The following is a 97,545-nucleotide window of genomic DNA, read 5'->3' as shown; positions in this document are numbered from 1 at the left end:
ATGGGCAGCCAGGCCGCGACCAGTTCGTCGCGCAGCGCGTCGCGCTCGGGGCCCTCGTCGAGGGCGGCGAGACGGGCGAAGAGGGCCGCTGTGTCAGGGGCGTCGTCGTGAGTGCGGCGGGACGTCCCCGCAGCGGTGTGGCCGGGCGTCGCGGGACGGCTGGTCGACAAGTCGGTGAGCATACGGATTCGCTCCTGAACGGTGGGGTTCAGGGCGTCACCGGAACGTGGTTCCGGGAATCGACCCGAACGGTGGTGTCAGGGTCGCCGTGGGAGCACCGTCCGGACCGTGGTGCGGGCCCGGGGGCTGTGGAGCCACCGCTCCCTCCGGCGCGCGCCTCCGGTCCGAAGCACGTCACTCCGCCTGCCCCCTCGCACCCGGCGCAAACACCGCCGGAGAAAAACATCGCTCACGCGAGGGGTACGACCGCGGAGATCCGCTTGCCCCCGGTGGGCAGTCCGGCGACCTCCACGTCCCGGGCCAGCCGGCACACGATGGGCCAGCCGCGGCCGCCGACCCGCCAGCGGTGCCGCTCGTCCACGGCCCGCTCGACCACCGGCACCTCGTCACTGGGGTCGCTGACCGACACCCGTACCGCGCCCGCTTCGACGTCGACGTCGAATCCGGTGATGCCGCCGCCGTGCAGGATCGCGTTGGTGGCCAGTTCCGAGGTGACGAGCAACGCGTCCTCGAGGCCGGTGGCGCCGAGGGCCACCGCGTGCCTCGCTATCTCGCCGCGGACGGCTCTGCGGGCGTCGGCGGGCTGGAGGGGTGACGGCCGGTGTGTCGCGGGCGGTGCCACTGCCGATTCTGCCGGGTACTGTTCGCGCATCCTTTCGCTCCCTGGGTCGCTCCGGGCCTCTTGTTCCGGCTCACCTGTCGCGGCACGGCCAAACCCATTGACGGCCTCCAGGGGCTCCCCAAAGTGAAACGGGTCACGTAGCCTGTTCCTGGTTGCGCGAAACCGCTCCCGATGGTTTACCGTTCACCCATAAGTGGTCGAGGAGTTGACATCGGGTCCTCCCCGCACCACCTCTGACGGCCCTGGCTGGCCTCCCCCGTCCAGCCAGGGCTTTTTCCTGCCCGGACGGCGATTCCCACCGCCTTCGAGGTGCCCGGCGAGGCGGCAGCGGCTGAAATGGGCGTAGGGAAAGCCCCCGTACCCTCGCCGGCGAGGAGCCCCGCCCATGACCAAAGCCATCAAACTGCTGACCGCCCTCCCCCAGGCACAGCGCGAGCGCCTCATGGAGCTGGCCCACGAGGTCTCCTTCCCCGAGGACAGCCGGATCTTCGAGGCCGGCGGCACCGCGGACCGCTTCTGGGTGATCCGTTCGGGAGCGGTCAACCTGGACCAGGAGGTGACGTCCCACAAGCGGGTCACCGTCGCCACTCTGGGCGCCGGCGACCTGCTCGGCTGGTCATGGCTGTTCCCGCCGTACACCTGGGACTTCGGGGCGGTGGCGTTCAGCCGGGTGCGGGCCTACGAGTACGACGCCGCGGCCGTGCTCGCGCTGTGCGTGGAGGACCCGCTGCTCGGCCTCTCGCTGGTCCGGACCGTCGCCGAGATCCTCGCCGGCCGGCTGGAGATCACCCGGGGCAAGCTCCTCGACGCGTACGTCGGGCGCCGGCCCGTGTAGCCGGTCAGACGCGGTAGCGGCGCAGGGCGGGGACGGCCGCGGCCAGGGCCAGCATCGCGACCACCACCAGCAGTCCCCCGCCCGCGACGGCGGCACGCGGCCCGAAGACCGAGCCCGCGGTGCCGTGCAGCACGTCGGCCAGCCGGGGACCGCCCGCGACCACCACCGTGAACACGCCCTGCATCCGGCCGCGCATCTCGTCGGTCGCGGCGGAGAGCAGGATCGCGCCCCGGAAGACCATCGAGACCATGTCGGCGACCCCGGCCGCGGCCAGGAAGGCGGCGCCCACCCACAGGTTCGCGCTCAGCCCGAACCCGGCGATGGCGGCGCCCCAGCCGACGACCGCCCCGATCACCATCGGACCGTGCCGGCGCATCCGCGAGAAGGTGCCCGAGAAGAGCCCGCCGAGGACCGCCCCGATGGGGATCGCCGCGAACAGCAGGCCGAGCGCGAGCCCCTCGCCGTACGAGCCGTAGGTCTGGGCCGCCAGTTGCGGGAACAGCGCGCGGGGCATGCCGAAGACCATCGCGATGATGTCCGCCAGGAACGACAGCAGCAGCACCTTGTGCAGGGAGATGTAGCGGAACCCCTCCGCGATCTCCCGCACCCCGGCCCGCCGCGCCGCGCCGCCCGTCAGCGGCGGCAGCGCGGGCAGCCGGTAGACCGCCCACACCGTGACGCACAGCGCCAGCGCGTCGATCAGGTACAGCTCCGGCAGCCCGATGACGGGGATGAGCACACCGGCCAGCAGCGGACCCACCACCTGCCCGGTCTGCATGACCGTGGACCCCAGGGCGTTCGCGGCGGGCAGCTGCGCCTCGGGCACCAGCCGGGCTATGGAGGCGGTACGGGCGGGCGCGTTCAGCCCCCAGAACGCCTGCTGCACGGCGAGCAGCACCATCAGAGCGGCCACCGACTCCGTTCCGGTGGCGGCCTGGAGCCAGAACAGCAGCGAGGTGACGCCGATCCCGGTGTTGGTGATCAGCAGCAGCTTGCGGCGGTCCATGCTGTCGGCCACCGCGCCGCCCCACAGGGCGAACACGACCAGCGGCAGCAGCCCGGCGAGGCTCGCGGCGCCCACCCAGGCCGAGGAGCCGGTGATGTCGAAGATCTGCTTGGGCACGGCCACCGCGGTGAGCTGGCTGCCGACCGAGGTGACGACGGTCGACGACCACAGCCTGCGGTAGGCGGGGATGCGCAGCGGGCGGGTGTCCATCGCCCAGCGGCGCCAGCCGCGCCGGGGCGGGGACGCCGCGGTCCCGTCAGAGGGCTCGGTGCCGGGTCGGGTGCTGCTCTCACTGGTGTCCACGGGCGTCCTGGTCTTCTTGAATGCTCGCTACATCTTTCGATTCGGCACTCACTATCCCAGCACCGCCCGCGGCCGCCGAACCGGTTGTCCCGGGATGCGGCTGCCGGAAGATCCGGGCGGCTCAGGATCCGGCCACCAGCGTCAGGCCGAGGCCGAGCATGGTCAGCGCCACCAGACCGTCCAGCACCCGCCAGGCGGCCGGCCCCGTGAGCCACCGGCCGAGCAGCCGCGCCCCGAAGCCGAGGGCGGTGAACCAGCAGAGGCTGGCCAGGGCGGCGCCGAGACCGAAGGTCCAGCGCAGGTCCCCCCGGTCGGCGGCGAGGGAGCCGAGCAGGAACACGGTGTCCAGGTAGACGTGCGGGTTCAGCCAGGTCATGGCGAGGCAGGTGAGCACCGCCCGCCGCCGGGACCCCGTCGCCTCGCCCTCGGTGCGCAGTCCGGCGGCGCCGGGCCGCAGCACCCGGCGGGCGGCCAGCGCGCCGTAGCAGAGCAGGAAGGCACCGCCGATCAGGCCGACCGCCCGCACCGCGCCCGGCCAGGCCACCACGATCGCGCCGACACCGCCGACGCCGAGGGAGATGAGCAGGGCGTCGGAAAGCGCGCAGATGCCGACGACGGCGAGGACCGCGTCCCGGCGGATGCCCTGGCGCAGGACGAAGGCGTTCTGGGCGCCGATCGCGACGATCAGCGAGAGGCCGCTGCCGAAACCGGCGGCAGCGGCGGCGAGGGAGCTGGACATGACCTCGACGCTACGGAAGCGATCACCCGACGTACAGCTAAGGATTTTTACGTACCCTTAGCTGATCTGATGATGGGAGGGAACCGTGGAGCTTCCCCTCGACCAGGTGCGGACGCTGCTGGCGGTGGTCGACGAGGGCACGTTCGACGCGGCGGCCGCGGCCCTGCACGTGACGCCGTCGGCGGTCAGCCAGCGGGTGAAGGCGCTGGAGCGGCGCACCGGCCGGGTGCTGCTCCGGCGCACCAAGCCGGTGCGGCCGACGGAGTCGGGCGAGGTGCTGGTCCGGTTCGCCCGCCAACTGGGCAGGCTGGAACGGGACGCGCGCGGCGAACTGGGCATGAGCGGCGCCGGGGAGCCGACCCGGGTGTCCGTCGCGGTCAACGCGGACTCGCTGGCGACCTGGTTCCTGGGGGCGCTGACGGGTCTGCCGGGGATCTTCGTCGAACTGCGGCGGGAGGACGAGGACCACACGGCGGCGCTGCTGCGGGAGGGGCTGGTGATGGCGGCGGTCACCTCGGCGCCGGACCCGGTGCCCGGGTGCTCGGTGCGGGCGCTCGGGCGGATGCGGTATCTGCCGGTGGCGGCACCGCAGTTCGCGGCGGCGCACGTGCGGGGTGAGCTCGCGGACGCGCTCGCCGAGGCGCCGGTGCTGGTGTTCGACCGGCACGACGACTTCCAGGACGGGTTCCTGCGGCGGCTGGGGCGCGCCGGGGCGAGTGCGCTACGCCATCACGTACCCACCTCGGAGGGGTTCGCGGACGCGGTGACGGCCGGGCTGGGGTGGGGGATGGTGCCGGAGGCGCAGGCGGAGCCCCGGTTGCGGGAGGGGAGGCTGGTGCGGCTCGGGGGGCCGCAGTCGTGGGTGGACGTGCCCTTGTACTGGCAGCAGTGGAAGCTGGATTCGCCGGCGTTGGGGGCGGTGGCCGAGGCGGTGGTACGGACGGCGGGGGGTGCGTTGCGCCGGCCGTAGTGGTTCTAAAAGGGCGCCTGTAGTCGGCGTTCTGCGCTGTCCAGGAGCATCTCCAGGGCCGTGGGATAAGCGCTCGTCACCATGCGCTTCGCGAGGAGCGGGGCGGCTTCCGCGATGCGGGGGTGGGTGGTGGAGGGCAGACGGGCGTACGTCGAGGCCCACTTGGCCTCGTCCGCTCGCTGGGAGTCCTTCGGCAGGGCCAGGGAGGCCGCGTCCAGGGCCGCGAAGGCCAGGGTCTGGTCGATGAAGGCGTGGTAGACGCGGACGGTCTCGGCGACCGGGAACCCCGCCGTGCGCAGGACGTCCAGGATCGCCTCGTCGGCCGCCAGTTCCTGGGGCCGCCCCGTCACCCGGTTCGCCGTCAGCAGGGCCGCCTGCGGGTGGGACACGTACTGCCCGTGGATGCGCAGCCCGATCGCGCGCAGGTCGGTGCGCCACTCCCCTGTCGGCGCCCAGCCGGCCAGCGCCCGGCCGATGAGGGCGTCGCCGATCGCGAGGGTCAGGTCGTCCATGCCCCGGAAGTAGCGGTACAGGGTGCTGGGGTCGCAGTCGAGGGCGAGGCCGAGCCGGCGGGCGGTGAGGCCCGTGCTGCCGTGCTCGCGCAGCAGCCGCAGGGCGGTGTCGACGATCAGCCGCTCGGACAGCACGGTACCGCCGCGGGTCGGACGGCGCCGCCGCCTCCTGTCCTCCGGTACCACCTGTTTGGGCATGACGCGCTCCCCTGTCGTTCTTATGCCAACGCCATTGACCTTATGCGAAGGACCGGCGTTTGATTCCGGTCAGGGCGCCCCGAACTCGACCTCGCACTCTGTTCGAGAAGGAGACTTCGCCATGCGTGTACTGCTCGTGGGAGCCGGTGGTGTGGGCACCGCCGTCACCCGGATCGCGGCCCGCCGTCCGTTCTTCGACGTGATGGTGGTCGCGGACCAGGACCCGGCCCGGGCCGAGGCGGCCGTGAAGGCCGTCGGCGACGGCAGGTTCCGGGCCGAGCACGTCGACGCCGGGGACGAGTCGGCCGTGGCCGCGCTGCTGGCCCGGCACGGCTGCGACGTGCTGCTCAACGCCACCGACCCGCGCTTCGTGATGCCCCTGTTCCGGGCCGCCCGTACGGCCGGCGCGGGCTATCTCGACATGGCGATGTCACTGTCCAGGCCGCACCCCGAACGCCCGTACGAGGAGTGCGGGGTGAAGCTCGGCGACGAGCAGTTCGCGCTGGCGGCGCAGTGGGCCGAGGCGGGGGCGCTGGCACTGGTCGGCATGGGGGTGGAGCCGGGTCTCTCGGACGTGTTCGCACGGTATGCGGCCGACGAGCTCTTCGACGACATCGAGGAGATCGGGATCCGCGACGGCGCGAACCTGACGGTGGACGGCTACGACTTCGCGCCCTCCTTCAACATCTGGACCACCATCGAGGAGTGCCTCAACCCGCCCGTCGTCTACGAGAAGGAACGGGGCTGGTTCACGACCGCGCCCTTCAGCGAACCGGAGGTGTTCGAATTCCCGGACGGGATCGGCCCGGTCGAGTGTGTCAACGTCGAGCACGAGGAGGTGCTGCTCGTGCCGCGCTGGGTGGACGCCCGGCGGGTCACCTTCAAGTACGGGCTGGGCGCCGAGTTCATCGAGACGCTGCGGACCCTGCACCGGCTCGGCCTGGACAGCACCGTCCCGGTGGCCGTGCCCGCCGCCGGCGGGCCGGTCGCGGTCTCGCCCCGGGACGTGGTCGCCGCCTCGCTGCCCGACCCGGCGACGCTGGGCGAGCGCATGCACGGCAAGACCTGTGCGGGCACCTGGGTGCGCGGCACGAAGGACGGGCGACCGCGTGAGGTGTATCTCTACCACGTTGTCGACAACCAGTGGTCGATGGCGGAGTACGGTTGTCAGGCCGTGGTGTGGCAGACGGCCCTCAACCCGGTCGTCGCCCTCGAACTCCTGGCCACCGGTGCGTGGTCGGGCTCGGGCGTCCTCGGTCCGGAGGCGTTCCCGGCCCGCCCGTTCCTCGACCTGCTGACCGAGTACGACTCGCCCTGGGGTCTGCGGGAGCAGTGACATCCGCGAATCCGAGGCGACTTGCCCGTTTCAGCGGTGCCCGCTCCGGTGACCCGAAGCTGAGCAACCCACACAGTGAACGGCAGAGTCGACATGGATCGCAGGTGACATCGATGGACAACTGGCGAGACCACGCCGAGTGCCGCGACGAGGATCCCGACCTCTTCTTCCCGATCGGCACCACCGGCCCCTCACTGCACCAGACGCGGCGGGCGAAGGCGGTCTGCGAGCGTTGCCCGGTTCAGGACCAGTGCCTGGACTGGGCGATGGAGACGGGGCAGGCCATCGGCATCTGGGGCGGTACCACCGAGGCGGAACGCCGGCTGCTGACCCGGCGCAGGAAGGCCGCCGCGCGCCGGTTCAGCTGACGTCGGCCGGGGCCGGGGCTCCCGGCAGCCGCAGGGTGAACCGGGCGCCCCGGCCCGGCTCGCTCTGCGCCTCGGCGGTGCCGCCGTGGGCGGCGACCAGGTGCCGCACGATCGGCAGCCCGAGGCCGCTGCCCCCGGTGCGGCGGCTGCGGGACTTCTCCGCGCGCCAGAACCGTTCGAAGACGTGCGGCAGGTCCTGCGCCGCGATGCCCGGCCCGGTGTCGGCCACGGTGAGCACGATGTCGTCGCCGTCATGACGGGCGGTCAGGGTGACGGTCCCCCCGGCGGGGGTGTGCCGGATCGCGTTGGAGACCAGGTTGCCGAGCGCCTGCCGCATCCGCACCGGGTCGGCGTCGAGCCAGGCGGTGCCGTCGGAGTCGGTCAGCAGGGCGACGCCGGCCGCGTCGGCGGCCACCCGGTGGGCGGCGGCCACCTGGTCCACGAGGTCGGCGGCGCGGACCGGTTCGCGGTGCACGCGCAGGGTGCCGGCGTCGGCGGCCGCCAGGTCCTGGAGGTCGTCGATGATCCGCTGCAGGACCAGGGCCTCCTCGTGCAGGGAGCCGAGGAGCGCCGGATCGGGGGCGACCACTCCGTCCTTGGTGACCTCCAGCCAGCCGCGGATGTTGGTGAGCGGGCTGCGCAGTTCATGGGCGATGTCGCTGACCATCGCCTTGCGCTGCTCCTCCAGGCGTTCCCGGCGCTCGGTCAGGTCGTTGAACGCCTCGGCGAGCAGTCCGGTCTCGTCCCGGGTGCGCACCGGTGCCCTGGCGTGCAGTTCGGGCGGCTGCTGTGCGGCGAGGGTGAGCGCGCGCAGCGGTCGTACCAGACGGGTGGCGACGACGGCGGTGACGGCGACCGTGATCGCGAGGACGAGCCCGGCCGCGCCGACGATCCTGGTCTTGTTGGCCCGGGACATGTCGAAGCGGGGCGCGGTCTGGTCGCCGATGCCGAGGAACAGTTCGGCGGCGGGGGCGACATAGGGTTCGAGCTGGGTGCGACGGGCGTCGGTGATGCAGTTGCGCGCGGTCCGGTCCGACTGCCGCTCGCCGTCCTTCCCGGTGATGAGGAACCTGCCCGTGACCGGATTGCGTCCCGTCGTGTCGTAGGACAGGGAGAGCGAGCCGCCGAGGTCCATGTCCCGGGACCGCAGGCAGGGACGGGTGAGATCCGTGAGGGCGCCCAGCGCCTTGGCCTCGGTGGCGGTCGGGGCGTCCAGCGCGTCGGTCGTCTGCGCGGTCGTGCCGTAGACGCGGCCGCACCCGACCTTGATCTCCAGGGCGGAGTCCCCGGTGTCCCCGGCGTCCCCGACGACGACGTACGGCCGTCCGCTCGGGACGTGCCGGACGCTGGTCGCCACGCCCACGTGGTCGAAGCACGTCTGCTCCTTCTTCGCGACCAGGTCCAGCTTCTCTCGCTCGGGCGCGGTGAGCCGGAACGGTCCCACCGCCCGCGGGTCGATGCCGCTGAGCTGGGCGCCGAACTCCGTGTAGGTGTCGGTGTGCAGGGGATCCACGGCGGCGGCCGGGCGGGGCGGGAGCGGGGTGCCGCCGGGCGCCGAGTCGGCGATCAGGGTGCGGTCGGAGGTGGTCAGGGCGATCCTGCGGCCGGTCCTGGCGGCCAGCGTGCGCACGGTGTGCCCGACCCCGGCCCAGTCCGGGTGGTCCGCGGCGTATCCGCTGAGCTGGGCGAGGATCCGGTTGTCTGCGGCGAGGTCCTGGCCCTGTTCCTCCTCCAGTGCGCTGGTGGTGGTCGTCACGGCGAGCCAGGCGGTGGCGGCCACGGAACAGACGGCGATCAGCACCGAGGTGAACAGCAGCCGTACCAGCAGCCGTTTGCGCCACGGTATCCGCGGCGTCACGGCCTGCCGCCGCTCAGTTTGTAGCCGACGCCGAACACGGTGACCAGGCGTACCGGCCGGCGCGGATCGGACTCGATCTTCCGGCGCAGGTTCATCACGTGGACGTCGACGGCGCGTTCGGTGGAGGACCGGTCGAAGCCCCGGGTGCACTGCAGCAACTGCCGGCGGGTGAAGACCCGGTCGGGTTCCCCCGCCATGGCGAGCAGGATCTGGAACTCGGCCGGGGTCACCTCCACCGGTTCCCCGTCGCGGCGCACCTCGTGGCGCACCGGGTCGACGCTGATCCCGGCGGCGATCACGGCGGGTTCCTCCCGGACGGCGGCGCTCCGCCCGCTGCGCCGCAGGATCGTCCGGATCCGCGCCATCAGCTCGCGGGGGCTGTACGGCTTGGTCATGTAGTCGTCGGCGCCGAGTTCCAGGCCGAGCAGCACGTCGTCCTCGTCGGAGCGGGCCGTGAGCATCAGCACCGGGATCTCCGGGTCGCCGCCGCGCAGCACCCGGCACACGCCGAAGCCGTCGACTATCGGCAGCATCAGGTCGAGGACGACCAGGTCGGGCCCGAGCCGCCGGGCCGCGTCCAGCGCCGCGGCGCCGTCGTGGACGACGGTCGCGGTGTGGCCCTCGGCCAGCAGCGACCGCCGGATCAGCTCGGCCTGCATCTCGTCGTCCTCGGCGACCAGCACATGCGCGCACACGGGTTCGGATCCTGGGCGTCTACTGTGCGAGCCAGTCGGCGTATCCCATGACCACGACCGGATGCCGGGCCGGGTCGAGGGTGCGCAGCAGCTCCTTCATGTGGGCCTTGGCGACACTGACGCAGGCGTGCGTGGGGCCCCCGTGGTCGACGTGCAGCCAGACGCCGCCACCGCGGGCGGCCCCCAGCGGCCGGGTCCAGTCCAGCGGTGAGGTGCCCGGCTCACGGTTGTAGTTGATGGCGACGACGTAGTCGAAGGAGCCTTCCAGCGGCTCGCCCTCGAACCCGGTGCCGGGCGCGTGGAAGCCGTCCGACCGGTGGTACGGCAGCTTGCTCCCGGGATCGGCCAGCAGGCCTCCGGCGTCGGTGAGCCCGTACACGCCGACGGGAGAGCGCAGGTCACCGGCCATGTGGTGCTCGCTCCAGCCGTCCTTGCCGTTGTGTGCGGGCCAACGGGCGCCGGGCTGCCAGGTGGTGTCGTCGCGCTCGTAGAGGACGACGGAGGACACCGGGGAGTTCCTGCCCCGCCCGGAGGCGACGACGACCTGCTCCGCCCGCTCGGGTATCGCGGCCGTCGTCTTCGGCCCGAGCCCCGGTATGCCCTGGCCCTGCGGGCCACTCCCGGCCGTCGGGGAGGCCGTCGCCCGCGCCGCCCGGCCGTCGTCGGCGGGGCTCGGCGCGGCCTCGGCGCCTCCCCCGCAACCGGACAGCAGAAGGGGGGAGGCGAGAAGGGCGACAGCTGTTCTGCGTTGGATCATGAGACCGACTCTGGCCGAGAAATGTAAGGAACTGGTCAGCTTTCGCGCCCTCTTGGGGCGCGGGGCTGTGTCGTCACGGCTTGCCCTTCTTGTACAACCACGTCTGGAACAGCGACCCGAGGTCGACCCCCGACTGCCCCTCGGCCAGCTTCACAAACTGAGCCGTTGTCCCGTGCCCGTACCGGTGTTCACTCGCCCAGGCCCGCAGGATCCGGAAGAAGACCGCGTCCCCCACCGCCTTCCGCAGCTCGTGCAGCGCCATCGCCCCGCGGGCGTAGACCGGTTCGCCGAAGATGTTCTTCCCGCTCCCCGGGTCCCCCGGCGGGTACGCCCACAAGGCGTCGCTCGCCGGCTTGGCGTACAGCGCGTCGAAGGTCTTCTGCGCGCTGTCGCCCCCGTGCTGCTCGCTGTAGAGCCACTCGGCGTACGTGGCGAATCCCTCGTTGAGCCAGATGTCCTTCCAGGCGGTGAGGGAGACGGAGTCGCCGAACCACTGGTGGGCGCTCTCGTGCACGAGGGTGCTGAGGTCGGGCGCCGAGTCGTAGATCGGCCGGCCCTGCGTCTCCAGGGCGTACCCGACGCTCGGCGCGTGGTCGACGATCGCCCCGGCGGACCGGAAGGGGTAGGGCCCGAACAGCCGGCTCTCCCAGTCCAGGACCGACGGCAGCTTCTTCAGCACGGGCGCCGAGCCGTTCGCCTCACGCGGGTCGACCGCGTCGTACACCTTGATCCCGTCCCGGGTGGTGTACTGCTCGACGTTGAACTTGCCCACCGTGGCGGTGGCGAGGTACGCGGCCATCGGCTCGCTCTGCCGCCACCGGAAGGTGGTGCGCCCGGCCGACGTGTGCTGTCCGACGAGGACGCCGTTGGCGACGGCGGTGCGCCCCTTGGGCACCGTGATCGTGAAGTCGTACGACGACTTGTCCTTGGGGTGGGTGTTCGCCGGGAACCAGGTCATCGCGCCCTGCGGCTCCCCGGCGACGAACGCGCCGTCGTCCGTGGGGATCCAGCCGTCGGCCGAGCCGTCGGGGTCGGTGACCGGCCCGGGGGTGCCGTTGTAGCTGACGGCGACCCGGAACTCCCGGCCCTTCGCCAGTGCGCGCGACGGCGTGACGACGAGTTCCTGTCCGCTGCGGCTGAAGCGGGCCGTACGTCCGTCGACGGTCACCCGGGTCACCTTGAGGCCCTTGAGGTCGAGGTCGAAGCGGGTGAGCCGCTGGGTGGCCCGGGCGCTGAGCACGGCCTTGCCGTCGAGGTGGCGGGAGGCCGTGTCGTAGCGGAGCGTCAGGTCGTAGTGGCCGACGTGGTAGCCGCCGTTGCCGCTGAGCGGGAAGTACGGGTCACCGGCGCCCGAGCCGCCGACGGTGCTCGCCGAGGCCGGTCCGGCGGCGGCGAGCAGGGCCGCCACGGCGACCGGGACGGTCGCGAGGACGGCCTCGCGGCGGAGGACTGAGGTACGTCTGCTTGCAGCCTGCACGTGCGCTCCTTCGGAGGGGGTGGCTGATGATCAATGGCCCACACTACGACAGGCCCTGGCGGGGCGGCGGGCGTCCGCGCTTCCCCCTCGTTCAGATCAAGTCGCGCCGCGTCGGCGGCCGGTGGCGGGATCCGCCGCGTACGCTCGCGGGACCGTCACCGAGCCGAGAGGTGCCCGACCGTGAGCGTGCGCGTCCGCAGGATCTACGAATCGCCGGAGCCGGACGACGGGGTGCGGGTCCTGGTGGACCGGCTCTGGCCGCGCGGGGTGTCCAAGGAGGACGCGCACGTGGACGAGTGGCCGAAGGGCCTGACGCCGTCCACCGAGCTGCGCCACTGGTTCCACGAGGGCGGTTCCTACGAGGAGTTCACCCGCCGTTACGAGGCGGAGCTCGACGCTCCCGAGGCCGCCGAACTCCTCGACGGCCTGCGGAAGACGGCCCGGAGGCGGAAGGTCACCCTGCTCACCGCGTCGAAGACGCCCGAGGAGAGCCACGCCGCTGTGCTGGCGCGGCTCCTGACGCAGTGAGCTACGCGGTCTGCTTCGCCGCCGCCCGGCCCGCCGCCCGGCCGGAGAACAGGCAGCCGCCGAGGAAGGTGCCCTCCAGCGCGTTGTAGCCGTGCACGCCGCCGCCGCCGAAGCCGGCCACCTCGCCGGCCGCGTAGAGCCCGCCGATCGGCCCCCCGTCGGCGCCGAGGGCACGGGAGTCCAGGTCGGTCTGGATGCCGCCGAGGGTCTTGCGGGTGAGGACGTGCAGCTTGACACCGATCAGCGGACCGGCTGCCGGGTCGAGGATGCGGTGCGGGGCGGCGACCCGGCCCAGGCGGTCGCCGATGTACCGGCGGGCGTTGTGGATGCCCTGGACCTGGGAGTCCTTGCTGTAGGAGTTGTGGATCTGCAGGTCGCGGGCGACGATCTGGCGGCGCACCTCGGCCGCGTCGAGCAGTGCCTTGTCGGTGAGGCCGTTCATCTTCTCGACGAGCTGGTCGAGGGAGTTCGCGGTGACGAAGTCCGCGCCGTGGTCGAGGAAGGCCTGCACCGGGCCGGGCGCGCCCTTGCCGAGCAGCCGGTCGCGCAGGACGGCCTTGCGGTCCTTGGCGGTGATGTCGGGGTTCTGCTCCGAGCCGGAGAGCGCGAACTCCTTCTCGACGATCTTCCGGGTGAGGACGAACCAGGAGTGGTCGTACCCGGCGATGTCCTCGGTGGTGCGCAGGTGCCTCAGGGTGCTGAGGGTGTCGTAGCCCGGCAGGCAGGGGTCGGGCAGGCGGCGGCCGAGGGCGTCGAGCCAGATCGAGGACGGGCCGGGCAGGATGCGGATGCCGTGGCCGGGCCAGATCGGGTTCCAGTTCTGGATGCCCTCGGTGTAGTGCCACATGCGGTCCCGGTTGACCAGGCGGACACCGGCCCCGGCGCTGATGTCGAGCATGCGGCCGTCCACGTAGGCGGGGACGCCGGTGACCATCTCGGCGGGGGGCGTGCCGAGGCGCTCGGGCCAGTAGCGGCGGACGATGTCGTGGTTGGCGCCGATGCCGCCGGACGTGACGATCACGGCCTGGGCGGTGAGTTCGAAGTCGCCGACACGGTCGCGGTTGGAGGCGACGCCGCGCGGTGCGTCGTCGTCGGCGAGGACCGTGCCGCGCACGCCGCGCGCCTCGCCGTCCTCGATGACGAGTTCGTCCACCTGGTGGCGGTGGTAGAAGGTGAGCAGTCCGTCGCGGGCCGCCTGCTTGGCGTACCGGGCGAAGGGCTCGACCACGCCGGTGCCGGTGCCCCAGGCGACGTGGAAGCGGGGCACGGAGTTGCCGTGTCCGTCGGCGCGCAGGTCGCCGCGCTCGGCCCAGCCGACCGTGGGCAGCAGGCCGATACCGTGGCTCTGCAGCCAGGGGCGCTTCTCCCCCGCGGCGAACTCGACGTACGCGCGCGCCCAGCGCACCGCCCAGGAGTCCTCGTCGTCCTCGCGGTCGAACTGGGCGCTGCCCCGCCAGTCGCTCCAGGCGAGGTCGAGGGAGTCCTTGATGCCGAGGCGGCGCTGTTCGGGCGAGTCGACGAGGAAGAGGCCCCCGAAGGACCAGAAGGCCTGGCCGCCGAGGTTGGCGGCGTTCTCCTGGTCGACCAGGGCGACACGCCTGCCCCTGTGGGTGAGTTCGTGCGCCGCGACCAGGCCGGCGAGGCCCGCTCCGACGACGATGACGTCCGCGTCCATGGCGTCCGCTGCCTTTCTCATGGGGGGCTGATCTCCTTGGGGAGCTGACTCAACGGGGGCCGGGCCCGGAGGTCTCGCTCGGGGTGCTGCCGTCGGTCAGCAGCGCGGTGAGCAGTTGCTTGAGCCAGGCGCGGGCCTGGACCACGTCCCGGTCGAGCAGCAGTTGGGTGGTGACACCGTCGTAGGCGGCGACCACGGCGTGCGCGGCGGAGTCGGCGTCGCCGAGGACGGCGGGGAGCGGGGCCCGGGAGAGCCGGTCGGCGACGGCGTGGCGCAGCCGGGCGCGGTGGTCGAGGAGGGCCCCGGCCACGGCGGTGTCGCGGGCGGCGTGCACCAGGAAGTCCGTCTTCACGAGCAGCCAGTCCACGTCGAGGAGGAGCACCTCGGTGACCCGGTCGACGGAGGCGGGCACGTCGAGGCCGGGCCCGTCGAGGGCGAGCGCGTCGGCGACCTGCCGGCCGATGAGGTCGGCCCGCTCCTGGTAGAGGGCGAAGAAGAGTTCGTCGAGGGTGGCGAAGTTGGAGTAGAAGGCGCCCCGGCTGAACCCGGCGGCCTCGCAGACCTCCTCGATGGAGACCCGTCCGAAGCCCTTGGCGGCGAACACGGTGAACGCCGCGTCGAGCAGCCGGGCCCGGGTCCGCACCCGGCGCCGGGTCACGCGCTGGGGCGCGTCCTCCACGGGCATGTTCCGACCTCCGTTCGATACACAAATGTATCGGATACAGGAATGTATCGAAAGGGCCCGAGACCCGCCCCCTGATTGAACAGAACAGATTTTCGAATAAGAGGTAGGCTGGCCCCATGGCCACGCACCTCCAGGGCTCCCTGTTCGACCAGACCGACGAGCTGCGGCTCTGCCCCCTCGACCGGGTCCGCAGGACCGTGCTGGGTTCCGGCGCCTGGATCGACGTGCTGCCCGGGTGGCTGACCGGCGCCGACGAACTGTTCGAACGACTCGCGGCCGAGGTCCCCTGGCACGCCGAGCGGCGCACGATGTACGACAGCGTGGTGGACGTACCGCGCCTGCTCGCCTTCTACGGCGCGGCCGACCCGCTGCCCCATCCGGTCCTCACCGAGGCCCGCGAGGCGCTCACCCGGCACTACGCCGATGAACTGGGCGAGCCGTTCACCACGGCCGGGCTCTGCTACTACCGCGACGGCCGGGACAGCGTCGCCTGGCACGGCGACCGGATCGGCCGGGGCGCGCGGCAGGACACCATGGTCGCGATCCTCTCCGTGGGCGAGCCCCGGGACCTGCTGCTGCGCCCGCTCGGCGGCGGCCCCTCGCTCCGGCGCCCGCTGGGGCACGGCGACCTGATCGTGATGGGGGGCTCCTGCCAGCGGACCTGGGAGCACTGCGTGCCGAAGACGGCACGGGCCGCCGGGCCGCGGATCAGCGTCCAGTTCCGGCCGCACGGGGTGCGCTGAGTCCGGTTCCCGGTCGGCCGGCGGACAGCAGCATGTGGTTGGCTGTCCTCCGTTTCGATCTGTACGTACGGGCGAGTCGGGGAGATCATGCGGGCCGAGGTACACGAGGTCGCCACGGGCACCTATCTGGTGCACGGCAACCACACCAACTGGGTGATCCTCAAGGAGGGTGACGCCGTCACCCTGGTGGACACCGGTTATCCCGGGGACCGGGAGGGGCTGCTCGACTCCCTCACGCAGGTGGGCGGTTCACCGGAGGCGCTGACGGCCGTCCTGATCACCCACGCGCACAACGACCACCTCGGCTCCGCCGAGTACCTGCGCGGCACCCACGGCGTCCCGGTCTACCTGCACGAGGCCGAGGTCCCGCACGCGCGGCGGGACTTCCTCCAGCAGGTGGCGGTGGGCGACGTGCTGAAGAACGCCTGGCGGCCCGGGGTGGTGCCGTGGCTGGTGCACGTGCTGCGGGTCGGCGGCACCGAGCAGCACCCGGTCACCGCGCCCGAGGCGTTCCCGTCCGCCGTGGGCGGCGCCCTCGACCTGCCGGGCCGGCCGGTCCCGGTGCACACCCCCGGTCACACCGACGGGCACACCGTCTACCACCTGCCGGACGCCGGCCTGCTGATCTCCGGCGACGCCCTGGTCAGCGGCCACCGCACCTCGCGGGTCGAGGGCCCGCAGCTGCTGCCCGACATGTTCCACCACGAGCGGGCCCGCGCGGTGGCCTCGCTCGACGTCATCGCGGCGCTCGACGCCGACGCGCTGCTGCCCGGTCACGGCCCGTTGCACCGGGGGTCCGTGAAGGCGGCCGCCCAGCAGGCCCGCGAACGCGCCGTCTAGGGTTGGGGACATGGCACTGCAGATCAGCGCGACCAATCCGGAGCACCCGGCACTCCTGCTGGAACTCCCCTGGGACGTCCCGCTGGAGGAGTGGCCCGAGGAGTACCTCGTGCCGCTCCCCCGCGGCATCTCCCGGCACGTGGTGCGCTACGCCCGCGCGGGCACCGAGGTGATCGCGGTGAAGGAGCTCGCGGAGCGCCCGGCGCTGCGCGAGTACGAGCTGCTGCGCGACCTGGACCGGCTCGCCATCCCGGCGGTCGACCCGCTCGCGGTGATCACCGGCCGCACCGCCCCGGACGGCGAACCGCTGGAGTCGGTGCTGGTCACCCGGCACCTGGGCGGCTCGATGCCGTACCGCTCGATGTTCGAGACGACCATGCGGCCGGCCACCATGCACCGGCTCATGGACGCCCTGGCGGTCCTGCTCGTACGACTGCACCTGGCCGGCTTCGCCTGGGGCGACTGCTCGCTGTCCAACACCCTGTTCCGGCGCGACGCGGGCGCGTACGCGGCGTACCTGGTGGACGCCGAGACCGGCGACCTGCACCCGCAGCTGAGCAACGGACAGCGGGAGTACGACCTCGACCTCGCCCGGGTCAACATCAGCGGGGAGCTGCTCGACCTGGAGGCGTCGGGGGCGCTGCACCCGTCGCTGGACCCGATCGAGTTCGGGTTCGAGATCTGCACCCGGTACGGCGACCTGTGGGGGGAGCTGACCCGGACCTCGGTGTATCCGGCGGGCAAGTACCAGTACATCGAGCGCCGGATCAGGCGGCTCAACGAACTCGGGTTCGACGTCGCCGAGATGCAGATCGAGCACTCCTCCAACGGCGACAGCGTCACCTTCGTGCCGAAGGTCGTCGACGCGGGCCACCACCAGCGCCAGCTGCTGCGGCTCACCGGGCTGGACGCCGAGGAGAACCAGGCGCGGCGGCTGCTGAACGACCTGGAGAGCTGGATGGCCACCCAGGACGACTACGCCCCGGGCGACCCCCTCGCCGCCCGCCCCGAGGTCCTGGCCCACCGGTGGGTGCGGGACGTCTTCCGCCCCACCGTGCGGGCCGTGCCGCTGGAGCTGCGCGGCTCCATGGACCCCGCCGAGATCTACCACGAGCTGCTGGAGCACCGCTGGTACCTGTCCGAGCGGGCCCAGCACGACATAGGCCTGGACGTCGCGGTCGAGGACTACATCCAGAACGTGCTGCCCAAGGCCCGGGAGACGCTGGAGCCGGTCACCCCGGAGTGAACCCACGAGCGGGCCCCGGGTGAGCGGCCGGGCAGGTCAGTCGTGCGGCACGACGGCCACCGGGCAGTCGGCGTGGTGCAGCACCCCGTGCGCGACCGAGCCGATGCGGGCGCCGACCGCCGTCCGGTGGGCGCGCCGGCCCACGACCATCAGCTGGGCACGTCCGGCCACCGACAGCAGCACCTGGCCGGCGCTGCCCATCTCCACGTGCTCGGCGACCGGCACCGCCGGGTACCGCTCCCGCAGCGGCCGCACGGCCTCGGCCAGCGCCTTCAGCTCGTACGGTTCCAGGCCCCCGGCCTCGTCCAGCAGCTTCATCGAACCCGGGCTGTAGGCGAAGACGGGCGGCAGGGTCCAGGCCCGGACCACCCGGACCGCCGCCCCGCGGGCCGCCGCCGTCCCGAAGGCGAACTCCAGCACCGCCGCGCTGTCCTCGGGCCCGCCCTGCTGACCCACGACCACCTCCCGGCCGGCGGCCTCCGCGGTGGGCCGGTCCCCGGCGCGGACCAGGACGACCGGACGGGCCGCCTCGGCGATCACCTGCTGGCCGACGGACCCCAGCAGGAACCCGACGACCGGCCCGTGCCCGCGCGAGCCCAGCGCCAGCAGCTCGGCCGCGGCGGCCGCGGCCACGAGCACCTCCACCGGGGCGCCCTCCACGACGTCGACGCTCACCGTGAGGTCCGGATACCGTCCGGTGACGGCCCGCACCGACTCGCCCACGCCCTCGGACACCCATCCGCGCTGGGCGTCCCGGTCACCGCCGAGCGCCTCGTGCTCCTCGTACCGCCAGGCGTGCACCACCCGCAGCGGCAGCCCCCGCCGGACCGCCTCCCGGGCGGCCCAGTCCAGAGCCGCGAGACTCTCCTCCGTACCGTCGACCCCTGCCGTGATCGGGCGTGTCATGCACCGGCCTCCTCGTCGGTTCCACGTGTGCGTGATCAGTGTTCCGCACGGACGGATGCCCGTTGTGCACGGAAGTACAAGAGCGCGGACCGCCGTTGTACGGACTCCGAGGTTGGCGTGTTCACGGCGATACTGCCCGGGGTGTCGGCGCCCATACTTCGGTCTGGACCAGCCGGGCGGGCCCGGTTGGTCGGCACACGGCAGCGGCGCGGCGGCCCAGCCGTCGTGCCCACGAATCCCCGTCGTGCCCACGAATCCTTGGAGGAACCTCTCACATGCATGGATTACGAGTGGCCGGACGTCTGAGAACGCTGGCCTGCGCCTTGGCCGCGGGCGCCTTGATGACCGTCGGACTGTCCGGCACTGCGGCGTACGCGTCGGAGGCGGCCCCGCTCGGCGCCGCTCCGCAGCTCGGCGTCCAGTTCAACGCCGACGGCGACGCGGGCCAGTGCGGCGGGACGACCGGGGAGCAGTGGGCTGCCTCGCCGGACTGGACGCAGGCCATCCGCTTCGACACCGACAACCGTTCCGGCGGCTGCCAGCTGGCCTTCGGCGTCTACGACCCGGACGGCGCCCTCGCCGGCTCCTCCATCAGCTACTCGCTCCAGCCCAGCAGCGGCGGTGACGCGGGTCAGTGCGGAAACTACCAGGGCACCTACGCGGTGCCGATCCTGCCGATCCCGGTGTTCGGGCAGGCCGTCAGGGTCGACACCGACAGCCGGCCGGGCTGGTGCAACCTCACCTTCACCGTGACCGGCAGAATCGTCCTCGACGTCCAGTTCTACCCGGACGGCGACGCGGGCCAGTGCCCGGACGCTCTGCCCGCGGGCCAGTACCGCTCGGCCTTCGCCGGCACTCCGGTCACGGCAAAGATCGACACCGACGGCCGATCCGGCGGCTGCCAGTTCCTGCTGCGCCTGCGGCACTTCTAGCATCCCGGCGCGCAGGTGCCGGGCCGCATGCCCCTGTCGCGGTCCGGCACCTGCCCCGACGCGTGACCGGTACCGCGCTACGGATGGAGGGTGCCGTCGTCGAGGCCGTCCAGCACGGCGGGCAGGCCCTTGGTGAGCATCTTGGTGCGGACGGCGCCGAGGAATTTGGCCATGAAGAATCCTCCGGTCCCGGTGAAGCCGGTGTGGTGGTAGGTGAAACGGGTCCCGCCGCCGTGCGGTGCGAGTCGGTAGGCGACCTCCGTCACCTCGCCACCGCCCTCGTCCTGCCAGGAGTAGCGCAGCAGCGAGGGCTCCCGTGCCTCCAGCACCTCGCACAGCACCACGCCGCTCCATCCCGGCTTCGGCTTCGCGACGAACTTGAACGTGGTGCCGGCCGTGGCCGTGAAGCCCTCCGGGCGGGCGCCGGCGCCGGTGGCCGTCCACAGCGGGATCAGCTCCGGATCGGTCACGGCGCGCCAGACCTTCCACGGCGGGTGCGGGTAGTCGCGGACGATGTGGATGGCACTCATGGCGGGCTCCTCGGTGGGCGTCAGGTGCGGCACAAATTACAGTGAATGAAAATTTCCAGCAACAGAACTTATGCGGCGGCTGGACTACGCTGCGCCCATGAGCATGCGCACGGTGGACTGGACGGCCTTGCGCCGTCGCGACGCGGAACCCGCCGCTGAGGGACTGCGGGAGCGCAAGAAGCGGCTGTTGCGGCGGCAGCTGTCGGACACGGCCACCGAGATGTTCATGGAGCGGGGCTTCGACGCCGTGCGCGTCTCCGAGGTCGCCGAAGCCTGCGGGGTGTCGGAGAAGACCGTCTTCAACCACTTCCCCACCAAGGAGTCCCTCGTCCTGGACCTGGGCGAGGCCACGTTGGGCTCCCTGCGGACCACGCTCGCCGATCCGGAGCTGTCACCGGTCGAGGCCGTGCTGGAGATCCTGTCCGGCGAGCTGGCGGCCATCACGTCCTGGCTGGCCGAACAGGAGGACCTGGCCCAGGCGAAGAACGTGCTGCAGCGCTTCGGCATGCTGATCGGGTCCACCCCCTCCCTGCGGGCCTACCAGCGCGACATGGCTGATCAGCAGGTCGCCGTAGCCGCCGAGGTCCTGGCCCGGCGCAACGGGACGAGCCCGGACGACCCTGAAGCACAGATCGCCGCCACCGCCCTGCTCGCCCTGTGGCCCATCCAGTTCCAGGCGCTCCGCAGGCACCTGAACCACGTCCGAACCCCCGAGCAGTTGCACGACCTCGTGAGCGCCGACGTCCACCGCGCGGCCCGGCTCCTCGACACGGGACTGACCTCGTTCGCCCCCGCCCGGCCCGGCAAGTGACACGGTCGGCCGACCGCCCTCGTCGGTTCCACGGGTGCGTGAGCAGTGTTCCGCACGGACGGACGCCCGTTGTGCACGGAAGTACAAGAGCGCGGGCCGCCGATCGAACATACGATGGGCGGGAACCGGTGCGGTCACCGCGCTCCTCCCGGAGCGGGCGCCGCCCGTGGAACCAACGGCTCGGGGTGGGAGACGTATGGCACAGGCTGCCGACGCGGCACGGACCGTCATCATGACGGTGGACGACGATCCGGGGGTCTCCCGCGCCGTCGCCCGGGATCTGCGGCGCCGCTACGGCGCGTCGTACCGGATCGTGCGCGCGGAGTCCGGGGACTCGGCGCTGGAGGCGTTGCGGGAGCTGAAGCTGCGCGGCGACCTGGTGGCGGTGATCCTGGCCGACTACCGGATGCCCCAGATGAACGGCATCGAGTTCCTGGAGCAGGCCCTGGACGTGTACCCGGGCGCGCGGCGGGTGCTGCTGACCGCGTACGCGGACACCAACGCGGCGATCGACGCGATCAACGTGGTGGATCTGGACCACTACCTGCTCAAGCCCTGGGACCCGCCGGAGGAGAAGCTCTACCCCGTCCTCGACGACCTCCTGGACGCCTGGCGGGCCAGCGACTACAGGCCGGTGCCGGCCACCAAGGTCGTCGGGCACCGCTGGTCGGCGCGGTCCTCGGACGTGCGGGAGTTCCTGGCCCGCAACCAGGTGCCGTACCGCTGGTACTCGGTCGAGGAGCCGGAGGGGCAGCGGCTGCTGGCGGCCGCCGAGGCCGACGGGCAGCGGCTGCCGCTGGTGATCACACCGGACGGCACACCCCTGATCGAGCCGGAGGCACCCGAGCTGGCCGCGAAGGTGGGTCTGGCGACCACGCCCACGGCGGACTTCTACGACCTGGTGGTGATCGGCGGTGGGCCGGCCGGGCTGGGCGCGGCGGTCTACGGGGCGTCGGAGGGGCTGCGGACGGTGCTCGTGGAGCGCGCGGCGACCGGCGGGCAGGCCGGGCAGAGCTCCCGGATCGAGAACTACCTCGGCTTCCCGGACGGGGTGTCGGGCGCCCAGCTCACCGACCGGGCCCGGCGGCAGGCCGCCAAGTTCGGCGCGGAGGTGCTGACCGCGCGCGAGGTCACCGCGCTGGAGGTCAACGGGGCCGCGCGGGTGGTGCGGTTCTCGGACGGGTCGGCGATCGCGGCGCACAGTGTGATCCTGGCGACGGGTGTGCAGTACCGGCAGCTGGAGGCGGCGGGCTGCGTCGACCTGACCGGTTGCGGGGTGTTCTACGGCTCCGCGCTCACCGAGGCCGCCTCCTGCCAGGGGCAGGACGTCTACATCGTCGGCGGGGCCAACTCGGCGGGGCAGGCCGCGATGTACCTGTCCAGGTTCGCCAAGTCGGTGACGCTGCTGGTGCGCGGCGCCGACCTGTCCGCCTCGATGTCCTACTACCTGATCCAGCAGATCGAGGAAGCGCCGAACATCTCGGTCCGCAGCCACACGGTGGTCGACGCCGCGCACGGCGCCGAACGGCTGGAGCGGCTGACCTTGCGTCAGGTGCACACCGGCGAGTGCGAACAGGTCGACGCCCAGTGGATGTTCGTGTTCATCGGGGCGGCGCCGCTGACCGACTGGCTCGGTGACACGGTGCTGCGTGACGGGCGCGGGTTCATCCTCGCCGGACCGGACCTGACCGTCGACGGGACGCCGCCCGCCGGCTGGGAGCTGGCCCGGCCGCCGTACCACCTGGAGACCAGCATTCCCGGCGTGTTCGTGGCGGGCGACGCACGCGCCGAGTCCGCCAAGCGTGTCGCGTCCGCCGTCGGAGAGGGAGCCATGGCCGTGATGCTCGTCCACCGGTACCTGGAGCAGTCATGAGCGGGCAGGTGATGCCGTGCAGCCCGAAGGAGATCGGGGCGCTGTTCCTGTTCGAGAAGCTGGAGCCGGAACAGCTGGGGCGGCTGTGCGCGGCCGGCCGGGTGGAGCTGTTCCAGCCGGGTCCCGTCTACACCGAGGGCGAACCGGCGACCTGCTTCTACGTGATGCTCGAGGGCACGGTGGTGCTCTCCCGGCGGGTCGCGGGTGACGACGTCGAGGTCACCCGGACCTCGCAGACCGGGGTGTACGCGGGGGCCATGCAGGCGTACCTCGGGGACCGGGTGCGGCAGGTGTACAACAACTCGATGCGGGTGACCGAGCCGACGCGGTTCTTCGTGCTGCCCGCGGACACGTTCTCGGACATCATGCAGGACTGGTTCCCGATGGCCGTCCACCTGCTGGAAGGGCTGTTCTGGGGGTCGAAGAGCACCCAGGCAGCGATCGGGCAGCGGGAACGGCTGCTGGCGCTCGGCTCGTTGTCGGCGGGGCTCACGCACGAGCTCAACAACCCGGCCGCGGCGGCCGTGCGGGCCACGTCCACGCTGCGCGAGCGGGTGGCGAAGATGCGGCACAAGCTGGCGGTGATCGCCGAAGGCCCGTTCTCCCGGGAGCAGTTGGCCGGTCTGATCGAGCTCCAGGAACGCACCGCAGAACGGGTCGCCAAGGCTCCGGCGCTCAGTCCGCTGGAGGCCTCGGACCGCGAGGACGTGCTCTCCGACTGGCTCGACGACCACGGCATGGACAACGGCTGGCAGCTCGCGCCGACCTTCGTGCAGGCGGGGCTCGACGTCGACTGGCTGGAGCAGGTGGCCGCCGCCGTCGACGACGAGATCCTCCCCAACGCGGTGGGCTGGCTCAACTACACCATCGAGACCGAGCTGTTGATGAACGAGATCGACGACTCCACGTCCCGCATCTCGCATCTCGTCGACGCGGCCAAGCAGTACAGCCAGCTGGACCGGGCACCGTTCCGGGAGGTGGACGTCCACGAACTCCTCGACAGCACCCTGATGATGCTGTCCGGGAAGATCGGGCAGGACATCCGGGTGGTCAAGGAGTACGACCAGACGCTCCCGCCCGTCCCCGCCTACCCGGCCGAACTCAACCAGGTGTGGACCAACCTCATCGACAACGCCGTCTGTGCGATGCAGGACGGCGACGGCGCCGGGCACGGCACGCTGACCGTGCGGACCGCGCGGGACCACGAGCAGGTGCTGGTGGAGTTCGCGGACACCGGGAGCGGTATCGCACCGGAGATCAAGGACCGGATCTTCGATCCGTTCTTCACGACGAAGCCGGTGGGCCAGGGCACCGGACTCGGCCTGGACATCTCCTGGCGGATCGTCGTGAACAAGCACCACGGCAGCATGCGGGTGGAGTCGGTGCCCGGGGACACCCGCTTCCAGGTACTGCTCCCGCTGACCGCCGAAACACCCGCGGCTGCCGAGGCACCCGATTCAACCGAGGAGACCGTATGAGCGGCGACACCGCGATCGACCCGGAGGTGCCGCCGAGCGGTGCCGGGTGTGTGGAGTGCGACAAGGCGGGCGGCTGGTGGTTCCACCTGCGGCGGTGCGCGCGGTGCGGGCACATCGGCTGCTGCGACGACTCCCCGTCGAAGCACGCGACCGCGCACTTCCATGAGACCGGACACCCCTTGATCCGCAGCTACGAACCGGGCGAGGACTGGTTCTGGAACTTCGAGACGAACGAACTGTACGAGTCGGGGCCGGAACTGGCGCCGCCGGTGAGCCACCCCGCGGACCAGTCCGTACCGGGCCCGGCGGACCGGGTACCGGCGGACTGGGCCCGCACGCTGCGTGGCTGAGCGTCCCGTCAGCGGTCGCAGTCGAGGCTCGCCAGGTCGACGGCGTCGGCCATGGCCTGCATTCCCTTGTCGTTGGGGTGGATGTGGTCGCCGCTGTCGAGGAACGGCAGCATCCGCGCCCGGTCGTAGGGGCTGCGCAGGATGCGGTCGAAGTCGGTGACCGCGTCGAACTCCCCGCTGGTGCGGATGTACCGGTTGACCTCCTGACGGACGGCCTCTCCGGCCTGGTCCCACTCCGGCCAGCCCTCGAAGGGGCCGACGGTGGAGGCGACCACGCACGTGCCGGCGGCGTGCGCCCGCCGGACGATCTCGCGGTAACCGGCGATCAGGCCGGCCGCGGTGACCCCGGTGTGGGCCTTGAGGTCGTTGACCCCTTCGAAGAGGAAGACGGTACGGACCCCGGGCTGGCTCAGGACGTCGCGGTCCAGCCGGTGCAGGGCGGCCTGCCCGGCGCCGTCCGCGAGTACCTGGTTACCGGAGATCCCCTCGTCGGCGACGCCCTTGACCCCGGTGTGCGCCTTCTGGAGCCGGCGGGCGAGGTAGTCGGGCCAGCGGCGGTTCAGGTCGGTGGTGGACGCCCAGCCGTCGGTGATGGAGTCGCCGAGCGCCACCACGGCTCCGGTGGCCGGGTCCGGCGGCCGTACCGAGATCGAGTCCAGGTACCACCAGGAGCCGGTGGTCGCGGTCCAGTGGGCGGCGCCCACCTCGGCGGTGTGGTCGCCCTGGGCGGTGTAGGAGGTCTGCAGGGCCATCCCGTGGCCGGTGGCGGGTCCGGCCGCGTCCGGGCTGTGCAGGCTGACGACGAGGTTGCTGCCGGCCGGCAGGCTGCCGGGCAGCGGGTCGCTCCAGGCGGTGGCGCCGGCCGGTACAGTGACCGTGCGGGCGCCGTCGAAGGTGAGCCGCTTGTTGCTGCCCGGCTTGAGGGCGGCGCCCTGACGCTGCAGACCGGCGTAGACGCTGTCCAGGGTCAGCGGCCGGTCGCCGAAGACGTTGGACAGCCGTACCCGCAGGCCGGTGCCGGCCGCGCTGGTGTGCACGACCAGCCGGTAGCCGCGGTCGGCGGTGCCCTCCCCCATCCGGTCGGCGGCGGCGCCCCAGGTGACGACGGAGTGCCGGGCGGCGGCCGGCTGCCCGGGGGGCGCCGCGGGCGCCCCCCGGGCAGGGCCGGTCCCGCAGGCGACCGCGGTCAGCAGGACGGCGGCGAGGCGGACCATCCGCGGGAACCGGCCGGTCACCGCGCCAGGTCCTTCAGCGTGACCGACTGGCCGGGCCGCAGGGTGACCGTGCGTGCGGTGCCGCGGTAGGCGACCGTGGTGGTACGGCCGCCGACGCTGCGGACGCGGACCTCGGTCGGCTCGCCGTCGCGCCAGCTGAGGTCGACGGTGAAGCCGCCGCGGGCGCCCGCCCCGGTGACCGAACCGGAGGCGGCCCAGGCGTCGGGCAGGGCGGGCAGCAGCTCCAGATGGCCGGGCCGGGAGTACAGCAGCATCTCCAGCATCGCGGCCGGCGTGCCGAAGTTGGCGTCGATCTGGAAGATGCCGCGGCCCTGCTGGACCTCGTAGATGTCGAAGAGGTTGGGTGAGGTGCCGTTGCTGCCGTCGCCGGACGGGCGGAGGTTGCGGACGACGAGCCGGTAGGCCTTGTCGGCGTCCTTGAGTCGGGCCCAGCACAGGGCGCGCCAGGCGTTGGCCCAGCCGAAGCTGTCCATGCCGCGCGCGGTGAGCAGGGCGGTGGCGCCCTTGACGATGTCCTGGGGGGTGGAGCCGTCGGGGCGGATCCGGTCGCCGGGGAAGAGGTTGATCAGCGGCGAGAGGTGGCGGTGGGTGGTCTCGCCCAGGTTGTCCGGGGACATCCACTCCTCCAGCCAGCCGGTCGTGGGGCTCACCACCGGCAGGTAGAGGCGGTCCCGGAGCGTGCCGATGGTGCCCGCGTATCCAGCATCCCTCCCCAGCTCGGCGGCCGCAGTGCGGAAGTTCCCGAACAGGGTCCAGACCAGTTCCTGGGCGTAGGTGATGCCCTTGGCGTCCAGCGGGCCCTGTTCCGGGGACCAGTCGCTGTCCGCGATCAGCACCTCCCTCCCGTCGTCCAGGGTGGTGGTGAGCAGCCGTGCCTCCCAGAACTCGGCGGCGCCCTTGAGGAGGGGGTAGATCTTCTCCAGGTGGGCGCGGGACCGGGTGAACTCGTAGTGCTCCCACAGGCTCTGGCACAGCCAGGCGTTGCCCGCCGGGTGCCACCACCAGCCGCCTCCGCCGAAGGGGTTGGTGGAGATGGCGACGGTCCAGCCGGCGACCTCGCCGCGGGAGTTGCGGTAGCGGTTGCGGGGGTCCTGGAAGAGCCGCCGGGTGGTGTCCGTCCAGGACGGGAGCTGGTCGACGCAGTAGTCCGTGAAGGCGTCGAAGCACGGGGACAGGCCCAGCCGGTCGGCCATCCAGTAGTTCATCTGGAGGTTGATGTCGGTGTGGTAGTCGCCCATCCAGTCGGGGTCGTTGCCGTCCAGCCACAGCCCCTGGAGGCCCATCGGCAGACTGTCACGGGATCCGGCGATCATCAGGTACCGGCCGAACTGGGCATAGGCGGACTCCAGTTCGGGGTCCGGGTCGCCGGTGTCGGCGCGGGCCTCCAGGCGCGCCCAGGTGTCCAGTTCCCGCTGCTGCGCGGTCGACCTGCCGAGCGACAGGCCGAACCGGCCGAACAGGGCCCGGTGGTCGGCGGCGTGGGTGCGCAGCAGCGAGTCGGCCGAGTGCCGGGCGGCGGCCGTGACCTTGGCACGGGCGAGCGCCCGCGGTTCGACGGAGGGGTCGCGGTAACCGGCGGCGGCGTTCGGCGCGTAGTCGGTGCCGCCGCCGAGTACGACGGTCAGCTCCCGGCAGTCGGTGAAGACGATGTGCGCCCCCTTCACCCGCACGCTGCCGCCGGCGCCGTACGCCTTGACGGCGGCGCCGTACGTGAGCCCGTTGGCGAAGGACCCGGCGAACGACTCGGCCGTGCCGCCGGTCTCGCCGTGGGTGCCCTCCAGGGTGATGGTGCCGGTGTAGCGGCCGCCGCCGTCCTGGCCGAGGTGCAGCACGATCACGTCGTCGGGACGGCTGGCGAACACCTGCCGCCGGTACGTCACGCCGGAGCGGACATACGAGGCGGAGACCACGCCGTTGTCGAGGTCGAGGGCGCGGCGGTAGTCGGAGACGGCGCCCAGGTCGTGGTCCGGGATCTCGACGGTGAGCCTGGCGAGCAGGGTGAGCGAGCCGAAGTCGGCTCGGCCGTAGGGGAACTGGCCGTCGGAGTCGAGGGTGTCGTTGAGTCCGCCGGTCCACAGGGTGGCGTCGGTGATCAGGAGCAGCTCACGGCCGGGGTCGTTGCCCGCGAGGGCTCCGAGCCGCCCGTTGCCGACGGGCAGCCCCTGCGTGATCATCGACCCGGCGTCGGCGGGCGCCTGCCACCAGAGGTGGTGGCGGGGGGTGACGAGCGGTTCGGCGGAGCGCTTCGGGGCGGCGGAGGCGGCGAAGGCGGGCAGTCCGGCGAGGGCGCCGGTGGCCGCGGCGAGAGCGAGGAGCTGTCGTCTGCTGGGGTGGTTGTCCATGGGGTTCCAATCAACGTCCGTGAGGAAGGCGCCCCTTGGGGGGCGGGGAGCTGCGGGACCGGCCCCCACCGGCCCGCGGCTCCCCCACACAACGCACTACCGAGGCGACTTGGGCACGTCGATCCGATCGACATCCGGCGCGTACCCCGAGCCGCTGTCGAAGCTGATCGTGTTGGCACCGGCCTTCAGGGTCACCGGGACGCTCACACTCGAAACCGTCCCCCAGTCCCCGGTCGAGGGGAACTTGTGCGCGGTCCCGCTCCCTGCGTTCGCCGCGATCGTGGCCGACCGCGAGTCACCGCTGACGTACGCGACCTTCACCAGGTAGGTGCCGGCCTTGTCGACGACGACGTCGTTGAAGGTCAGCTTGCCGCCCTGGTAGAGGTTCCCCACCTTCTGCTGCCCGGAGCACGCGTCGCACCCGGCGACCGAGGCGTTGCCGCTCAGGGTGTTGCCGCTCGCCTCGGCCTCGTATCCGGTGGATGCCAGGACACTGCCCTTCGGCGTCACGGTGAACAGCCGCGAGCCGTGCGCCGGCAACGCCTCGGTGATCTTGTTCTGGAAGCTGCCCAGGTTCTCGTGGTTCCACAGGTCCCGCACCGACGCCCTGCCGCTGAAGCCCAGTGCCGTCCAGTCGGCCGTGACCGCGGAGGGCGAGTCCGCGAGGTTGAACAGCGCGACCGTGTACGTGCCGTCGGCGTTCTTCGCGGCCCAGACCTGCTGCGGGTCGGAGGGGGTGACCGGCCGGGCCGGCGGGTTGTCGCTCTGGTCGACGCCGATCACCTCGCGGTTGGTGAGCAACGAGACCCCGTAGTCGTCGAGCCTGGTGAGGTCGTCGCCGGTGAACAGCGGCGACTTGGCGACGGCCCACAGCGTGGCGTAGCTCTGCCGTTCGGCCTTGGTGAGGCCGTCCATCGCGCCGTTGCCGACGTCCAGGGAGTCGAGGTCGTTCCAGCCGCCGGGGCCCGCCTCGCCGGTCCAGGCCGGGGTGTCGTCCCAGCGGTCGTCGACGGAGTTCTCCCAGGTGACGAGGGTGTTGCAGTAGCACTCGACGTCGGTGTCGATGCGCCAGCCGTTGGTGTACTTCCGCCAGTCGGCGGCGTGCCCGTAGTCCAGGGACCAGGAGACCTCCAGGTGGATCGGGCGGCCGGTGCCGGCGATCGCCCGGTGCCAGGCGGCGACGTCGGCGACGTTGTCGTACTGGTCACCGCTCTTGCCGGAGCCGGGGCCCACACCGTCGAGCTTGAGGAAGTCGTAGCCCCAGCCGGCGATCAACTGGGCCTGGGAGTCTATGTACTTCTGCGCGCACGGCCTACTGAAGTCGATCTTGTACGAGCTGTCCCAGCCGTTGGTGGTGCGCAGGTCCGGGTAGACGATGTCTGCGGTGGTGCAGCCCTCTGCGTTCCAGACGGGGGTCTTGCCGTCGCCGTACGCGCCCTTCTCCAGGCCGGCCGGGAGGTAGATGCCGGCCTTGAGGCCCTTGGCGTGGATGTGGTCGGCGACGGCCTTCATCCCGCTGGGGAAGCGGGCCGGGTCGGCCTGCTGGCGGCCGTACCGGTCGTAGCCCTCCTTCCAGTTCCAGTCCATCCACCAGCCGGCGTCGATGTTGACGTGGTCGTAGCCGTACTTCTTCAGCTTGTTCGCGAGGGCGTCGGTCTGCTTGAGGACGTTCGCCTCGGTCAGGTAGCTGTAGTCGCCGTTGTCGTTGAGACCCGGGTACTTGGACGACTGCATGCTCCAACTCGACCAGCCCATGTAGGGCTTGGCGGCGATCGGGGCGGGGGTTCGGGCCTCGGCGGCGGGCGCCGCGGACGCCAGGGCCGCGGTCAGCGCCAGGACGAGGACGGTTCTCAGCCCGCGTGCGGGCAGGACGGAGCGTGAAGGTGACCGCATGGGTCCTCCTGGGTTCGGGGTACCGGGCGGCTCAGCCCTTGCCCGGGGTGGTGGGAGAAGAGGTGATGAAGGACTGGATCGCGGCGGCCGCGGCCCCGCGGGCCCACTCCTCGAAAGCGAGTGGGCGGGTCTGTACGTCGCACCGTGCGGCGGAGCCGAAGGCGGCCGCGGTGAACGAGTCGAGGATCTGCTCGGCGAAGAGGTCGTAGGCGGCGAGGCCCTCGCCGGAGATGATCACGCGTTCGGGACCGAAGAGGTTGGCCACGGTCGCGATGCCCCGGCCGATCGCCTCACCCGCCGTGGAGAACACCTCCCGGGCTCCGGGTACCCCCGCGTGGGCGAGGGCCGCCGCCTCGGCGGAGTCGGCGACCCGGCGGCCCGTCGCCTCCCGCATGCGGCTGACGATCGCCGCGTCCCCGGCGATCGCCTCCACGCAGCCGCGGTTGCCGCAGTGACAGAGCGGCCCGGCCGGATCGATGGCCACGTGCCCGATCTCCCCCGCCACCCCGTGGGCGCCCGCGACCACCCGGCCGTGGACCACAAGACCGCAGCCGATGCCGGCGCCGACGGTGACCACGGCGAAGTCCGAGAGCCCGACACCGGCGCCGAACCACTGCTCGGCGACGGTCAGGGCGCGTACGTCGTTGTCCACGACGACCGGCAACCCGGTGGTCATCGCGGCGAGTTCGGCCAGCGGGACCTCGCGCCAGTCGAGGAAGGGCGAGTAGCGCACGACCCCTTCGGCGCGGTCCACGTCGCCGGAGACCGCGATGCCCAGGCCGAGGACGGGGGCGCCGAAGCCGGCTGCCTCGGTGCGCAGTTCGTGGGTCAGTTCGGCGACGGAGGTCAGCACGGCCTTGGCGGCGCGGTCGGTGACGGGCAGCCGGCGGGCCAGCCGGATCCGGCAGCACAGGTCGGTGAGGACCGCGATCACCTCGTCCCCGGTCACCTTGACGCCGATGAACAGCGCGCGTCCGCCGTCGACCCGTACCAGGTTGGCGGGGCGACCGAGGGCGGGCCGGGCCTCGTCGTCGGCGTCCTCCGCCAGGTAACCGGCCGCCAGCAGCGGCCGGACGGCCTTCGTCACGGCCGCCGCCGACAGCCCGGCCCGGCGGGCCGCCTCCAGCCTGGTGAGCGGGCCGTGGGCGAGGACCGTGGTGAAGATCTGGGCGGCGGCCGGCGTGTGGGCCGGGAACGTCTCGGCGCGGGTGGTGGAGCGCATGGCCGGGAACCTAGGGGGGTTATTTTCCGCTGTCAATAAAAGAAACAGGAATCACCTGAAGGTTGACTGTGAGGCTCCGGTGGCCTTCAAATGGCGGGTGGCCAAGGTGCGTTGGCGTGCGTTCCACGCATGGGCGGGTTGCTCCACGCTGCCGGCGCCGCCGGACGTCGAGGGGGCCGGCCGGACCCCGGGCCGCAATCCTTTCGGTTGAGCCATGTCCACATTGAGCGCATTTCGTCACTTTTTCTGCTTTTCGTGGCAATACTGTGCGAGGCCGTATCGCACAGTGATCGCGGGATGACCAACTGTGCGCCGGCTGTGGAGATGTGACAACCCAGCACGGAGAGGAGCAGGTCCGGATGGTCTCGGCAATGGTCAGCAGAAGCGCGGTGCTCGGAGCGGTGGCACTGTCACTGCTCGCGGTACCGGCCCAGGCGGCGCCGCTGAAGGCGCGGGCTCACCCACGGACGGCGGACGCCCTGCCGGCGCCGGACACCGCGGGACTGGCCGCGACGCTGCGCTCGGTCGTGGCGAAGGGGGCGCCCGGCGCGATGGCCCGGATCGACGAGGGCGCGAAGGTCTACCGGACGACGCAGGGCGTCGCCGACCGCATGAGCCGGCGGGCCATCACCACCGCGGACCGCTTCCGCGTCGGCAGTGTCACCAAGACGTTCTCGGCGGTCGTCCTGCTGCAACTGGTGGACGAGCACCGGCTCGCCCTGGACGCGCCGGTCAACCGCTATCTGCCGGGCCTGCTCCCGGACGACCGCATCACCGTGCGCCACGTGCTCAGCCACCGCAGCGGCCTGTACGACTACACCAACGACATGTTCGCCAGCAGCGTGTCCGGCTTCGAAGCGGTCCGGAACAAGGTCTTCACCTACCGCCAGCTGCTGGACCTCTCCCTGCGCAAGCCGCGCACCAACGCGCCGGGGGCCGCCTACTCGTACTCCAACACCAACTTCGTGGTCGCCGGCATGCTCATCGAGAAGCTCACCGGGCACAGCGTGAAGGCCGAGTACGAGAACCGCATCGTCAAGCCGCTGGGCCTGACCGGCACCTTCTACGTCCACCCGGACACGAGGATCCCCGGACAGCACGCCAACGGCTACCTCACCGCGGACCGGGCGGGCGCGCAGCCCGTCGACGCGACCGAGCAGACGGTGTCCTGGGCCCAGAGCGCGGGCGCCATCATCTCCACCACCCGCGACCTCAACACCTTCTACTCGGCGCTGGCCGGCGGAAAGCTCACCTCGGCCGCCCGGCTGGCGGACATGGAGCGCTTCACCCGCGTCAACTCCAACACCTCCTACGGCCTCGGGCTGCGCCGCCGCGACCTGTCCTGCGGGATCTCGGTGTACGGCCACACGGGCGCCGTGCAGGGCTACTACACGTACGCCTTCACCACCAAGGACGGCAAGCGCAGCCTCACCGCGGTCGCCAACGCCTCCAACAGCTCCGCCGTGCTCAACACGCTCGCGGAGACGCTGGAGCCGGCCTTCTGCGGCAAGCAGCGCTCCGCGCGGCGCGTCCACACGCCGCTGGAGCGGGAGGACGTGGCCCCGGCCGCGCCGCGCGAGCAGTAGCGCCGACGGAGGCGGGGAACCTCGCGCCCGGGCCGGACGTTCAACCGGCGACTCCCCCACCGGGCGCGGTGTTCGGCCCCTGACCTCGTAGAGGCGGCGAGATGAGCGAGCTGGTCCCCGGGGGCAACCTGCCCCTCCCGGGCGGCGCGCTGACGCTCCGGGTGCCCGGCCCCTTCGACGTGTCCGCCCTGATCACCGACGAGAGCGGGAGGGTCGGCGGCGACGCCGACTTCGTCTTCTACAACCAGCCGGACGCGCCCGGCGTCCGGCTGCGCGGCGACACGCTGACCGTCGAGCCGGCCCTGCTGCGGTCCGGTGCCGTGCGGGTCACCGTCACGGTCACCGCCGCCGAGCCCGGCACCCCGCTCGGGGCGCTGCCGGCCGCCACCCTGGACGTCACCGACCGCCTCGGGCGCCCGGTGGCCCGCTTCGCCCCGCCCCGGCCGCGGGTGGAGACCCTGCTGCTGCTCGCCGAGATATACCGCCGGGGCACCGGCTGGAAGCTGCGCGCGGTCGGCCAGGGGTACGCGGACGGACTGGCGGGGCTGGCCCGGGACTACGGGGTGGACGTCGTCGAGGACCAGCAGCCGCAGCGCCCGGCCGGTTTCCGCACCACCATCCCGCCGCAGCGCACGGCGACCGCGCCGGGCCGCCCCTCGGCCGTCCCCCACCTGGAGCCCGACGGTCCCCTCGGGCTGGTCAACTCCGCCCGCGCCCGGGTCGGCCGACCGCCGGTTGCCCCGGACCCCCGGCTGGTCACGGCGGCCCGCGCCCACGCCACCGCGATGGCCGAGGCCGGCCGGCTGACCACCGAGAGCGGTGACGGCGTCTCCGTGCACCAGCGGATCAGCCGCACGGGCTTCGCCTACGTCACGGTCGGCGAACACCTCGTCTCCGGTCCCCGCACCCCTGCCGAGTTCGTCGACTACTGCCTGGCCACCGAGGACGCCCGGCGCACCCTGCTCGACGCGGCCTTCACCCACGCCGGCCTCGCCCACGTCCGCGGCCCACGGGACGGGGACACCTACTGGACCGCGCTGTGGGCCAGGCCCCTCACCGAGGCCGAGCTGTCCCGCACCCGGACGGAGGTCGTCGACCTCACCAACCGGGAGCGCGCCCGGGCCGGGCTCCGTCCGCTCGCGGAGGATCCGCAGCTGGCGTTCGCCGCCCAGGCGTACAGCACCGACATGGCGACCCGCGACTTCTACTCGCACACCTCCCCCGAGGGCACCCAGCCCTGGGACCGGGCCGCCGCTGCGGGCTCCCGGCGGCGCACCATCGGCGAGAACATCGCCTGCGGCCAGCGTTCCGCCGCCGAGGTGGTGGACGGCTGGATGAACAGCCCCGGACACCGGGCCAACATCCTCAAACCGGAGTTCACCCACATAGGCACCGGCTTCGCCGGCGGCGGCCGGGCGGCCACCTACTGGACCCAGCTGTTCGGTGCCTGAACCGGTACCTTCCCCGATCTTGGCGGAACGCGTTCCTCCGGGACACCATGCCCCGCATGAAGGGTGATCTTTTTTCCACGGAGAACTTGGTCGCGGCGGCCGCCGAGCCGGGCATGACCATCGAGAACGCGAAATGCGTCAAGTACACGGTGAACGGCGAGATGTACGCCCGGCAGGGGGCGATGATCGCGCACCGCGGCAACCTGAGGTTCGAGCGCAAGGGCCAGGGCGTGGGCGGCATGCTCAAGCGCGCCGTCACCGGTGAGGGGCTGCCGCTGATGTCCGTACTGGGCCAGGGCGAGGCCTGGTTCGCGCACGAGGCGCAGAACTGCTTCATCGTCGAGGTGGAGCCCGGTGACCAGTTCACGGTCAACGGCCGCAACGTCCTGTGCTTCGACGCGTCCCTGTCCTACGAGATCAGGACCGTGAAGGGGTCCGGCATAGCGGGCGGCGGCCTGTTCAACAGCGTGTTCTCCGGGTACGGCAGGCTCGGACTGATCTGCGAGGGCAACCCGCTGGTGATCCCCGTCTCACCGCAGTCCCCGGTCTACGTCGACACCGACGCGGTCGTGGGCTGGACCGCGCACCTGGAGACCTCGCTGCACCGCTCGCAGTCCATCGGGTCGATGCTGCGCGGCGGTTCGGGCGAAGCGGTCCAGCTGATGCTCCAGGGCGACGGGTACGTCGTGGTCCGGCCGAGCGAGGCGACCCCGCAGAAGGCCCAGCAGCACTGAGACGGCGGAGACCGTGCGCCCCGCCCCCACGACGGCCCCGGCGGCCTCGCCGGGGGCGGGGCGCCGGGGCCGTCCGGTCCGGGTTGACCAGGGACGTCCGTCCGGGTCAGGGTGCCGGAGGCGCGGACTTCCGCCCCCGCGCCGGAAGGGTGAACCGCCTTGATCGGCATCTCGGACATCGAAGCCGCCGCCCAGCAGATCGCCGGGCACGTCGTGCGCACGCCCACGGTCTCCAGCCCGGGTCTGTCGGAGCTGCTCGGCGCCCCCGTCACGGCCAAGCTGGAACTCCTCCAGCGCACCGGCTCGTTCAAGGCGCGCGGCGCCACGGCGAAGCTGCTGTCCCTGAGCGCGGCCGAGCGGGCGGCCGGCGTGGTCGCCGTCAGTGGCGGCAACCACGGCATCGCGCTGGCGGTGATGGCGGCGGCGCTCCATGTGAAGGCGACCGTGGTCATGCCCCGTACGGCCCCGGCCCGCTCGATCGCGCTGGTCGAGGCGGCCGGGGCGGCGGTGCGGCTGACCGACGGGATGGACTCGGCGTTCGAGCTGGTGAACGTGTTGCGCGACGAAGGGCTCACTCTGGTCCACCCGTTCGACGATCCGGTCGTGATCGCCGGACAGGGCACGCTGGGCCTGGAGTTCGCCGAGGACGCGGACGACCTCACCGACGTGCTCGTCAGCATCGGCGGCGGGGGCCTGATCGCGGGGGTGGCGGTGGCGCTGCGGGCCCGGCGCCCCGGCCTGCGGGTGTGGGGTGTGGAGACGCGGGGCGCACAGGCGATGTCCGAGGCCCTGGCAGCGGGCGGTCCGCTGCCGGTGCACGGGGCTTCGATCGTGACGACGCTCAGCGCGCCGGCCGTGTCCCGGCTGACCTACGAGCATGCGGCGGCGCTGGTGGAGGAGGTCCTGGTGGTCGCGGACCGGGAGGCCGTCCGGGGCAGCCTGGAGTTCGCCGAGCACGCCAAGGTGTGGACCGAGCCGGCCGCCGGGTGTCTGCTGCCGGCCGCACGGCAGGTGCGGGAACGGGTCGGGGACGGGGCGCGGATCGGCCTCGTGGTGTGCGGGGGCAATGTGACGCACCGGGAGATCGCCGCATGGACGGAGCGCTTCGGGCTGGACTGACAAGCGCTTCGCGAGCGGGTTTTTACCGTCGGTTACCCGCAGGTCGAGGCCCCGACATGCACCGTTTTCCCAAAGTCCGCCGCGGGTGCCGCCGGTTGAATAAAAGGCAAGAACCGCCCCGGAGTTGCAGATCCTTTGAACAGACCGGGGCGCGTCCCCCGTACTTCTGCACAAGACGAGGCAGGGGTTCCGACGAGGGATGACGATGGTCAAGGCGCATGTCTCCGCACAAGAGTTGGTCGCCGGAAGGTACCGGCTCCTCGAAGTCGCCGACCGCGAGCCGAACCGCATCAGTTGGTACGCGGAGGACGTACAGGCCGAGCGACCGCGACTGGTGACCCAGATCGCGTTCCCGGAGCCGCCGAACGCGGACACCGTGCGCCGGACCACCGCCCGCATACTGCGCTCCTCCGAGGTCATGAGCGCGCTGCGGCCGGGCCGGGTGGCCATGGTGATCGACGCCTTCGAGGAGGCGGGCGCGCTGTGGACCGTCACGGAGCTGATCGACGGCACACCGCTCAGTGAACTCCTGGCCCGGGAACCCGCGTTCGACTACCCGCGGGCCGCCCGGATCGGCCTGGAGGTGCTCGACGTGCTGGATGCCGCCCACAGCGACGGCTACACCCACGGGGAGCTGAGTCCCGGCCAGATCTTCGTCCGTGACAAGGGCCCGGTGGTGATCACCGGTTTCGGCCTCGCGGGCGCGACGCTGGCCCCGAGGGTCACCGCACCGTCGTACGCCTCCCCGGAGCAGGCCCGCGACGAGCGCATCGGGCCGGCCGCCGACCTGTGGGCGCTCGGCGCGATCCTGTACACGATGGTCGAGGGGCGGCCGCCGTTCCGGGACCGCGGCCGCGCCGACGCCACCTTGAAGGGCGTGGACCGGCTGCCGCTGCGCACCCCGCTGCGGGCCGGTCCGCTGACCCAGGTGATCCAGGGGCTGCTCCGCAAGAGCTCCCGGGAGCGGCTGAGCCGTCCGGTGGTCCGCGACGCACTGACACGTGTCCTCGACGAGGATCCCGACTCGACGCCGCAGCCGGCCCCGGTTCCGCGGCTGCGCGGCGCCTACGTGGCCGCCCGGGCCTCGGGATGGAGCAAAGCCACCATGATCGGCGGGACCGCGCTGGCCGTGGTGACCGTGTCGGTGGCGGTGCTGGCCGCGACCCAGGGCCTGCCGGGCACCTCCTCGGCGGGCTCGGCGCCCAGCGCCTCGGCCACGGCCTCCGTGCCGCGCAACCGCACGGACGGCAGGAGCCCGAGCACCTCCCCCTCCTCCTCGCCCCCGCCGTCCGCCTCGACGTCCTCGGCGCCGCCCGCCCGCGGCGCGTCACCCGCCGCCTCGGCCACGGCAGGCGCGCTCCCGGCCGGCTTCCGGCGCTACACCGCCCCGGAGGGCTTCTCGGTGGCGCTCCCCACGGGCTGGAAGCGGCTGGACACCGCGCGGGTGAAGGATCTCGCCTACCGCGTCACCTTCGGCCCGGGAGGCGACGATCCGCGCACCCTCGCGGTGACCTACAGCACCCAGGCGGGCCCCGACCCGGTCGCCGTCTGGCGGGACGACGTCGAACCCCAGCTGGAGAAGGAGACCGGGTACCGGCGGATCGGCCAGATCACGGCGACCACCTACCAGGGCCGCAAGGGGGCGGACATGGAGTGGCTGTCGGGCACCGGCGCCGACCGGGTGCGCACCTTCGGGCGCGGCTTCCTGCTCGGCGGCGGCCGCAGCTTCTCCCTGCGCATCACCGCACCTGCCACGGCCTGGGACGACGCCGCGGACGAACTGGCGAGGAAGACGTTCCTGGCCACGTTCCGAATCTAGCGTCCCGACCGCGCCCGGGACGGGCCGTTTTCACCGCGCCCTGCTGGGGACCCGCACCGTATGGTGCAAATCGGATACACGATGATGACCGAGCAGGCCGGTCCGCGTGATCTCGTGGATCATGTGGTGCGGGCCGAGGAGGCGGGCTTCGACTTCTCGGTGGCGTCGGACCACTACTTCCCGTGGCTGCGCTCACAGGGGCACGCCCCCTACGTGTGGAGCGTCCTCGGCGCCGCCGCCCAGGCCACCTCGCGGATCCCGCTGATGACCTACGTCACCTGCCCCACGATCCGCTACCACCCCGCGATCGTGGCCCAGAAGGCGGCGACCGTGCAGCTGCTCTCCGAGGGCCGGTTCCGGCTCGGGCTGGGCGCGGGCGAGAACCTCAACGAGCACGTCGTGGGCGGCGGCTGGCCGTCGGTGGACGTACGGCACGAGATGCTGGAAGAGGCGGTGGAGATCATCAGGGCGCTGTTCGCGGGCGGCCACGTCAACCACCACGGCACCCACTACGACGTGGAGTCCGCCCGCCTGTGGGACCTCCCGGACGAACCGCCGCCGATCGGCATCGCGGTCTCCGGCGAGCAGTCCTGCAAACTCGCCGGGAAGCTCGCCGACCTGGTCATCGCCACCGAACCGAAGGCCTCGCTCCTGGACGCCTTCGACCGGCACGGCGGAGCGGGCAAGCCACGCGTCGGCCAGGTGCCGGTGTGCTGGGACCCCGACCGCGACACGGCGGTGAAGCGGGCCCATGCCCAGTTCCGCTGGTTCGGCAGCGGCTGGAAGGTCAACTCCGAACTGCCGCACCCCGACTCCTTCGAGTCCGCGACCCAGTTCGTCACCCAGGACGACGTGGCCGCCTCCATCCCGTGCGGGGACGACCCGGACGACTTCGTCGAGGCCGTACGGCCCTACGCGGAGGCCGGGTTCGGGGAGATCGCGCTCGTGCAGATCGGCGGCGAGTCGCAGCCCGAGTACCTGGACTGGTCCCGCAAGACGTTGCTGCCCGCCCTGCGCGACGCGCTCGGCTGATCTCGGCCGGTCGCCGGACCCCGGCCGACGAGTCGATAGGCTGCCGGACTGTACGTGTGCAGTCCGGCAACCTTCAGGAGCGTCCTCCGTGACCCTGGCGATCGACCCGTCCGCGACGTCCGGCGCGTCCCCGGCCCCCCTCTCCGACCTCGTGGCCCGGGACGCGCGGGAGTTCGGCGCCTACGTGCGCGCGGGAAGCTGGACGTTCGGGCTGATGGTGGCCCGCAGTGTGCGGCCGGGCGGGCAGGGCGCGGAGGGGACGCCGAAGGTCTCGGCGAAGGAGTTCGCCGAGCTGGCCGGCTGCTCCGCGGAACGCGTCATGCGGTACTACAAGGCATGGGACCGGGCCGCCGACGACGGTCTGGTGCCGCATTTCGAGGCGCTCGCCCCGGGTCAGGAGGTCGAACTCCCCGACTCCGACGCGTGGCTGGACTACTACGTGTCCCGTAACAGCGCCACCTCGGAGCGCGGCACCGCCATCGCCGCGGCCGCCGAGGCGGAGGGCATCCGCCCCACCAAGGCCCTGGAGGTGGCCGAGAACCCCACCGCGCTGCGCGCCGCGATCCTCGCCGACCCCGCCACCGCGCGCGCCGCCCGTTCCGCGCTCCTGGACCGCATCAGGGAGGACCCGGACCTCGGGACGGTGCTGGCCCGGGACGTGGTCCGCACCGACGACCTGAAGAAGGCCGTCGCCACCGAGAGCCGCTCCGCCGACCGTATCGGCTACGTCCGGCAGATCGCCGAGTCCGGCCTGATCAGGACCCCGGCCGGGCAGACCCTCGACGCGCCGGCCGAGCTGCGCCAGGAGGCCGAGCGCCACCTGTCCCTCCTCGACGAACTGGACGAGGACGAGGACACCGGCGAGTGGGCGACCGAGGCCTACGACACGATGAAGAACCTGATCGTCGAGGCGGTCGAGGCCGACCCCGGCCTGCGCGTCCAGGAGCGGCGCACCAGGTTCTACAGCAGCGTGCAGAAGGCGACCAGGGCGTTCGAGGAGCTGACCTTCGACGACGCCCAGGACTTCTACGAGGACGACATGGTCCAGCGCCTGGAGGAACTCCAGCAGGCCATCGGGTCCTGCCTGGCCGCGCTGCGCGGCGCGAGGGGCAATTCCGCCTCGGATTGAGCGTTTTTCCTGTGAGAGGGGTACTAGAGGGCACCAAGCCGATCGTTCTCGGAGGCCTCTCGCGTGAACCCCATCGTGCACAGGACCCTGGTGGTACAGCTCCGGACGGACGGGACGGGCCGTTGTCCCGTCCTCGCCCATCTCTCCTACGACGCCGGTGACCCGTTCGCCGTCACCGCGGTGTTCACCCTGGACGGCCGGGTGCTCGCCCGGTGGCGGCTGGACCGCGAGATGCTGAACGAAGGCCTGAGGGAGCCCGTCGGGATCGGGGACATCCGGCTGCGTCCCGAGCGGCAGGGGCGCTGGAGGGAAGTGCGGATGGAGTTCCTCGGCGATCCGCTGCCCGGCGGCGAGCGCCACCACGCGGTGGTCTTCGTGTGGGCACCCGCCCTGGCCGCGTTCCTGAGCGACACGTACCTGGCGGTACCGCCCGGCCGCGAGGAGGTACGGGTGGACGACGTACTCGCGGAGATCCTCGCCACCGGCTGAGTAGCCGTACTCATGTGACCCCCGGGCGCCGCCGCCACGATGGGACTCCCACGACGAGGAGTCCGCCATGACCGCAGTGCACCCCGCCCCGCGACCCGTCCCGCAGCACGTGTCACGCCGTGTGCCGCCCGTCCTGTTCGCCGGGATCGTGGTGGCGGGCATGGCCCTCTCGGCCTGGGGCGCACGGGACCGCACCACCTGGTTCCTGGAGACGGTGTGGGTGCTCGTCGGTCTCCCGCTGGCGGTGCTGGCCTGGCGCCGTTTCCCGTTGACGGGTCTGCTGGCCGGGCTGCTCACGGCGCACGCCCTGGTGCTCGCCGTCGGCGGCCACTACACCTACGCCGAGGTCCCGGTCGGCGACTGGGTGCGGGACACCTTCGGCCTGGACCGCAACCCGTACGACCGGTTCGGCCACCTCATGCAGGGGTTCGTGCCGGCGGTGCTGGTCCGGGAGCTGCTCAGCCGTACCTCCCCGCTGCGCGGCAGCCGCTGGCTGGCGCCGCTCACGGTGTGCGCGTGCCTCGCGTTCAGTGCCTGCTTCGAGCTGCTGGAGTGGCTGGCGGCCGAGATCGGCGGCCACGGCGCGGACGCCTTCCTCGCCACCCAGGGCGATGTCTGGGACACCCAGTGGGACATGTTCTGCGCGCTGATCGGGGCCACGCTGTCGGTGCTGCTGCTCAGCCGGGTGCACGACCGGCAGCTGCGGAGCCTGGAGGCGGGTCAGCGGACGCTGTGACGGCGCCGGGCCCACAGCGGCACGACGTACCAGCACAGCAGGTACCAGATCAGCACGGCGACGACGATCCAGGTCACCTGGCCACCGCTGGTGGCCACCCGGAGGATGAGCACCAGGGAGGCGGTCATGGTGGCCAGCAGCAGGAAGAGGCCGATCGACGTCAGCCGGGAGGCGAGGCGGACCGCCTCCGGCTTGACCCTGCGGCCGGAGACCAGCCGGTGCAGGGAGACCGGGCCGATGAGGGCGCCGGTGGCCGAGGCACCGAGGACGACGGTGACGATGTAGATGGTCTTGTCCACGTGGGACAGCTGGGCGTACTTCTGCTGGAAGACCACGGTGAGCAGGAAGCCGAAGAGGATCTGGACACCGGTCTGGGCGACCCGCACCTCCTGGATGAGGTCGGTCCACATCCGGTCGGCGCGCTCGTCCTCCGTCTCGTGGCGCCCTCTTCGCGTCTCCTCGTCCGTCATGGAGAGCGTGTAACCCCCCGCCGGTTCGTTCAAACGGCCGGGGCCGGGAGCCGCGCGGCGGCCGCTCCCGGCCCCACGGGCCCTACCAGCGGCTCTCCACCTGGTCCTTGATCCGGCGGTCGTACAGCTCCCGGATCGCGGTGACCGTGTCCGCGGGCAGCGGCGGCAGCTTGGCGGCGGCCGCGTTGGCGCGGGCCTGCTCCGGGTTGCGGGCGCCGGGGATCACCGTGGTCACGCCGGGCTGCTCGATGATCCAGCGCAGGGCGAGCTGGGCCGGGGTGCAGCCCTCGGGGGCCAGGGCGGCGAACTCGGCGGCGGCCTCCACGCCCGTCGCGTAGTCCACGCCGGAGAAGGTCTCGCCCTGGTCGAAGGCCTCGCCGTGCCGGTTGTAGGTGCGGTGGTCGTCGGCCGCGAAGACGGTGTCCTTGGTGTACTTGCCGGACAGCAGGCCGGAGGCGAGCGGCACGCGCGCGATGATGCCGACGCCGGCCTCCCGGGCGGCCGGCAGGACCTCCCGCAGGGGCTTCATGCGGAACGGGTTGAGGATGATCTGCACACTGGCCACGCCCGGGCGGGCGATCGCGGTGAGCGCCTCGGCGCAGGTCTCGACGCTGACCCCGTAGGCCGCGACACGTTCCTCCTCGACCAGGGTGTCGAGGGCGTCGAACACCTCGTCGGTGGAGTAGACCGGGGTGGGCGGGCAGTGCAGCTGGACCAGGTCGAGCCGGTCGACGCCGAGGTTGCGGCGCGACCGGTCGTTCCACGCGCGGAAGTTGTCCAGGACGTAGTTCTGCGGGATCTGGTCGACCCGGCGGCCCATTTTGGTGGCCACCAGGACGTGCAGGTCCTGCCTGCTGCGCAGGAAGGTCGCGATGGTCTGCTCGCTGCGGCCGTCGCCGTACACGTCGGCGGTGTCGAAGAAGGTCACCCCGGACTCGGCCGCCGCCTCCAGGACGGCCAGCGCCTCCTTGTCGTCCACCTCGCCCCAGTCGGCGCCGAGCTGCCATGTGCCGAGGCCGACGACCGATGCCCACTGTCCCGACCTGTCGATTACGCGTTCGTCCATGGCGACAGTCTGTCATCCGCCGCCGACAACGGTGTCACGGGCCGGGCGCCGGGCTACGGGGTCAGCTGCGCCTGGACCGCCGGGCCGTAGCGGTCGGCCAGGTCGGCGATCGTGCTCTCGCGCACGCGTGGGCCGCGGGCGATGCCGTACATGACGCCCAGGCCGATGAGCTGGGCGACGGCCAGTTCGGCGCGCAGGCCGGGGTCGGGGCCGGTCAGCCTGGCGGCGAGGGCGTCGACCACGTGGGCGCGGAAGTTGGCGCGCAGCACGTCGCCCTGGTCGCCGTGCAGGGGGGCGAAGACGATCCGCACCAGGGGGTCGGCGCCCCGGTCGCGCTGACTCTCCAGGACGTGCCGGACCATGTGCCGGCCCAGTTCCTCCAGGGGTGCGGCGAGGAGGGCGTCCGCGTCCGCGTCGAAGGACATGACGCGGGCGAAGAGGCTCTCCTTGTTGCCGAAGTACTTGAGGACCAGCGGTGCGCTGACCCCGGCGCGTTCGGCGACGTCCTTGAGGGTGATGTCGGCGTGCGCGTGCCGGGCGAGGAGGTGGCGGGCGGCCTTGAGGATGGCCGCCTTGGTGGCCGCCGCGTCCCGGCGGGCGGGCGCGGCCGGGGCACCGGGCCGACTGCTCACGGCGCTCACGCTCCTTCCAGCGCGCCGCCGCGGGTGCCCTCGGCCTGGCGCCCGGCGGACGGGCCGGCGGCCGATGCGCCGCCGGCGCCGTCCCGTGCCTTGTCGCCGGGGATGGACAGGGCCGTGGCGCTGGCCGCCAGGGCGACGGCGCAGGCCATCGCGAAGGCCAGCAGGTAACCGTGCAGGGTGGGGACCGGGGCGCCGCCGACGAGGCTGGTGTGATGGGTGAGGACGGCGGCCACGGCGGCGCTCGAGGTGGCCTGCCCGATGGTGCGCATCAGGACGTTGACGCCGTTGGCGGAGGCGGTCTGGCTCGCCGGGACGGCCCGCAGGATCAGGGTGGGCAGTGCCGAGTAGGCCAGGGTGGTGCCGGTGGCGACGACGGTGGCGCCCAGGATGATCATCCAGAGGTCGCGGCTGTCGGCGATGCGCAGCACGTAGCCGCAGGCGATGACGGCGGCGCCGAGGGCGAGGGTGACGCGCGGGCCGCGGGCGGCGGAGATCCGGGCGGAGACCGGGGAGAACAGCAGCATGGTGACGCCGCCGGGGAGCAGACACAGGCCGGTGGCCACGATCGACAGGCCGAGGCCGTATCCGGTGGCCTTGGGCGCCTGCACCAGTTGCGCGGTGACCAGGGAGTTGGCGTAGAAGGCGAACCCGGTGAGCAGGGCGGCGACATGGGACAGGCCGACCCGGGGCCGGGCCACCAGGTGCAGGTCGACCAGCGGTCGCTCGGTGCGCAGTTGCTGCCACCACCACAGGGCCAGCACCAGCACGGCGGCGGCGAACAGGCCCAGCACCCGCGGGCTGCCCCAGCCCCACTGGCCGCCCTGGGAGACGCCGAGCAGCAGACAGGTCAGGGCGACGGCCAGCCCGAGCGCGCCGAGCACGTCGAACCGGCCGGGTTCGCGCACCGGGGACTCGCGGACCGCCCACCACACCGCGGCCACGCCGAGCGCGCCGAGGAGGCCGGTGAGCCAGAACATGGTGTGCCAGTCGTAGTACTGCACCACCAGCGCGGCCAGTGGCAGGCCCAGCGCGGCGCCGATGCCGACGGTCGAGCTCATCAGCGCGACCGCCGATCCCCGCCGCTCGGGCGGCAGTTCGTCGCGCAGGATGCTGATCGACAGCGGTACGACGGAGGCGGCGGCACCCTGCAGGGCGCGGGCGGCGATGAGCACGGCGATGTCCGAGGACAGGGCGCACATGACGGAGCCCACGGTCATCAGGGCGAGGGCCCCGGTGAGGACCCGCCGCTTGCCGTACATGTCGCCGGCCCGGCCGAGCACGGGGGTGAGGACGGCCCCGGAGAGCAGGGTCGCGGTGACCGTCCAGGAGACGGCGCCGGCCGAGGAGTGGGTGAGCCTGGGCAGGTCCGGCAGGAGCGGGACGACCACCGTCTGCATGACGGCCATCAGGATCCCGCCGAAGGCCAGGACCGGGATCGTCAGCCGCTGCCGCAGCGGAGGCGGTGCGGCGCACGACTCCGACTCCGACGGGCCGGCTGTGGGGACGGGCTGGTCCATCGGCACTCCTGCGGGCGACGCGACGTGACAGGTGAATATGAATTCACCTTATCGGGTGAATGGTTTTTCACCAACGCGGGCCCGGGGCCGTACAGCTGCTATGACCGCGCGTGCAGGGCGCGTGCGGCCCGTGGTCCGAGCCACCGCTTGAAGCGGCGCAGCACCTCCAGCCGCCCGGCCGCCCTGTCGAGGCCGTAGTAGAGCTGCGGGGGCACATAGGGCAGCAGCGGCGAGTGGCGCTGGCCGAGCAGGGCGAACATGCGGTGCGGGGGCAGGCCGATGTAGCGGGGCAGGTTCTCGTACCACTGGGCGCTGAGCCGGGCGGCGCTCTGGGCGGAGAGCAGTTCGGAGCGGCGCTGCCGCTCGTAGGCGGCGAGGGCCGGCGGTACGGCGCCGTGGTCGCGCAGGGCGCCCGCGAGGCACATCGCGTCCTCCAGGGCGAGGGTGGTGCCGGCGCCGATGGAGTAGTGGGTGGTGTGGGCGGCGTCGCCGAGCAGGACCAGGTTGCCGCGGTACCAGCTGCGGTTGGTGACGGTGCGGAAGGCGGGCCAGGCGGCGGCGGAGCCGCCGATCAGCGGACGGCCGTCCAGGACGTCGGCGAACAGCTTCTCCAGCAGGGCCAGTTGACCGGTCTCGTCCATCGCGTCCAGACCCAGGCCGGCCAGGGTTTCGGGGGCGCACTCGATGACGCAGGTGCTGTGCTCGGCGTCGTACGGGTAGCCGTAGCACCAGACCCAGCCGTGGGCGGTCTCGGCGAAGGCGAAGGTGAAGGAGTCGAAGACCCGGGTGGTGCCGAGCCAGACGTAGGGGTTGCGGCCCTCGATGGCCCGGGTGCCGAAATGGTCGGCGTGCCGGGTGCGCAGGGCGCTGTGGATGCCGTCGGCGGCGACCACCAGGTCGGCGTCGGGGAGGTTCTCGGGCGCGATCTCCGCCTCGAACTCCAGCCGTACCCCGAGCGAGCGGGCCCGCTCGGCGAGGATCTCCAGCATCCGGTGGCGGCCGATGCCGTGCCCCGGGTCGCCGGGCTGCCGGGCGATCCGGTCGCCGACGTGGGCGACGCCCTGGGTCCAGCGCACCGAGCTCTCCTCGATGGCGCGCGCCGACTCGGGGTCGTGTGCGTGCAGCCGGTCGAGCAGGGCGCGCCAGTAGGTGACGCCCCAGCCGTAGGTCGAGCCCTCGGGGTTCCGTTCGTGAACGGTGATGTCATGGGCCGGATTTTGCCGCTTGAGCAGGATCGCGAGATACAGGCCCGCGGGCCCGCCTCCGACGCAGTCGACCTTCACGCACACACCCCTGGGATTCACCGAACGTGGCCAATTGGCACCGCAGGGTAGCAGCGGGCCGGGGGTTCGGCCGGGTTTGCGGATCGCGCCAGATTGACGCCGTGAGCCACGCCACCCGGACGGCGGACCGCCGCCAAAGATCAACCAGAACCGCCCCGCCCGAGCAAGGAATTCCCCGTTCCGGAACCGAGGATCCCTCACTCCCGGCAAGATCATCTTCGTTAAATCTTGTATGACATGTAGTCAATTGTCCTGATCACAGCCAACCCGATCCGGGCGATTTCCCCCGCCGGGAAACCGGCGGATAGGCATACGGAGTCATCACCCGCACCCACCGCAGGAGGCATCCGTATGCCCGGACTCACCCGCCGTCGCGCACTCACCGCGGGGGCCCTGCTGGCCACCGCCGCCGGCACCCAGACACTCCTCGCGCCCGGCGCACCGGCCGCATCCCACTCGCACGGGGGATCTCTCGAACCCTTCGACGAGATCTACAAGGGCCGCCGCATACAAGGCCGTCCGGCCGCCATGGACGACGGCATGAGCGGCATGGGCGGCGGCCGTCACCACGGTCACGGCGGCGGATACGCGGTGTTCGTGGACGGGGCGGAGCTGCACGTGATGCGGAACGCCGACGGCAGCTGGATCAGCGTGGTCAGCCACTACGACCCGGTCGCCACCCCGCGCGCCGCCGCCCGCGCGGCGGTCGACGAGCTCCAGGGCGCTGCGCTGCTGCCCTTCCCCGCCAACTGACCGCCCCCGCAAGGAATCCCGGAGCCCCGAGCACCATGACCGTACGCAAGAACCAGGCCGCCCTGACCGCCGACGAGAAGCGGCGGTTCGTCGCCGCCGTCATCGAGCTGAAGCGCAGCGGGCGTTACGACGACTACGTGCGCACGCACAACGCCTTCATCATGTCCGACACCGACGACTCCGAGCGCACGGGCCACCGTTCGCCGTCGTTCCTGCCCTGGCACCGCAGATTCCTGCTCGACTTCGAGCGGGCCCTCCAGTCGGTGGACCCCTCGGTGGCGCTCCCCTACTGGGACTGGAGCACCGACCGGACCGTCCGCTCCTCGCTGTGGGCGCCGGACTTCCTGGGCGGCACCGGACGCGCCTCCGACGGGCGGGTGACGGACGGCCCGTTCGCCGCGTCCACCGGCAACTGGCCGGTCAACGTGCGGGTGGACAACCGTACGTATCTGCGCAGGTCGCTCGGGGCCGGCGTGCGCGAGCTGCCCACCCGGGCCGAGGTCGACTCGGTGCTGGCCATCGCGACCTACGACATGGCGCCCTGGAACAGCGCCTCGGACGGCTTCCGGAACCACCTGGAGGGCTGGCGCGGGGTCAACCTGCACAACCGGGTCCACGTCTGGGTCGGCGGCCAGATGGCCACCGGTGTCTCCCCCAACGACCCGGTGTTCTGGCTGCACCACGCCTTCGTCGACAAGCTGTGGGCCGAGTGGCAGCGCCGGCACCCGCAGGCGGCGTACGTGCCGGGTGGCGGCACACCGGACGTGGTGGACCTGGACGAGACCATGAAGCCGTGGAACGACGTGCGGCCGGCCGATCTGCTCGACCACACGAAGTTCTACACGTTCGACACCGCCGCGGCCTGACCCGGCGGCCCGATCAGGCGTCCGCGGTACGGCACTCCGGGTGGCCCCAGCCCTGCGCGTTCTTCGCGATGGGCTCGCCGGCCGCGTAGGAACGCCCGCACAGGCAGCGGCCGGGGAACTTCGCCTTGATCGTACGGGCGCCGGCGGCGGACCCGGCCGTCTTCTTGCGCGGGGCCGCCTTGCGGCGCGGGGCCCCGGTGGAGGCGGCGGGCGTCGGGGACGGCGGCGGCACCGGGGAGCCGAGGGCGCTGCCCGCGGCCTCCTGGACCGTGGCCGCCTGGCTGGCCGCGCGGTCGGCGAAGTCGTTGAGCGGGTCGCCGTCGACCTGGTGGGCGGGGACGTAGCGGAAGTCGACCGTGCGGCCGTCGAGGAGTTCGTCGATGCGGACGACCAGGTCCTGGTTGGCGACCGGCTTGCCGGCGGAGGTCTTCCAGCCGTTGCGCTTCCAGCCGGGCAGCCAGGTGGTGACCGCCTTCATGGCGTACTGCGAGTCCATCCGGACTTCCAGCGGCACGTCCGGTTCCACGGCCGTGAGCAGCCGTTCCAGGGCGGTCAGTTCGGCGACGTTGTTGGTGGCCCTGCCGAGCGGTCCCGCCTCCCAGCGGGCCGGGGTCGCCGCGTCGTCGGACACCACCCAGGCCCAGCCGGCCGGTCCTGGGTTTCCCTTAGAAGCCCCGTCGCACGCGGCCACCACTCGTTCACGCATGGCCCCGATCATGCCACGGCCCGCCGGACCGGCCGGCCGGGGCCCGGTGGCGCGCTGCTCAGTCGTCCTCGAGCGACGGCAGTTCGCCCTCGGTGGTGTTGATGTCGATCACCGAGAAGCCGGCGCCCTGCGGATCGCTGAGCGCCGCGAACCGGCCGAAGGGCATGCTCAGCGGACCGAAGCGGAGCACCCCGCCGAGCTCGGTGGCCCTGGCGACGGCCTCGTCGCAGTCGGCGACGGTGAAGTACACGTTCACGTACGACGGCACCTCGGGCGGGAACTCGTCGCCCATCCGCATCCGCCCGAGGACGGTGTTCCCGTCCACGTCGAACATCCGGAAGTCGACCTTGTCGTCCTCGATCCGCCTGGCCGTGTAGGGGAAGACGGCGGTGAGGAAGGGGTCGGTCTTCTCCGGCTCACGGGTGAAGACCTCCGCCCAGCAGTAGGCGCCGGGCACGGCCGTGGCCTCGAAGCCCTCGTGGTCACCGCCCTGCCAGATGCCGAACACCGCGCCTCCGGGCTCCCGGGCCAGGCACATCGTGCCCGCATCGCCGACCCGCATCGGGTCCAACAGCACCTCGCCGCCGTGCTCCCGGATCCGCGCGGCGGCGGCCACGGCGTCCGGGGAGGCGAAGTACAGGCACCACTGCGGCTGTCCCTCCTGACCGGGCATGGGCGGTACGACGGCGGCGACGGCCTTGCCGTCCGCGTAGGCCTGGGTGTAGCCGCCGTACTCCGACGACGACTCGCCGAAGGTCCAGCCGAGGACGGCGCCGTAGAAACGCTTGGCCCCCTCCAGGTCGCCGAACATCGCGTCGGCCCAGCAAGGGGTGCCTTCCGCTTGTACCGCCATGGCCACGGCCCTTCCGCATCGTGCCGGACTCTCCCGGCTCCTCACGCTAGCCATCCGACGGTCCGCCCGCGCGCCGAACGGGGGGCTCCGACGGACACTGGGAGGGACGGGGGCGGGCCGGGACGGTAAGGGTGGCGGGGTTCGGCGGACGGGGTGCGGTATGGCGGACATGATGCGGGCGTGGTCGGTGGTGCGGCCCGGGCCGGTCGAGGCGGATCCGCTGCGGCTCGTCGAACGGCCGGTGCCGGTGCCCGGTGCGGACGAGCTGCTGGTCCGGGTGCGGGCCTGCGGGGTGTGCCGCACCGACCTGCACGTCACGGAGGGCGATCTGCCGGTGCGCAGGCCCGGGGTGACGCCGGGGCACGAGGTGGTCGGCGAGGTGGCGGGCCTGGGCTCCGGGGTGGCCGACTTCACCGTCGGCGACCGGGTCGGAGTGGCCTGGCTGCGGCGCACGGACGGGGAGTGCGCGTACTGCCTGCGGGGCGCCGAGAACCTGTGCCCGCGCTCGCGGTACACCGGCTGGGACGCCGACGGCGGGTACGCGCAGTACACGACGGTACCGGCGGGGTTCGCGTACCGGCTGCCCGGGACCCTGGACGACGTGGCGCTCGCGCCGCTGCTGTGCGCCGGGATCATCGGCTACCGCGCGCTGCGCCGGGCCGCGCTCCCTGCGGGCGGCCGGCTCGGCCTCTACGGCTTCGGCGGCAGCGCCCATCTGTGCGCCCAGCTGGCGGTGGCGCAGGGCGCGCGGGTGCATGTGGTCACCCGGGGTGCCGAGGCCCGGCGTCTGGCCCTGGCGCTGGGCGCGGCCTCGGCCGGGGACCTTGCCGAGCCGCCGCCCGAGCCGCTGGACAGCGCCGTCCTGTTCGCCCCCGTCGGCGATCTGGTGCCGGTCGTGCTGCGCGCCCTGGACCGGGGCGGCGTGCTGGCGGTCGCGGGCATCCACCTCAGCGACGTGCCGCCGCTGAACTACGAGCGTGAGCTGTTCTACGAGCGGGAGCTGCGCAGCGTCACCTCCAACACCCGCGCCGACGGGCGTGAGTTCCTGGCCCTCGCCGAACGGCACCGGATCCGCGCCACCACGCACACCTACCCGCTGTCCGAGGCTCCGCGGGCGCTGCGGGACCTGAAGGCCGGGCGCTTCGACGGGGCCGCGGTGCTGGTGGACGACCTTTCCTGAGTCCAACCCCCGCCGGGGCAGGGCACGAGAGCGGGCCACCGGCGCATGATCGACGGACGCAACCTTTTCCGCCCCGACCTCCAGGTTTGCGCAACCACAGCCCGCAGCCGCCCCTTTCACGCCGTACCCGTAGATCACCACGGCTGTTTGGCTAGGGCGTGCCACCACCACGCACACCACCGACCCTTCGGGTCACCGTCGTTCAGCTCTCTGCTGGAGGGAATGTGTCCACACCGGACAGCGTCATCGGTTCCGCCGTCGACGAGCCCGAGCCGGATCCGACCACCGACGGGCAGCTCACCAGTCTGAGCACCCGGGCGGCACGCCAGCTCGCCACGACCACCAAGTCAGAGCCGCAGATGCAGGCCATCACCTCGCGGTGGCTGCTGAAGACACTGCCGTGGGTGGACGTCAAGGGCGGCACCTACCGGGTGAACCGGCGCCTGCAACTGCGCACCGGGCGCGGCCGGGTGAGCTTCGAGCAGAACGGCGGGGACGACATCCGGGTCATCCCGGAGACCCTCACCGAACTGCCCATCCTGCGGGGCTACGACAACCCCGACGTGCTGGCCGAGCTCGCCGCCCGCTTCCAGCCCCGCGAAGTGCGCGCCGGGCAGCTGCTGTTCGAGGCCGGGCAGCCGGTCACCGAGACCTACCTGGTGGTGCACGGGCGGTTCACCAGGTACGCGGCCGGGAAGTACGGCGACGAGGAGGTCGTCGGGGTCGTCACCGACGGCGACCAGATGGGCGACGAGGCGGTCGGTCAGACCGACCCGCTGTGGCTCACCTCGGTCCGCGCGGAGACCGCGGGGGTGGTGCTGGCGCTGCCCTGGGCGGTCGCCGAGGAGATCATGGACCGGGAGCCGTCGCTGGGCGCCCACCTCCAGGCGTTCGTCGACCGGCAGCGGCTGCCGATGAACCGCAAGGGCGAGGCCGAGGTGCCGGTGCAGGCCGGCCACGTCGGTGAGGAGACCCTGCGCGGCGGCTTCGTGGACTACGACCTGACGCCGCGCGAGTACGAACTGTCGCTGACGCAGACGGTGCTGCGGGTGCACTCCCGGGTGGCCGACCTCTACAACCACCCGATGGACCAGACCCAGCAGCAGCTGCGCCTGACGGTCGAGGAGATCCGCGAGCGCCAGGAGTGGGAGCTGGTCAACAACCGCGAGTTCGGACTGCTGCACAACATCGACTACGGCCAGCGGATCAGCTCCTTCACCGGCCCGCCGACCCCGGACGACATGGACGAGCTGATCTCCATGCGCCGCAAGACCAAGGTGATCCTGGCGCATCCCAAGGCGATCGCGGCCTTCTTCCGGCAGTGCAACCGGCGCGGCCTGGTACCGCCCAGCGTGAACATCGACGGGCACGAGATCCCGGCCTGGCGCGGGGTCCCGATCTACCCGTGCAGCAAGATCCCGATCAGCGACGACCACACCAGCAGCATCATCGCGCTGCGCACCGGCGAGGCCGACCAGGGGGTCATCGGCCTCTACCAGACCGGCATCCCCGAGGAGTACCAGCCCGGCCTGAACGTCCGCTTCATGGGCATCAACGAGCAGGCCGTCGTCAACTACCTGGTCACCGCCTACTACTCGATGGCCATCCTCGTCCCCGACGCGGCCGGGATCCTGGAGAACGTCCAGCTCGGCCGCACCGCCGACTGACGGCCCGGAGCACAGCCATGAGCACAGCCACCACGTCCTACGCCCTGCCCGGCCCGCCGAACCTCGCGCGGAGTCTGCGCCCGGCCCGGCGCACCGGGGCGGTCCCCGGACTCCACTACCGGCCCGCCGTGCCCGCCGACCCGGAGAAGGCCGCCGAGCTGGACCGGCGCCTGGAGGCCTGGGCCCGGGAACTCGACCTGTTCCCCGAGGCCTGGAAGGGGGACTTCTCCGGCTTCCAGTTCGGCCGGGCCGTCGTCCTCCAGCATCCCGGCGGTCTCGACCTGGACCGCCTCACCGCCGCCGGCAAGCTGCTGCTGGCCGAGAACATCGTGGACTCCTGCTGCTGCGAGGAGGACGAAGGGCGCGGCGGATCCAGGCGCGGGCTCGGCGGTCCGCTGGTCATCGCCCAGTCGGCGCTCGACCCCTACCACGGCATCCCCGAGCTGGAGGAGGAGTGGCGCGCGGGCATCGCGGCCGACGGCCCGCTGCGCTCCTACCACTGCGCCCTCGCGGACTTCGCCGCCTTCGCCACCCCGAGCCAGACCGACCGGTTCGTCCACGACATCGCCCGGCTGCACCTCGGGTACCTCGGGGAGGCCGCGTGGATGGAGACCGGGTACGTGCCGCGGGTCTGGGAGTACCTGGTGATGCGGCAGTTCAACAACTTCCGGCCCTGTCTGTCGATCGTCGACGCGGTGGACGGCTACGAACTGCCCGAGCAGCTCTACGCCCGCCCGGAGATCCAGCGGATCACGGCGCTCGCCTGCAACGCCACCACGATCGTCAACGACCTGTACTCCTTCACCAAGGAGCTGGCGAGCGATCCCGACCACCTCAACCTGCCCCAGGTGGTGGCGGCCAACGACCGGTGCGGGCTGAAGGCGGCCTATCTCAAGTCGGTCGGCATCCACAACCGGATCATGGAGGCCTTCGAGGCGGAGTCGGCCGCCCTGTCCGCGGGGTCGCCGCTGGTCGCGCGCTACGCCGAGGGGCTGGCCGCCTGGGTCTCCGGCAACCACGAGTGGCACGCCACCAACACCCACCGCTACCACCTGCCCGACTACTGGTAGCACCGAGCCACCTCAGAAGAACCGATACACCGTCAGAACACGTCGAGGAGAACCTGTTGACCACCGCCCCTGTCACTCGGAAGACCACCACGTCAGCCCCGGTGCCGACGCAGTCCAGGTACCAGAACAGCGTCGCGGAGTACTGGAACGCCGAGGAGAACCCGGTCAACCTCGAACTCGGAAAGATCGACGACCTGTACCACCACCACTACGGCATCGGTGAGGCGGACTGGTCGGTGCTCGACGAGCCCGACCCCGAGTTGCGCAAGGAGCGCGTCACCAGCGAGCTGCACCGCCTGGAGCACGCCCAGGCCGAGCTGCTGGCCGGCCATCTCGGCGCCCTCACCCCCGCCGACCGGGTCTTCGACGCCGGCTGCGGCCGGGGCGGCGGCAGCATCGTGGCGAACCTCCGCTACGGCTGTCACTCCGACGGCGTCACCATCTCCGCGAAGCAGGCGGACTTCGCCAACGCGATGGCCCGCAAGCGGGGGGTCGGCGACAAGGTCCGCTATCACCACCGGAACATGCTGGACACCGGCTTCGAGACGGGCGCGTACGCGGCGTCGTGGAACAACGAGTCCACGATGTACGTCGAGCTGGAGCTGCTGTTCGCCGAGCACGCCCGGCTGCTGCGCCGCGGTGGACGCTACGTGACGATCACCGGCTGCTACAACGACACCTACGGCCGGGCCTCCCGTGAGGTGTCGCTGATCAACGCGCACTACATCTGCGACATCCACCCGAGGTCGGAGTACTTCCGGGCGATGGCCAAGAACCGGCTCGTCCCCGTCCACGTGGAGGACCTCACCCAGGCGACGATCCCGTACTGGGAACTGCGCAAGCATGCCGACCACCTGCTGACGGGCATCGAGGACGCGTTCCTCGACGCGTACAAGAACGGCAGCTTCCAGTATCTGCTGATCGCGGCCGACCGGGTCTGACCGCGGTGCCGACGGGGGCGGTGTCCGCGGACACCGCCCCCGTCCCCGTGCGGGTCACTCCCCCGCGTACGCCTTGCGCAGCGCGGCGATGTCGAGCTTGCCCATGGCGTACATCGCCCGGGTGGTGCGCGCCGCCTTCTCCGGGTCCGGGTCGCCGATCATCTCGATCAGCCCCTCCGGGACGACCTGCCAGGACACTCCGTACCTGTCCTTGAGCCAGCCGCACGGGCCGGGCTCGCCGCCGTTCTCCGTGAGCTTCGCCCAGTAGTGGTCGACCTCCTCCTGGCCGTCGCAGTAGATCTGGAAGGAGATCGCCTCGTTGAACGTGAACTGGGGGCCGCCGTTGAGCGCGACGAACCGGTGCCCGTTGGCCGTGAAGTCGACGGCGATCACCGAGCCCGCGGGCCCCGGCCCGGCCTCGGTGTAGCGGCCGACCCGGCCGATGCTGGAGTTCTTGAAGATCGACACGTAGTAGTGGGCGGCTTCCTCGGCCTGGCCGTCGAACCAGAGACACGTGGTGAATCCGTCGGTGGTCATGGGCACCTCCTGGAGCGTGGAACGCGGTCATGTGTACCGACCGCCGCACGCCGGAAAACTCATCGGTCGCGCTGCGATCCGCGCAGGACGGGGACACAGCCGCGGTCAGGCGGCCAGGCACATGCCCCGGTGGCTGTTCGACGCGGTCTGCCGGCGGGTGAACTCCGTGTGCACCAGGGTGAGCAGACCCCCCAGGTCGAGTCCGAGCGCCCGGGCGGCGGCCCCGAGCACTTCCGAGGAGGCCTCCTTGCGGCCGCGCTCGATCTCGGAGAGGTACGGCAGGGAGATCCGGGCCGTCTCGGCCACCTCCTTGAGTGTGCGCTCCTGAGCCTGCCGCTCCTGGCGCAGCACGTCTCCGAGGAGGTCGCGCCAGAGCGGCTCCCTGGTCTCGGGAGCCGGCTCCGGCCCCTGCGGGCGCAGTGGGATGACACGGGCGTGGTTCTGCGATGGGCTGGTCACCCCCTCACCCTAAAAGCAGTGGCGCGTGGAAGGCAGCGATCGGCATTCTGCCCTGCGTGGACGCACGGGAATTGCGGGCGGGTGATCCGCGGTTGCGGGACATCTTCGACCAGGACGCCGAGCGGTACGACCGGGCGCGGCCCCGATATCCCGCCTCCCTGACCGAGCGGCTGATTCGAGCGACGGGGGCCGCGCCGGGGATGCGGGCACTGGAGATCGCCCCGGGCACCGGGCAGCTCACCGTGGATCTGGCCGGCTCCGGATGTGCGATCACCGCCGTGGAGATCGGCCCGCGCATGGCAGCGGTGGCCCGACGACGGCTGGCGGCCTTCGCCGACGTGGAGGTGGTGGTCGCGGCCTTCGAAGAGTGGGAGCCGCCGGCGGAGCCCTTCGACGCGGCGGTCTGCGCGACCGCCGCGCCGGCGGAGCCCTTCGACGCGGCGGTCTGCGCGACCGCCTTCCACTGGATCGACCCGGCCGTGCGGCTGCCGAAGACGGCCGGGGTGCTGCGCCCCGGGGGACTGCTCGCGGTCATCGACACCCACCACGTGGCGGGCGGCACCGAGGACTTCTTCGCCGAGGTCCAGGAATGTTACGAACGCTGGGATCCGGCCACTCCGCCCGGGCTGCGCCAGACCCGTGAGTCCGACCTCGCGACCGACACACGAGAATTCACCGGCTCCCCGCACTTCACCGACGTCACCGTGCACGGTCACGCCCAGGAGATCACGTACACCGCCGACCAGTACCTGGACGTGCTCCTGACCTACTCGAACCACCGCGCACTCCCCGAGGCCGCGCGGAACGGGCTGCTGGCGGACATCCGGGAGCTGATCGAGTCGCGGTACGACGGTTCCGTCACCAAGCGCTACTGGCACGAGCTGATCACGGCGGTGCGCGTCGCGGGGTGAGCCTGCCCACCGCCCAGGTCACCGGATGTTTTACGCCACTCGCGGGAACAGGGCGCATGCGTCGCGTCACCCGGGGTACCCGATCGACGAGACACGCATGGCGCGTCCGATTCCGGGTATCCGGGCGAGGACACAAGCACGTCAGGGCCGGCGCGACGCAGTCGAACCGGCGGCCGTGGCATCTTGACTCACGTGGGAGAGGGAATGAACACCGCCGGGATCCGGTCGGAAGCAGTGGACACCGCTCAGCCCGTCGAGGCGTGGACGGACGAAGCCCTGCCGGGAATCGTGGACCCGAAGAGTGTCGCGCCCCGCGACGCGCGGGGGCTTTCCCGCCAGTTCTTCCAGCGGCTGGGTGAGCTGGAGGAGGGCACGCCCGAGTACCAGTACGCCCGCAACACGCTCATCGAGATGAACATGTCGCTCGTCAGGTTCGCGGCCGGCCGGTTCCGCAACCGGGGCGACGGCATGGAGGACATCGTCCAGACCGGGATGATCGGCCTGATCAAGGCCATCGACCGGTTCGAGCTGTCGCGGGAGGTCGAGTTCACCTCCTTCGCCCTGCCGTACATCGTGGGCGAGATCAAGCGGTTCTTCCGGGACACCACCTGGGCGGTGCACGTACCGCGGCGGCTCCAGGAACTGCGCGTGGAGCTGGCCAAGGCCCGTGAGGAACTCTCCAGCCGGCTGGACCGGGACCCGACGGTCGCCGAGCTGGCCACGCTGATGAACCTGTCCGAGGAGGAGGTGGTCGAGGGCCAGCTGGCCGCCAACGGCTACAACTCCTCCTCCCTGGACGCCGCCCTCACCGGGGACGGCCCGGAGGACGGCGAGGCGGTGCTGGCCGACTTCATCGGTGTCGAGGAGCACGGGCTGCGGCTCGTCGAGGACTTCCAGTCGCTGGCCCCGCTCATGGCCGAGCTGAGCGACCGGGACCGGGAGATCATCCACCTGCGGTTCGTCGAGGAGGCCACCCAGGCGGAGATCGGCGAGCGGCTCGGCTGCTCCCAGATGCATGTCTCCCGCCTGATCAAGCGGATCATCGCCCGCCTGCGCCAGGGGATGCTGGGCGAACTCGGCTGCGCCTGAGGGCGGGGTCCCGGGCGCTGCCCCCACCGGCGCGTGGGGCGGCGCCCGTGGTAGGCGTGGCTCAGGGCCTCGTTCAGCTGGGGAGACGCACCACGGCACGCACCCGCTTGCCGACCGGCACCAGTTCGGCGGTGACCTCGCTGGCCACGGCGTACACGATCTCCAGGCCGTGGCGGCCGATCCGCTCGGGATCCTTGGGGAAGCGCCGGGGCAGGGCGTCGCTGCTGTCGTAGACGCAGACCTGGACCGCGCTGTCGGTGCCCTCCAGTTCCAGGATGTACGGGCCGTTGCTGTGCCGGTCGGCGTTGGTGATCAGCTCGCTGACCACGAGGAGCAGCTCGCCGTCGGCCCTGGGATCGATCGACGCGCACCACTCCGTCCTGAGCTGCTCCAGGAAACGGGCCGCGAAGTCCCGCGCCTCGGCGATGCAGCCAGGCTCACCGGTGTAGTGCGCGGACCGACGCAGCGGTTCCACGGGTACGTCGAAGCCAGTCGGTATCACTGCCCCGCCCAGGTGTTCGATCATGCGTTTCTCTCTCGGAGGCCGGCCCCGCCGGTCGCGGTTGCCACCATGCTCGTACCCCGAGTGTGCACGCGCAGTCCCCCGGAACGTTCGCCGACCGCGCACAAAGGGCGTCACCCTGGTCACACGGCCGGGAACCGGCGCGTCAGGACGCCGGGGCCGCGGGGGACACCGCGGACTCGGGGCCGGGGGACGGCGGGGAGGCCGGTGGCTCGGAGGCCGGTGCCTCGGACTTCGGGGACTGCGGTGACGGCGGTCCGGACTTCGGGGACTGCGGCTCCTGCGACTTCGACGACGGCGATTCGCTCTGGGGAGACTCGGTCTTCGGCGACTCCGACGTGCCGGAGTGCGAGGAGGACGGCGGCTTCGACCCGGGCGGCTTCGACGACGGGGCGTTCGGCGAGGACTGGTTCGACGCCGGGGGCTTCGAGCCGCCGCCCGGGCTGGCCGGGGTCGAGGGAGCGGGGGAGGTCGGCGGGGTCATGGGGTTCGGGTGGGCCGGCGGTTTGGCCGGGCGGTCGTGCCGGCCGGTGTGGTCGCCCCGGTGGCGGTCGAACCACTCGTGGTGCTCGTGGTCGAAGAGCACGAAGACGTCCACGACCTGTGCGGCGGGAGCGACGGCGACCACGTTCTCCGGCCGGTACCCGGGCCACGCGGCGCCCACGGCCCGCGGCGCGGTCCGCTGCGCGACCGGCGGGGTCAGCGGGTTCCCGCAGGCGCAGCGCACCCGGGGCACGCCGTGCGCGTCGACGAGGACCGCGGTGCCCGTCTGCAGGACCGCCTGGTAGGTGGTGGCGCCGCCGTCGCGGTAACCGTGGCCGGTGACCCGGGTGTCCGCGCGTAGTTGCACGGGGGTGAGGGAGCGCAGATAGGCCGGGACGCCGGCCGGCTGGACGCCGACCTGCGCGGCGAACGCCTTGTCGCGCGGTGGTGAAGCCTGCAGGTACCTGATCTGCTGCTCGACGTCGCAGCTGCTGCTGTTCTTGGTGCCGCTGTAGAGGCCGGGGGCACCGCCGTCCACGCCGCGCACCTCGTTCGCGGGGGCCGTCGCCGCGCCCGACGCAGCCGGGGCGGCGGAGGCGCTGACGGACTTCGTGGCGGTGGACTTGGTGAACGGGTCCTGGCCGGAGCTGTTCGCAGACTGCAGGAACACCTCGCCCGGCTTGCCGGACCCTGCCGTGCGGGTGAGGACCACGGCCAGGGCCGCGACGACCACGACGGCGGTGGTGAGCATCGCGATCCGGGGCGCGGACCGCCACCACGCCCGGTCCGGCCCGCCGCCCCGTCCGTCGCCCGGACCACCGCCGTGGCTGTCCCCGGGACCACCGCCGCGGCCGTCGCCGGGCCCGCCGCCATGACCGTCGCCCCGCCCACCGCCGGGTCCGCCGCCGTGCCCCGCGTCGCCGCCCGGCGGCGGTGGCGGGGGTCCTGCGGGTGGCCTGGAGGGCCCGGACAGCGGGCCGGAAGGTGGTCCCGTGGGGCGGCCGGACGACGGCGGTTCGACACTCACGCGCTCATCTCCCGTGGCAGTGAACCGAATCAAAGCGCGCCGCAACAAGCGGCATTCACGAAAAATGCCTCGTACGAGGCGCAACGAGCCCAATGTGCGCCGGTCCCGTGCCGTCCGCAAGCCGACGCGAACGGCCCACCCGGAGGGCGGGGCGACCGCGTGTTGCCTAGCGTGACGGTGTGAGCCCCCGCATCGCCCGCGAGCGGCCGGCGGCCGCGCCGGCCCGCCGCGGCGAGGTTCGGCACGGCTGGCCGCCGGCCCTGGCCGTGGTGCTGACTGCCCTGCTCGCCATGGCCGTGGTGGCCACCGGGGGGCTGTGGGCGGCCGGCGCGACGGACCTGCCCGGGGACGCGTTCGCGCCGGTGGTGTGCGCGACCGTGGTGACGGCCGTCGGCGGCACCGTGGAGCTGTCCGGGAACGCGGGCGCGCTGGCCCGGACCGACGCCGGGCTGACCGTCGTACCGCTGTCCGTGACGCTGGCCGGGGCGCTGGTCGTCGCCGGGGGATTCCTGCGGCCGCTGCGGCACCGCGCCGTGGCCGCGGCCGGGGAGCTGGCCGGGTGGGCGGCCCGGATCGGGCTGCTGTGGCTGCTCGGGCTGGTCGGCCTCGCCCTCGGCGCCCGCCACACCTTCGCGGTCGACGTGGGCGACGGGACGCTCAGTGACCTGACCGGGCTGCTGGACACGGCACCGCGGGTGGGGTTCACGACGGACGTGCCGCTGACGGCCGGGTACGGACTGCTGTGGCTCGCCGGAATCCTGGTGCTGGCGCTGCTGGTCGCCCCCGGGGCGCCGCTGCCCGGGCGGCTGCTGCGCTTCCAGGCGTCGGTGCGCCCCGCCGCGTACGCCATGGTCGTGCTGGTGCTGGCGTACGTGGCGCTGGCCCTGCTGGTCGCGGTGGTCGCGATGGTCACGCGCGGGCACGCCAGGGGGACCCTCGCGGTGATCCTGCTCGGGCTGCCCAACCTGGCCTGGACGGCGCTCACCCTGGGTCTCGGCGTCACCTGGGACGGCAGGGTCGAAGGCCCGTTCGGGCTGCCCGTGCCGCGGGTGCTGGCCGAGGTGCTGCGCACCCCGGACGTCTCGGCCCTGAACCTGCGCACCGCCGCCGCCCACGACGGCCGCTGGTGGTGGCTGGCCGTGGCCGCCGCGGTGCTGCTGCTCGCGGTGGCCTTCCTGATGGCGGTCCGCTCCCCCGCCCGGATCCGCGCCCGGCAGCACGCCGTGCACCTGGCGGTCGCCCTGGCCCTGACGATGCTGACGCTCTGCCTGGCCGGACGGGTCCGGGCCCACTACGGTCTGTCCCTGCTCGGCATCGGCGACGTGGGCGGCAACCTGTCCGGTGAGCTGCTGCTGAGGCCGAGGCTGTGGTCGGCGGTGGGCCTGGGCGCGCTGTGGGGGCTGATCGCCGGGTTCCTCGGCGCCTGGCCGGCTCGCGCGGTGCCCCGGCGGGGCGAGGTGGCGGCCCGCAGGCCCTGAGGCGGCCGGCCGCGGTCAGCGGTCGCCGTCGCGGCTGACCACCCGGGTCGCGTCACGCCCCGGGGCGGCCTCGCCCGGCACGGACCGGTCGGTGACGTACGTGGCGAGCCGCCGTCCGTCGCCGTACAGCCAGCGCCCCTCCCCCGGGTCGTACAGCCACATGGACTCCCCGTCCACCACCACCCCGATGCGCACCCCCTGGGTGCGGCTTCGGAACGACTCCCCGTCGAGGCCGTCGGCCAGCGCCTCGACGGCGGCGCGGTAGTCGGCGAGGGCCCGTGCCGCGCGGTCCAGCAGGGGGCGCGGGTCGGCGGCCGCGTCGGGCGGCCCGCCGGGCAGGGGCGGGTCCTGGGGCACGGCGACGAGGTAACGGCCGTCGACCCAGGCGGCCCAGCCGTTGGCACAGCTGATGCGGGCCCAGTCGCCGCGCCGTTCCACGAGCCGGACCGGCAGCAGCGGGTCGAGGGGGACGGTGGGCCGGCCCGGGTCGGGGGCCTCCCAGGCGGCCATGCCGTCGGCCGGCACCACATGGGTGGGCCTGAACGCCGGTGCGGTGGTCATCGCGTCGCCTACTTCCGCATCACGGCGGGTTCGTGGCGGCGCAGCAGCCGGGACAGCACCCAGCCGTAGACGGCCGACAGCACCAGCAGCATGACCATGTTGCGCAGCCAGACGTGCGCCGAGTGCCGGAAGTACGGATCGGCGGTGAGGGTGCCCGGCATGATGCGGTGCAGTTCGACGGTGCCCGCCATGGCGCCCAGCGCCCACCGCGAGGGCACCAGCCAGGCCAGCTGTTCGAGACCGGGTACACCGTGGAGCCTCAGCAGGGTGCCGCAGAAGACCACCTGGACGACGGTGAGCAGTACCAGCAGCGGCATCGTCACCTCCTCCTTGCGGACCAGGGCGGAGACCAGCAGGCCGAGCATCATGGCGGTGAAGGAGAGCACCGCCACGGCGACGGTGATCTCCAGCAGGGGCGGCATCAGCACGCCGTCGCCGCCGGGTGCGTTCAGGTCGACGCCGGCCAGGCCCACCTGGGTGAGCACGATCGCCTGGAGCACGGTGATGGTGCCGAGGACGACGACCTTCGACATCACGTACGCGGACCTGGGCAGGCCGACGGCCCTCTCCCGCTGGTAGATGACCCGTTCCTTGACCAGCTCGCGCACCGCGTTGGCGGCGCCGGTCAGCACGCCGCCCACGCACAGGGTGAGCAGCGCGTTGGTGGCGGTCTCGAAGGTGAGCCTGTTCCCGGCGACGGCCCGAGCCATCGCGCCCATCACGAACGGCAGCCCGATCATGATGGCGAGGAAGGTCCGGTCGGCGAGGAGCGCGGCCGTGTACCGCCGCACCAGGGTGGAGAACTGGGCGCCCCAGCTGCGCGGCCGGGGCGGCGGGGCCATGACCGTCGGCCCGGTGCGCGGCGCCACCGGCTGGGCGCTGGAGTTCACGATGTACTTCCGGTGGTAGGACGAGGCGCGGTACTCCTGCGCCCAGTCCCGGCCGGTGTCGCGTTCGAACGCCTCGAAGGCCTCGGGCCACTCGTCGAACGCGAAGAAGCCGAGGGCCTCGCCCGGCGGTCCGAAGTAGGCGGTCCGCCCGCCCGGCGCGAGGACCAGCAGCCGGTCGCAGACGTCGAGGCTGAGCACGCTGTGGGTGACGACGATGACGGTACGGCCGTCGTCGGCCAGGCCGCGCAGCGTGTTCATCACCGAGCGGTCCATGCCGGGGTCGAGTCCGGAGGTCGGTTCGTCGAGGAAGAGCAGGGACGGTTTCGTGAGCAGTTCCAGGGCTACGCTGACCCGCTTGCGCTGCCCGCCGGAGAGGCTGTGCACGGGCTGGTCGGCGCGCTGTTCGAGGCCGAGCTCCCGGATGACCTGGTCGACCCGGTGGCGGCGCTCGGTCTTCGCGGTGTCCTCGGGGAAGCGCAGTTCGGCGGCGTAGCCGAGGGCGCCGCGCACGGTCAGCTGGACGTGCAGGATGTCGTCCTGCGGGACCAGGCCGATGCGCTGGCGCAGTTCGGCGTAGTCGCGGTAGAGGTCGCGGCCGTCGTAGAGGACGGTGCCGTGTTCGGCGGGGCGCTGGCCGGTGAGGGCGCCGAGCAGGGTGGACTTGCCGGCGCCGCTGGGTCCGACCACGGCGAGCAGGCACTTCTCCCCCACCGGGAAGGAGACGTGGTCCAGCAGGACCTTGCGGCCGCGGTCGACGGCGACGGTGAGGTCCTGGACGTCCAGGGAGACCTCGCCGGTGTCGACGTACTCCTGGAGCTGACCGTCGACCAGGCAGAAGGCCGAGTGGCCGACGCCGACGACGTCGCGGGGGCCGAGCGGCGCACGGGTGACCGGGCGGCCGTTGAGGTAGGTGCCGTTGTGGCTGTCGAGGTCGACGATCTCGTAGCTGCCGTCCGGGTGGACGCGCAGTTCGGCGTGGTGGCGGGAGACGACGAGGTCGTCCACGACGACGTCGTTGTCCGGGGCGCGGCCGATGCGGACGGTGCGGGCGCGCAGCGGCCGTACCGAGGAGGGCTGCCGGAAGGTGCCGGTACGGCTGGGCATCGACACGGCGAAGGGGCGGTCCGGTGCGGGCGGGGCGCGGCCGACGAGGACGCCGCTCGGGCCGTCGGAGGCGCTGCCGAAGCCGATGACCGTGCCGGGGCCGACCTCCCATTCCCGGATGCGGCGGCCGTCGGCGTAGGTGCCGTTGGTGCTGTTCTCGTCCGCCAGCGTCCAGTGGCCGTCGGCGGGGCGCAGCACCGCGTGATGCCAGGAGACCCGGGTGTCGTCGATGCAGATGTCGCTCAACGGGTCGCGTCCGACGTGGTAGTCACGGCCCGGGCTCATCACCGTGGAGCCCGCTTCGGTCTCCAGGACGAGTTCGGGCGCAGTCGAGGCGACCGGCCACTCCGCCATGGCCAGAATTCTACCGACCCGGTCACCGGTGTGCCCGGTCGTGAGTGGTGTCAGGCGACGGGGACGACGAGTGCGGGGATGGTGCGCTGCATGCGGAGGGCGTCGACGGATTCGGCGAGCAGCTCGTACTCGGTGGTCTCGTCCTGGACGGCGATCCGCACCAGCCGGCCGTCGGCCAGTTCGTCGGCGACGAGTTCCTGCCGGACGACGTCGGCGCACCAGGCGCGGAGCAGGCCGGGCACGTCGGGGACTGTCCCGGCGACCGGGACCAGCGAACCGTGGGGGTACCGGGGGTTCTCGGGTAACGGATCCAGCCGCTCGGCGATCCAGGAGGCCCGGTCCCGTAACCACCACAACGCCAGGGCCAGGGTCGGCGCACGGTAGGTGCCGAGGGGAACGCCGATGCGCTGCCCTCCGCAGACGCCGTATGCCGTGACATGGCACAGGAATTCGTCGTGCACGATCACTCCCCCGTAGCTCGCCCGGTGTGCCGTCGCGGGCCGGTTCCGTGCGGCTCCTGTGCGGTGAAGTGCTCCTGACATTCGAGTATGTTCACTTTCGAAACACTGTCACCATGCCTTTTTGGCCACTCTCTTGGCATATTCGCCCTGCGAATTGGCCGGAATGCACGTGCTGTACCGCGTCGCCTGCGAGACCTGAAGGATGGCCGCCCAGGAGGGGAAAGGTTCCGCCGCGGTGGCCGGTTCTGACGTGTCCACCCCGAAGGCCGAGGGGGGACGCGCGGGCGCGTCCCCCCTCGGCCACGGCTCACGGGCCGGCTGCCACGAACCTCACCGGTTGACGATCGCGTCGATCCGGGCCAGCTCCTCCGCCTCGAAGTCGAGGTTGCCGATGGCTCCGACGCAGTCCTCGACCTGCTGCGGGCTGCTGGCGCCGATCAGCGCGGAGGTGACCCGGCCGCCGCGCAGCACCCAGGACAGGGCGAGCTGGGCCAGGGTCTGGCCGCGGTCCTTGGCGATCTCGTCGAGGGCGCGCAGCCGGCCCACCAGGTCCTCGGTGACCGCGTCCGAGTTCAGGAAGGGGCTGTCGCTCGCGGCCCGGGAGCCCTCGGGGATGCCGTCCAGATAGCGGCCGGTGAGCAGCCCCTGCTCCAGCGGGGAGAAGACGATGGAGCCGACCTGGAGCTCGTCGAGCGCGTCGAGGACGCCCTCGGTCTCCGGGCGCCGGTCCAGCATCGAGTAGCGCGGCTGGTGGATGAGGAGCGGGGTGCCGAGATCGCCGAGGATCCGGGCGGCCTCCCGGGTCTGCTCCGCCGAGTAGTTGGAGATGCCGACGTACAGCGCCTTGCCCTGCTGGACCGCCGAGTGCAGGGCGCCCATCGTCTCCTCCAGGGGAGTCTCCGGGTCCGGGCGGTGCGAGTAGAAGATGTCGACGTACTCCAGGCCCATCCGGGTCAGCGACTGGTCCAGCGAGGACAGCAGGTACTTGCGCGAACCCCACTCGCCGTACGGCCCCGGCCACATCAGGTAGCCGGCCTTGGTGGAGATGACCAGCTCGTCGCGGTACCCGGCGAAGTCCGCCCGGAGCGCCTCGCCGAACGCGGACTCGGCGGCACCGGGCGGCGGGCCGTAGTTGTTGGCCAGGTCGAAGTGGGTGACGCCGAGGTCGAAGGCGCGGCGCAGGATGGCGCGCTGGGTCGTCACGGGCCGGTCGGGCCCGAAGTTGTGCCACAGGCCGAGCGACAGCGCGGGGAGCTTGAGGCCGCTGCGGCCGCTGCGGCGGTACGGCATGTCGGCGTAGCGGTCGGGGTGCGGGGTGTACAACGCGACTCCAGAGGGGTTGGCACACGAACTACCGATGCCACTCTTTCCCGAGCCGCGGGCAGCGGTCCAACAGAAGAATCCGATGCAATTGTGCGGTTAGGCTTCTCAATCATGGAACTGCGCCACCTCCAGCACTTCGTCGCGGTCGCCGAGGACCAGCACTTCACCCGGGCCGCGGAGCGGCTGATGGTGTCCCAGTCGGGGCTGTCCGCGTCCATCCGGGCCTTGGAGCGGGAACTGCGGGCGCCGCTGTTCGTGCGGACGACCCGCCGGGTGACGCTGACGGAGGCGGGCCGGGCGCTGCTGGGTGAGGCGGAGCGCGTCCTCGCCCAGGTGCGGTCGGCGCACGAGGCGGTGGCCGCCGTCCAGGGCGTGCTGCGCGGGACGCTGGCGCTGGGCACCGAGCAGTGCATCGCCGGGGTGCACGTGGCGGGGCTGCTCGCCGCGTTCCGGCGCCGGCACCCGGACGTCGAGATCCGGCTGCGGCAGGCGGGCTCCGGCGCACTGGCCGAGGAGGTGGCGGCCGGGCGGCTCGACCTGGCCTTCGCCTACCGCACCCAGGACGACACCGACCAGTTGCGCTCGGTGTCCCTCACCGGCGAGCCGATGACCGTGCTGTGCCATCCCAGCCACCGGCTGGCCACCGCGGGCGTGGCGGTGGCCCCCCAGGACCTCGACGGGGAGGTGTTCGTCGACTTCCACCCCGACTGGGGCCCGCGCCGCACCACCGACGCGGCCTTCGCCGCGGCGGGCGTGCGGCGCACGGTCGCCCTGGAGGTCAACGACGTGCACAGCCTCCTCGACCTGGTAGACGAGAACCTCGGTGTCGCCGTCGTGCCCCGCCACTTCCGGCACAAGCGGCCGGCGCTCACCGCGCTCGCGCTCAAGGACACGGACGAGACGGCGTACGAGACGGTCGCCCTGCTGCCGCCGCCGACGGCCACCAGCCCGGCGGCCCGGGCTCTGATCACCCTCCTCGAAACCGGTTGACCGATTCCGGACGCACGACGACCGGCGATGCGCGATCGTGGTCGTATGCATGCAAGGGACATCCTCATCGACGGCTTCGGCCGCATCCAGGAAGAAGTCCATGCCGCCCTCGACGGCCTCGATCCCGACCTGCTCAACCGGCGCCCGGCCGCCGGCGCCAACTCCGTCACCTGGCTGGTCTGGCACCTCACCCGGGTGCAGGACGACCACGTGGCCGACGCCTTCGGCCTGGAGCAGGTGTGGACGGCCCAGGGCTGGGCGAAGCGTTTCGGCCTCGACCTGCCGGTCCGGGACCACGGCTACGGCCACACCGCCGCGCAGGTCGCGAAGGTCACCGTGGACTCCGGCGACCTGCTGACCGGCTACCACGACGCGGTGCACGAGCAGACCCTCGGGGCCCTGCGCGGGCTTGCCGCCAAGGACCTCGAACGCGTCGTGGACGAGCGCTGGGACCCGCCGGTCACGCTGGGCGTACGGCTGGTGAGCGTCCTGGCCGACGACCTGCAGCACGTCGGGCAGGCCGCCTACCTGCGAGGACTGCTTCAGAGCGCGGAGGCGTAACCCGGCAGGACGACGTCCTCGATGAGGGCCCTGCGCTCGTCGAACGGGATGAACGCGCTCTTCACGGCGTTCAGGGTGACCGCGCGCAGGTCCTCGACGGTCCAGCCGGCCTGCTCGACCAGCAGGGTCATCTCGCGGGTCATCGTCGTCCCCGAGACCAGCCGGTTGTCGGTGTTGAGGGTGACCCGGAAGCCCAGCTCCTTCAGCGTGCTGATCGGGTGCTCGGCGATGGAGGTGGCGCAGCCGGTCTGGAGGTTGGAGGTGGGGCACATCTCCAGGGCGATCCGGCGGTCGCGCACCCAGCTCGCGAGGCGGCCGAGCTTGCCGTCCACGATGTCCTCGGTGATCCGCACCCCGTGCCCGATGCGCTGGGCGCCGCAGACCTGGACCGCCTGGTGGATGCTGGGCAGCCCATGGGCCTCGCCGGCGTGGATGGTGAACGGCACGCTCTCCCCGCGCAGCATCTCGAAGGCGTCCAGGTGGTCGGCGGCCGGGAAGCCGTCCTCGGCACCGGCGATGTCGAAGCCGACGACACCGGCGTCCCGGTAGGCGACGGCCAGTTCGGCGGCCTCCCGGACCCGGTCGAACATCCGCATGCCGCAGAGCAGGGTGCCGACGCGCACCGGCGTGCCGGCGGCGGCGGCCTTGGCCATGCCCGTGGAGAGCCCCTCCTGCACGGCGGCCACGACCTCGCCCATCGCGAGCCCGCCCCGGACGTTCAGCTCGGGGGCGTAACGCACCTCGCCGTACACGACGCCGTCGGCGGCGAGGTCGAGGACGTACTCCTCGGCGACGCGCCGCAGCCCCTCCCGGGTCTGCAGCACGGCGAGGGTGTGTTCGAAGGTGGCGATGTAGCGGACCAGGTCACCGGAGCCGGCGGCCTCGACGTACCAGGCCGCCAGCTCGTCGGGGTCGGTGGTGGGCAGGGTGTGGCCGACCTCGGCGGCGAGGTCGACGAGAGTGGCGGGGCGCAGGCCGCCGTCGAGGTGGTCGTGCAGGACGGCCTTCGGCAGGCGGCGGATCACATCTTCGTCTACGCGCGTAGCGGTCATGGTGGGCTGTCCTCGGCAGGTGGTTCGTGGTGATCGGTCAGGCGGCGGGCTGGAGCAGGTCCCAGCGGTTTCCGTACAGGTCCTGGAAGACGGCGACGGTGCCGTACGGCTCGTGCCGCGGCTGCTCCAGGAAGGTCACGCCGGCGGCGGCCATCCGGGCGTGGTCGCGGGCGAAGTCGTCGGTGTGCAGGAAGAACCCGACGCGCCCGCCGGTCTGGTCGCCTACCCGGGCCCGCTGGCCGTCGTCCTTGGCGCGGGCGAGCAGCAGTCCGGTGCCCCCGCCCTCCGCTCCGGGTTCGACGACGACCCAGCGGGAGCCGTCCGGGCGGGGCGCGTCCTCGACGAGCCGGAATCCGAGGGCCTCGGTGTAGAAGCGGATCGCCTCGTCGTAGTCGCCGACGACGAGGGTGACCAGGGCGACGCGTCGCATGGGGGCCTTTCGGGTGGAGCGGTTAGCGGGAGAGGTTATACGTAAAACTTGCTGGCCGCCACCCAACGCCCCTCCGGGGCTGCTTCCCGTCGGGGCTACTTCCCCGCTTCCCCCTGTGCGACCTCGACGCGGTGGTGGAAGTCGACCATCCCGGCCACCGACGCGGCGCACGACAGCCCGGCGCTGGCCGCCAGGAGCAGCGCGACCCATGCCCCGGCCCGACGCTCCCTGCGCGGCGCCGCCAGCAGCGCGTGCACCCGGCGCGGCACCGGCCCCGAGACGGCCCCGGGGACGAACGCCGGCCGCTCGACGCCGCCGTCGCCCTGGCCGGCCAGCGCGGCCCGGGCGATCGCGCGGGCCGTCAGCCGCCGGTCCCCCACCGCACGGGCCGCGGCCTCGTCGGCCACCCGCTCCACGGCCAGCCGGATGACGTCCCGGACCCGGCGCAGCGCGGGGTGACAGTGCGCGGCGAACTCGGCCGCGGCGAGGAAGTAGTGGTGGCCGCCCGCGTTGTGCGCCCGCTCGTGCGCGAACAGCGCCTCCCGCTCGCCCCCGTCGAGGGTGCGCAGCATCCCCGTGGTGACGACGATCCGGTGCGGCCGGCCGGGCAGCGCGTACGCGTCGGGACACGGCGAGTCCACCACGCACAGGTCACCCGCGGCCGGTCCCTCCGCCGCCTCGGTGCGGGCCGCGCGGAAGGCACGCGTCTGCCGGAGCGCCGACCGTACGAGGGTCCAGGCGGACACCGCCAGACCGCCGACCGACAGCGCGGCCAGCGGCAGGACGAAGCGGTCGGAGGCGGTGTGCAACGGCCGGATCAGCTCGCCGAGCGAGGCGAAGAACGGCAGTCTGAGCAGCCCGGTGAGGACGAACGCGCCGAGCGCGGCGAGTGCGCAGCCGGCGAGGGCGACGGCCGAGACGGCGACCGCCCACAGCGCGACGGCGGGCGCCAGCCTTTCGAGGGCCCGCCGGGACAGCGCCGGCAGGGCGAACGGCACCAGCAGGGGGAGGATCAGCAGGGCGATCACGTGGCACCGGATTGCTCGTCGGCTTCGAGGAGCGTGCGCAGGACGCGCTCGTCGTCCGGGCTGAGCTGGGCGACGAAGCGGGCGAGCACGGTCTCGCGGTCGCCGTCGCGGTCGAGTTCGCTGTGCATCCGCCGCGCGGTGAGACCCTGGGCGTCCTGGACGGGGACGTAGGCGTAGCCGCGGCCCCGGCGGTGCCGGTCGACCACGCCCTTGTCGTGCAGCCGGGTGAGGATGGTCGTCACGGTGGTGCGGGCCAGGTCCGTGCCGAGGCTGCGCTGCACCTCGCCGGGGGTCTGGGGGGCGCCGGCCGCCCACAGGGCCGCCATGACGCTCGCCTCGAGTTCGCCGGCGGGCCGGCGTTCGTCCTTCCCGTCGGCCATGGAAGGCTCCTCACCCCTTCTTCGTCCTCGGTGTCCTCGGTCCGGCAGATCGTCTACGCCAGTGTAGTCAGCCGGGCGCGGTCACGCCCATGACTTCGTCGCGCGGGTGGGGCCGTCGTCAGGGGCCGGTGTGCAGCGCGTTCAGGCGGGCCAGCTCCTCGTCGGTGAGCCGGACGGCGCCCGCCGCGACGTTCTCGGCCAGGTGGTCCGGGTTGCCGGTGCCGGGGATGGCGAGCACGTGCGGGCCCTGGTGCAGGGTCCAGGCGAGGCGGATCTGGGCAGGCGTGGCCCGGTGCGCCCGGGCGACGGCGAGGACCTCGTCGTCGTGGTCCTGGGTGGCGCCGTGCGGCCCGGCGTCGCCCGCGACGGCGAAGAACGGGACGAAGGCGATGCCGCGTTCGCCGCAGACGCGGACCACTTCGTCGGTGGCCCGGTTCGTGCTGTCGAGTCCCCAGCGGTTCTGCACGCACACCACGGGCGCGATGGCGAGCGCCTCGTCGAGGTGGCGCGGTTCGACGTCGGAGACGCCGAGGTGCCGGACCAGCCCGGCCTCGCGCAGTTCGGCGAGGGCGCCGAAGTGCTCGCTGATCGATTCCTGCCCCGTCCGGCGCAGGTTGACGACGTCGAGGTGGTCGCGGCCGAGCTGGCGCAGGTTCTCCTCGACGTGCCCGCGCAACTGGTCGGGGCGGGCCGGCTCGGCCCAGTTGCCGCTGTGGTCGCGGTACGGACCGATTTTGGTGACGATGACGAGGTCGTCCGGGTACGGGGCCAGGGCGGTGTTGATGAGTTCGTTGGCGGAGCGCAGGGCGGAGAAGTAGAAGGCCGCCGTGTCGATGTGGTTCACGCCGAGTTCGACGGCCCTGCGCAGCACGGCGATCGAGCGGGTGCGGTCGCTCGGGACGCCGTGGTGGAACGCGGCGCTGCCTGTCAGCCGCATCGCGCCGAAGCCGAGGCGGCGGACGGGCAGGTCGCCGAGTTCCCAGGTGCCGGAGGCGGCCGCGGTGATCGTTTCGGAGGTCATCGACGGAGTCTGGCACATCACCCGCACGCCGGTCCCGGCAATGGCGAGCAAGGTCGGACGGCGAGCAGAGTCGACTCGGCCGGTGGGCTCGCGGCGGGAGACACGGGGCGGGCGGTCGCGGCGGGAGGCTCGGAGCGACCCGGCTGACCTCCGGCACCCCGGTTGTCCGCGCGCGCCTGCGCGCGGTTCCTTGCTCAGCCCCGGAGCCGGGACATCGCCGGGTCGAACAACGGCTCCTCCGCCACCACCGCCGTCACCCGCTGGTCGAAGTACCCGATCCGCACCGCCGTTCCGGGTACCGCCAGCTCCGCGGGCAGCCACGCGTAGGCGATCCCCTTGCCGACCGTGTAGCCGTAGGCGGCGCTGGTGACGTGGCCGACGGCGCGATCCCCGTCGTAGACCGGCTCCTTGCCCATGACCACGGCCCGCGGGTCGTCGACGGTGAGGCAGGTCAGCTTCCGGCGGACGTCCGCCGCGCGGCGCTCCAGCGCGGCCTTGCCGACGAAGTCGCCCTTGTCCAGCCGGACGGCGAACCCGACGCCGGCCTCGTAGGGGTCGTGCTCGAAGGTCATGTCGGTGCCGAAGGAGCGGTAACCCTTCTCCAGGCGGAGGCTGTTGAAGGCGCCGCGCCCGGCGATGACCCCGCCGAGCGGCCGGGCCGCGGCCCACAGGGTGTCCCAGAGTTTCTGTCCCTGGTCGGCGGTGGTGTACAGCTCCCAGCCGAGTTCACCGACGTAGGACAGGCGCATCGCGGTGACCGGTACCGAGCCGATGTAGGCGCGCTTGGCGCGGAAGTACTTGAGGCCGTCGCCCGAGAAGTCCTCGTCGGTGAGGGGCTGGAGGACCTCGCGGGCGAGCGGGCCCCACAGGCCGATGCAGCAGGTGCCGGGGGTGATGTCACGGACCTGGACCCGGCCTCCCCCGGCTACCGCTGGGAGGTGCCCCCGGCCGGCGAGGTGGCGGGTGAACCAGTCGAGGTCGAGGTTGCCGTTGGCGCCGACCTGGAAGTGGTCGCGGCCGAGGCGGGCCACGGTGATGTCGCTGCGGATGCGGCCGTCGTGGTCGAGCAGCAGGGTGTACGTGACCGAGCCGACGGACTTGGCGACCTTGCCGGTGACCAGGCCCTCCAGGAAGTCGGCGGCACCCGGACCGGTGACCTCCAGGCGTTTGAGGGCCGTCATGTCGTACATCGCGACGGTCTCGCGGGTGACCTGAGCCTCGGCGCCGACGATCGGCGACCAGTAGCGGGCGGCCCAGTCGTTCGGGGTGGGGATCTCCCGGCCGTCGAGGAGCGGCGCGTTCGCCTCGTACCACTGGGGGCGCTCCCAGCCGTTCGCCTCCAGGAAGAACGCGCCGTGTTCCTGCTGGCGGGCGTGGAAGGGGCTGGTGCGGATCGGGCGCGGCTTTCCGCTCGGCTGGAGAGGATGGAGGATGTCGTACACCTCGGCGAAGTTCTGGCAGCTGCGGGCCAGGACGTACTCGGGGGCCAGTTGGTGCGGCTCGAAGCGGTTGACGTCGCACTCGTGCAGGTCGAACGAGGAGCAGTGACCGTCGACCAGCCATTCGGCGACCGCGCGTCCGACGCCCGCGGAGTGGGTGACCCAGACGGCCTCGGCGACCCAGAAGCCCCTGACGTCCGGGGACTCGCCGAGCAGCGGGTAGCCGTCGGTGGTGAAGGAGAACAGGCCGTTGATGCCCTCCTCGACCTTGGCCTCGCGGGTGGCGGGCAGCAGGGACTGCGTCTCGGTCCAGGCGTCCGCGAAGTCGTCCTCGGTGAACTTCAGGACGGAGGGCATCCGGTCGGCCTCGTCGACGGAGAGGATGTCGTCGGCGGAGATCGGCATGGGGCGGTGGCCGTAGGAGCCGATGCCGATGCCGTCGAAGCGGTCGCGGTAGTAGAGGTCGGCGTCCTGGTGGCGCAGGATGGGGCGGACGGCCTCCTCGGTCTGGCCGGCCAGGGCGGGGACCGGGCCGGTCCAGGCGAGCTGGTGGGCGAGCGGCGTGAGCGGCAGGTTCATGCCGACCATGCGGGCGATCCGCGGGCCCCAGATGCCGGCGCAGCAGACGACGACGTCGGCGGGGATCTCCCCCTGGTCGGTCACCACCGCGGTGACGGCGCCTTCGCTCTGCCGTACGTCGAGGACCTCGTGCCGTTCGAGGAAGCGCACGCCGCGTCCGGTGGCCCGGCGGATCTGGGCCTCCACGGCGAGGACGGCCTTGGCGAGGCCGTCGGTGGGGACGAGGAGGCCGCCGAGGACGCGGTCGCGGTCGACCAGCGGGTGGTGCGCCACGCACTCGTCCGGGTCGAGCAGACGGGCCTCGACGCCCCAGGCGGTGATCCAGCCGTGCCGGCGGTGGAGTTCGGCGAGGCGCTCGGGGCTGGTGGCCACTTCGAGGCCGCCGACCTGGAGGAAGCAGGGCTCGCCGTCGACGTCGAGGGAGCAGAACTTCTCGACGGTGTAGCGCGCCAGTTCCGTCATCGTCTTCGAGGGGTTCGTCTGGAAGACCAGGCCCGGCGCGTGCGAGGAGGAACCCCCGGTCGCCGGCAGGGGGCCCTGGTCGACCACGGTCACCTCGGTCCAGCCGCGTGCGGAGATCTCGTCCGCGAGGGCGGCCCCCACGACGCCCGCTCCGATGATGACCACTCGGGGTCCCGCCATCGCCCAACCTCCGAACTTGAGACCGGTGCAGTTGCTCTTTACGCAACATGATTCAGGCTGCGCAACTCAATGTGCCCGTCGCCGAGGAGGGGTGTCAAGGGGGCGGTGACGTCCGGGAACGGCCGTGACGGCGGCCCGGAAAAGGGCAGCGCCCGGCGGGCGGCGCACACAGTCGCGCACCGCCCGCCGGGCGTCCTGGAGCAGCTCGTCGGCGACCCGGGCTACTTCAGCCAGGCCTTGACCTTGTCGGGGTTGGCGTCGACCCACTTCTTCGCCGCCGCGTCGTCCGACAGCTTGTCCACGGCGATGTACTTGGCCACGGTGTTCTGGTCGTCGTTGGTCCAGTGGAAGTTCTTCACGAGCCGGTAGGCGGGACTGCCCGACTTGGCGAAGCCCGCGCTGACGATCTTGTCCAGGTCGTAGACGGGGTAGTCGCAGGCCACCTTCGCCGCGTCGGCGTCGCAACCCGTCGTGTACTTCGGCAGGTTCACCTTCACCAGCGGCACCTCGGACAGGAACCACTGCGGTTCGTAGAAGTAGCCGATCAGCCACTGCTTGTTCTTCTCGGCCGTCCGGTAGGCCTGGATGAGCGCGGTCTCGCTGCCCGCGTACACCACCTTGAAGTCCAGCTTCAGGTTCGTCACCAGGGCGGCGTCATTGGTCACGTAGGACGGGTCGCCGTCGAGCAGCTGGCCCTTGCCGCCCGACTCGGACGTCTTGAAGTTCGCGGCGTACTTGTTCAGGTTCTTCCAGTCGGTGATGTCGGGGTGCGCCTTGGCCAGCCACGGCGGGACGTACCAGCCGATGATGCCCTTGTTGCCGGTGGAGCCGGCCTCGACGGCCGTCTTCTGCCCGGTGATGTACTTCTTCTTCAGGTCGTCGTGGCCCCAGTTCTCCAGGACCGCGTCCACCTCACCGGTCCCGAAGCCCTGCCAGGCGATCTCCTCCTTGAGGTCCTTCTTGTTGACGGTGCAGCCGAGGTCGTGCTGCGCGACGTAGGCGACGACCGCCGCGTCCGCCTCGTAGCCGACCCAGGGGTTGACGGCCAGGTTGAAGGTGCCGCACTTGCCGCCCGACGACGTCGAGCCGGCCGAGCTGCTGTCGCCGACCTTCGCGCCGCCGCAGGCCGTGAGGGTGAGGCCGAGGACGGCCAGGCCGGCCGCGCCGGCTCGCCAGTGTTGTGCCATGGTGTAGTGCTCCTTATGCCCGGGTGCGTCGTGCCGCAGCCTGAGTGATCCGGTCGAACATGACTCCGAGCAGTACGATGGCGAGCCCCGCGGCCAGCCCCTTGCCGTACAGCTCCCCCTGCGAGAAACCGGCCACGACGTCGTAGCCGAGGGCGCCCGCCCCCACCAGGCCGCCCACCACCACCATCGACAGCACGTAGATGAGGCCCTGGTTGGTCGCGAGGGTCAGGGCGCCGCGTGCCATCGGCAGCTGGACCTTGGTGATGATCTGCCAGGTGTCGCACCCGGCCGAGGTGGCCGCCTCCACGGTGGACTCCGGGACGTTCCGCACGCCGTCCGCGATGATCTTGATGGCGACCGGCGCCGCGTACACGACGGCCGCGACGATCGCCGTGAAGCGGGTGGCGCCGAAGAGCGCCAGGAACGGCACCAGGTAGACGAACGGCGGCATGACCTGGGCGGCGTCCAGGGTGGGCCGGATCAGCCGGTCGACCAGGGCGCTGCGGCCCATCCACACGCCGAAGACCGCGCCGAGCAGCATCACCAGGACGGTGGCCACGGCGGTCGAGGCGAGCGTGGTCATGCTGTCCGACCACAGCCCCGTGCCGACCAGCAGTCCCACGCACACCGCGGCCGTCAGCGCTGCCCAGCGGCCGCCGAGCAGCGCCCCGAGCGCGACGAGGACGGCGCCGACCAGCCACCACGGGGAGTCGGTGAGCAGCGTCTGGAAGGGGTTGAGCAGCCCGTTGGTGAGGGCGTCGCGCAGCGCGTTGGTCAGGCCCGAGACATGGTCCTGGAGCCAGCCGGTCGTCGTGTCGGCGGCGCTCGCGATGTGGCTGCCGACGGCGCCGTCACCGGGGAACTCGGCCGCCCAGACGTAGGTGTGGGAGAGGTAGACCAGGACGAGGGCCGCGACGGCGCCCGCCCCCAGCAGCGGGCGGCGCCACCTGAGGAAGCGGTCGCCGCCGGTGCGGCGGGCCTCGGTGCGGGCCGCGGCGGCCGTGGTGACCCGGTCCAGCACGATCGCCATGACGACGATCGCGAGCCCGGCGTTGAACGCGGTGCCGACGTCGAGGGACTGCAGGGCCTGGACGACGGTCTTGCCGAGGCCCGGTGCGTCGATCAGGGCCGCGATGGTCACCATGGCCAGGGCGGCCATGATGGTCTGGTTGACGCCCATCACCACGGTGCGCTTCGACATCGGCAGCAGCACCTTCACCAGTTGCTGGGTGCGGGTGGTGCCGAGCGAGTCGGCCGCCTCGACGGTGGTCTCGGGGACGGAGCGGATGGCGTGCGCGGTGATGCGGATGGCGGGCGGTGCCGCGTAGATCACGGTGGTGATCACGGCGGACGCCCCGCCGATGAGGAAGATCAGGGTCAGCGGGGCGAGGTAGACGAAGGTCGGCATCGTCTGCATGAAGTCCAGGAACGGGGTCATGATCCGGTTGAACCGGTCGGAGAGCCCGGCCCAGACGCCCAGCGGGATGCCGATGAGCAGGGCGACGAGGACCGCGGACAGGGTCAGCGCCAGGGTGTCCATGCTCTCCTGCCACAGGCCCTGCAGCCCGAAGAAGGTGAACCCGGCCACGGCCAGCAGCGCGACCCGCCAGTTCCCGACGGCCCAGGAGGCGTAGCCGGCGAGTCCGACCACGCCGAGCCAGCCGATCTGCGGGACCGGGCGGGAGCCGGTGGGCTGGGAGATCAGCGACTGGACGAAGGTGACCAGGTTGTCGATGGCGAGGCGGATCTCGTTGAAGAAGTAGAGGAAGACCGGGTTGGAGTTGCGGTGGGCGCCGATGCTGTCGTTGACGTCGTTGAGCCGGCGGTGCAGACCGGTGAGGTCGGCGGCGGCCAGGGTCAGCGTCTGCCGCCCGCGGAACACGGCGAAGAGCAGCAGCCACACCACGAGGATCGCCGCCACCATCAGGGGACGGCTGACCCGCTGCCGTGTCGGGGCGACCGGTGCGGCCGCGTCGGCGACGGCGGCCATCAGGCGTCCCCGTCCGGCCCGGCGACGACGGACAGGATCTCCTCGTCGCCGACGATGCCGAGCAGCTTGCCGTGCTCGACGACCTTGACCGGCTTCTCGGCGGCGAGCACCGCCCGGGTGGCCTCGCGCACCACGACGTCCGGTCCCAGCTCGGGGCCGTCCAGGGCGTCGCCGGGTTCGGCGGGCCGCATGATCCAGCGCAGGGTGAGGACGTCACCGCGCGGCACGTCCTTCACGAAGTCCCGTACGTAGTCGTCGGCGGGTGCGCCCACCAGTTCGTCACCGGTGCCGCACTGGACCATCTTGCCGTCCCGCATGATCAGGATGCGGTCGCCCAGCTTGAGGGCCTCGGCGAGGTCGTGAGTGATGAACACCATGGTCTTGCCGACCTCGTGGTGCAGGCGGATGACCTCGCTCTGCATGTCACGGCGGATGAGCGGGTCGAGCGCGGAGAACGGCTCGTCGAAGAAGAGCACGTCCGGGTCGCCGGCCAGGGCGCGGGCGAGGCCGACGCGCTGCTGCATGCCGCCGGAGAGCTGGTCGGGGTAGGAGTTCTCGTAACCCGCCAGGCCCACGAGTTCGACCGTCTCCATGGCCCGCTTCATCCGCTCGGCCCTGCTCATGCCCCGGATCTCCAGCCCGAAGGCCACGTTGTCCACGACCTTGCGGTGCGGCAGCAGACCGAAGTGCTGGAAGACCATGGAGAACTTGCTGCGCCGCAGCTCGCGCAGGCGCCGGGCGTCGGCGCCCCGGATGTCCTCGCCCTCGAAGACGACCTCGCCCGCGGTGGGTTCGATCAGCCGGGTCAGACATCGCACGAGGGTGGACTTGCCGGACCCGGACAGGCCCATCACGACGAAGACCTCGCCGTTCGACACCTCGAAGTTCACGTCCCGGACGGCGGCGGTGCAGCCGGTGCGGTCCATGAGCTCGCGGCGGGTGAGGCCGCACAACTCCTCGGAGCCCGGGACCTCGTCGGCCTTCGGACCGAACACCTTCCACAGCCGGCGCACGGAGATGACCGGGGTGCGGTCACGGGGGTCCTGGGACGTGCCGCGCCGCTGCGACACCTCGGTCTGGGCTGGGGTCATGATCGGCCTCTTTTCGGCGTCAGCCGCGGAACCAGTGCTGCGGCCGGGGTTGGATGTTCTGCCAGACGTGCTTGGGCTCCCGGTACTCGTCCAGGCCGGTCGGTCCCAGCTCCCGGCCCACGCCCGAATGCCCGAACCCACCCCATTCCGCCTGCGGCACGTAGGGGTGGTAGTCGTTGATCCACACGGTGCCGTGGCGCAGTCGCCGGGCGACCCGCTGGGCCTTGCCGGCGTCCTGGGTCCAGACGGCTCCGGCGAGGCCGTACTCCGTGTCGTTGGCGATGCGGACGGCGTCGTCCTCGTCGTGGAAACGCTCGACCGTGAGCACCGGCCCGAAGGACTCCTCGTGCACCACCCGCATGTCCTGCCGGCACTCGTCGAGGACGGTGGGCGGGTAGTAGTGCCCGCCCGCGAGCGCGGGGTCGTCGGGCCGGGCGCCCCCGCAGCGCAGCACGGCGCCCTCGGCGAGACCGGCGGCCACGTACGCCTCGACCTTCGCCAGGTGCTGTGCGGAGATCAGCGCCCCGGTCTCGGCCTCGGGGTCGAAGGGGCCGCCGAGGCGGATCAGCCGGGCCCGGCGCACGACCTCGTCGACGAAGGCGTCGTGGATCGCGTCCTCGACGATCAGCCGGGCGCCGGCCGAGCAGACCTGCCCGGAGTGCAGGAAGACGGCGGTGAGCGCGAAGTCCACGGCGGTGTCGAAGTCGGCGTCGGCGAAGACCACGTTGGGGTTCTTGCCGCCGAGTTCGAGGGCGACCTTCTTCACGGTGGCGGCCGCGGTGGCCATGAGGTGCCGGCCGGTGTCCAGTCCGCCGGTGAAGGACACCATGTCGACGCCGGGGTGTTCGGCCAGCGGTGCACCGGCTTCGGGCCCGGCGCCCAGGACGAGGTTGGCGGCGCCGGCCGGCAGGCCCGCCTCCGCCAGTGCCTTCATCAGCAGGATCGAGGTGGAGGGGGTGAGCTCGCTCGGCTTGAGGACGATCGTGTTGCCCGCGAGCAGGGCCGGGGCGACCTTCCAGGAGGCCTGCAGCAGCGGGTAGTTCCAGGGGGTGATCAGTGCGCAGACGCCGACGGGTTCGTAGGTGACCCGGCTGAGCGCGTCGTCGCGGCCGGTGTCGACCACCCGGCCGGCGTCCGTCCCGGCGATGCCGCCGTAGTAGCGGAAGCAGGAGACGACGTCGGCGATGTCGTACTCGCTCTCCACCAGGCGCTTGCCGGTGTCCAGCGACTCGGCGCGGGCGAACTCCTTCGCGTCGCGCTCGATGACGCCCGCGGTGCGCAGCAGCAGGGCGCCGCGTTCCCGCTCGGCGGTGCGCGGCCAGGGTCCCTCGTCGAAAGCGCGCCGGGCGGCGGTGATCGCGGCCTCGGTGTCGGGGCGGGTGGCCTCCGGGACCGTGGCGACGAGGGTGCCGTCCGCCGGGCAGCGGATCTCCCGGCGGCCACCGGCCACCGCGTCGCGCCATTCACCGTCCACGTACAGATCTGCCACGGCCGCGCCCTTCGAGCCCGAACTTCGCGTTGCGTATTGCGCATTGGATTGCTTGTGGTGGAACACCCTGGCCGAACAGGCTGACGAACGTCAAGGGGTCCGCGTATCCCGATTCGGCCGCGAAAAGGGCACGCCGCCGCACGGCCGCACGGCGGCCCCCCAGCGGCTACCCGGCCTGCTTCTGGGCGTCGCGATACCGGTAGTACGCGGCCTTCGACGGCGCGAGGGGCTCCTTGCCGAGGATCAGGTCGGCCGCCTTCTCGGCGATCATCATCACCGGGGCGTAGATGTTGCCGTTGGTGACGTAGGGCATCACCGAGGCGTCCACCACGCGCAGTCCGTCCACGCCGTGCACCCGCATGCTCGTCGGGTCGACGACGGACATCTCGTCGGTGCCCATCTTGCACGTGCAGGACGGGTGCAGCGCCGTCTCGCCGTCCTCGGCGACCCAGGCGAGGATCTCCTCGTCGGTCGCCACGGACGGGCCGGGTGAGATCTCGCCGCCGTTGTAGGGGGCGAGGGCGGGCTGGTTGAGGAGGTGGCGGGCGACCCGGACCGCCTCGACCCACTCGCGGCGGTCCTGCTCGGTGGAGAGGTAGTTGAAGCGCAGCGCCGGGTGGTCGCGCGGGTCCCTGCTCCTGATCTTCACCGAGCCGAGCGCGTCGGAGTACATGGGGCCGACGTGGACCTGGTAGCCGTGACCGCCGGCCGGCACCGAGCCGTCGTAGCGGACCGCGACGGGCAGGAAGTGGAACATCAGGTTGGGGTAGTCCACGTCGTCGTTGCTGCGGCAGAAGCCGCCGGCCTCGAAGTGGTTGGTGGCGGCCGGCCCCTTGCGGAAGAGCCACTGCAGGCCGATGAGGGGGGCGCGCCACTTCGCCAGGTACGGCTGGACGGAGACGGGCTGCTTGCAGGCGTACTGGATGTACACCTCCAGGTGGTCCTGGAGGTTCTCGCCGACGCCCGGCAGGTCGTGCACCACGTCGATGCCGAGGGCGCGCAGCTCCTTCGCGTTGCCGACGCCGGAGAGCTGGAGCAGCTGCGGGGAGTTGATCGCGCCGCCGCAGAGGACCACCTCCCTGGCGTGGACCTGCTGGAGGGGGCCTCTGCCGCGCCGGTACTCGACACCGACGGCCTTCTTGCCCTCGAAGAGGACGCGGGTGACCAGGGCGCGGGTCCGCACGGTGAGGTTGGGGCGCTTCCTGGCGGGCTTGAGGTACGCCTTGGAGGCCGACAGGCGCCGGCCGCGGTGGACGTTGCGGTCGAACTTGGCGAAGCCCTCCTGCCGGTAGCCGTTGACGTCGTCGGTGGGCGCGTACCCCGCCTCCTCGGTGGCCTTCAGGAAGGCGGTGAAGAGCGGGTTGGTGGCCGGGCCGCGCTCCAGCACCAGCGGGCCGTCGTGGCCGCGGAACTCGTCGTCCGGATCGGCGGCCAGGCAGTTCTCCATCCGGCGGAAGTACGGCAGGCAGTGGGCGTAGTCCCAGGTCTCCATGCCGGGGTCGGCGGCCCAGCGCTCGTAGTCCATGGGGTTGCCGCGCTGGAAGATCATGCCGTTGATGCTGCTGGAGCCGCCCAGCACCTTGCCGCGGGCGTGGTAGATCCGGCGGCCGCCCATGTGGGGCTCGGGCTCGGACTCGTACTTCCAGTCGTAGAAGCGGCTGCCGATGGGGTAGGTCAGCGCGGCGGGCATGTGGATGAACACGTCCCACGGGTAGTCGGGACGGCCCGCCTCCAGGACGAGCACCCGGTTGCCGGGGTCGGCCGAGAGCCGGTTGGCCAGCGCGCTGCCGGCCGAGCCGCCGCCGACGATGACGAAGTCGTACTGCAAGGGAGCCATGGTGCCTCGTCTCGCTCGCGCCGTCGATGTGCGCGGCATGCTAGTACGGGTAGCGCTATACGCACCAGGTTGCGAACAACGCAACTTGTAAGATCTTTGTTCACATCGCGTTACTTGGAGCGCGTTGTTTACTGCGCGTATAGTTTCGCCATGAGCAACTACAGTCCGGATACCGAAACGAACGGCTCGTCCTCTGGGGGCGTGCAGTCCGTGGACCGCGCCATCAGCGTCCTGGAGATCCTGGCTCAGCGCGGCGAGGCGGGCGTGAGCGAGGTGGCGGCCGAGATCGATGTTCACAAGTCGACCGCGTTCCGTCTGCTCGGCGCCCTGGAGGCGCGCGGTCTGGTGGAGCAGGCGGGCGAGCGCGGCAAGTACGCGCTCGGCTTCGGCATCGTACGCCTGGCAGGGGCCGTCACGGGCCGTATCGACGTCACCCAGCAGGGGCGGCAGGTGTGTGAGCGGCTGGCCGAGGAGATCGGCGAGACGGTCAACCTCGCGGTGATGCAGGAGCAGTACGCGATCAACCTGTACCAGGTGCGGGGTACGGCCGCGGTCAGCGCGCACAACTGGGTCGGCCAGCTCACCCCGCTGCACGCCACCTCCAGCGGCAAGATCATGCTGGCCCACCTGCCCGCCAAGGAGCGGGCCGCGCTGGTCTCGGAGGCCGGGCTGAAGAAGGTGACCCCGCACACCATCTCCTCGAAGGCGAAGCTGGAGAAGAACCTCGCCGAGGCCCGGGAGCGCGGTTACGCCTGGACGCTGGAGGAGCTGGAGATCGGGCTGCACGCCATGGCCGCGCCGATCCGGGACCGTGAGGGCCGGGTCATCGCGTCCATCAGCGCCTCCGGGCCGTCCTACCGGTTCACCGAGGAGCGGATGCACGAGCTGGCTCCGGTGCTGGTCAAGGGCGCGGAGGAGATCAGCCACCGCATGGGGTACCTGGGCTGAGCGCCCGCAGGACGACCGCCGCGGGGCCCGCGTTCAGCTCCTCGCGCGGGCCGCGGGCGTCACCGGGGCGCCGTGCCGAGCCGCTCGCGCACCCAGTCGTGGAACGCACCGATGTGGTGCTCGCTGGGGACCAGCACGCCTCCCTTGGCGTACAGCCGTGAGCCCATCCCGGGCTGGGTCCGTTCGCAGGCGTCGAAGTCCTGGCGGTTGACCCGGTCGAAGAGCTCCACCGACCGGCTGACGTCCTTGCCGCTCGTCACGACGTGCGGGAGATAGAGCCAGTCGCACTCCACGACCGTCCGGTCGACCGCGACCGGGTACATCCGGTGGAAGATCACGTGGTCGGGCACCAGGTTGATGAACACCTGCGGTTTGACGGTGATCGCGTAGTAGCGCCGGTCCTGGTCCGCGGAGACGCCGGGGATGCGGTCGAGTCCCTCGGAGCCGTCCACGGTGAACCCCTGGACGTCCGTGCCGAACTCGGCGCCGTGGCCCACGTAGTACTGCGCCGCGTAGCCGTCGGCGAACTCGGGCAGCACCTCGGTGAGTTCGGGGTGGATGGTGGCGCAGTGGTAGCACTCCATGAAGTTCTCGATGATGAGCTTCCAGTTGGCCCGCACGTCGTAGACGATCCGCCGGCCCACCGACAGGTTGTCGATGTCGTAGCGCTCGATCGACGCGACGTCGCCGAGGCGCTCGACGACGGCCCCGATCACGTCCTCCTCGAAGGCGGGCGGGTCCTCCGCGAGGCACACCCACACGTAGCCGAGCCATTCCCGCACCGCGACCGGGACCAGGCCGTACTCGGTACGGCCGACGTCGGGCATCTTGGTGAGGTTGGGGGCCGCGACCAGTTTGCCGTCCAGGTCGTAGGTCCAGGCGTGGTACGGGCACTGGAAGGCGCGCCTGACCTCGCCGGACTCCTCGGTGCAGACGCGGGCCCCGCGGTGCCGGCAGACGTTGAACCAGGCGCGGACCGACCGGTCCCTGGCCCGGGTGACGAGGATGGACTCGCGGCCCACGTCGACGGTGCGGAAGGCGCCGGGCTTCGGCAGGTCCGCGGCGCGGGCGACGCAGAACCACATCGTCTCGAAGATGCGCTCCTGCTCCTGGGCGAAGATCCCGGGATCCGTGTAGGCGGAACCGGGGAGGGTGGCGATCAGGCTGTCCGGCAGGCTGGTCGAGGTCACGGTGCACTCCTCGGAGAACGTCGCGGATCGATGGGGTGGCGCGGTCGCCGGGTCAGGACGCGGCGGTGCCGAACTGCTTGCGGGCGCGGGTGAAGAGCCGCGGCTGGTTCATGCCGAGCACGGCGACCGGGCGGCCCGCCCGCCGGTAGACGGCGAGGAAGCTGCGGTCGTCGGTGGAGCCCTCCTCGACCGTCACGCTGTCGGCTCCAGCGGCGTGCCCGACGAACTGGATCTTCACGCCGTACTGGTCGGACCAGAAGTACGGGGGCCTCGGCATCCCCGGTTCCGTCGCGCCGTGGGTGAGCAGCGCGGCGACGGCGGCGGCCGGCCGTTCGAGTGCGCCGGTCCAGTGCTCGACCCTGCGGTGGCCGCCGGTGCCCGGGTCGTACCAGTTGGCGCAGTCGCCGACCGCGACCACCCCGGCCACGCTGGTGCGCCCGTCGGCGCCGCACTTCACGCCGTTGTCGAGCGTGACGCCGGAGCCTTCGAGCCAGTCGACGCAGGGGCGGGCGCCGACTCCCACGACGACGGTGTCGGCGGGCACGCTGCGCCCGTCCGCCAACAGGACGGACTCCACCCGGTGCTCGCCGCCGAGCCCTTTGACGCCCACCCCGCACAGCAGCCGCACACCGTGGTCCGCGTGCAGGGCGGAGACGACCGCGCCCATGGCCGGGCCGAGCGGTCCGGCCAGCGGGGTCGGCGCCGCCTCGACCACGGTGACGTCGAGGCCGAGGGCGTACGCGGTGGAGGCGACCTCGGCGCCGACGAAGCCGCCGCCGATCACCACGAGACGGCCGCCCCGGGCGAGGTCGGCGCGCAGCGCGCGGGCGTCGTCGAGGGTGCGCAGCGCATGAACCCCGGCGAGGCCGTCGGTGCCCGGCAGGGTGCGGGCGCTCGCGCCGGTCGCGACGACCACGCCGTCGGCGCGGACCTCCCGGCCGTCGGCGAGCCCGATCGTCCGGGTGCTGCGGTCCAGGCCGGTGGCGCGGGCCCCGAGCAGCCACTCGGCGCGCAGGTCCTCGTCGTCCCGCTCCAGCGCCAGGTCCGCCTCGCTGACGGTGCCGGCCAGGAACTCCTTGGACAACGGCGGCCGGTCGTAAGGACGGTGGGGTTCGTCGCCGATCACGACCAGCCGGCCGTCGTACCCCCGTTGCCGCAGCGAGCGCGCGGCCGACAGTCCGGCCAGCGAGGCGCCGACCACGGCCACGGTCCTCACGCGGCTCCTCCGGCCAGGCGGGCGCTGACGCAGGGCGGCAGGTTGGGCGCGTCGGTGGACAGCCGGACGTGGATCATTCCGTCCTCGACCACGATCTCGTGGGTGCGGACCGGGCGTCTGGCCGGGGGCGCGTCGACGGCACCGGTGCGCAGGTCGAACGTCGAGGCGTGCAGGGGGCATTCCACCTCGCAGCCCTCCAGCCAGCCGTCGGCGAGCGAGGCGTCCTGGTGGGTGCAGGTGTCGTCGATGGCGAAGAGCTCGCCGTCATCGGTGTGGAACACCGACACGGGCGGGTCGATGTCGAGCCGGTGGGCCTCGCCTCGCGGCAGATCCTCGAGACGGCACGCGGGAATCATCATGACACCTCGGTGCGTATAGCGAAACGGATTGCGATGAGCGCAACGCCAGTGTGGGGGCGGCTCCGAAGCGTTGTCAAGGAGTTCACGCGCCGGTCCCCGCGGGCCGCCGGCACCTTGCCCAGGGCTCGCCGAAGCACCCGGAAAACCCGTCTGAGCTGGGCAGACGAAGGCGCCTTCGGAGACGGCGACGGCCCCGCCCGGTGCCGTCCGAGGGGGCCGTCACCGAGGCGGGGCCGTGCTGTGCCGCGCCGTGGGGTGCTGTGGGGTGCTGTGTTGTGACGGGAGCGGTCAGCCGCCGTCGTCCGTCACAGGAGAACCACCGAGCGCAGGACGTCGCCGTGGTGCATGCGCTCGAAGGCCTTCTCCACCTCGTCCAGGGCGATGGTCTCGGTGACGAAGGCGTCCAGGTCGAGACGGCCCTGGAGGTACAGGTCGATGAGCATGGGGAAGTCACGGGAGGGCAGGCAGTCGCCGTACCAGGACGACTTCAGCGCCCCGCCCCGGCCGAAGACGTCCAGCAGGGGCAGCTCCAGCTTCATCTCCGGAGTGGGGACACCCACGAGCACCACGGTTCCGGCCAGGTCGCGGGCGTAGAAGGCCTGCTGGTAGGTCTCCGGCCGGCCCACCGCCTCGATCACGACGTCCGCGCCGAAGCCGCCGGTCAGTTCACGCACCGCCGCGACCGCGTCGGCCTCCTTGGAGTTGACCGTGTGGGTCGCGCCGAGTCCCCGCGCCGTCTCCAGCTTGCGGTCGTCGACGTCCACCGCGATCACCCGCGACGCGCCGGCCAGGTGCGAGCCGAGCACCGCCGCCGCGCCCACGCCACCGCAGCCGATCACCGCGACGCTGTCCCCGCGCCCGACGCCACCGGTGTTGAGGGCGGCGCCGATGCCCGCCATCACCCCGCAGCCCAGCAGGCCGGCGACGGCCGGGGAGGCGGCGCGGTCGACCTTGGTGCACTGTCCTGCCGCCACCAGGGTCTTCTCGGCGAAGGCACCGATCCCGAGGGCGGGCGCCAGTTCGGTGCCGTCGGCGAGCGTCATCTTCTGCTGCGCGTTGTGGGTGTCGAAGCAGTACCACGGCCGCCCGCGCCGACAGGCCCGGCACCGGCCGCACACGGCACGCCAGTTGAGGATGACGAAGTCACCGGGCGCGACGTCGGTGACGCCGTCGCCGACCGCCTCCACGACCCCCGCGGCCTCGTGTCCCAGCAGGAAGGGGAAGTCGTCGCCGATCCCGCCCTCCCGGTAGTGCAGGTCGGTATGACAGACGCCGCACGCCTCGACCCTGACCAGCGCCTCCCCCGGACCCGGATCGGGCACGACGACGGTCTCCAGGCTGACAGGGGCGCCCTTGCCCCGCGCGACGACACCACGGACCTGCTGGGACATGGCCACTCCTCGGCTCACTGAGCTGGCGAGACGCCACCGGAACGCGTGTTGCCTATCACGGCACGTATCTCGCGGTTCGCAACACAGCATCGCGGAGCCCGAGGCACCGGTCAAGAATCCGTCGCGACCCACGGATCCAAGCACGACTGCCGCCGGGTCACCGGGCCGGCCATGGCGGCCGTGCCGGTGACCCGGCGGCAGTCGTGCCGGGTGCAGCCGAGCGGGTCAGTCCTCGTCCGGGTCGCGGACCACCACCAGGAACGCGTCCGTCCTCAGGTCCATCACCACCGTCGCCGGTTCGCCCTCCGCCCGGCGCTTCGCCGCGTACTCCTCGGCCGGCCACGAACCCCGGGGAGACCCCGCGGGAAACCGCTCCAGAACCATCGCGCCCATGACGGCCCGTCACCTCCTGAGTCGTTGTCCGCCGTACCGTTCGGCTGCCCCGCATCAACGCGGACATGCCCGAAACGCCGGACACCGTTCACCTCCGTGCGGGCACACCTGCCGGAGCGGGCCGTCGGCCGCACATCATTCCCAGAGCTACACATAAGGAAGAAATAAGAGCAGAATGCTCCTAGGCGGCGCATACCGCATGCACCGGACGCGGTCAGGCCTGCAAGTCAAAGGAGACGAGTCATGGCCAACGTCTCGCACGGCAGAAGTGACATAACCAGCCACCCCGATGTCTCCGAAATGCGGGAACGCTACGCCCGCATGCTCGGCGGCCGTGATGTGGCGCTCGTGGACGGACCGGTGTTCCTGCTCGGTCTGTACTGCGCGGCGTCCCCGTGGATCGTCCACTACGCGGCCAGTCAGCCCGCGCTCATGACCCACAACCTGATCATGGGCATAGCGATAGGCCTGCTGGCCCTCGGCTTCACCCGGGCTCCGGAACGCATGTACGGCCTCAGCTGGGCCATGTGCGCCATGGGCGTCTGGATGATCATCGCGCCCTGGATCGTCGGCAGCGGCCCGGACGCGGGCGTCATCATCAACAACGTCGTCATCGGCGGGCTCGCCCTCTGCCTCGGACTGCTGTGCGCCGTGACGACGGCCAGGCGAACGCCCATGACCTAGGCACACCGAGCGCCTCCTGAAGGGAGGACACGGGGCCGGCCCGGCGCTTCGGACCGGCCCCGTCACCCGGGCTACGCCGGTGACGTACCCATGACCTCCGTCCGGGCCCGCGCGTCGAAGGAGATCCACACGTCCGGCGGCAGCTCCGGGCGGCCCGGCACCGGGCGGGTCTCCTCCGTCCAGGCGTCGCCCGCGGCCTCGGCCGCGACCCGGCGCCAGAAGGCGACCGCGCCGGGGTTCTCGTACTGGAACGCGATCTCCCAGCGGCCCGGGTGCCGGGCGAGGACCTCCCGGACGGCACGCGACCCGACACCCGACCGGCGCACGCCACGCGCCACGAAGAAGCTGTTGAGCACCCGCAGGGGCGCGTCGGTTCCCCGGACGAACGCGAAGCCGACGGGGTGGCCGCCCAGGACGAACAGATAGGGCGCCCAGCCGGGCGCGGCGAAGGCGTCCTCGACCCGCTCGCTGCGGAAGGTGCCGTCGGGACAGGGCAGGATCCCGCGGAACTCGGACAGGTCGTGGCGGAACATCAGCCAGAGCCGCTCGACGACGGGGCGGTCCTCGGTGCGGGCCTCGCGGACGACGAGCTCCGCCCTCTCGGTGTTCTCGGTGTCAGACATGAAAAAAGCCTCACCCGGCGGGAGTTGCTACCGCAGGGCGAGGCTGACGTCTTACGACGGAGACTACACCACGGCCGGTTCCTCGGGTGTCAGGTACTCCTCGCTCACCTCCCGCGGTCCGAACGGCCACACCTTCTCGAAGCGCGCCCACAGCACGAACGCCACACAGCCGAGGGCGAGCCACGCCAGGGACCACTCGATGGGGTGGCGACCCGGGGAGTTCTTGTCGGCGTAGCCGTAGATCACGCACCAGCCGACGAAGGCGATGACGCCGGGCACGGGGTAGAGCCACATGCGGTACGGCCGCTTCAGGGCCGGCTGCCTGCGGCGCAGTACCGTGAGCGCCACGATCTGCGCCAGCGCCTGGACGATCACCATCACCGTGGTGAGCAGCTGGATCAGCGTGGCGAGGTCGGTGTGGCGGCCGATCAGGAAGCCGACCGCGGTGATCACGCCCATGGTCGCGAGGCCCAGCATCGGGAAGCGGTGCCTGGGGTGCAGCTTCTCGTAGGGCCGGAAGAAGACGCGGTCGCGGGCCGCGTCGTAGGGCACCCGGGAGCCGCCGAGCAGGCCGGTGAAGACCGAGGCGAAGGCCGTGACCAGGATCAGCACGGTCACGGTGTCGGCGGCCCCCTTGCCCCAGGTCTTCTCCAGGACCGCCGAGGCCACGGAGGTCGACGCGATGTCGGCCGGGTTCGTCATGCGGTGCCAGTCGATGACGCCGAGGGTGCCGATCTGGAGCAGCAGGTAGATCGCCATGATGCCGAGGATCGAGAAGAGGATGGAGCGCGGCAGGACCCGGCCGGGGTCCTTGATCTCGGCGCCCATGTAGGCGGTGGTGTTGTAGCCGAGGTAGTCGTAGATGCCGATGGTCAGGCCCGCGGCGAAGCCGAGCCAGAAGTGGTCGCTCGTCAGGTCGAAGGCGTGCGCCGGGTAGGTGAACGCCAGGTGCGTGCTGAAGTCGGAGGCCGCGGCGACGATCACCAGCAGCACCGAGGCGATCATCACCGTCCACATCACGGCCGTGATCCGGGCGATGTGCTCGATGCCCCGCCAGAGCAGGAGCACCACCAGGGCGATGACACCGAGCCCGATCAGGTCGCCCGAGGTCTGCCCCAGGCCAGGGGCGAGGTACCCCAGGTACTGGACGAAGCCGACCACGCCGGTGGACATGATCAGCGGGATGAAGAGCATCGCCGTCCAGACGAACAGGAACGGCACGAGGCGTCCGGTGCGGTACTGGAAGGCCTGGCGCAGATAGACGTAGCTGCCGCCGGAGCCGGGCATCGCGGCGCCCAGCTCGGCCCAGACCAGGCCGTCGCAGAGCGCGAGCAGCGCGCCCGCGACGAAGCCGATCACGGCCTGCGGGCCGCCGAACGCGGTGACCATGAGCGGGATGGTCACGAACGGACCGATGCCGCACATCTGGCTCATGTTGATGGCGGTGGCCTGGAACAGACCCACGCGGCGCACGAAGCCGCCTTCGGGTGGTGCGCTGCGGAGGTCGTCGGGACTGGCGGGACGGCCGGGACTACCGGACATGGCGGGGCTCCTGAGGCGAGGAGGAGGGAACGTCGGCCGGGGAGGCGGGATGGCCGATAAAGTTAAGGAGCCTTACTAGATGCGTCAAGTATGCGCCGGGAATCGGTGAGAATGATGCGATGGCCGCCCGTGACGTCGTAGAGCAGCAGGACCAGCCCTGGAGCCGGCAGCGACTGCGCAGCACCAACGAGCGGCTGCTGCTGGCCCGGCTGCGCGCGCTCGGGTCCGCCTCCCGCGCCCAACTCGCCCGCGAGACCGGCCTGTCGAAGCCGACCGTGTCCAGCGCCCTGGCCGCGCTCGCCGGGGCGGGCCTGGTCCGCGAGGTCGGCACCCACGCCCCGGAGCGGGGCCGCACCGCCGTGCTGTACGCGCCCGACCCGGCGGCGGGGTACGTCCTCGGTGTCGACGTGGGCCGGGGCTGGCTGCGGGTGGCGGTCGCCGACCTCGACGGCACCCTGGTCGCCCGCTCGGACGTGCGCAACCGGGCCCGCGGCTCGGCCGCCATGGCCGACCTGCTGGTCACCACGGCACGGCGGGCCGTGGCCGACTCGGAGGTCGACCCGGCCGAAGTGGTGCACGGCGTGGTGGGCACCCCGGGCGTGTACGACGAGCGGCAGCGGCGGGTGCGGTACGCGATGCATCTGCCCGGGTGGGGCCGCGCGGGGCTGTTCGACCGGATGCGCGAGGAACTGGGCGTCCCGCTGGAGGTGCACAACGACGCCAATCTGGCGGCGCTCGGCGAGTACACGTACGGCGTCGGGGCGGGCAGCCGGCTGTTCGCGTACATCATGATCGGCACCGGCCTGGGCATGGGGGTGGTCAGCGAGGGACGGCTGTTCACCGGGGCGCACGGGCTCGCCGGGGAGATAGGGTTCCTGCCCTGGCCGGGGCAGCCCGAGCCGGAGCGGCTGGAGGACGCGGTGTCGGGGGAGGCCGTGGTCGGCGCGGCGCGGCGGTTCGGGATGAGCGGGCAGCTCACCGCGAAGCTGGTGTTCGACGCGGCACGGCAGGGCGACCCGGCCGCCGTGCGGGCGGTACGGCTCGAAGGCGAGCGGATCGCGCACACGGTGGCGGCGGCCGCGGCCGTGCTCGATCCCGACCTGGTGGTGCTGGGCGGCGGCGTCGGCCACAGCGTCGACCTGCTGCTGCGTCCCGTGCGCGAGCACCTGCGCGCGCTCACCCCGCTGCGCCCGAAGCTCGCGCCCGGCCGGCTCGGCGAGGACGCGGTGCTGCTCGGGGCCGTGGCCACCGCGCTGGACACCGCTCGTGACCTGGTCTTCGAGCGCCGGTCGGCGGCGTCCTGAATCCGACGGCGGCAACGCGCGCGGCGGCGCCGATGATTGACACCCCCTCCTCGGGACCCTAGCTTGAGCCGAGTTAGTAAAGTTTCCTAACTTTACGAGCCTGGAGACCGCCGTGTTCCCTCGCCCCGCCCCCGGACACCGCCTCGCCACCGCCGCCGTGGCCCTGGGTCTGCTCTGCTCACTCAACACGAGCGCGTGGGCCGACGCCAGGAACCCGGCCGGTGCCACCGACCACTCCCCCACGTACGGCCACCCGCGGATCACCCGGGTGCCGTCCGCCGCCGGATTGGAGACCCCGCTGTCCGGCTACGCGATCCGGTCGACGGCCGAGGTGGGCGACTCCGCGGCGGCGGTCTCCTCCCCCGGCTACCCGGCGACGGGCTGGTACCCGGCGGGCCCGCGCTCCACGGTCCTGGCCGCACTGCTCGCCGACGGCGTCTACGACGACCCGTTCGTCTCCACCCGTCTCCAGAAGATCCCCAAGGCGCCCTTCCAGGTCCCCTGGTGGTTCCGCAGCGACTTCACGGTGACGGACCCCTCGCACCGCACCTATCTGGACTTCAGCGGGGTGATCTCGGCGGCCGACGTGTACGTCAACGGCCACCGGGTCGCCACGACCGACGAGGTCACCGGCGCCTACACCCGCCACGAACTGGACGTCACCTCCCTGGTGACGGCGGGCACGAACACGGTCGCCTTCCGCGTCCAGCCCAACGACCCGAACAAGAACCTCACCATGGGCTGGCTCGACTGGCTCCAGCCGCCGCCCGACCAGAACATGGGCATCGTCCGTGACGTGCTGGTCCGGCGCGGCGGCCCGGTCGCGCTGCGCGACGCCCACGTGGTGACGAAACTGGCGGTGCCGTCCCTCGCGACGGCCGACCTGACGGTGAAGGCGCAGGCCCGCAACGACTCGGACGCTCCGGTCACCGCCGAGGTCTCCGGCACGGTCGCCGGTGTGGCCCTCACCAGGTCGGTCACGCTCGCCGCGCACGAGACCAGAACCGTCACCTTCACCCCGGCCGACACCCCGGAACTGCACCTGGCCTCCCCCAAGGTGTGGTGGCCCGCGGGAATGGGCGGCCAGCCGCTGTACGACCTGGCTCTCACCGCCTCCGTCGCCGGCACGGCCTCGGACACCGCCCACGAGACCTTCGGCATCCGGGACGTGCGGGCCCCGCTGAACTCCGACGGCGCCCGCCAGTACTCGGTCAACGGCCGCCGGCTGCTGATCAAGGGCGGCGGCTGGTCACCGGACGAGTTCCTGCGCTGGGACGGCACCTACACCGAGGACCGCCTCAGGTACGCCCTCGACCTGGGCCTCAACGCCATCCGGCTGGAAGGCCACATCGAGCCCGACGAGTTCTTCGACCTCGCCGACCGCCTCGGCGTCCTCACCCTGCCCGGCTGGGAGTGCTGCGACAAGTGGGAGGGGCAGACCAACCCCGGCGAGAGCGGCGAGAAGTGGACGGCAGCCGACTACGGGGTCGCCCAGGCCTCGATGGCCGCCGAGGCCGCCCGGCTGCGTGACCACCCGAGCGTGATCTCCTTCCTGATCGGCAGCGACGCCGCGCCCGACGCGAAGATCGAGAAGAACTATCTGGACGCCCTGGGCGCCGCCGACTGGCCCGTCCCGGTGGTCCCCGCCGCCTCCGACCGATCCACGCCGCAGCTGGGCAGTTCGGGCATGAAGATGACCGGCCCCTACGACTGGGTCCCGCCGTCCTACTGGTACGCCAAGCGGGAGGGCGGCGCCACCGGCTTCAACTCCGAGACCAGCGCCGGCCCGGACATCCCGACCCTGGACACCCTGCGCCGCATGATGACCCCGGCCGAACTCGACACCCTCTGGAAGAACCCGGACGCCAAGCAGTACCACCGCTCGCCGTCCGCGACCTTCGGCACCCTGAAGGTCTACGACACGGCCCTCACCGGCCGCTACGGCGCTCCGAAGAGCCTCGCCGACTACGTGCGCAAGGCCCAGCTCGCCCAGTACGAGAACGTCCGCGCCCAGTACGAGGCCTACGAGCGCAACCAGACCGACGCCTCCAAGCCGTCGACCGGCGTGATCTACTGGATGTTCAACAGCGGCTGGACGTCCCTGCACTGGCAGCTGATGGACCGTTATCTCGACCAGGGCGGCGCCTACTTCGGCGCGAAGAAGGCCAACGAACCCCTGCACGTGCAGTACTCCTACGACGACCGCTCGGTGGTCGTGGTGAACAACCGGCACGCGTCGGCGTCGGGCCTCACCGCACGGGCGACCCTGTTCGATCCGGACGGGACCCAGAAGTACGACCGGACCGTCACCGGTGTCACGGTCCAGGGCGACGGCGCGCACAGCACCGCGTTCGCCCTGCCGCAGTCGGTGAGCGGACTGTCCTCCACCTATCTGGCGCGGCTGGTCCTCACGGACGCGAGCGGCAAGGAGGTCAGCCGCAACGTCTACTGGCTCTCCACCAAGGCCGACACCCTCGACTGGACGAAGACCGACTGGTGGCACACGCCGACGACGAGCCACGCAGACCTGACGGGGCTGTCCTCGATGGCCCAGGTGCCGGTCACGGCGACGGCGTCGACGACCGAGGCGGACGGCACGTCCACCACCACGGTCACGATCCGCAACACGGGCACGGGCAGCACCCCGTCCCTGCTGACGGACGTCCATCTGGTCGACGCGAACGGCAGGCCCGTGCTGCCCGTCCGGTGGTCGGACAACGAGGTCACCCTGTGGCCGGGCGAGTCGGCGACCCTGACGGCCGGCTACCGGACCGCCGATCTGCACGGCTCGGCCCCCCGGGTGCGGGTCTCCGGCTGGAACGCGGAGGAGCGGACGGTCCCGGCGGGCGCGCCGGAACCGTCCGCCTCGCTCAGCTCACGTTGAGCGCGGTGTCGTCGATGACGAAGGACGTCTGGAGGGTCGAGCCCTCGACACCGGTGAACTTGACGGTGGCCGTGGTGCCGGCCAGGGAGGAGACGTCGAAGCTCTTGAGGACGTATCCGGAGGCCGCGTCGAGGTTGGAGTACGTGGCCAGGGTGGTCGATCCGGCCGTGACCGTCAGCTTGTCGTAGGCCGTGCTCGTGGTGGTCTCCGCGGTGTCCACGTGCAGGTAGAAGCTGAGCGTCGCGGAGCAGCCGGACGGAATGGTCACCGACTGGGACAGGCTGTCGGTGTGGGCGGAACCGTAGCCGTCGAGCCAGGCCTTGTAGGAGCCGGTGCGGGCCGCCTCACCGCTGGAGTTGGTGATGACCCCGCTGCCGGCGGTCCAGGTGGTGTTGCCGGACTCGAAGCCGGGGTTGCCGAGGAGCTGGGCGGAGGTGCAGGTGCCACCACCACCGCCGCCTCCGCCACCACCGCCGCTGCCGCCGCTCCCTCCGGCGAGCCAGGCGGTGGCGTTCAGGGCGAGCGCCGCGTTGGTGGCGCCGGAGTCGTTCCAGCCGTCGTACAGCGTGTTGCCGGACTGGCCGGTGCCGTCGTCGATCGGTGAGCTGTCGCCCCAGAAGGCGACCCGGCCGCTGCCGAAGGTGCTGGTGAGGAAGAACGCGCCGGTGTTGCCGGAGTAACCGCTGCGGTACACCAGGCCCTTGACGTTCGCGTTGTCGGAGGGCTTGAGGGTGGCGGTGGTGCCGTTGGCGATCAGGCTCTTGGTGACCGTGCCGAAGGAGCCGTGCAGCACCGGGTCGCCGCTGTCGCTGATCGCGGCCGGGTAGCCCGAGCTGATGTTGAGCGAGTCGATGGAGAAGCCGAACGGGTCGGTCGAGTCGACGCTGTTGTTCGTCATCAGGTCGTTGAGGATCTGGACCGCGTCGTAGCCGTCGTTGTTGCGGTCGGCGCCGGTGTGGTCGGAGATCATGAAAAGACCGCCGCCGTTCTTCACGAAGTTCATGATCGCGGTCTTCTCGGCGGCCGTGAACCTGGTGTTGGGCTCGGGCAGTACCAGCGCGTCGAACTTCGAGAGGTCGGTGGCCGAGGAACCGCCGTAGGTCAGGGCGCTGGTGGCGGTCTTCAGGCTGTACCCGCCGGTCTTCTGGAGGGCCACGCCCCAGGAGGACAGGGCGCCGGTCCAGTCGGTCTCCGAGGACGGGGAGGAGTCCTCGGCGAGCGGGTCGGGCTTGCTGGTGGAGATGATCCAGTCCGCGTTGCCGGCCTCCTCGGCGTGGCCGTCGTCGAACAGGACGCGGTAGGTGGTGGCCGCGTGGGCGGGGGCCCCGGTGCCGACCTGGAGAGCGGCTCCGGTGACGAGCAGCCCGAGCCCGGCCAGGGCGGTGGTGAGTCTGTGGCGGGATCTGCTGGATCCAAGCATCCGGCGAACCTCCGTGAAGGGGTGGGGAAGAGGCAGTGCGGGCGCCAACTCTGCGCGCGTAGAACCCGGTCGAGATTTCTACACGCGTCGACTCATTGAAAGGTACATGGCATGTCCGCGTGGTGAACAGCAGACCGCCGCACCAACCCGGCGGGACTGCCCGCGACTTCAGCGGGCAGATTTGAGTGCAGCGAAGTACCCACGAAGAGGGGCGGACATGGAGATCTCGGGCATCATCAGTGCCATCGTCATCGGAATCATCATCGGTGTGCTGGGACGCCTGGTCGTCCCCGGCCGCCAGCACATCGGCATCCTGTGGACCATCGTCGTCGGCATCGTGGCGGCGCTGCTGGGGTCGGCGATCGCCGCGGGCTTCGGCGTGGCCGACACCAAGGGTCCCGACTGGATCGAGTGGTTCATCCAGATCGCGCTGGCCGCGGTGGGCGTGGCGGCGCTGGACCGGGCGAAGGCCCGCCGGTGACCTGACGGGCGCGGCGGCGGTCGGCCGACCAGCCGCCTCCGGTCGCCTGCCGTGCCTACTGCGGCGAGAGGTACGGCGTGGTCGTGGTCAGGGTGTGGAAGCCCAGCCGTTCGAGGATCGGCCGACTCGTGGGCAGCGCGTCCACCTGGAGATAGCGGCAACCGTGCGCGGCGGCGACCCGGGCCCGGTGGGCGACGAGGGCGCGGTACACACCGCGTCCGCGCCACTCCTCGACCGTGCCGCCGCCCCACAGACCGGCGAACCTCGCCCCGGGCACCAGCTCGACCCGGGCGGCGCTGACCGGCTCGTCCCCGGCCAGGGCGACCAGCGCGACCATGCTGTCCGGCTGCTCGGCGAGGCGCGCCAGCAGCAGGTGCCGCAGCCGCGAACCGTCGGTGCCGAAGGCCTTCTCGTGCACGGCCACCACCAGTTCGATGTCCGCCCGGTCCGTGGCGGGTACCACGCGTACGCCGTCCGGCAGCCCGGCGTCGAGGCTCAGCCGGGCGACCTCGCCGACCATCAGCGTCTCCTGCGGCTCAGGCCTGAACCCGGCCGCGGCCAGCCGGTCACCAAGGTCCGACGGCAGGTCGTGGCCGTAGACCTTCCACTCGAACTCCCGCCCCTGGGCGGCGAAGAAGTCGACCTGCTCGGCGATCGCACGATCCGCGGTCGTCTCGTCCAGGTCCGTCCAGAGGACACCGTTCCATCCTTCGGCGTCCGCCACCTGCCGGACCACCCCGCCCACGTGCTCCACCCGGGCGCCGGGCCCGTCGGGCCGGGCGCCCTGCCGCATGTCACGGTCGTACAGAGCGAGCACGGTTCGCTGATCCATCCGAGCACTCCACCATCCGGTCGCGACGGCGGCAACGCCTTTTCCCACGACCAGCGGGTGGGTGCCCGGGGCCGGCGGTCGGCCCAGCGACCGGCGGTCAGCCCAGTTCGAGCGTCGTGACCCCGAAGACCCGCTCGCGGGCGTGGTCGCGGACCGGGCCGGTGTACATGCGGGCGGTCTCGAACGAGGGGGCGAAGCCGGCCGCTTCGGCGAGGGCGACGCCCGCCGTGCTGGTCTCGGGTACGTCGATGGCGACCTGGCTGCCGGCGGCCTCGGCGGTGAGGGCGGTGAACAGGGCGCGGGCGTCCTCGGCGGTGTCGGCGAAGAGGGGACCGATGCGCAGGGTGTCGCGGCCCGGGCGGAGCACGCCGTAACCGCTGAGGCGGTCGCCGTCGTGGCGGACGAGGGCCCTGTGCCCGGGGGCGGTCAGCCAGGCGGCCACGAAGCGCGGCCGGTCGGCCGGGCAGCAGACGCTGTCGTACGCCGTGATGGCGGCCAGGTCGGCGGCGCGGACGGGCCGGACGCCGGCCGGGGTCTCGGCGGCGGGAGCCTCTCCGACGAACCGGGTGGTGCGGTGGGCGAGTTCGAAGCCGGACTGGCGGTAGTTGTCCTGCTGGGCCACCACGCCGTCCAGGCCGACGGTGCGGTTGCCGGCGTGGGCGAGTGCGGTCTTCCAGGTGGTGAGGCCGTGGCCCTTGCCGCGCAGGTCGGGGCGGACCAGGTACCAGCCGAGGAAGGCGTAGTCGGCACCGTGGTTGACGACGGAGATGGCCGAGACCGGTTCGCCGTCGACCCGGCCGATGAAGAATCCGTCCGGGTCCTGGGCGAAGAAGGCGGCGGTGTCCGACAGTCCCGGGTTCCAGCCCTCGTCCGCCGCCCAGCCGACGACCACCGGCCAGTCGTCGGGCGTGGCCCGGGTGACGACGAGGTCCTGGGGGGCCGGAGAGGTCATCGATGCGCTCCATTCCGCGACGGGGTCCGATCGCGCGGCGACCTGCGCCGCGCGCCCGCAGCATCCTTCCCGATCGCAGGGCACCGTGCCACGACGGGATCAAGCCGTTGACGTGCCGCCTCCCGTCCCGGTCCGCGGGCCGCCCGGTTCCGGGCGG

General features: G+C 72.1%; 90 protein-coding genes and 1 pseudogene. 38 read left to right on the top strand and 53 right to left on the bottom strand.

Features of this window, described 5'->3' with window-relative positions:
* Together AB0G52_RS35230 and AB0G52_RS35225 are read right to left on the bottom strand one after the other, a co-directional pair.
* Positions 1 to 182: pseudogene (locus AB0G52_RS35230) on the bottom strand (B/F/G family RNA polymerase sigma-70 factor); the annotation flags it as partial.
* Positions 183 to 409: 227 nt separating this feature from the next.
* The gene (locus AB0G52_RS35225; RefSeq protein WP_132893960.1) at positions 410 to 832 is read right to left on the bottom strand and encodes an ATP-binding protein; all 423 of its coding nucleotides are present in this window, start codon (positions 830 to 832) and stop codon (positions 410 to 412) included.
* A 355-nt stretch (positions 833 to 1,187) separates the two neighbouring features.
* On the opposite strand from AB0G52_RS35225, the gene AB0G52_RS35220 reads away from it, so the two are divergent.
* A complete protein-coding gene (locus AB0G52_RS35220; protein ID WP_132893962.1) occupies positions 1,188 to 1,637 on the top strand; it encodes a cyclic nucleotide-binding domain-containing protein in 450 nt (149 codons plus the stop codon).
* Positions 1,638 to 1,641: 4 nt separating this feature from the next.
* Here the strand turns inward: AB0G52_RS35220 and AB0G52_RS35215 are convergent, their stop codons facing one another.
* Entirely contained in the window at positions 1,642 to 2,946 is a 1,305-nt protein-coding gene (locus AB0G52_RS35215) for an MFS transporter (protein ID WP_361342335.1), read from the bottom strand.
* Positions 2,947 to 3,067: 121 nt separating this feature from the next.
* On the bottom strand, positions 3,068 to 3,685 hold the full coding sequence (locus AB0G52_RS35210; RefSeq protein WP_132893966.1) for a LysE family transporter: 618 nt from the start codon (positions 3,683 to 3,685) through the stop codon (positions 3,068 to 3,070).
* A gap of 85 nt (positions 3,686 to 3,770) precedes the next feature.
* Between AB0G52_RS35210 and AB0G52_RS35205 the strand changes: the two genes are divergently transcribed.
* Positions 3,771 to 4,655 (top strand): LysR family transcriptional regulator ArgP, encoded by an 885-nt coding sequence (locus AB0G52_RS35205; RefSeq protein ID WP_132893968.1) that lies wholly within the window; start codon positions 3,771 to 3,773, stop codon positions 4,653 to 4,655.
* 5 nt (positions 4,656 to 4,660) lie between these two features.
* On the opposite strand, the gene AB0G52_RS35200 is transcribed toward AB0G52_RS35205, so the two are convergent.
* Positions 4,661 to 5,365, bottom strand: a complete 705-nt coding sequence (locus AB0G52_RS35200) for a TetR/AcrR family transcriptional regulator (protein ID WP_132893970.1) — start codon at positions 5,363 to 5,365, stop codon at positions 4,661 to 4,663.
* A 121-nt stretch (positions 5,366 to 5,486) separates the two neighbouring features.
* Here AB0G52_RS35200 and AB0G52_RS35195 point away from each other — a divergent pair, with 121 nt between their 5' ends.
* On the top strand, positions 5,487 to 6,701 hold the full coding sequence (locus tag AB0G52_RS35195) for a saccharopine dehydrogenase C-terminal domain-containing protein (protein ID WP_361342330.1): 1,215 nt from the start codon (positions 5,487 to 5,489) through the stop codon (positions 6,699 to 6,701).
* A 113-nt stretch (positions 6,702 to 6,814) separates the two neighbouring features.
* Positions 6,815 to 7,069 carry a WhiB family transcriptional regulator gene (locus AB0G52_RS35190; RefSeq protein WP_361342327.1) on the top strand — a complete coding sequence of 85 codons (255 nt, stop codon included), beginning with the start codon at positions 6,815 to 6,817 and terminating at the stop codon, positions 7,067 to 7,069.
* On the opposite strand, the gene AB0G52_RS35185 is transcribed toward AB0G52_RS35190, so the two are convergent.
* From AB0G52_RS35185 to AB0G52_RS35170, 4 genes are all read right to left on the bottom strand, one after another.
* A complete protein-coding gene (locus AB0G52_RS35185) occupies positions 7,062 to 8,927 on the bottom strand; it encodes a HAMP domain-containing sensor histidine kinase (protein WP_361342324.1) in 1,866 nt (621 codons plus the stop codon). The two genes, AB0G52_RS35190 and AB0G52_RS35185, sit on opposite strands and share 8 nt — an antisense overlap.
* The gene (locus AB0G52_RS35180) at positions 8,924 to 9,622 is read right to left on the bottom strand and encodes a response regulator transcription factor (RefSeq protein ID WP_132893978.1); all 699 of its coding nucleotides are present in this window, start codon (positions 9,620 to 9,622) and stop codon (positions 8,924 to 8,926) included. Before AB0G52_RS35180 ends, AB0G52_RS35185 begins: the two co-directional genes overlap by 4 nt.
* Positions 9,623 to 9,641: 19 nt before the next feature.
* Positions 9,642 to 10,379, bottom strand: a complete 738-nt coding sequence (locus AB0G52_RS35175; RefSeq protein WP_361342321.1) for a hypothetical protein — start codon at positions 10,377 to 10,379, stop codon at positions 9,642 to 9,644.
* A gap of 73 nt (positions 10,380 to 10,452) precedes the next feature.
* On the bottom strand, positions 10,453 to 11,856 hold the full coding sequence (locus AB0G52_RS35170; RefSeq protein WP_361342318.1) for a M1 family metallopeptidase: 1,404 nt from the start codon (positions 11,854 to 11,856) through the stop codon (positions 10,453 to 10,455).
* Between the two features lie 180 nt (positions 11,857 to 12,036).
* Between AB0G52_RS35170 and AB0G52_RS35165 the strand changes: the two genes are divergently transcribed.
* Positions 12,037 to 12,384 carry a DUF488 family protein gene (locus AB0G52_RS35165; protein ID WP_132893984.1) on the top strand — a complete coding sequence of 116 codons (348 nt, stop codon included), beginning with the start codon at positions 12,037 to 12,039 and terminating at the stop codon, positions 12,382 to 12,384.
* Position 12,385: 1 nt separating this feature from the next.
* On the opposite strand, the gene AB0G52_RS35160 is transcribed toward AB0G52_RS35165, so the two are convergent.
* The gene (locus tag AB0G52_RS35160; RefSeq protein WP_132894107.1) at positions 12,386 to 14,059 is read right to left on the bottom strand and encodes an FAD-binding dehydrogenase; all 1,674 of its coding nucleotides are present in this window, start codon (positions 14,057 to 14,059) and stop codon (positions 12,386 to 12,388) included.
* Between the two features lie 49 nt (positions 14,060 to 14,108).
* Positions 14,109 to 14,744, bottom strand: coding sequence for a TetR/AcrR family transcriptional regulator (locus tag AB0G52_RS35155; protein WP_132893986.1), 636 nt, complete (start codon positions 14,742 to 14,744; stop codon positions 14,109 to 14,111).
* A gap of 116 nt (positions 14,745 to 14,860) precedes the next feature.
* Between AB0G52_RS35155 and AB0G52_RS35150 the strand changes: the two genes are divergently transcribed.
* The 3 genes from AB0G52_RS35150 (at position 14,861) to AB0G52_RS35140 (ending at position 17,573) form a co-directional block, all read left to right on the top strand.
* Positions 14,861 to 15,487 carry an alpha-ketoglutarate-dependent dioxygenase AlkB gene (locus AB0G52_RS35150; RefSeq protein WP_361342315.1) on the top strand — a complete coding sequence of 209 codons (627 nt, stop codon included), beginning with the start codon at positions 14,861 to 14,863 and terminating at the stop codon, positions 15,485 to 15,487.
* 87 nt (positions 15,488 to 15,574) lie between these two features.
* On the top strand, positions 15,575 to 16,327 hold the full coding sequence (locus tag AB0G52_RS35145) for an MBL fold metallo-hydrolase (protein ID WP_361342312.1): 753 nt from the start codon (positions 15,575 to 15,577) through the stop codon (positions 16,325 to 16,327).
* A gap of 10 nt (positions 16,328 to 16,337) precedes the next feature.
* Positions 16,338 to 17,573 carry a DUF4032 domain-containing protein gene (locus AB0G52_RS35140; RefSeq protein WP_361342309.1) on the top strand — a complete coding sequence of 412 codons (1,236 nt, stop codon included), beginning with the start codon at positions 16,338 to 16,340 and terminating at the stop codon, positions 17,571 to 17,573.
* A gap of 36 nt (positions 17,574 to 17,609) precedes the next feature.
* Here AB0G52_RS35140 and AB0G52_RS35135 read toward each other — a convergent pair whose 3' ends face one another.
* On the bottom strand, positions 17,610 to 18,479 hold the full coding sequence (locus tag AB0G52_RS35135) for a universal stress protein (RefSeq protein ID WP_132893993.1): 870 nt from the start codon (positions 18,477 to 18,479) through the stop codon (positions 17,610 to 17,612).
* Positions 18,480 to 18,820: 341 nt separating this feature from the next.
* Between AB0G52_RS35135 and AB0G52_RS35130 the strand changes: the two genes are divergently transcribed.
* The gene (locus AB0G52_RS35130; RefSeq protein WP_361342306.1) at positions 18,821 to 19,411 is read left to right on the top strand and encodes a hypothetical protein; all 591 of its coding nucleotides are present in this window, start codon (positions 18,821 to 18,823) and stop codon (positions 19,409 to 19,411) included.
* Between the two features lie 77 nt (positions 19,412 to 19,488).
* On the opposite strand, the gene AB0G52_RS35125 is transcribed toward AB0G52_RS35130, so the two are convergent.
* Entirely contained in the window at positions 19,489 to 19,941 is a 453-nt protein-coding gene (locus tag AB0G52_RS35125) for an SRPBCC domain-containing protein (protein WP_132893997.1), read from the bottom strand.
* A 97-nt stretch (positions 19,942 to 20,038) separates the two neighbouring features.
* Between AB0G52_RS35125 and AB0G52_RS35120 the strand changes: the two genes are divergently transcribed.
* The 4 genes from AB0G52_RS35120 (at position 20,039) to AB0G52_RS35105 (ending at position 24,453) form a co-directional block, all read left to right on the top strand.
* Complete coding sequence (locus tag AB0G52_RS35120) at positions 20,039 to 20,752, top strand: TetR family transcriptional regulator (RefSeq protein ID WP_361342303.1); 714 nt, start codon at positions 20,039 to 20,041, stop codon at positions 20,750 to 20,752.
* 196 nt (positions 20,753 to 20,948) lie between these two features.
* Positions 20,949 to 22,625, top strand: coding sequence for an FAD-dependent oxidoreductase (locus AB0G52_RS35115; RefSeq protein WP_361342300.1), 1,677 nt, complete (start codon positions 20,949 to 20,951; stop codon positions 22,623 to 22,625).
* Positions 22,622 to 24,103 (top strand): ATP-binding protein, encoded by a 1,482-nt coding sequence (locus AB0G52_RS35110; protein ID WP_361342297.1) that lies wholly within the window; start codon positions 22,622 to 22,624, stop codon positions 24,101 to 24,103. Before AB0G52_RS35115 ends, AB0G52_RS35110 begins: the two co-directional genes overlap by 4 nt.
* On the top strand, positions 24,100 to 24,453 hold the full coding sequence (locus AB0G52_RS35105) for a UBP-type zinc finger domain-containing protein (protein WP_132894002.1): 354 nt from the start codon (positions 24,100 to 24,102) through the stop codon (positions 24,451 to 24,453). Before AB0G52_RS35110 ends, AB0G52_RS35105 begins: the two co-directional genes overlap by 4 nt.
* Before the next feature lie 8 nt (positions 24,454 to 24,461).
* Here AB0G52_RS35105 and AB0G52_RS35100 read toward each other — a convergent pair whose 3' ends face one another.
* The 4 genes from AB0G52_RS35100 to AB0G52_RS35085 form a co-directional block, all read right to left on the bottom strand.
* Positions 24,462 to 25,667: an SGNH/GDSL hydrolase family protein gene (locus AB0G52_RS35100; protein ID WP_361342340.1), complete on the bottom strand. Its 1,206-nt coding sequence runs from the start codon at positions 25,665 to 25,667 to the stop codon at positions 24,462 to 24,464.
* Positions 25,668 to 25,684: 17 nt separating this feature from the next.
* The gene (locus AB0G52_RS35095; RefSeq protein ID WP_361342293.1) at positions 25,685 to 28,030 is read right to left on the bottom strand and encodes a glycoside hydrolase N-terminal domain-containing protein; all 2,346 of its coding nucleotides are present in this window, start codon (positions 28,028 to 28,030) and stop codon (positions 25,685 to 25,687) included.
* 96 nt (positions 28,031 to 28,126) lie between these two features.
* Positions 28,127 to 29,923: a CBM35 domain-containing protein gene (locus AB0G52_RS35090; RefSeq protein WP_361342290.1), complete on the bottom strand. Its 1,797-nt coding sequence runs from the start codon at positions 29,921 to 29,923 to the stop codon at positions 28,127 to 28,129.
* Positions 29,924 to 29,954: 31 nt separating this feature from the next.
* Entirely contained in the window at positions 29,955 to 31,145 is a 1,191-nt protein-coding gene (locus tag AB0G52_RS35085; RefSeq protein ID WP_361342287.1) for an ROK family transcriptional regulator, read from the bottom strand.
* Positions 31,146 to 31,504: 359 nt separating this feature from the next.
* Between AB0G52_RS35085 and AB0G52_RS35080 the strand changes: the two genes are divergently transcribed.
* From AB0G52_RS35080 to AB0G52_RS35040, 9 genes are all read left to right on the top strand, one after another.
* Complete coding sequence (locus AB0G52_RS35080) at positions 31,505 to 32,731, top strand: serine hydrolase domain-containing protein (RefSeq protein ID WP_132894009.1); 1,227 nt, start codon at positions 31,505 to 31,507, stop codon at positions 32,729 to 32,731.
* A 101-nt stretch (positions 32,732 to 32,832) separates the two neighbouring features.
* Complete coding sequence (locus AB0G52_RS35075; protein ID WP_132894011.1) at positions 32,833 to 34,182, top strand: CAP domain-containing protein; 1,350 nt, start codon at positions 32,833 to 32,835, stop codon at positions 34,180 to 34,182.
* A gap of 56 nt (positions 34,183 to 34,238) precedes the next feature.
* Positions 34,239 to 34,916 (top strand): AIM24 family protein, encoded by a 678-nt coding sequence (locus AB0G52_RS35070; RefSeq protein WP_132894013.1) that lies wholly within the window; start codon positions 34,239 to 34,241, stop codon positions 34,914 to 34,916.
* Positions 34,917 to 35,075: 159 nt separating this feature from the next.
* Entirely contained in the window at positions 35,076 to 36,035 is a 960-nt protein-coding gene (locus tag AB0G52_RS35065) for a threonine/serine dehydratase (RefSeq protein ID WP_132894015.1), read from the top strand.
* Between the two features lie 199 nt (positions 36,036 to 36,234).
* Positions 36,235 to 37,854, top strand: a complete 1,620-nt coding sequence (locus AB0G52_RS35060; protein ID WP_361342281.1) for a serine/threonine-protein kinase — start codon at positions 36,235 to 36,237, stop codon at positions 37,852 to 37,854.
* Between the two features lie 60 nt (positions 37,855 to 37,914).
* Complete coding sequence (locus tag AB0G52_RS35055; protein WP_132894019.1) at positions 37,915 to 38,886, top strand: LLM class F420-dependent oxidoreductase; 972 nt, start codon at positions 37,915 to 37,917, stop codon at positions 38,884 to 38,886.
* A gap of 88 nt (positions 38,887 to 38,974) precedes the next feature.
* Positions 38,975 to 40,015 (top strand): hypothetical protein, encoded by a 1,041-nt coding sequence (locus tag AB0G52_RS35050; RefSeq protein WP_207921920.1) that lies wholly within the window; start codon positions 38,975 to 38,977, stop codon positions 40,013 to 40,015.
* A gap of 63 nt (positions 40,016 to 40,078) precedes the next feature.
* Positions 40,079 to 40,504, top strand: a complete 426-nt coding sequence (locus tag AB0G52_RS35045; RefSeq protein WP_361342277.1) for an SsgA family sporulation/cell division regulator — start codon at positions 40,079 to 40,081, stop codon at positions 40,502 to 40,504.
* A gap of 67 nt (positions 40,505 to 40,571) precedes the next feature.
* The gene (locus tag AB0G52_RS35040; protein ID WP_207921921.1) at positions 40,572 to 41,240 is read left to right on the top strand and encodes a DUF2238 domain-containing protein; all 669 of its coding nucleotides are present in this window, start codon (positions 40,572 to 40,574) and stop codon (positions 41,238 to 41,240) included.
* Here AB0G52_RS35040 and AB0G52_RS35035 read toward each other — a convergent pair.
* The 5 genes from AB0G52_RS35035 to AB0G52_RS35015 all read right to left on the bottom strand — a co-directional run bounded on the left by AB0G52_RS35035 (position 41,225) and on the right by AB0G52_RS35015 (position 46,223).
* Positions 41,225 to 41,710 (bottom strand): DUF6328 family protein, encoded by a 486-nt coding sequence (locus AB0G52_RS35035; protein WP_132894023.1) that lies wholly within the window; start codon positions 41,708 to 41,710, stop codon positions 41,225 to 41,227. The genes AB0G52_RS35040 and AB0G52_RS35035 overlap by 16 nt on opposite strands.
* An 82-nt stretch (positions 41,711 to 41,792) precedes the next feature.
* Positions 41,793 to 42,776, bottom strand: a complete 984-nt coding sequence (locus AB0G52_RS35030) for an aldo/keto reductase (protein ID WP_132894025.1) — start codon at positions 42,774 to 42,776, stop codon at positions 41,793 to 41,795.
* Positions 42,777 to 42,829: 53 nt separating this feature from the next.
* Positions 42,830 to 43,417: a TetR family transcriptional regulator gene (locus tag AB0G52_RS35025; protein WP_361342272.1), complete on the bottom strand. Its 588-nt coding sequence runs from the start codon at positions 43,415 to 43,417 to the stop codon at positions 42,830 to 42,832.
* Complete coding sequence (locus AB0G52_RS35020; protein WP_132894029.1) at positions 43,414 to 44,934, bottom strand: MFS transporter; 1,521 nt, start codon at positions 44,932 to 44,934, stop codon at positions 43,414 to 43,416. Before AB0G52_RS35020 ends, AB0G52_RS35025 begins: the two co-directional genes overlap by 4 nt.
* A 98-nt stretch (positions 44,935 to 45,032) precedes the next feature.
* Positions 45,033 to 46,223: an FAD-dependent monooxygenase gene (locus AB0G52_RS35015; protein ID WP_132894117.1), complete on the bottom strand. Its 1,191-nt coding sequence runs from the start codon at positions 46,221 to 46,223 to the stop codon at positions 45,033 to 45,035.
* Between the two features lie 345 nt (positions 46,224 to 46,568).
* On the opposite strand from AB0G52_RS35015, the gene AB0G52_RS35010 reads away from it, so the two are divergent.
* The gene (locus AB0G52_RS35010) at positions 46,569 to 46,970 is read left to right on the top strand and encodes a tyrosinase cofactor (RefSeq protein WP_361342269.1); all 402 of its coding nucleotides are present in this window, start codon (positions 46,569 to 46,571) and stop codon (positions 46,968 to 46,970) included.
* Between the two features lie 35 nt (positions 46,971 to 47,005).
* The gene (locus tag AB0G52_RS35005) at positions 47,006 to 47,836 is read left to right on the top strand and encodes a tyrosinase family protein (RefSeq protein WP_361342266.1); all 831 of its coding nucleotides are present in this window, start codon (positions 47,006 to 47,008) and stop codon (positions 47,834 to 47,836) included.
* 13 nt (positions 47,837 to 47,849) lie between these two features.
* Here AB0G52_RS35005 and AB0G52_RS35000 read toward each other — a convergent pair whose 3' ends face one another.
* Together AB0G52_RS35000 and AB0G52_RS34995 are read right to left on the bottom strand one after the other, a co-directional pair.
* Positions 47,850 to 48,554, bottom strand: coding sequence for a ribonuclease H (locus AB0G52_RS35000; RefSeq protein WP_132894034.1), 705 nt, complete (start codon positions 48,552 to 48,554; stop codon positions 47,850 to 47,852).
* A gap of 46 nt (positions 48,555 to 48,600) precedes the next feature.
* Positions 48,601 to 49,395 (bottom strand): VOC family protein, encoded by a 795-nt coding sequence (locus AB0G52_RS34995; RefSeq protein ID WP_361342263.1) that lies wholly within the window; start codon positions 49,393 to 49,395, stop codon positions 48,601 to 48,603.
* Positions 49,396 to 49,567: 172 nt separating this feature from the next.
* On the opposite strand from AB0G52_RS34995, the gene AB0G52_RS34990 reads away from it, so the two are divergent.
* The 4 genes from AB0G52_RS34990 (at position 49,568) to AB0G52_RS34975 (ending at position 54,253) form a co-directional block, all read left to right on the top strand.
* The gene (locus AB0G52_RS34990; RefSeq protein ID WP_207921923.1) at positions 49,568 to 50,575 is read left to right on the top strand and encodes a zinc-binding alcohol dehydrogenase family protein; all 1,008 of its coding nucleotides are present in this window, start codon (positions 49,568 to 49,570) and stop codon (positions 50,573 to 50,575) included.
* A gap of 224 nt (positions 50,576 to 50,799) precedes the next feature.
* On the top strand, positions 50,800 to 52,242 hold the full coding sequence (locus tag AB0G52_RS34985) for a family 2B encapsulin nanocompartment shell protein (protein ID WP_132894040.1): 1,443 nt from the start codon (positions 50,800 to 50,802) through the stop codon (positions 52,240 to 52,242).
* Between the two features lie 17 nt (positions 52,243 to 52,259).
* Positions 52,260 to 53,312, top strand: coding sequence for a family 2 encapsulin nanocompartment cargo protein terpene cyclase (locus AB0G52_RS34980; protein ID WP_361342260.1), 1,053 nt, complete (start codon positions 52,260 to 52,262; stop codon positions 53,310 to 53,312).
* Between the two features lie 56 nt (positions 53,313 to 53,368).
* The gene (locus AB0G52_RS34975) at positions 53,369 to 54,253 is read left to right on the top strand and encodes a geranyl diphosphate 2-C-methyltransferase (RefSeq protein WP_361342257.1); all 885 of its coding nucleotides are present in this window, start codon (positions 53,369 to 53,371) and stop codon (positions 54,251 to 54,253) included.
* 54 nt (positions 54,254 to 54,307) lie between these two features.
* Here AB0G52_RS34975 and AB0G52_RS34970 read toward each other — a convergent pair whose 3' ends face one another.
* Both AB0G52_RS34970 and AB0G52_RS34965 read right to left on the bottom strand, forming a co-directional pair.
* A complete protein-coding gene (locus AB0G52_RS34970) occupies positions 54,308 to 54,790 on the bottom strand; it encodes a VOC family protein (protein ID WP_132894046.1) in 483 nt (160 codons plus the stop codon).
* 105 nt (positions 54,791 to 54,895) lie between these two features.
* A complete protein-coding gene (locus AB0G52_RS34965) occupies positions 54,896 to 55,249 on the bottom strand; it encodes a helix-turn-helix transcriptional regulator (RefSeq protein ID WP_361342253.1) in 354 nt (117 codons plus the stop codon).
* 56 nt (positions 55,250 to 55,305) lie between these two features.
* Here AB0G52_RS34965 and AB0G52_RS34960 point away from each other — a divergent pair, with 56 nt between their 5' ends.
* Positions 55,306 to 56,160, top strand: coding sequence for a class I SAM-dependent methyltransferase (locus AB0G52_RS34960; protein ID WP_361342250.1), 855 nt, complete (start codon positions 55,306 to 55,308; stop codon positions 56,158 to 56,160).
* 204 nt (positions 56,161 to 56,364) lie between these two features.
* A complete protein-coding gene (locus tag AB0G52_RS34955) occupies positions 56,365 to 57,249 on the top strand; it encodes an RNA polymerase sigma factor SigF (RefSeq protein ID WP_361342247.1) in 885 nt (294 codons plus the stop codon).
* Between the two features lie 73 nt (positions 57,250 to 57,322).
* On the opposite strand, the gene AB0G52_RS34950 is transcribed toward AB0G52_RS34955, so the two are convergent.
* Both AB0G52_RS34950 and AB0G52_RS34945 read right to left on the bottom strand, forming a co-directional pair.
* Positions 57,323 to 57,775: an ATP-binding protein gene (locus tag AB0G52_RS34950; RefSeq protein ID WP_361342244.1), complete on the bottom strand. Its 453-nt coding sequence runs from the start codon at positions 57,773 to 57,775 to the stop codon at positions 57,323 to 57,325.
* A 142-nt stretch (positions 57,776 to 57,917) separates the two neighbouring features.
* The gene (locus AB0G52_RS34945) at positions 57,918 to 59,006 is read right to left on the bottom strand and encodes a DUF6777 domain-containing protein (RefSeq protein ID WP_361342241.1); all 1,089 of its coding nucleotides are present in this window, start codon (positions 59,004 to 59,006) and stop codon (positions 57,918 to 57,920) included.
* A 455-nt stretch (positions 59,007 to 59,461) separates the two neighbouring features.
* Between AB0G52_RS34945 and AB0G52_RS34940 the strand changes: the two genes are divergently transcribed.
* On the top strand, positions 59,462 to 60,760 hold the full coding sequence (locus AB0G52_RS34940; RefSeq protein WP_361342238.1) for a streptophobe family protein: 1,299 nt from the start codon (positions 59,462 to 59,464) through the stop codon (positions 60,758 to 60,760).
* Positions 60,761 to 60,775: 15 nt separating this feature from the next.
* Here AB0G52_RS34940 and AB0G52_RS34935 read toward each other — a convergent pair whose 3' ends face one another.
* From AB0G52_RS34935 to mgrA, 4 genes are all read right to left on the bottom strand, one after another.
* The gene (locus AB0G52_RS34935) at positions 60,776 to 61,321 is read right to left on the bottom strand and encodes a hypothetical protein (RefSeq protein WP_132894057.1); all 546 of its coding nucleotides are present in this window, start codon (positions 61,319 to 61,321) and stop codon (positions 60,776 to 60,778) included.
* Positions 61,322 to 61,329: 8 nt separating this feature from the next.
* The gene (locus AB0G52_RS34930; RefSeq protein ID WP_361342235.1) at positions 61,330 to 63,669 is read right to left on the bottom strand and encodes an FHA domain-containing protein; all 2,340 of its coding nucleotides are present in this window, start codon (positions 63,667 to 63,669) and stop codon (positions 61,330 to 61,332) included.
* 50 nt (positions 63,670 to 63,719) lie between these two features.
* Positions 63,720 to 64,130, bottom strand: coding sequence for a hypothetical protein (locus tag AB0G52_RS34925; protein ID WP_132894060.1), 411 nt, complete (start codon positions 64,128 to 64,130; stop codon positions 63,720 to 63,722).
* A 330-nt stretch (positions 64,131 to 64,460) separates the two neighbouring features.
* Positions 64,461 to 65,453: an L-glyceraldehyde 3-phosphate reductase gene (gene mgrA, locus AB0G52_RS34920; RefSeq protein WP_361342232.1), complete on the bottom strand. Its 993-nt coding sequence runs from the start codon at positions 65,451 to 65,453 to the stop codon at positions 64,461 to 64,463.
* A gap of 111 nt (positions 65,454 to 65,564) precedes the next feature.
* On the opposite strand from mgrA, the gene AB0G52_RS34915 reads away from it, so the two are divergent.
* Entirely contained in the window at positions 65,565 to 66,443 is an 879-nt protein-coding gene (locus tag AB0G52_RS34915) for a LysR substrate-binding domain-containing protein (RefSeq protein WP_132894063.1), read from the top strand.
* Between the two features lie 45 nt (positions 66,444 to 66,488).
* Positions 66,489 to 67,004, top strand: coding sequence for a DUF664 domain-containing protein (locus AB0G52_RS34910; protein ID WP_132894065.1), 516 nt, complete (start codon positions 66,489 to 66,491; stop codon positions 67,002 to 67,004).
* Here AB0G52_RS34910 and AB0G52_RS34905 read toward each other — a convergent pair.
* From AB0G52_RS34905 to betA, 11 genes are all read right to left on the bottom strand, one after another.
* A complete protein-coding gene (locus AB0G52_RS34905; RefSeq protein WP_361342229.1) occupies positions 66,986 to 68,056 on the bottom strand; it encodes an adenosine deaminase in 1,071 nt (356 codons plus the stop codon). The genes AB0G52_RS34910 and AB0G52_RS34905 overlap by 19 nt on opposite strands.
* A gap of 37 nt (positions 68,057 to 68,093) precedes the next feature.
* Positions 68,094 to 68,486 carry a VOC family protein gene (locus tag AB0G52_RS34900; RefSeq protein ID WP_132894068.1) on the bottom strand — a complete coding sequence of 131 codons (393 nt, stop codon included), beginning with the start codon at positions 68,484 to 68,486 and terminating at the stop codon, positions 68,094 to 68,096.
* A gap of 95 nt (positions 68,487 to 68,581) precedes the next feature.
* The gene (locus AB0G52_RS34895) at positions 68,582 to 69,514 is read right to left on the bottom strand and encodes a M56 family metallopeptidase (protein WP_132894070.1); all 933 of its coding nucleotides are present in this window, start codon (positions 69,512 to 69,514) and stop codon (positions 68,582 to 68,584) included.
* Complete coding sequence (locus tag AB0G52_RS34890) at positions 69,511 to 69,894, bottom strand: BlaI/MecI/CopY family transcriptional regulator (protein WP_132894072.1); 384 nt, start codon at positions 69,892 to 69,894, stop codon at positions 69,511 to 69,513. The genes AB0G52_RS34895 and AB0G52_RS34890 overlap by 4 nt, the downstream gene beginning before the upstream one ends.
* A gap of 118 nt (positions 69,895 to 70,012) precedes the next feature.
* Positions 70,013 to 70,915, bottom strand: coding sequence for an oxidoreductase (locus tag AB0G52_RS34885; protein WP_132894074.1), 903 nt, complete (start codon positions 70,913 to 70,915; stop codon positions 70,013 to 70,015).
* Positions 70,916 to 71,109: 194 nt separating this feature from the next.
* Positions 71,110 to 73,575 carry an FAD-dependent oxidoreductase gene (locus AB0G52_RS34880; protein ID WP_361342224.1) on the bottom strand — a complete coding sequence of 822 codons (2,466 nt, stop codon included), beginning with the start codon at positions 73,573 to 73,575 and terminating at the stop codon, positions 71,110 to 71,112.
* 221 nt (positions 73,576 to 73,796) lie between these two features.
* Positions 73,797 to 74,762 (bottom strand): ABC transporter substrate-binding protein, encoded by a 966-nt coding sequence (locus tag AB0G52_RS34875; protein ID WP_132894078.1) that lies wholly within the window; start codon positions 74,760 to 74,762, stop codon positions 73,797 to 73,799.
* A 13-nt stretch (positions 74,763 to 74,775) separates the two neighbouring features.
* Positions 74,776 to 76,752: an ABC transporter permease subunit gene (locus tag AB0G52_RS34870; RefSeq protein ID WP_361342220.1), complete on the bottom strand. Its 1,977-nt coding sequence runs from the start codon at positions 76,750 to 76,752 to the stop codon at positions 74,776 to 74,778.
* Positions 76,752 to 77,843 (bottom strand): glycine betaine/L-proline ABC transporter ATP-binding protein, encoded by a 1,092-nt coding sequence (locus AB0G52_RS34865; RefSeq protein ID WP_132894082.1) that lies wholly within the window; start codon positions 77,841 to 77,843, stop codon positions 76,752 to 76,754. The genes AB0G52_RS34870 and AB0G52_RS34865 overlap by 1 nt, the downstream gene beginning before the upstream one ends.
* A gap of 19 nt (positions 77,844 to 77,862) precedes the next feature.
* On the bottom strand, positions 77,863 to 79,332 hold the full coding sequence (locus tag AB0G52_RS34860; RefSeq protein ID WP_361342217.1) for an aldehyde dehydrogenase family protein: 1,470 nt from the start codon (positions 79,330 to 79,332) through the stop codon (positions 77,863 to 77,865).
* Between the two features lie 166 nt (positions 79,333 to 79,498).
* Positions 79,499 to 81,169, bottom strand: a complete 1,671-nt coding sequence (gene betA / locus AB0G52_RS34855) for a choline dehydrogenase (protein WP_361342214.1) — start codon at positions 81,167 to 81,169, stop codon at positions 79,499 to 79,501.
* A gap of 150 nt (positions 81,170 to 81,319) precedes the next feature.
* On the opposite strand from betA, the gene AB0G52_RS34850 reads away from it, so the two are divergent.
* The gene (locus AB0G52_RS34850; RefSeq protein ID WP_132894088.1) at positions 81,320 to 82,117 is read left to right on the top strand and encodes an IclR family transcriptional regulator; all 798 of its coding nucleotides are present in this window, start codon (positions 81,320 to 81,322) and stop codon (positions 82,115 to 82,117) included.
* 59 nt (positions 82,118 to 82,176) lie between these two features.
* Here the strand turns inward: AB0G52_RS34850 and AB0G52_RS34845 are convergent, their stop codons facing one another.
* The 5 genes from AB0G52_RS34845 to AB0G52_RS34825 form a co-directional block, all read right to left on the bottom strand.
* Positions 82,177 to 83,307: an aromatic ring-hydroxylating dioxygenase subunit alpha gene (locus tag AB0G52_RS34845; protein WP_132894090.1), complete on the bottom strand. Its 1,131-nt coding sequence runs from the start codon at positions 83,305 to 83,307 to the stop codon at positions 82,177 to 82,179.
* A gap of 52 nt (positions 83,308 to 83,359) precedes the next feature.
* Entirely contained in the window at positions 83,360 to 84,523 is a 1,164-nt protein-coding gene (locus AB0G52_RS34840) for an FAD-dependent oxidoreductase (RefSeq protein WP_361342209.1), read from the bottom strand.
* Positions 84,520 to 84,882 carry a bifunctional 3-phenylpropionate/cinnamic acid dioxygenase ferredoxin subunit gene (locus tag AB0G52_RS34835; protein ID WP_132894094.1) on the bottom strand — a complete coding sequence of 121 codons (363 nt, stop codon included), beginning with the start codon at positions 84,880 to 84,882 and terminating at the stop codon, positions 84,520 to 84,522. The genes AB0G52_RS34840 and AB0G52_RS34835 overlap by 4 nt, the downstream gene beginning before the upstream one ends.
* 305 nt (positions 84,883 to 85,187) lie before the next feature.
* Positions 85,188 to 86,273 (bottom strand): S-(hydroxymethyl)mycothiol dehydrogenase, encoded by a 1,086-nt coding sequence (locus AB0G52_RS34830; RefSeq protein WP_361342206.1) that lies wholly within the window; start codon positions 86,271 to 86,273, stop codon positions 85,188 to 85,190.
* Between the two features lie 225 nt (positions 86,274 to 86,498).
* Positions 86,499 to 86,666, bottom strand: coding sequence for a hypothetical protein (locus tag AB0G52_RS34825; RefSeq protein ID WP_165939556.1), 168 nt, complete (start codon positions 86,664 to 86,666; stop codon positions 86,499 to 86,501).
* 243 nt (positions 86,667 to 86,909) lie between these two features.
* Here AB0G52_RS34825 and AB0G52_RS34820 point away from each other — a divergent pair, with 243 nt between their 5' ends.
* Positions 86,910 to 87,350 carry an SPW repeat protein gene (locus tag AB0G52_RS34820; RefSeq protein WP_132894097.1) on the top strand — a complete coding sequence of 147 codons (441 nt, stop codon included), beginning with the start codon at positions 86,910 to 86,912 and terminating at the stop codon, positions 87,348 to 87,350.
* A 71-nt stretch (positions 87,351 to 87,421) separates the two neighbouring features.
* Here the strand turns inward: AB0G52_RS34820 and AB0G52_RS34815 are convergent, their stop codons facing one another.
* Both AB0G52_RS34815 and AB0G52_RS34810 read right to left on the bottom strand, forming a co-directional pair.
* Positions 87,422 to 87,973, bottom strand: a complete 552-nt coding sequence (locus tag AB0G52_RS34815) for a GNAT family N-acetyltransferase (protein WP_361342202.1) — start codon at positions 87,971 to 87,973, stop codon at positions 87,422 to 87,424.
* A 63-nt stretch (positions 87,974 to 88,036) separates the two neighbouring features.
* Positions 88,037 to 89,515: an APC family permease gene (locus AB0G52_RS34810; RefSeq protein ID WP_361342199.1), complete on the bottom strand. Its 1,479-nt coding sequence runs from the start codon at positions 89,513 to 89,515 to the stop codon at positions 88,037 to 88,039.
* Positions 89,516 to 89,634: 119 nt separating this feature from the next.
* Between AB0G52_RS34810 and AB0G52_RS34805 the strand changes: the two genes are divergently transcribed.
* Both AB0G52_RS34805 and AB0G52_RS34800 read left to right on the top strand, forming a co-directional pair.
* On the top strand, positions 89,635 to 90,819 hold the full coding sequence (locus AB0G52_RS34805; RefSeq protein ID WP_132894103.1) for an ROK family protein: 1,185 nt from the start codon (positions 89,635 to 89,637) through the stop codon (positions 90,817 to 90,819).
* Positions 90,820 to 90,931: 112 nt separating this feature from the next.
* Positions 90,932 to 93,703 (top strand): exo-beta-D-glucosaminidase, encoded by a 2,772-nt coding sequence (locus AB0G52_RS34800; protein ID WP_361342196.1) that lies wholly within the window; start codon positions 90,932 to 90,934, stop codon positions 93,701 to 93,703.
* Here AB0G52_RS34800 and AB0G52_RS34795 read toward each other — a convergent pair.
* Positions 93,690 to 95,123, bottom strand: a complete 1,434-nt coding sequence (locus AB0G52_RS34795) for a hydrolase (RefSeq protein WP_361342193.1) — start codon at positions 95,121 to 95,123, stop codon at positions 93,690 to 93,692. The genes AB0G52_RS34800 and AB0G52_RS34795 overlap by 14 nt on opposite strands.
* A 217-nt stretch (positions 95,124 to 95,340) precedes the next feature.
* On the opposite strand from AB0G52_RS34795, the gene AB0G52_RS34790 reads away from it, so the two are divergent.
* Complete coding sequence (locus AB0G52_RS34790) at positions 95,341 to 95,604, top strand: GlsB/YeaQ/YmgE family stress response membrane protein (RefSeq protein WP_132887654.1); 264 nt, start codon at positions 95,341 to 95,343, stop codon at positions 95,602 to 95,604.
* A 55-nt stretch (positions 95,605 to 95,659) separates the two neighbouring features.
* On the opposite strand, the gene AB0G52_RS34785 is transcribed toward AB0G52_RS34790, so the two are convergent.
* Both AB0G52_RS34785 and AB0G52_RS34780 read right to left on the bottom strand, forming a co-directional pair.
* Positions 95,660 to 96,436, bottom strand: a complete 777-nt coding sequence (locus AB0G52_RS34785; RefSeq protein ID WP_361342190.1) for a GNAT family N-acetyltransferase — start codon at positions 96,434 to 96,436, stop codon at positions 95,660 to 95,662.
* Between the two features lie 97 nt (positions 96,437 to 96,533).
* Positions 96,534 to 97,388, bottom strand: a complete 855-nt coding sequence (locus AB0G52_RS34780) for a GNAT family N-acetyltransferase (RefSeq protein WP_361342187.1) — start codon at positions 97,386 to 97,388, stop codon at positions 96,534 to 96,536.
* Positions 97,389 to 97,545 lie beyond the last annotated feature (157 nt).

Source organism: Streptomyces sp. NPDC021562, from assembly GCF_040640875.1.
Classification (GTDB): domain Bacteria; phylum Actinomycetota; class Actinomycetes; order Streptomycetales; family Streptomycetaceae; genus Streptomyces.
This window is presented reverse-complemented; position numbering and strand designations above follow the sequence as displayed.

What these genes read in the sequence shown, in the direction of transcription:
- AB0G52_RS35040 (WP_207921921.1), top strand. Translation starts at nt 40,572, where the DNA reads ATGACCGCAGTGCACCCCGCCCCGCGACCCGTCCCGCAGCACGTGTCA.
- AB0G52_RS34950 (WP_361342244.1), bottom strand. Translation starts at nt 57,775, where the DNA reads ATGATCGAACACCTGGGCGGGGCAGTGATACCGACTGGCTTCGACGTA.
- AB0G52_RS34790 (WP_132887654.1), top strand. Translation starts at nt 95,341, where the DNA reads ATGGAGATCTCGGGCATCATCAGTGCCATCGTCATCGGAATCATCATC.
- AB0G52_RS34830 (WP_361342206.1), bottom strand. Translation starts at nt 86,273, where the DNA reads ATGTCCCAGCAGGTCCGTGGTGTCGTCGCGCGGGGCAAGGGCGCCCCT.
- AB0G52_RS34905 (WP_361342229.1), bottom strand. Translation starts at nt 68,056, where the DNA reads ATGACCGCTACGCGCGTAGACGAAGATGTGATCCGCCGCCTGCCGAAG.
- AB0G52_RS35135 (WP_132893993.1), bottom strand. Translation starts at nt 18,479, where the DNA reads ATGACACGCCCGATCACGGCAGGGGTCGACGGTACGGAGGAGAGTCTC.
- AB0G52_RS34810 (WP_361342199.1), bottom strand. Translation starts at nt 89,515, where the DNA reads ATGTCCGGTAGTCCCGGCCGTCCCGCCAGTCCCGACGACCTCCGCAGC.
- AB0G52_RS35120 (WP_361342303.1), top strand. Translation starts at nt 20,039, where the DNA reads ATGAGCATGCGCACGGTGGACTGGACGGCCTTGCGCCGTCGCGACGCG.
- AB0G52_RS34835 (WP_132894094.1), bottom strand. Translation starts at nt 84,882, where the DNA reads ATGATGATTCCCGCGTGCCGTCTCGAGGATCTGCCGCGAGGCGAGGCC.
- AB0G52_RS34820 (WP_132894097.1), top strand. Translation starts at nt 86,910, where the DNA reads ATGGCCAACGTCTCGCACGGCAGAAGTGACATAACCAGCCACCCCGAT.
- AB0G52_RS35020 (WP_132894029.1), bottom strand. Translation starts at nt 44,934, where the DNA reads ATGGACCAGCCCGTCCCCACAGCCGGCCCGTCGGAGTCGGAGTCGTGC.
- AB0G52_RS34875 (WP_132894078.1), bottom strand. Translation starts at nt 74,762, where the DNA reads ATGGCACAACACTGGCGAGCCGGCGCGGCCGGCCTGGCCGTCCTCGGC.
- AB0G52_RS35155 (WP_132893986.1), bottom strand. Translation starts at nt 14,744, where the DNA reads ATGCCCGTGGAGGACGCGCCCCAGCGCGTGACCCGGCGCCGGGTGCGG.
- AB0G52_RS35195 (WP_361342330.1), top strand. Translation starts at nt 5,487, where the DNA reads ATGCGTGTACTGCTCGTGGGAGCCGGTGGTGTGGGCACCGCCGTCACC.
- AB0G52_RS35200 (WP_132893970.1), bottom strand. Translation starts at nt 5,365, where the DNA reads ATGCCCAAACAGGTGGTACCGGAGGACAGGAGGCGGCGGCGCCGTCCG.
- AB0G52_RS35090 (WP_361342290.1), bottom strand. Translation starts at nt 29,923, where the DNA reads ATGCGGTCACCTTCACGCTCCGTCCTGCCCGCACGCGGGCTGAGAACC.
- AB0G52_RS34915 (WP_132894063.1), top strand. Translation starts at nt 65,565, where the DNA reads ATGGAACTGCGCCACCTCCAGCACTTCGTCGCGGTCGCCGAGGACCAG.
- AB0G52_RS35190 (WP_361342327.1), top strand. Translation starts at nt 6,815, where the DNA reads ATGGACAACTGGCGAGACCACGCCGAGTGCCGCGACGAGGATCCCGAC.
- AB0G52_RS35035 (WP_132894023.1), bottom strand. Translation starts at nt 41,710, where the DNA reads ATGACGGACGAGGAGACGCGAAGAGGGCGCCACGAGACGGAGGACGAG.
- AB0G52_RS34910 (WP_132894065.1), top strand. Translation starts at nt 66,489, where the DNA reads ATGCATGCAAGGGACATCCTCATCGACGGCTTCGGCCGCATCCAGGAA.
- AB0G52_RS35080 (WP_132894009.1), top strand. Translation starts at nt 31,505, where the DNA reads ATGGTCTCGGCAATGGTCAGCAGAAGCGCGGTGCTCGGAGCGGTGGCA.
- AB0G52_RS34900 (WP_132894068.1), bottom strand. Translation starts at nt 68,486, where the DNA reads ATGCGACGCGTCGCCCTGGTCACCCTCGTCGTCGGCGACTACGACGAG.
- AB0G52_RS34785 (WP_361342190.1), bottom strand. Translation starts at nt 96,436, where the DNA reads ATGGATCAGCGAACCGTGCTCGCTCTGTACGACCGTGACATGCGGCAG.
- AB0G52_RS35175 (WP_361342321.1), bottom strand. Translation starts at nt 10,379, where the DNA reads ATGATCCAACGCAGAACAGCTGTCGCCCTTCTCGCCTCCCCCCTTCTG.
- AB0G52_RS35110 (WP_361342297.1), top strand. Translation starts at nt 22,622, where the DNA reads ATGAGCGGGCAGGTGATGCCGTGCAGCCCGAAGGAGATCGGGGCGCTG.
- AB0G52_RS35075 (WP_132894011.1), top strand. Translation starts at nt 32,833, where the DNA reads ATGAGCGAGCTGGTCCCCGGGGGCAACCTGCCCCTCCCGGGCGGCGCG.
- AB0G52_RS34880 (WP_361342224.1), bottom strand. Translation starts at nt 73,575, where the DNA reads ATGGCGGGACCCCGAGTGGTCATCATCGGAGCGGGCGTCGTGGGGGCC.
- betA (WP_361342214.1), bottom strand. Translation starts at nt 81,169, where the DNA reads ATGGCTCCCTTGCAGTACGACTTCGTCATCGTCGGCGGCGGCTCGGCC.
- AB0G52_RS34825 (WP_165939556.1), bottom strand. Translation starts at nt 86,666, where the DNA reads ATGGGCGCGATGGTTCTGGAGCGGTTTCCCGCGGGGTCTCCCCGGGGT.
- AB0G52_RS34995 (WP_361342263.1), bottom strand. Translation starts at nt 49,395, where the DNA reads ATGGCGGTACAAGCGGAAGGCACCCCTTGCTGGGCCGACGCGATGTTC.
- AB0G52_RS34815 (WP_361342202.1), bottom strand. Translation starts at nt 87,973, where the DNA reads ATGTCTGACACCGAGAACACCGAGAGGGCGGAGCTCGTCGTCCGCGAG.
- AB0G52_RS35055 (WP_132894019.1), top strand. Translation starts at nt 37,915, where the DNA reads ATGGTGCAAATCGGATACACGATGATGACCGAGCAGGCCGGTCCGCGT.
- AB0G52_RS34930 (WP_361342235.1), bottom strand. Translation starts at nt 63,669, where the DNA reads ATGGCGGAGTGGCCGGTCGCCTCGACTGCGCCCGAACTCGTCCTGGAG.
- AB0G52_RS34890 (WP_132894072.1), bottom strand. Translation starts at nt 69,894, where the DNA reads ATGGCCGACGGGAAGGACGAACGCCGGCCCGCCGGCGAACTCGAGGCG.
- AB0G52_RS34865 (WP_132894082.1), bottom strand. Translation starts at nt 77,843, where the DNA reads ATGACCCCAGCCCAGACCGAGGTGTCGCAGCGGCGCGGCACGTCCCAG.
- AB0G52_RS34955 (WP_361342247.1), top strand. Translation starts at nt 56,365, where the DNA reads ATGAACACCGCCGGGATCCGGTCGGAAGCAGTGGACACCGCTCAGCCC.
- AB0G52_RS34870 (WP_361342220.1), bottom strand. Translation starts at nt 76,752, where the DNA reads ATGGCCGCCGTCGCCGACGCGGCCGCACCGGTCGCCCCGACACGGCAG.
- AB0G52_RS35085 (WP_361342287.1), bottom strand. Translation starts at nt 31,145, where the DNA reads ATGCGCTCCACCACCCGCGCCGAGACGTTCCCGGCCCACACGCCGGCC.
- AB0G52_RS35005 (WP_361342266.1), top strand. Translation starts at nt 47,006, where the DNA reads ATGACCGTACGCAAGAACCAGGCCGCCCTGACCGCCGACGAGAAGCGG.
- AB0G52_RS34945 (WP_361342241.1), bottom strand. Translation starts at nt 59,006, where the DNA reads ATGCTCACCACCGCCGTCGTGGTCGTCGCGGCCCTGGCCGTGGTCCTC.
- AB0G52_RS35010 (WP_361342269.1), top strand. Translation starts at nt 46,569, where the DNA reads ATGCCCGGACTCACCCGCCGTCGCGCACTCACCGCGGGGGCCCTGCTG.
- AB0G52_RS35060 (WP_361342281.1), top strand. Translation starts at nt 36,235, where the DNA reads ATGACGATGGTCAAGGCGCATGTCTCCGCACAAGAGTTGGTCGCCGGA.
- AB0G52_RS35160 (WP_132894107.1), bottom strand. Translation starts at nt 14,059, where the DNA reads ATGGACGCGGACGTCATCGTCGTCGGAGCGGGCCTCGCCGGCCTGGTC.
- AB0G52_RS35145 (WP_361342312.1), top strand. Translation starts at nt 15,575, where the DNA reads ATGCGGGCCGAGGTACACGAGGTCGCCACGGGCACCTATCTGGTGCAC.
- AB0G52_RS35095 (WP_361342293.1), bottom strand. Translation starts at nt 28,030, where the DNA reads ATGGACAACCACCCCAGCAGACGACAGCTCCTCGCTCTCGCCGCGGCC.
- AB0G52_RS35220 (WP_132893962.1), top strand. Translation starts at nt 1,188, where the DNA reads ATGACCAAAGCCATCAAACTGCTGACCGCCCTCCCCCAGGCACAGCGC.
- AB0G52_RS35000 (WP_132894034.1), bottom strand. Translation starts at nt 48,554, where the DNA reads ATGATCGGGGCCATGCGTGAACGAGTGGTGGCCGCGTGCGACGGGGCT.
- AB0G52_RS34980 (WP_361342260.1), top strand. Translation starts at nt 52,260, where the DNA reads ATGAGCACAGCCACCACGTCCTACGCCCTGCCCGGCCCGCCGAACCTC.
- AB0G52_RS34795 (WP_361342193.1), bottom strand. Translation starts at nt 95,123, where the DNA reads ATGCTTGGATCCAGCAGATCCCGCCACAGACTCACCACCGCCCTGGCC.
- AB0G52_RS35150 (WP_361342315.1), top strand. Translation starts at nt 14,861, where the DNA reads ATGGCCACGCACCTCCAGGGCTCCCTGTTCGACCAGACCGACGAGCTG.
- AB0G52_RS34780 (WP_361342187.1), bottom strand. Translation starts at nt 97,388, where the DNA reads ATGACCTCTCCGGCCCCCCAGGACCTCGTCGTCACCCGGGCCACGCCC.
- AB0G52_RS34805 (WP_132894103.1), top strand. Translation starts at nt 89,635, where the DNA reads ATGGCCGCCCGTGACGTCGTAGAGCAGCAGGACCAGCCCTGGAGCCGG.
- AB0G52_RS35100 (WP_361342340.1), bottom strand. Translation starts at nt 25,667, where the DNA reads ATGGTCCGCCTCGCCGCCGTCCTGCTGACCGCGGTCGCCTGCGGGACC.
- AB0G52_RS34885 (WP_132894074.1), bottom strand. Translation starts at nt 70,915, where the DNA reads ATGACCTCCGAAACGATCACCGCGGCCGCCTCCGGCACCTGGGAACTC.
- AB0G52_RS35115 (WP_361342300.1), top strand. Translation starts at nt 20,949, where the DNA reads ATGGCACAGGCTGCCGACGCGGCACGGACCGTCATCATGACGGTGGAC.
- AB0G52_RS35210 (WP_132893966.1), bottom strand. Translation starts at nt 3,685, where the DNA reads ATGTCCAGCTCCCTCGCCGCCGCTGCCGCCGGTTTCGGCAGCGGCCTC.
- AB0G52_RS35125 (WP_132893997.1), bottom strand. Translation starts at nt 19,941, where the DNA reads ATGAGTGCCATCCACATCGTCCGCGACTACCCGCACCCGCCGTGGAAG.
- AB0G52_RS34990 (WP_207921923.1), top strand. Translation starts at nt 49,568, where the DNA reads ATGCGGGCGTGGTCGGTGGTGCGGCCCGGGCCGGTCGAGGCGGATCCG.
- AB0G52_RS34970 (WP_132894046.1), bottom strand. Translation starts at nt 54,790, where the DNA reads ATGACCACCGACGGATTCACCACGTGTCTCTGGTTCGACGGCCAGGCC.
- AB0G52_RS35105 (WP_132894002.1), top strand. Translation starts at nt 24,100, where the DNA reads ATGAGCGGCGACACCGCGATCGACCCGGAGGTGCCGCCGAGCGGTGCC.
- AB0G52_RS35030 (WP_132894025.1), bottom strand. Translation starts at nt 42,776, where the DNA reads ATGGACGAACGCGTAATCGACAGGTCGGGACAGTGGGCATCGGTCGTC.
- AB0G52_RS35225 (WP_132893960.1), bottom strand. Translation starts at nt 832, where the DNA reads ATGCGCGAACAGTACCCGGCAGAATCGGCAGTGGCACCGCCCGCGACA.
- AB0G52_RS34935 (WP_132894057.1), bottom strand. Translation starts at nt 61,321, where the DNA reads ATGACCACCGCACCGGCGTTCAGGCCCACCCATGTGGTGCCGGCCGAC.
- AB0G52_RS35070 (WP_132894013.1), top strand. Translation starts at nt 34,239, where the DNA reads ATGAAGGGTGATCTTTTTTCCACGGAGAACTTGGTCGCGGCGGCCGCC.
- AB0G52_RS35130 (WP_361342306.1), top strand. Translation starts at nt 18,821, where the DNA reads ATGACCGTCGGACTGTCCGGCACTGCGGCGTACGCGTCGGAGGCGGCC.
- AB0G52_RS34850 (WP_132894088.1), top strand. Translation starts at nt 81,320, where the DNA reads ATGAGCAACTACAGTCCGGATACCGAAACGAACGGCTCGTCCTCTGGG.
- AB0G52_RS35140 (WP_361342309.1), top strand. Translation starts at nt 16,338, where the DNA reads ATGGCACTGCAGATCAGCGCGACCAATCCGGAGCACCCGGCACTCCTG.